Here is a 115,343-nt window from a genome sequence, read left to right on the forward strand (position 1 = left end):
AAATTTGCTGCACTCAGCCAAAGCGAGCGTTTTCGTGGCAAGACGCAACAACGCCGGAATACAAATGTCTTTCAAGTTGTTGCAACGCCGTCCACGGGAACGCTCGCTTTGGCCCTTCGGGTGGCCCGTAAAGTGGCCATCCGACTGCGTTGGGCTTATGCGGACATAGAACCACTATGCCCAGCACAAGCCCGCCTTGCGTATGACCACTTTACGGGCCACTGAGTGCTGCAAACTTATGTCAACAGAACCTGGGGTATAAATCTGTTTTCACCCCTCTGCCGGATCGTTGTAGAATAGCCGGCACCATTTACTTTTCTCTCCCGGCTCTGCATATACTTAGTATGTAGGTGATATCAGCTGCATCAGCAGTTAATGGTATCGCGAGAGCCTGCCGGATAATGAATACACGACGATCGTGCAGGATGCATCTGTTGTCTCTGTCCTGCCTGTGAGGTTCCGATAGTAAGCCCATGACGGATAAAGTTCCCCATGTCGGATAAAGATTTAAAGACACATCACGCCATCAATCGCCGTATCAATGCGGGGGAACCGGTATTTCTGCAACAAAATGGCGCAGTACCGGATCAGTCATCGTTACAACCATCACCACAGCAGATCCCGCAAATAGTCTCTTCGGTCAGAACCCGTTCGGCAGTTCCGGAAGCCTTGCCCGCTGACTATGTCCCGACAGAAGAAACTGTACGGCGACTGACCATGCTGAATATTCCGGTGGAATATATTGAAGCCCAGCTGAGTGAATTTGTTCTGTACTGGAATGGCCGCGGCGATACCCATCGCAACTGGGATCACCGATTCTTTCAGTGGGTACAGAACCAGTTCCGCAAGGCGCTGATGCAGGCACCGACCGAACCCATGACTGGCGCTTTCCGCCCGAGCCGGGAAACCCTGGAACACCTGTATAATTACTGTGCCATCCACCCCGACTTTGCCATGCAGCATCTGCCGGACTTTATTCAGTACTGGGCCGAGCGTGGTGATGTGTGCAACACCTGGCAGTCACGGTTTATCAACCATGTCAAAATCTGTTACGAGCGGGAAAGTCGCCGTCGCCAGCAGGCGGGTCCGGCACCGACGCCGATGACTGATGATTTCCAGCCCAGCCCGGCAGTACTGAGACTGTTAACCGAAAGCTGTGAGATTCCGGAAGAGTTTGCCATGGCCCAGGTGCCGGAATTTATCTTTTACTGGCAGGAAAAAGGTGAACTCCAGAGCACCTGGCAGTCCAAGTTTAAAAATCATGTGATCTATCAATGGAGGCGGCAGCAAAGTGAAGGAAGCGAGCAAGCTGGTCGCGCAGCAGCGCCAAAAGCTGCAACAACCGAGGAACTCACAGACACAAGCTGGGGCGACAAATTCCAGTTCCGGTTCGAAGACGACGCGTGAGCGCAAGCCACGTCAGGGCCCCTCGCCGGAAACTCGTGCCGCGGTAAATTATTTGTTTACGATCCTGCGCGATGCCCTGCCGAGCCAGTTTCACCGTGCTTATCCTACTGATGAAGACCGGGAAAGGGCACGTAGTATCTGGTCTGAAGGGCTGAAGGATATTGAGCCGAAAGACGTCAAGTTTGCTGCCGAGCGGGTGCTGAAGCAGAAGAAGTTTCTGCCCAGTATTGCCGAGATCCGGGAAATCAGCCGAATGCGCTACTATGAGCAGTCCGGCCTGAAAGACCCGTTACAGGCATATCAGGAAGCCTGTAATGCCGAGCCCCAGACTATGGAATATCACTGGTCACATGTGGCGGTTTATCTGGCAGCACGGGAAACCGGCTGGATGACACTGAGGGGAGAAGAGCAAAGAATCGCTTTTCCGCTGTTTGAACGTTATTACAGCGGTTTCTGTGAACGCGTTCTGGCCGGAGAAGATCTGCTGGCAGAAATGCAGAGCCGGCTCGACAGCCCACAGGCCCATACCGCTGAAGCAGCCTGGCAACAGGCCGACCAGCAACAACAGGAACAAATGAAGGCTCAGGGTATTGATCCCAAGGGCGGGCGGAAAGAATTCCTGAAACTGCGCAAGCAGTTGTAACGTTATTAACTTTACCTCCAACTTATTCAAACAAGTCATACCGCCCGGTAAGTATCGGGCGAGCAGGAGCAGTACATGGAAATAGCCGGAGTGCGTCATATTATCGCCGTAGCCTCAGGCAAGGGCGGCGTGGGTAAATCCACCACCGCAGCCAATCTGGCACTGGCGCTGGCAGCAGATGGTTCCCGGGTCGGGGTACTGGATGCGGATATCTATGGTCCGAGTATGGGACTGATGCTGGGGATTGCCGAAGGCACCCGGCCGGAAGTGGAAGACGGCAAGTTCTTTGTTCCGGTTCAGGCTCATGGCCTGCAGGTGATGTCGATGGCGTTCCTGACCACCGACGATACCCCGATGGTATGGCGCGGGCCGATGGCGGGCGGTGCATTGCAGCAGCTGCTGACCCAGACCAAGTGGGATAATCTGGATTATCTGGTGGTGGATATGCCGCCGGGCACCGGTGATATTCAGCTGACTCTGGCGCAGAAAGCCTCTGTCAGCGGCGCAGTGATTGTGACCACCCCACAGGATCTGGCACTGCTCGATGCTAAAAAAGGTATCGAAATGTTCCGCAAGGTTTCCATTCCTGTTTTGGGTGTAGTGGAAAATATGGCCGTGCATACCTGCAGCAATTGCGGCCATACCGAGCACCTGTTTGGTGAAGGTGGCGGTAGTCGTATTGCTGACAGCTATGGTGTTGAACTGCTGGGATCACTGCCGCTGGCAATGAGTATCCGCGAGCAGGCCGATGGTGGTCGCCCGACCGTGGCCAATGATGCCGACAGCGAGATTGCCGGTTTCTACCGTGAGATTGCCCGCAATATGGTCAATGCACTGGAAGGTCAGTCTACTCAGGCTGCACCTCAGATCCAGATCTCTGACGACTGATCTTTTCAAAGCCGGCAGCCTGACTGCCGGCTTCTTTTCTTTATGCCTTTTCCTTCACCACCACCTTCACGTTTAGCCCGTAATTCGAGATAACCGGCAGCAGCCGGACTTGCTGCATAGACTTATCACTGCATCGCTATGCTAGGGAGCGCTCCCTATGCACTCTGGATCATCAAACAAACAAGCAGGATAAGTTATGCCATCTGACGGTGAGAGGGGCCGCTTTGTCTTTCTAACAGGGCTGACTCTGATACTGGGTATTGTGCTGGCCGGGATGATATTTCCCGAACAGCTTGGAGCTGCAGGTAATAAAACCATGGGTTTTCTGACCCGGAGTTTTGGCTGGCTCTACAATGGCGCTGCTTTTACGTTTGTGATTTTTTGTCTGGGGCTCGGACTGAGTCGTTATGGCGATATTCGGCTGGGCGACGAGCCACCGGAATACAGTTCCGTCACCTGGTTCGCCATGCTGTTTTCTGCCGGAATGGGTATCGGGCTGGTGTTCTGGGGGGCAGCCGAGCCGTTGCATCACTGGCTTAATCCGATTGAACCGCTGGCCGGTGGCAGTCCTGAAGCGGCTGCTTTTGCCATGCGCAAATCCTTTCTGCACTGGGGCCTGCAACCCTGGGCAATCTATGCCGTGCTGGGGTTGCCACTGGCTTATCTGATGTATTGTCGCAGGCAGAACGGGCTGATCAGTAATCTACTATTGCCGTTTATACCTGCAGCAAGTTCTCGCAGTAATCTTGGACGACTGATTAATGTTGTGGCGCTGTTCGCAACAGCCGGTGGTATTGCGACATCACTCGGGCTTGGGGTGCAGCAAATCAACAGCGGTATGTCGTTTGTTTTCGGAATGCCGGATACACCGCTGGTTAAAATTCTGATGGTGGCAGTTATTACGCTGCTGGTGGTTATCTGCACGGTTACCGGAATGCAGCGCGGCATCAAGTATCTGTGCAGTCTGAATCTGATTATCGCCGTGGCCATTTTGATAATCAGTTTTGTAGTGGGTCCCAGTGTCGAGATTCTGAATACCTTTACCAGCACCCTTGGCAACTATATTCAGCACTGGTTTGCCGACAGTCTGGCCATCAGTGGTAACCCCTGGTATGTCCACTGGACCGTGTTTTATATGGCCTGGTGGATGGCGTGGGCACCTTTCTGTGCACCGTTTATTGCCAGAGTTTCCAGGGGACGGACGGTACGGGAGTTTGTATTCGGTGCATTAATGGCACCTTCGCTGGGCTCGTTTCTGTGGTTTGCAGTATTTGGAACGATGGGAATCAGCGCTGGACCTGAAACGGCCGGAGAGGCAATCAGTTCGTTACCAACGGCATTGTTTGTGGTGCTGGATGGTTACCCGCTGGGTAGTTTTATATCGGGACTGGTTATTGTTGTGCTGTTTACCTTTTTTATTACTTCGGCCAATGGTGCGACTTATGTGTTGGGGGTGCTGTCGTCCAATGGACAGCCCCGGCCCTCGATTACCATGAAAATTGTTTGGTCAGTACTGCCTGCGGCACTGGCCCTCGTGTTAATGCTGGAGAGTGAAAATGGTCTCTGCCTGCTGCAGACTATGGCAATTATTGCTGCCTTTCCGTTTATGCTGGTGCTGATTCTGGGGATGTTCTGTCTGATGCGGCTGCTGCATGAAGACTACCCTGTATCGGGCCGACCGCGGGCAAAGAGTCACCACCCTTCGCAAGGCGATCATCACTGCAGCAAGATAGGCCGGTGATCGGGCTGGTGGCTGTGGCCGTTATTCTCTTATAATCCCGGTAACTGACTTCCCATCAATATATGTGCTGCGATGGCAGCCGTACGTTTAATGGACTGCTGCGATGCGACTGTGTGATCGTGATATTGAGGCCTGCCTAGACAATGGCAGAATCCGGATCGAACCCCGCCCGGATGCGGCGTCTATTTCCGGAGTCAGTGTCGATTTGACTCTGGGCAATAGCTTTCGGGTATTCAATGACCATGCGGCGCCCTATGTGGACCTCAGTGGTTCCCGTGAATCGATTCAGGAAACCCTGAACTCGGTGATGAGCAAGGAAATCGTGCTGGATGAAAGTGAAGCATTTTTCCTCCATCCGGGTGAACTGGCGCTGGCAGTCACCTATGAGTCGGTCTCGTTGCCAGATGATATCGTGGGCTGGCTTGATGGTCGTTCTTCACTGGCGCGGCTGGGTTTGATGGTGCATGTTACCGCTCACCGGATTGATCCAGGCTGGAGCGGCCAGATCGTACTGGAGTTCTTTAATGGCGGTAAACTGCCGCTGGCACTGCGCCCTGGCATGACCATTGGTGCGATCAACTTTGAAACCATGAGCGGTTCGGCAGAACGTCCCTACAGTAAACGACCGGATGCCAAATACAAGAATCAGAAAAGTGCGGTAGCCAGTCGTATCGGTAACGAACACAGCTGATCAGCATGTCTGACAGGGTACGGGAACACGGAAAACGTTTCTCGTACTCATTCTCATTTTACCTTTACCTCCCCTTTACCTTTCACCCCGTATAAAGGTTTGCAAATAATCCCTTAGTTACGGAATCGGTGAATGGTTGCCAGTTGCCCTTACGCCCGCAGTACCCGTACGGTCTGTCTTTCGATACTGGTTGTGGCCCTCAGTGCCTGCAGCAGTTTGTCTCAAACCGAGTTTGCCCAACAGCCGCCCGAGGTTGTGGTGCCTGTTGACTGGCAGTCAGAAAAGCTTGTCGCAAATGCTGATATAGAATCAGGCTCTGAACTGGGAACAGAGTTACTCCAGCTTATTAATGAACCTCAGTTACAGCAGCTGGTAAAACAGGCACTGGAAGCTAACTATGACTTGCGCCAGACCGCCCTGCGGCTGCAGGAACAACAGTTACTGCTGCTCCAGTCCGATGCAGCCCGTAAACCCAAACTGGATCTGAATTACAGTGCTCGCCGCAACAAGAACCAGACCATCAGCAACAGCCATGAACTATCACTCGATTTAAGTTGGGAACTGGATGTCTGGGGTCGTCTGGCGGATGCCAGCCGCGCAGCCGAAGCTGATGTTCGGGTGCAGCAACAGGATTATCAGGCCGCCAGAAACTCACTGGTCGCCCGGGTTATACAGCAGTGGATTGACATTAGCCTGCGGCAGCAGATGATCCACACTGAACAACAGTGGATAGACAGCCTGGAAGGCTCCGAAACCGTTATTCTCGAACGCTATCGCCGCGGTCTGGGTAATCTGAATGATCTGGAAACGGCCCGTGCTGCAACAGCACGGATTCGTTCCAGTCTGGTTGCCAGAAAGCAACAGCAGCTGGATGCCTATCGCCAGCTGGCACTGTTACTGGGGCAGAGCAGTGTTCCGGTACTACCTGAAATACAACAGATCCCTGATATTGCCAATCCACCGGTTGATATTCCGGCCACAGTGCTGGCCCGTCGGCCGGATATGCAGTCGGCCTACCAGAAGATCGTTGCGGCTGATGCCCGGGCAGCAGTATCACGCAAACAGTTGCTGCCAGGATTTTCTCTTACCGCCAGCCTCAGTCAGAGCCGTCCCCATCTGAATGATCTGTTATCAGGCTCTGCCGCATGGAGTCTGCTGGGCAGAATGACTGCGCCTCTGTTCGACGGTGGTCGTCTGAAAGCTGATGCCGAAATTGCAGAACTGAAAGCCGAACGTAGCTATCTGGCCTATCAGCAAACATTGCTGAGTGCCCTCAATGAAGTTGAGGCGGCGCTGGGGCAGGAATCATCACTGGCGCAGCAACAACAGCATCTGAAACAGGCATTGAAGCATTCCGAACAGAGCCTGACCTATTACCAGTCCCGTTACCGTGAAGGCCTCAGCGATATTCTTGATTTACTGAACGCACGACAGACAGCGTTTGATGCCCGGATTCAATTGTTACAGACCCGCCAGTCCCGACTGAAAAACCGTATTACTCTGGGGCTGGCCCTGGGCATGGGAGTTTAACGACGATGAAACAGAACAAAACAAAGCAGGTTCTGCTGTTTACCTTGCTGGCACTGGTAACCATTCCGGCTGCCATGCTCTACAACAGTTATGCCATTGAAAATCAGCCTCAACCCGAGCAGCAGCCTGAAGCCGTTAAATTACCAAGTGTCACTGTTATTCCTGTTGCTGCAGGCGCTGCCCAAGGTGTTATTCAGTCCTTCGGTGAGATCAGTGCTGTTGAAGAAGTGACGCTCAGCAGTCAGGTGCAGGGGCAGATTATCTGGCGCAATCCGGCCTTTGTGAATGGGGGTCAGGTTGCAGCGGGAGCCGAGCTGGTGCGGGTGGATCCGACTACTTATAAAGCAGCTCTGGCCAATGCGGAAAAGTCACTGGCGGATGCAGCCTTGAAACTGCAGGAAGAGCGAAACCAGAAACATCAGGTTGAGCTGGAGTGGGAACGTTCAGGTCTGGCTGGTAAACCCGATGCACTGGTATTGCGCAAGCCTCAGATCAAAGTGGCTAAGGCCAGTTATCAGGCAGCCAAAGCAGCCGTTGCTGAAGCACGTCGTAATCTTGAACAAACAGTGATCAAGGCACCTTTTACAGCAGTGGTATTAAAGCGCAGTGCAGGCAAGGGCAGTTATCTGCAGCAGGGAGGGGCGGTTGCGACATTACAGTCCAGTGAGCAGGCTGAAGTTTCTCTGGCTCTTTCAGCAGAGCAGTGGCGCCAGCTGCCCATGGCGCCGGAAGGCATGAAGGTTCAGCTGTTCAGCCGGGATGGTGGTCTGTATCAGTGGCAGGGAAGCATCAGTCGCCTTGCTGCAATCATCGACAAGACCACGCGCCTGCGGACATTAGTGGTAACCGTTAATGAGCCACTGAAACAACAACACCCGCTGCTGTTCGGTAGCTTTGTCAGCGTTGAAATCGGTGGTGCCGAAATTGATGATCTGTATGCCCTGCCTGCTTCAGCACTGACCGCTGATGGTTATATCTGGTGGGTGAAAGGGGATACCTTGCAACGGCATTCAACAGCGCCACTGTTCAGCCATGATGGCCGGATTTATATCAAGCAGGGGGATTTACCGTCCCGTATTCAGGTTGTGCGCAAACCGATGGCCAGTTATCTGCCGAATATGAAAGTCAGTGCACGTATTGAGGATGCGGCAGAATGAACGAGCTTACCAAACAGGGCTGGGTTGCCTGGTTTGCCCGCAACCCGGTTGCTGCCAATCTACTGATGGTGATGATTCTGGTAGCGGGCGGACTGACGGCCATGAAGCTGCGCACCGAAAGTTTTCCGCCACTGCCACCCAACAATATTACCGTTACCGTCGATTACGATAGTGGTTCGGCGGCTTCGACTGAGGAAGGGGTCACGCTGAAAATCGAGGAAGCGCTGCAGGGTGTGCAGGGCATCAAGAAAATCAGCAGTACCTCGGAAGGTAGCGGCAGCACAGTCACCATTGAGCGCACCAGTGGCTATGACCTGGATGTACTCTACCGGGATGTTAAAAACCAGGTTGATGGTATTGCCACTCTCCCAGCACGGGCAGAAAAGCCGGTTATCAGCCGGGAAGTATATCTGGAGGATGCGGTATCGATTCATCTGTATGGTGATGTGGCGCAGGATGTACTGCAGCAAAGTGCCCGCCAGCTGCGGGAACAGTTACTGCAGAATTCGGCCATCGAAAGGGTTGATACCCGTGGCCGGCAGACGCCTGAAATTACGGTGCAGGTTGATGAATACAAACTGCAGGCGCTCGGTCTTAGTCTGGCCGATGTTGCCCGTCGGGTTGGAGCATCCTCTCTGATTGAAGCTGGTGGCGAACTGTTTGATAAAGACGGAACCCTGACGATCAAGGCCGACCGTCAGCGTTATCGAAGCCGGGAGTTCGAGCAAATTCTGCTACGCGAAACAGCAGACGGCCAGCGCCTGACACTGGGTGATGTGGCTACGGTAAAAGATGGCTATGAACAGTCAGCAGTGATCTCGCGCTTTAACGGCAAGCCGGCGATTATGCTGGATATTAAAATGTATGGCAGCTCCGATATCATGGAGATATCCGAGCAGGTGCAGCTGGAAACTGCACGCTATATGAGTCACATGCCGGATAATCTGCAGCTGGAAGTATGGAATGATCGCAGTACCTATATCACCAATCGACTGGGGTTGCTGCTGAAAAACAGTCTGACCGGTATTCTGCTGGTCATGCTGATGCTGGCACTGTTTCTGAATGTGCGGGTAGCTTTCTGGGTGGGCTGTGGCCTGCCGGTTATTTTTGCCGGTGCACTGCTGCTGATGAACCCGATGCTGTTTGATATGACCATCAACGAGCTGACTACATTTGGCTTTATTATCGCACTGGGTATTGTGGTCGATGATGCTGTAGTGGTTGGTGAAAGTGTCTATACCGAGCGGGAGCAACGGGGAGCAACCCTGCATTCCACTATTCGCGGTGCCCAGCGGGTAACACTACCGACGGTGTTCGGGGTGTTGACTACTGTTGTCGCCTTTATGTCGCTGGTGCTGGTGGAAGGAGAACTGGGTAAAATCTTCAGCTTCTTTGCCTATGCTGCAGCTTTCTGTCTGATGTTTTCTCTGGTTGAATCGAAACTGATTCTGCCGGCACACCTGGCGCATCTGAAAATGACCACCGGGCCTTCTTCTAACCCGATAGTTAATGGTTGGCGCTGGTTGCAGGGTCAGGTAAGTGCTGGTCTGGGCTACTTTACCCGAAAGATTTATCGTCCCTTTTTGCATCTGGCCCTGAGATATCGCTATGCAGTACTACTGCTGGCAGTGACCCTGTTTATTCTGGTGATGGGATTACTGTTATCCGGCAAAGTCAGATCGTCTTTCTTTCCGGATGTGCCCAGTGACTTTATTCAGGTTGAGATGACGTTTGAAGACCAGGCGGGATATGGCCTGATTCAGCGCCAAGCCATTGAAGTCGAGCAGGTTGCTCAGGCTATGAACCAGCAGCTGCAAGCCAAATACAAGCTGGCTTCCGAACCCGTGCCCCAGATTATGGTGCTGACAGACAAGTCCAGCGCAACCCTGATTGCCGGACTGTCGCCACGAACCGAGCGGCCTTTCAGCACCCAGGATATGGCTGATATGTGGCAGCAGGGGATTGGCGGTCTTGAAGGTGTCAGAAAGCTGGAGTTTATTACTTCCTGGGCCGGAGCGGCTGATATCAGTATCGAGCTGCGCTCGCAGAATCCGGAAACCCTTAAACTGGCCAGTGCCAGAGTCAGACAGGCATTGGCACAGTATCGTGGCGTATCGGGTATCCAGAACAGTATGAAAGCCGGACAGAGCCAGATTGATCTGGTGCTGAAACCGGAAGGCGAGGCAATGGGCCTGACCATGTCGATGCTGGCCGAGCAGATCCGGTATGCCTATCAGGGCTATGAAGTGCAGCGAATCCAGCGAGGACGTGATGAGGTCAAGGTCAAGGTTCGTTATCCGGATGAGCAGCGTCGTTCAATTGATGATCTGAACCGGGCCCGAATCCGTACTGCAGATGGTCGTGTAGTGCCACTGTCTACCGTGGCTGATATCAGTGCCCGTTATGTGGCCACCGAGATTGAACGTATCGATCGCAGCCGGGTAGCGATTATCACCGCGGACCTGGATAAAACCATTGTATCGTCGTCTGAAATTCTGGCGGCAATGGATACCCAGCTATTTGATCAGCTGAAGCGGGACTATACCGATCTTTCCATTCACCTGGGCGGTGAGGCGCAGGAACAGCAGGAAACTACCAACTCGCTGAAAGGTGCATTTCTGGTAGCGCTGGTGGCGATCTATGCACTGCTGGCGATTCCGCTCAAGTCCTATGTGCAGCCGGTACTGATTATGATGGCGATACCTTTTGGTATTATCGGTGCCCTGTTGGGACACTGGCTGCATGGTATTCCGCTGAGCGTGTTGTCGATCTTCGGTATTCTTGCCCTGTCGGGTGTTGTTGTGAACGACAGTCTGCTGCTGATCAGTCGTTACAATGAGCTGCGGGAAACCGGAAAACCGGTCTGGCTGGCATTGGTAGAATCCGGATGCAGTCGAATGCGGGCGATTATTCTGACCTCTGTAACCACTTATGTCGGACTGGTGCCACTGATCTGGGAAACTTCCGAAAATGCCCAGTTCCTGATTCCAGCTGCGGTGGCGATGGGATACGGCATTCTGTTTGCCACCATGATTACCCTGGTACTGATTCCGGTACTGGTGATGATCAGTGATGATCTGAACCTGGCCCGCTGGTTGCGAAAGCGCAATGCAGTAAAGCATTCGCCTGCCACCCATACACCTGTCACCCTTTCACCTGCTACTGCGGACAAGAGTTAATGAGCAGTTTACCGATACAGTCGTTGCTGGTTGAAGATGATCGCGATCTGGCAGCCTCTGTTGCAGACTACCTGTCACTGGAAAATATTGCGGTTGACCATGCCTACAATGGACAGGCCGGACTGACACTGGCAACCGAAAACGACTATGACATTATTCTGCTGGATCTGATGCTGCCGCGGATGGATGGGCTGGAAATGTGCAATCGGTTACGGCAGGCCGGTGTAGATACTCCGGTATTGATGCTGACCGCACGGGATACCCTGGATGATAAAATTGCCGGCTTTCGGGCCGGTTCGGATGACTATCTGGTCAAACCGTTTGCCATGGAAGAGCTGTTGATGCGGGTGCTGGCCCAGACCCGGCGCCGCAGCAGCCAGGCACGCAAGTTGAGTGTGGACGATCTGGAGCTGGAGCTGGATTCCCGTACAGCGACGCGCGCCGGGCACAACCTAAAGCTGACGCCCAGCGGCTGGACGCTGCTGGAAACCTTGATGCGGGCAAGCCCGGGTGTTGTGACCCGGACCCAGCTGGAGCAGGCGTTGTGGCCTGATATGGCACCGGATACCAACAGTTTGAAAGTGCATCTGTATAACCTGCGCCGCCAGGTGGATAAACCTTTCGAATACCCTCTTATTCATACCGTTTCGGGGCAGGGCTTTGTACTTAGAAAATAAAGTGTACTCAGGAAAGATACTCAGGCAGTGACTGAAAAGGTGAGATGGCTACTCAAGTAGCCGGGGAAAAATCGGGGAGTGGCCACATGTTTAGTTGTGCACACTCCCCGAATCAGTTTACAGGGCTCGATTATGAAGTTTTGTTCAAGGCCCCGTACCATGCGACGGGAGCTGGCAATTTACATTGCGGTGCTGTCTCTGGCGACGGCAGCAGTTTTTACCCAGTTGTTGATGACCTACTTTGAGCGTGGACTGGAAAATGCCGCCGAATTTATCCTGCTGATGGAAGTGCGCAGGTTTGACCAGAATTATCAGAAGGATCCGAACACACCGCTTCCCTACAGCCAGACCCTGAAATTCTTTCTGGATGACCCGGCAACGGCTCCGGCCCTGTTGCAAAAGGCAATTCCCTTTTCCGAGCTTGAACCCGGGGAACTGCTTGATGTTGACTGGGATGAAAATAACATCGGTGAAGAACCCGAGGACTGGGAAGACTGGAAGGGGTATCACTTTTTTACGGCTTACCTGCATATACTGCCCGATGGTAAAAAACTGTATGCCATTTCTGATCTGGAACCCAGCTTACTGACCCATGAGGAGCAACGGAGGCTTGATACTCTTTATTATCGGGTGTTTGTTTTTGGTGGTCTGTACCTGCTACTGATGTTGTTGCTTATCGTGTTCTATAACTTCCGGGTCAATCGCCACACCAGCCAGTTGGCAGTATGGGCCGATGGGTTATCACTGGATTCTATCGAGAAGAGCCATCCTGATTTTCACTATGCGGAACTCAACGGGATTGCAGATCAGCTGATCGAAGCCTTCAAGCGCATTGCATCGTTACTTGAGCGTGAGCATCAGTTTTTGCGTCATGCCAGTCATGAACTCAGAACACCAATTGCTGTGATTCGTGCCAATATGGAACTGCTGGAGCGAATGCCTGTGCCGTCGGTGTTGGAGCGCCCGATCAACAGGGTGCGACGAGCTAACCATGGCATGCTGCAGTTGACTGAAACCTTGCTGTGGCTGAGTCGGGAAAATGCTACGGCTCCGATGTTGCGTGAGGTCAGGATTGACAGTCTGCTGGATGAAATCAGTGAAGACCTGCTCTATCTACTGCAGGACAAGCAGATTGAGTTAAAGCGTGATTATGAGGAAGACATAGCTGCACAGCAGTTACCTGAAACACCGTTGCGGATTGTGCTGGCCAATCTGCTACGCAATGCCTTTCAGTACACCCAGGAAGGTGATGTGCTACTGCAGGCAAGCAACCAGCGTCTGGTGATTCAGAACCGTGATCTGGGGGAAGATTCAATAAATTCGGATGATAGTTTTGGCTTGGGTTTAATGCTGGTGCATCAGATCTGCAAACGTTTGAACTGGGATCTGACACTGCAACCGCTGGGTAACGGGATTCGGGCAGAACTGGTACTGCCCGCTCCAGAATTACAGGCAGTACCAGCAGGGGAACACAATCAGAAGGTGTAGCTGACAGCAACAAAGCCTGTAGTTGCCCGGTTATCGTCTACGATCGGGCTGTCTTTGATTTCCTTGCTGTACCACTCGGAGCCGACAGATGCAGCCAGAGTCCACTGTTCAGACAGCGGGTACTGAGCCATCAGGTTAACACCGTAACGCCAGCTGGCATCCGCGTCATAAGCCTTGCGATCGGTACGGGCATATTTCTGCTCAACACCGAAGTAGTGGTTGGTCAGCTTGTCACTCATCCAGGTTGCATAGACAGTCGGCATCAGGCTGACGGTACCGACGTCGAACGGCACACTCCAGTCCAGCTCTACTTCAGTACCCTTGTGCTCGCTGCTGACATCCTGTGCCACGCTGGCGCCCAGAATACCGAACTCAGTGTAAAGTTCGCCGCCCAGCTTCAGGTTTACACCGCTGTCGACATCCTTCATATCCTTCAGGAACTTGCTGTCTTCACGCTTGCCATCCAGAGTGTCACCGGCAATGGCCGCATAGAAATTGAAATTATCGTTATCAATAAAGTTGTAGCCCGCTTCCAGACCACTGATATAGAAACCCTTGTATTCCAGTTCGATTACCGGAATCGCGGTGGTTTCAGAGTCCTGACCTTTATAAATTGAGCTGGAGCTGGCAGCACCCAGACCCAGGCTCAGATTCAGATCATCGCTGAGTTCAAATGCAGAAGCGGATGAGGAAGCGGCAGCAATGCTGGCAGCGAGTAACAGGGTTGTTGTTTTGGGGGACCTGGTGATCATGCGCACTCTCTTGTTGCAGTGTGTGAGGATTTTGCACTGATCGTATCGGACGGAGGGTAAATGTCGGGTTAAGGTCCTGTTAATCCATTGTTATCAATTCTGCCGGACATGTAAAAAACATGCCCGGTTTGTCTGGCATTATGTCAGGCGAGAGCCAGCTTGGGGTAATCCCCGTATTTGTTCTCACCTTCCTTGCTGTCCATAACCAGGAATATAAGCAACACAATTGTGCCAATCAGTGGGATGAAACTGATCAAAACCCACCAACCTGAGCGTTCGGTATCGTGCAGTCGTCTAACAGTAACCGCGATGCTGGGAATCAGAATCGCAAGGCTGTATACGAGACTGAGAACGCCAGGGCTGCCCAAAAGTCCCTCAACAAAACCGATAGCGAGGGCGATCAGAAAGTTAATCAGGATAAACATCCAGTATTCTTTTCTTCTGGCCCGGCCACTGAATACTGCATATTGCTTAAGGACTTTTAAATACCATTCCATTACTTATCTCCATTTTTATAATGCTCCCCCGATTTAATGATTGTTTTAGCTGCGGAGGATCAGCAGATTTTTCAGGTAGGTGATATTCCATATTCGATAAAACAAAATCACCGTCAGTGTTTTGTTAAATTCTGTCGTATATGGAATGGTGTGTAAATGCTTTTTCAGGAAAATATAAGCTGTATTTTTGAGGTAGTTTGATTTCAATTGCTGTGAAAAAACAGCGCCTGGAAATCATCACATCCCTTGTATTGATCGGCTTTTGGTATGCTATTATCGGGATCTAAAAATAACAATATAAAGGATATGGATGTTGAATACAGGAAGTGTTGTTGATGTGACCAATGGCTGGCGGCAAAAAGAAAGCATTAATAAGAATGCCTGGCTTGTTTTGTTTTTTCTTTGTCTTCTATTGATCGTGGGCTGTAGCCAGCAAGCTGAAATTACCAATCCGGAAGAGCAGTATCAATTGGGTGTTGATTATTCCAATGGTATTGGTGTTGAGCAGTCCGACGAGCTGGCGGCCAAGTGGTTTAAGGCTGCGGCAGAACAGGGCCACACTGAAGCGCAGTACCAGTTGGCAATAGCCTATGATGAAGGTCTTGGCGTCGAGTTATCCTATGAAGAGTCTGCCAAATGGTATCTGCTGGCGGCAGAAAACGGACATGGAGGCGCACAGTTTAATCTTGCCATGTCTTATGAAGACGGCCTTGGTGTCGAGCAGTCCTATGAGCAGGCAATCAGGTGGTATCAATTGGCTGCTGCAAATGGAGAAGCTGATGCTTTAAATAATCTGGGCATGCTTTATATGGATGGAAGAGGAGTAACCCAGTCGTTTAAAAAGGCAGCGGAATACTTTAAACATCCGGATCTTTCGAATCATCCGGTTGCTATGACAAATCTGGCGTCTCTTTATATCAATGGTAATGGTGTCGGGCAGTCTTATCCAAAGGCCATTCGGTTATTGAATAGCGCTATCGCACAGGATGATAAAGGAGCAATGTACCTGCTCGGTAGTCTGTATGAATATGGTGACGGTGTTGCCCGCTCTCATGATAAGGCGTTCAGGCTCTATCAGCAGGCCGTTGAATCCGGACTGGATGAGGCCCAGTTCCGTCTTGGAGTGATGTATGAATATGGCAAGGGAACGGAGCTTTCATTAACCCGTGCTGCTGAATGGTATTTAAAAGCGGCAAATCAGGGGCATTCAAATGCGCAAAAGTTTATAGCTGACTTTTATTTACTGGGTAAGGGCGTGGAAAAGTCTCCTGAACAAGCGCATTTCTGGTATACCAAATCAGCACTTAACGGTAATCCGGAAGCCCAGTTTGCGCTGGGTGTGTTGAGTGAAGAAGGTTTGGGGGTTACACAGTCCGCTAAAGTGGCTATGGAGTGGTATCAGAAATCTGCTGCCCAGGATTATCCGGAGGCTCATTACAATCTCTATCATACTTATCTCGAACGCGGTGCACAGAAGAAGGCGTTCCACTATCTCGAAAGGAGTGCAGAGCTTGGCTTAAGTGATGCCCAGCGTGATCTCGGAATGCATTACGACCAGAATGGAAACAAAGATCAGGCGGTTTACTGGTATCAGCAGGCTGTTGATCAGGATGACCCTGTCGCTGCACTGAATCTGGGCCTGATGTATGCAGATGGGGAAGGGGTTCCTCAATCCATGGATAAAGCCTTTTCACTGCTCCAGCGATCGGCACAGCAAAACTTAAGCGACAGCTATGTCATTCTGGGCATGATGTATGAGAAAGGCTACGGCGTTACACCATCACTTCAAAAAGCTGTTGACTGGTACACCAGAGCTGCAGATGAGGGTGATGCTGAAGCCATGGGACTGCTCGGCGTACTTTATCTCAAGGGCACAGGCGTAGAGAAGGATATAGATTACGGGATTAATCTGTTGCAGGCATCTGCTTCAGCCGGAGATCCCTATGCTATCGAGGTGCTTGACCGAATAGGGATTTAAAAGTGATGAACTATCTCCCACCACTTAAAGGAGGAGGAAGATAGTTCGCTGGCTGTTTAAGCCCGGGACATAAACTTGCCGGTTTCAGTATTGATCTTGATCTGTTCGCCTTCGGCCAGGTATTCCGGAACCTGGACTTCCAGACCGGAAGCCATGCGTGCCGGCTTGGTGCGTGCGGCAGCAGAAGCACCTTTGATAACCGGCGTGGTTTCCATCACGGTCATGACTACAGTCTGGGGCAGTTCAATCGCAACCGGGTTGCCGTCAACCAGCAGTGCCATCAGACCTTCCATACCGTCCTGCAGGTAAGGCATCTGGGCTTCCAGTGCATCTACATTGAGCATGTACTGGCTGTAATCTTCCAGATCCATAAAGGTGATCATGTCGCCTTCGCGGTACAGCATGGAAGCCTGACGGCGCTGCAGGTCAACATCGGTGAACTGGTCATCACCCTTGTAGCTGCCTTCCAGTTTCTGGCCGCCAGGAATCTGGTTGAAACGGATCTTGTACAGGGTGGAAGCACCGCGGGAAGAAGGGCTCTGGGCTTCTACCGTACGGGCCATGTAGAGCTTGTTGTTGATTTCAACAATGTTTCCTTTCTTGATCTCGCGAGCGTAAGGCATGGTGACTTCGAATCCTTCTGGTTCAAAATGGGCCAGGGAGCGTTCTCAATTAAACAGTGAGCAACGCTCCCTATAAAATATGATGGCGGATTTTAGGCCAAAGCCGGGTTCAGGGATACTCGGAATAGTGCGCAGTTATGGATTAGCGCTACAGAGCGATTGACCTTTACTGCCGAATCTCTCAGCATGAAATGTCCCTTCTGATAACAATGATAACTACCGGATACCTGCCGCGATGAAGAAACTGCTGCTTTCTGTCCTTGCCGCTTTTGGACTTGGTGTGTTGTTAACGATGGCTGTTGATACGGTGCTGGATGCCGCGGAACCGGCAGAAGAGCAACCGTTATTCGAGTTTGATGGCAAAAACCTGACCCGTCATGACCTGCCGCCGGGCTATGCCGAAGCCTGGTTTGGCATCGAGAAGCAGGCCTATGAGCACAAGAAAACAGTTATCGGCCATGCCGTGCGGGATATGTATCTGGAAAAGATCATGGCCGAGCATGGTCTTGACCGTCAGGAAGCACTGGCCAAAGCCATGCCCCAGGCAGAAGTGACGGAAGAAGAGATGCAGCTGTTCTATGAACAGAATAAAGAGCAGATTCAGGCGCCTTATGAATCGGTTAAGCCCCGCATCCAGCAATACCTGATGAAAAGCCGCAGTCAGGAAGCCGAACAGCTGTTGCTGGAAAAACTGAAGACCGAACACATCTACCAGATCAAGCTGGCTCCCCCGGTATCGCCGCTGAACCTGATTGATGTAGCCGGCTTTCCGGCAAAAGGTAGCGAAGACCCGGTGCTGACACTGGTGAAATTTGCTGACTATCAATGCCCGCATTGCGGAGTCGCGGCACGCACAGTGGACAAGCTGGTGGATAAATACGGCGACAAGATCCGGCTGGTCTACATGGACTTTCCCATTAACCGTTCCGGTATTTCCCGTAATGTGGCACTGGCCGGGGTTTGTGCCGATGAGCAGCAACTGTTCTGGCAATTTAATAAGTTGGCCTTTGAACAGCAGGCCGAACTGACAGAAGCATCACCCCGCGAACTGGCTGAGGCCATCGGTACCAATATGGAACAGTTTGACCAGTGTATGGCCTCGGCACGACCGGAAGAAAAGCTCAGCCGATCAGAAGCCGAGGCCGAACGGCTGGGGCTGACTTATACCCCGACACTGTTTCTGAATGGTCAAAGGCTGGAAACAACAGATCTGGAGCAGGGGCTGGTAACAGCAATAGAAGAGAGACTGCAGTAATAGCAGCGCTATGCCTATGAGATTTCAGAGTGCCTCATGCAAGGCGATTACATGAGGCGCAATGAATGTAGATGCCTGAAGCGGAATACTATTTGTGATTCACAGTATTTCTGAAGTTAATGGTCTTCTTCGGATTACCCGACGCATCAACAATATCCTGACGCCGCTCTACCTTGTAAATGTGGCGATAGTAGGTTGCTTCAACTTCTTGCGGAGTCAGTGAGCCGACATAGAGCCCGCAACTTTGAAGGTAGGCCGTCATATGTCTGGTGTGTGGCATGGCTTGATCCGATCCTGTGGTCGGTGCTGGCTGCGGAAATCGGCCGCAACTTTAAGTCCAATAAGAAGAGGGTGCCTTGATATAAATCAGATACAGGCGCAGCAAATAAACAAATACTAACTGTCTATGCTCTGTTGTCCGGGGCAGGTAAGGGTGCACGTCCTTGTGCAGATCACATCCCTGTAACTAATAACCTATCCCTTTGAGCCAGCTTCCGCTGCGGGATATGCCTATTGGTTTTGTGAGACATATCTCACAGTTTTCTGCTACTACCCGCTGGAGCCCTCCGTATGCATGACATATCATAAGCCCCATTTTATGAAGGTTTGGTGAAGCAATGAGTAAATCTCTGCGTGATCAGCTGATGGGAGCCGGCCTGGCGAACAAGCAGCAGGCACAGGATGCCCAGAAGCACGTAAAGAAAAAGAAGAAAAAGGGCGGCGGTAATCTGTCCCCTGAAGCCAGGGCGGCCCAGGCCAAAGCCCGGCAGGAACAGGCACAGCGTGACCGTGAACTGAACCTGAAGCGGGAAGCCGAGCGCAAGCAAAAGGGCATTCAGGCTGAAATCCGCCAGCTGATTGAACAGCACCGGATGCCGGTAGGTAAAGGTGAAGTGGGCTACAACTTTGTCCACGACAAGAAGATCAAGAAGCTCTATGTAACCGCAGACGAGCAGACCAAGCTGGCCCGCGGCAAGCTGGCAGTGATGTTCTTTGAAGAGACCTACTACCTGCTGCAGCTGGATATCGCCGAGCGCATTATCGAGCGTGAACCGGATATCTTTGTGCTGATCAACAAGCCGGAAGAAAGCACCGGTGAAGATGATGATTATCCGCCGATTCCGGATGATTTGATGTGGTGATTAGGTTGTTGGTTTGAAGAAAAGCCGGAAGATGGATTGTTCTTTCGGCTTTTTGGGAGGTCTGGATATTAGGCTAGAAATCCATTTTAGGAACTTGCTCTTTAAAAATATATATCTGGAAGCTCAGTTTCTGATTGATGAAACTGTAGTATATTTGATTATATTTCAGAGCATTCAATGCTTTAATATGTTTGATCATGAGAATATACGCTATAAGAAAAACAATATTTGTTTAACCTCAAGTCGTATAAAAAAGGGGCTAAATACGTCGAATGTTGGATTGTCTTGTAGCCTAAATTTTAGTTGTACAGTATAAAGTAGATGTCTTCTTTTAAATAATAGATATCACTTAAATTAATATTTTTATTACATCGAATAGGACCTAAATGTTAGGAAGTTTGTTAGCTGATAAAGTTGATGTTTCGAGCTCTCAGAATAATCCACCATTTGAAACAGATTATGACTATCAGGAGATTTTGGATAATCACCAGTCAGCAATTGAGGATTGGAAAGCTTTAAATAAACAAGAAAAGCTGAATTACAAAAACAACCTTGTCTGCTATATGAAGGAGTATAATGTTCTTGATCCAAAGGACGAAGCTTTCTTGAAATGTAAAAATTTTCATATTCTGACAAGAGAAATAGATGAAAGAATTAAATCTGTAAATTCATTTGAAATGTTACCAATAGATGATTTGCACTTTGAAAAATCTCTTTTGGAGTTAATGGAAAATATTGAAAATACTGTTCAGATACGAGAGCTATATAAGTTAAGAAATAAAACTTTAGGAAAAACAAAGAATGCAGGAGTCAAGGCAGATGATGCAGCAAGATTGAAAAACTGTCTGCGTCAAGGGAGAGAATTGTTTCTCTCAGGTAAAAATGGATCTTTGATGGTTAAGCCATTAAATTATTTTTATTCGCTAACAGCATATTCTTACGCTGCAATTATACTGAACAATCCAATTAGATATAATCTGGAGGGATTGCCAGGTTCTCATGGCGTTAACTTCCTCCCAGATGACATGAGGATTCAATTTGGTGGGGAAATGCCTCATGGTACTTTTAGTGATTTGTTCACATCTTTTCCCACCACACTGATTAGAAACAAAAACTTTGAGGTAATACAAGATAATACCGATTCAATTTTGGCCTTTTATAAAAATAAACATACCGTCAGTATGGGAACCATGCTCAGTATGATCCCAGAAATCAGGGAGTATCATAAACTAATCACTGGGGAGCGGAGTAGAACACATCCACTTGAGATTACCCTTGGTAATGATCGCCGTATAAATACTTGGGAGTTTCAAATAGGGGACGGTGAAACTAAGATTCCTAGTGAAGAAATTGAAAATGCGTTCCCAAATTTTAGTGTTGTAGAAAGGCATGGTAAGTTTGTTGTATCTGTCCCAGCTGTTGATTCACACAAAATAAAAGCATCTATAACTGTAGATGCACGAGGTAACTTTTGGTTCATTGAGAATCCATTTTTCCCTGTCATCTTACCTGAAATGAGTATTCATTTTATTTTGACCAATGTGTTTAGCAATATCATGCGTTACTCTCCAGATAGATGGGGAGGAATTCTTCTGAATGAGGTTAATTCAGATATTTCATTAATTGTAAGAAAATACCTTTCTGCTTTTGAGAATAAATTTCCAATTTTATTGTTGAGGTCGATATCTAAGTATTACCCATACATTATTGAGAACTAAATTTTATTAGATTGAAGGGTATTCATGTTTTTGTTAGCCTTGATTCATGTGGTTCATGCCTTCATTATATGATTTAAATTGATCCTGTGAATTATGTCTTTTCAAGATCAAAGGCAGGGCTGATAGGAGTTATGGATATCCTTTTATTTATGTCAGAATTTTTCTTTTTAAATTTAAATAAAAAGATATCAAAACACTAAAAAAGACTGGCATGTTTTAGGTAGTCTTTGAAGTGGTTCTTCCTTCTTTCTGGGACTCATTTTTCTAGAGGAAGGATCTTTTCAAGTATTATTCATTAACTTGGTGGGTTTAAATAAATGGAAGAGTAGAGAAAGTTATATGAAAATGCTAAATATAATTGGCATTTAAAATCAGCTAAATAAAAATCCATATTTTTGATGGCTTAAAAATTTTAGAAGCTAATATTTTTTAGTCGCTGATTTTATTTTATGTATTAAAATGTTGAGTTTGTAACGATTATGACGAAAGACCAAAGTCAAGATGTATCTAAGTCTAACTGGTTGGTGTCCTTTGGGCTTTTAATGTTAACTCTTGCTTTTGCAGCAATAATTTATATAGCATTTGTTTTGTCTAATGATAGTAGATTTAATCCAGCCGACTGGGACTTCAAAGGCCAGTACTTTTTATATTCTTTTGTATTTTCTGTTTTATTGGTGGTTTTAGTGAATTATTTTGTGGTTTCAAGAGATATTGATTTTGAATCAAAGATCGAGAGCGCATTTGATACTAACGAATACAGGAATGCAGAAAAGAAATGGTTAGACTGTATCTTATCACATTATGCTAATGTGGCTACTGTCGGTTTATTGTTGATGAGTTTAATTTTCATATTAAAACCATATGTTCATAAAGTACAGTTTTTATTAACTACGCTACCTTTGGGTTTATTTACTTCGCTAATCTTTGCTTTATACTCATTGTTCTTCATTAGGCTTGCAAAAGGGTTAGCGAAATATAGTATTTGGATTTACTTTGCGATTGGTTTTCTTGTATTAATATTGGATATGCAAGTAATTGAACTTTTTATCAAGAGTGTACCGCAAGGATGAATATAAGCTGAGTATCCGCTTTACTTGCCTCCTGAGAATGGTTGTGTGCTGAAGATCACCTGATCGGCAGGAACTATGAGCATCGTCGTTAGTGGGTTGTCGACAGACTGAAGGCATTGGTAGATATCTTGGCCACCGAAGCTTGTGCTTAATTTAGCCAAAAAGATACTGAGAAAAGCAGAATTTGTATGAGTTCTGCTTTGCTTCAGCCTCTATGTAAAACACCAATAAAATGATGCAATGCCTGCCGAGCATTATTCTGAAACGCTTCATTATCCAACGCAGGAAAAATCAACCGTTGCTCATCGATCTCACCACTTAATCCCTTCTTGCTGGCATAAAATATGCCACTCTTTAAATCTTGATTGTAAAGCCCTTCAAGGTAACGCCTGGCACCAAAATCTGCCCGGTGGGCTTTTCCAAAAAGCACCATCAACCACATCATGGTTTTCATAAAGGTTTTTTGTAATACCGGTAAGGTCTCTGCACCCTGGGTTCCGGCAGTCAGGCCCGGGCTCATGGTGATAAATTTGATTTCCGGATGTTGTCTTGCAAGGGCTGATATCCAGAATGCGCCGATCAGTTTGATATGGTTGTAAATGACCATAGGATCATTTTCGTTTTCGAAATATGAGCCATCACAGATACTGATAAATTCTTCGGTGGAGTAGTTGGCGAGCTCCGGGCGTTTCATGCCCATTTCTTTCACGCCCCGGCTGCCTTCAGAGCCGGAATAAACCGCAACCTGAGTAAGCCTTTTGGCCTTGATCAGTTCATTGATTAATACGACGTGCCCCAGCAGGTTCACGGCTGCGATATTGATCACCCCCTCTTTGGTCAGTTGTTTAAAGTTATAGCCACCGGACCCTCCGGCATTCATTACCAGACCATCAACAGGTTGCTCCAGTTGTGAAACGGCCTGACGGACAGAATCGGTATCGCTGACATCCATCAGCAGAATTTCAAAAATCTGTTTACCCGTCACCTGCTCAAGTTCTGCTTTGGCCTGCAGGGCTTTTTGCTGATTGCGGCAGCCCAGGTAGATGGTTTCAATACCTTTTTGATCGGCTAACTGTCTGGCGCACTCTTTGCCAAGACCAGCATTTGCGCCTGTTACCAATACGCGTTTTAACATAGCGAATTCCCCTGCTAGCGCTTTAATGGTCGTGGAGTGACGGGAATATGAAGATAGATTTCACTATCTGAGCTGTTCGGGTTTTCAACATTGAATTTATTGCCGTACAGCTCAAAGTCCGGCTTCTCGACATAGTCATAGTGAGATTTCGGTAGCCAGCTGCCCCAGATGTATTTCAGTGTTTTTTCCAGATCCGCAACAGCGCCCCGGTGAGTAAACCTTGCGTACATTTGCTCGGGTAGTTCGCGGGTAATCATGCCTTCGGGTACATCGTCAAAATTAGTCACAGCAACGGAGCAGATATAGCTGAAGGTGACTCTGTCATCTTCCTCCTGATACTGCTCATAAATACCGAAGAACTCCGGGCTGACCTGGTTCGGAATTTTGCCGCGATAAGGGCCGAATGCTGACCAGAGTCTGGGTAGATTCAAATCACTGTCATCATATTGTTGGGAAATACCAACCAGTTTGGTGGCTGGCCGGATAAAGATCTCCGGCTCCATGCTGATATCGTTCTGCAGGTAGTTGAGCATATGAGGGCTGAACTGATCCTTATACAGCAGGCGAAAAGGATCCCTGGCCTTGCGATACTGTGCCGGCGTCATATTAAACTGGGCCTTGAAGGCACGGGTAAACGCTTCCTGTGAATCAAACTGGCAGGCCAGTGCCAGATCGAGAATATTAATATCGTCACTCAGAAGCTTGGTGGCAGCGACGGTTAATCGCCTTTTTCGTAGATACTCTTTTGGCGTATCGCCCACCAGGGCTTTAAAAATACGGCTGAAGTGATAGGTCGAATAATGAGATGCGGCAGCAATTTCATGCACCGAAATTTTTTCAAATAAATGCTGTTCGACAAAATCTATACTTTTAAAAAATCGTTGCATAACCCGATTCCTGTTCAATGCAGCTGCAGGTCTAGATAAGCACCTTGCGTCTTATATTTTTTCACTGCAAATGTAGTAACGAATATCTCTGAACCCCTGATCCCGCAGCGGAAGCAGCTTTTGGTATTCCGGGTCATTGAATAACGCTTCCACGGCCTGACGGTGAGGGAATGACAGTACAGAAAATACCGATGGTGCTGCAGCATCATCCAATGCCTGCTCTACATCGTAAGTTGCGACCTTAACAACGCCGTGTGCTTTTGAAACGATATGAGCTTGTTCCATATAGCTCACCAAAGCATCAAGGTTATCAAAATCAGGCGTTGCTTCGATCATCAGGAATACCGGATAGTCCATAGGTGAGCTCTCAGTTAAAGATCGCTTTCAGTTCTGCTTTGGCAGGTAGCTCCTTGCCTACACTTTTTCCTGTTGCTGAATGGTAAGCCAGTCCGGTCAGGATCTTCTTCAGCACCTTTCTCATCATTGGCTTCATCAGAATATTGGCCATCAGCCATCCCAGCGGGCCAAACTTCACATCAAACTCCATTGCCATCGTCAGAATGCTGGTCTGTTGGTTGACGGGTTTGACCTTCATAAATGCATAGAACTTTTTGAAAGGCATGGGGTGGTCCCGCAGCTCTACCTTGAGGCTTTCGCCTTCCCGGTAATCAATAATCTCTTCTACTGCGCTGGTGCCATCATGAAACTGACAGACCCTTTGGGCTCCCAGCCCGGATTGTTTGCTGCCCTCAACCGGTGAGTGTTTAACGGTCGGTGAGAAGTGCTCGATGCTGCTGAAGTCATCCAGTACTGCCCAGACCCTGCCGGCTGGAACATGGACCTGCAGGCTTTGCTCAACGTGCTGTGTCATGGTTGTATCCTCAACGTATCTGTAATTTGTGAATATCAGTTATGTTGTTGGGGATATGTTATGAGCAGGCAGAACTGTTTTTTTGATATTTCTTGCGGTTCTGGTTTTTGACGGGGAAGGGTGGCCCCTTGTTTGTTACGGTTTATGCGTAAGTGTTACCAGTGTGGGCGCAGGGGTAACAGGCACTATGGTGATGAACTGCCTTTCTAATACATTAATTATCATAACCATATGATAATTAACGGTTTGTTTGTTTTTGGCACACTCCCTGCTCTTACCTAGATAAAATAAAAACAATAAGTCTCTGATAACAACAATAACAATGAGTACAGAACAAAGCTGACAAGTTGATAGGTTTACGAGATGGCTGTCTGGATCGGACGCCGGTTGCAGGACCCACGAGAAGCTGTTGCAACAGCTCACCGTCAGGCGACAGGAAACGAAACAGAAACTTCCCCCCCTCATCAGCCAGTTTGTAAATGTATCCACTTGAATGCTTTACCTTGCGGGGCCCGGATGGCCCCGTTTTTCTTTCTATTTCCCGCCCGTTTTCAATATTTTTCTCATCTTCTGACCTTTAAAGCCTTGTTCGGTATTGGCGTACCTGCCAATGCTTGTCTAGCTTTATCTCTTTATCTTCACTGAGGATGCTATGGCTGCAGGTATGCTTGATGCCGGCCGGGTGTGGCAGGCTTATTCGTCGCTGGGTAAATCCACCCTGCAGGTTGTCGGGAGTCAGGGTGTTCGAGTACAGCTGGCGGATAACCGCACCCTGTTGGATGGCACCATGGGTTGGTGGGCCGCTCTGTTTGGTTATCGTCATCCCGATATTGAAGCGGCCATGCAGCAGCAGCTGGAAACCCTGCCTCACTACCCCTTCTATTCCGAATTGATTCATGAACCGGCAGTTAAGCTGGCAGATCGTCTGGTGGATATCACGCCAGGCGATATGGCAGGAGTAGTCTTTTCAGAATCCGGCTCCAGTGCGATTGAAGTCGGGATGAAGATGGCCCTGCAGTACTGGCAGCTTAAGGGGCTTTCCCGCAAAAAACGTTTTGCGGCCCCGTCCAACAGCTTTCATGGTGATACCTTCGGGGCGATGTCATTGTGCGGGCCGGATAACGATATGTTTGGACGTTATGCCGGTGTTGCCGAACCGGCACTGTTTTTCTCTCCACCACCGGAAGGTCGTGATCGCCCGTTTACCCAGGATGATCTGGCTTCAGTCAGGGCGCTGTTTGAATCCCGAAGCGAAGAAATTGCGGCGCTGGTGATTGAGCCATTGCTGCAGGGTCTTGCAGGGCTCAGACCGTATTCCTGTGAATATTTGGCGGCGCTGCGTCAGCTCTGTGCAGAATATGATGTGCTGTTTATAGCTGATGAGGTAGCAGTCGGCTTTGCTAAAACAGGTTCCCTGTTTGCCTGTGAGCAGGCTAATGTTGAGCCGGATATTCTCTGTCTGGGGAAAACCCTGACCGCTGGTACCGTATCACTTGGCGCTACCGTGGTATCAGCAAAGGTTGCTGACGTTACCCGGCAAGAGCCCTTTATTCACGGGGCAACCTATATGGCTAATGCACTGGCCTGTACAGCTGCCAATGCCTGTCTTGATCTGCTTGAAACCGGTCACTGGAAAAACGAGGTTGAACGTATATCGACTCAGGTGAAGGGTGAGCTTGAAGCTTGCCTTGATCTTCCCGGTGTCAAGCATATTCGTAATATCGGTCTGCTGTTCGGGGTCTGTGGCGACAAGTCGCTGGATATTGCCAACTTTCGTCAGCAGGCGATTGATCAGGGCGCTGTATTAAGAGGTGTGGGTAATACGGCCATGTTGGTGGTTCCGCTGGGCACAGATCCGGATGATATCAGTCAGCTGACAGGTACTATGAAGAATCTGCTGCGATCCGCTTTTGTCTGATTTTATGGGTATTATTGAGCCATTGATTCAGTAATAACTCAGAAGGTGGACACAGTGCTCGATCTGAATGACCGCGTCATTATGATTTCCGGTGCCAACAGAGGCATAGGGCAGGCTGTTGCAGAAAACCTGTTGGAAGCAGGTTGTCGTTTGAGTCTGGGAGTACGTAACCCGGATCAGGTTGATGAAAAACTGTTGGCTTCAGATCAGGTGCTGGTTTGCCAGTATGATGCGGCGGATCCTGACGGTGCATTGCAATGGGTTGAACAGACCATCGCTCAATTCGGCCAGCTTGACGGTATTGTGAATAACGCCGGTATCTATCGTGCTGTCAGCATCGAAGAAGGCGATGAAGAAGATCTGGATGCCATGTGGGAGGTCAATGTCAAAGGCCCCTGGCGCCTGATGCGGGCGGCGTTCCCCCGGTTGAAACAGAGCAGTCAAGCCAGAATTATCAATATCATCAGCCTGTCCGGCAAACGTCTGAAAAGTGTTGGCACCACCGGCTATGCCATGAGCAAGTTTGCGGCTCGGGCTTTGCACCAAGGGTGCCGTCAGGCCGGATGGGATGACGGTATTCGCGCTACCGCGATTTGTACCAGCTTTGTTAAAACCGATATGGCGTCTGAAGTTGTATCTACCTGCCCGGAAGATGTCACCCGCCCCGAAGAAGTGGCTGATAATGTCCGCTTCCTGCTTGCTCAGCCGGATCATGCCACCATCAATGAGCTGCATATCAACTGCCGGCTGGAGCCGGAATACTGATATAGACTGCCTGAAACTAACCCTAACTGTTGAGTTTCAGGCATGACTGTTATCTGTCTTCACGAGCACGAACTGATTTCCGGTGCAGATAGCTCAGCATACGAACGAGAAGTGGCTGAGACTATCTGCTCTCTTGATATTCCCGGATTACTGGAAGCCCGTTTACTGAAAGGCTTCAAAGGTGAAAGGGATGGGAAATATGCCGTGCTCTGGATTTTTGAAAGTCCCGAAGCCATTGCAGACAATTTCGGAACACTGGAAAACCCGCGCTGGCCAGAGCCATGGCTGCACTATGAAAATAAAGTGCTGGCCAAATATCTGGATTGTGAGCCTGATGCGATCCGTTTTACGGATTATTTGGAGGTCGCAGGAAAGGTTTTTAAGTCTGCCTGACGTAGCTTTGTTATATGCAACAAAGTCAGTCTTTTGAAGGTTTACCTACCGGTACTAACATCCTGTAATTTCAAATTCCTTACACTTTGCTGTCTGTTTTTTGATCAGAAAAAGTCATAAGATGAGTAGGCATTTATAACTATATTTTGAGCGATATGCCATGGACGTTCAGGTTGTAGACTACTCAGTCGCTGACGCACCAGAAAAATTTGTAGAGTCTCTGCGCGAGACGGGTTTTGCGGTTTTAACCAATCATCCTGTTCAACAGCAGCTGGTTGAATCGATTTACAGTAACTGGCTGGATTTTTTCAACTCCGAAGCCAAACATGATTTTGCTTTTGACCCTGAAAATCAGGATGGCTACTTCTCTCCTGATATTTCCGAGATTGCAAAAGGCCATACCAAAAAAGACATCAAGGAGTACTACCATATTTTCCCTTCAGGCCGGGTTCCTGCCGAACTGGAAGAGGAGATCAGAGGGTACTACAACGATACCTCAGAGCTGGCAGGTGAATTGCTGGGCTGGATTGAAGCGCACAGTCCGGAGGCAGTAAAAGCAAAATTCTCCGAGCCATTGCCCAATATGATCAGGGACACGCCAAACACTTTGCTGCGTGTGCTGCATTATCCGCCGTTTAATGGTGAAGAAGAGCCTGGCGCCATTCGTGCCGGTGCTCATGAAGATATTAACCTGATTACTATTCTTCCTGCTGCCAATGAACCCGGCCTTCAGGTAAAGCTGAAAGATGGTACCTGGGCTGATGTGCCGTGTAACTTTGGTAATCTGATTATCAACACGGGTGATATGTTGCAGGAAGCGTCCGGTGGTTACTTTCCTTCGACCAGCCACAGGGTCATCAATCCGACCGGCGGTGCGCAGGAAAACTCCAGAATGTCGCTGCCTCTTTTCCTGCATCCCCGTTCTGAAGTTGTGCTGTCTGAGCGTCACACTCAGCACAGCTACCTGATGGAAAGGCTGAAAGAGTTAGGTCTTATCTGATTTTCGGGATTCTCTTACCGGGCGATAGTAAATGACTGTCGCCCGGTAATAATTGCCTCTAAGAGCTTGCTCATAATCTTTCGCGGATAGCGAAGTATCTGAGGCTTTTATCGGCTGTTGATAAAGCCCAGCAGTTTCACATCCCTCACACTTTTGCCACGCAACAACAGGTTGGGTAGCGCAACACCAATTGCCAGCGACAACAAAATAAACAACGTATGCAGTCCATTTCGCAATGTGGCGTAAAGCAGTTCCTGGTTCAGCTCCGGATTGCGGGTCAGCTCCATCAGTCCCAGCATGGTGCTGTAGGCGTAGGTGCCCGGCACCATGGGAATCATTGCTGGCAGAGAGTAAATCACTGAAGGTGTCAGCAGCCGGGAGCAGATAAACAGGCTGATAATACCGGCAATACAAGCGGCAAACAGACTGGCGCCGATAACACCGCCACCGTGTTCGATATAAATGCTGCGCACCAGACAGGCGACAGCGGCAACCAGCATCGCCAGTGGTACCCGTTTCAGGGCAACGCCGAAGATGGTGGCAAAACCGCCGGCGACCATCATGGCGTAGATCATTCGCAGTATCAGTTCCTGGTTCAGCATCAGAGTCCAACCCCCACCAGTGACATGGCAATCCACATTCCAAGTGCGATGGAAAATGCTGTCAGGGTACCGTGAACCCCGCGGGCCAGTCCCACCATATAATGTCCGTGTAGCATATCGATCAGACTGTTAATCAGCGGAATCCCCGGTACCAGAAACAGAATTGAGGTTGCCATGGCAACTTCCGGGTGACTGCCGATATGCATCAGCTTGCCGACACCGGCAACACTTTCTGTCACCAGTGCGGTGGTGGCTACAATCAGAAACGGGTTGTATTTCAGTGAATGCAGCAGATGACGGAAGATAAAACCACAAAAGGTGGCAAGCGCTGTCATCAGCATGACCAGTCCATCACCACCGGCCAGCCCTGACAGTCCGGCGGTACCAAGAGGTGCCATCAGCATCAGCAACCAGATCGGGTAACTGTTTTTATTGGACAGTGTTGATAGTTTCTTTTTCAGGGACTCTGCTGGCAAGCTGCGGCGTTTGGCCTGCCAGCTCAGACGACTGATGGCAGATACGGTAGACAGCTGCACCGTATGATGTTCGATATGACGGAACTGGGTAATGGCGTGACCGTGAGGTGCTGCTTCTTTCTGTCCCTGTAGGGTGATCGTGATCCCGGAATGGGAAAAGAACAGCTCCGGGCGGTATCCCAGACTTTCAGCAATTCGCAGGGTATTTCGTTTGACCCGCTCGGTATGAGCACCGGACTGCATCAGCAGTGCTGCAACATCCAGTAATAATTCGGCCGCCTCGCCGGGTGCAGTATAGGAGCGCGTATCCGTCACTCAGTTCTCCTGTAAGAGTGATGTATTGCCTGTTGAAAGGTCAGGCTTTGCAGATCATAGATATTATCTTGGAATCATTGAAAGCATAAATCCGGAATGACACTAGGATATTTTCACATTCAGTGTTCCTTGGCGCAGATAGAGCAGGGCGGTAGCCACAATGGCATTACCTGCCATTCCTGCAATCAGACTGTTGAGTCCAAGACTTTGTTCCAGTGACATGATTTCCCACAGGGTTACGGTGATCAGTCCGGCCAGTGCCGGCAGGAAAAACTGCCGTGGGGTGGTGTTGCGTACAAACAATGAAAACAGCAAAGGTATTGCAACTGTGGGTCCCCAGAACCTGAATGCATACAGAATCAGATCCATCACATCTTCCCCTGTCAGACTCAATAGCAGGGCCAGGCTTCCGATAATCAGGGTACAGCCCCGGGCCAGCGCAAGATAGCGTTGTTCCGGCAAGGGTTTCCTGAATAAGGGTTTCAGCAAGTCGTGAGAAAGCGCTACACCGGCAGTGTTCAGATAGCTGTCAGCAGAAGACATGACCGCGGCGAGAATGCCACAAACCACCAGACTTTTGGTGAAATCTGACAACAGGGTGTTCAGCATAAACTGAAAGCTGTCCCCTGATACCAGGTTGGGCGCAATGCCATGGGCAATCAGGCCCAGCATGCCACAGGTGATAATAATCGGGATCACCAGTAACCCGGCCAGCACCAGAGCACCGCTGGCCTGTTCGCTGTTTTTGGCCATGGTCACCCGCTGAATCACCGGAGGAATCAGCATATCGCCAATGGCAAAGCTGAGAAACAGCGAGACAGCACCGGCTATTCCCAATTCGCCAAAGCCGATGACTTTTTCTATAGGGGTGGTGCTCATCAGTTGCTGATAGCCACCCAGTGATTCCAGTCCGACGCCCAGCAGCAACAATAGACCGGCAACGATAAGGAAAGCCTGCAGGGTATCGGTAGCGACCACGGCCCGGATTCCGCAGTAGCTGGAGTAAGCCATGATAATCACCGCTCCGGCAATCATATTGAAGGTTGTCGGAGTGGGCAGCAGTAATGATGCCAGTCGCCCCATGGCAGCTGTCTGGGCGGCGATAATGCCAATACAGAACAATAGCCAGAACAACGCAGTACAGGTGCGGGCGGTTTCGCCATAGGCATCGGCAATCAGGTCGCCGACGCTGATAATCCGACCCTTGCGAAATATTCTGGGAGCAAGCAATGAGGTCAGAATCAGCTGATAGCTCAATCCAAGCAGACCATAGGCATAGATCATCGAGTCCTGATGAACCTTCTCCAGAGTACCCAGAATACTGCCGCTGCCAATTTCCGTTGCCACCAGACTGAGACACAGTCCGACGGTGCCGAAAAAGCCGGGAGACAATGCATAGTCTCGCAGATTGCGAATATGCAGACAGTACTTGAAGCCTATACCCAGTGTGACAACCAGAAAGGCCAGCAGAACAAACCAGGCCAGATTACTCATACCAGATTACTCATAATTGTTGCGTAAAAATTACAGTAGTCAGGAAGCCATTAAATTTAGCTGATATCAGCCATATCCACATGCCAGTCTGATACCATGACCCTGATAGAATGTGACGGTAACAGCCAATACTTTCAGTGCAGGGAGTTTCTGCATCATGGATATAAACCTGAGCGCCAGTGAAGCACGTGTGATCGGTTGCATGCTGGAAAAAGAGAGTACCACTCCGGATCAGTATCCACTGACCCTGAACGGCCTGACCAATGCCTGCAATCAGAAGAGCAATCGTGATCCGGTGATGAACCTGTCCGAAGCTGAAGTCAGAACAACCCTGAATGATCTGATTGAGCAGCTGATCGTGCGGGAAGAGGAAGGTGCCCGGGTCAGCAAGTTCAAACACCGGTTCTGTAATACCCCTTTCAGCAGCCTGCAGTTGAGTGAGCAGGAGCGGGCGATTGTCTGTGTGATGCTGTTAAGAGGACCGCAAACACCGGGCGAACTAAGAAGCCGTACCGGTAGACTGGCCAAGTTCAGTGACGTCAAAGTGGTAGAACAGGTACTGCAGGAGATGATCGGCAAAGAGCTGGTGGTGCAGTTGCCGCGTGAAGCCGGAAAGCGTGAATCCCGCTTTGCCCATCTTTTTTCTGGTCCTGTAGAAGTGAGTGCTGCTGTTTCTGCGCAGCCTGCCGCCGATACCGGTACTAATGACAAAGATAAAATTCGCCAGCTGGAGCAGGAAGTCGAAGAGCTGAAAGCCGAAGTTGAAAGACTGAAGGCCGAGCTGGCCAGAGCTCTTCAAGATAGCTGATTCGGAAATCTGACCAACAGCATCACAAAAATCTGTTTCCGAAGGCTGCTAAAACTGGCAGGGATTGCCAAAGGATTACCACGGAATGGTTATATGCCGACAGATGTTGGCTCTGGCCATGATGTTGCTGGCTCAGCACATTATGGCCGGATCATCGGAAACAGGTTACCGGGTCGCGATTGTTGACCGCTTCTTTCCTCCGGTCGCCGGCTTTACTGATGATCAGCAGCGGGACCAGCACAGCTGGCTTTACGGCTTGCTTGATCTGGACAGTGATGACCGGCAGGAGCCTTTCTATCACGGTGATCTGGTACGACTGATTGCAGCTCATCCCGGCATTACTTTTATCAACTACCCGATTACCGATGACCGCAAACCGATGGATTCGATTCTGCTTAACCTGCAGAAAATTCATACCCGGCTTGCGGTGCAGCCAGTTGATGCGCTGATTTTATCCTGGGAGTCATCAACCCTGATCAGTGCTTTTGAACAGCCGCTTTACCCAGAAAAAGCCGAGATATATAAACAGCAAATTCAGCAGTGGGGTCAGCAGTATCCGGTGTGGAACAGTACCTACCGGATTATCAGAATGCTGGAGGCGCTGGTGGCGGAAGGTGTGGCGGTTTACACCATTGCCGGTAATGGTGGTCGCAGGATGGTGAATACATTTTCTTTTGCTGAAGGCGTGACGACGGTAGGCGCTTCAGAATCAGAGCTGAGCCATTATATTGCTGACAACCCGTTTGTAGATATCTATGCCCAGGCCGCGTATCAGTTACAACGGATTGATAATCAAAATGGCAAACCTGCCGGATATGATATTGATGGTGATGGCTGTGTTGATATTCCGCTGCAGCGACTGACCAGCGAAGGGCAACAGGCCGAAGACTTGCCCCGGCAGTTCTGGAAACTATTGAAAGGGTCTTCTTTTGCAGCGCCGAGAGCGTTGAAGCAGGCTTTGTTTGCAGACTTGTCTCTACCGGCGTGTGAAATCCCCTGAGCTTTATTTAGCTACAGGGGATACATGAAACCAGGGCTTTAGCTGTTAAGCCAGATATCAGCAGCCCAGTGCCAGATGCTGCTCCAGCTGTCTTCTGTTGCTTCCAGATCAACCCAGTAGGAAATTTCGCCATCTTCGGCAATACAATAGAAGTTGCCATCCACTTCACAGACCGGAATCAGCTCTCTCGGAATACCGATATCCCAGGCTCTTGATGCCATATCCGGCAGGTAGGTGTGGGATTGCTCATCGCAAACAGTCGCAGGCTCGATTGATCCGTAAATGACATCACTGACCATCAGCAGAAACTGTTTGTAGTCGTCTGGCAGATGAATCAGGATTTCTTCCTGAATAACCACCAGGTCATCTTCTGTCGGCAGTTCCAGTGGAACCGGTACATCGATATTTTTCTCGCGCAGAGAATCGACAACGTCTTGCATGCAGCGCCTTCGAGGACTAATTAAGTAAGGGGCTATTGTAGTGTAATCGCCTGATAATGCTAAAGTCGTTGTAAATCTATGAATATCAGGTCAAGCGAACAGTTACCGTGTCCGGTGCGTTTTCAGGTTTTCCAAGCACGGTAAAACGTCCCAGCCGCATTGTTGATTTTCTCTTCTGTGCCACGTGAGAAGCCTCCAGCATACTTTTTTGCAGTCGGGCATAAACCTGCATATTAATATCAATACCCATACAGGTTCTGGCAATTTCCAGCAGGGTTTGCACCAGCTGGGTGTCATTACGCAGTGCAATCCATACTGAGCTGGAATCCGGATGAATAATGATATTGATTCGACTGCAATACAGCGTCGTATGATCACCAATCATCAGGGAGTGGCCCAGCTGATTGTTCTGGCGCAGATAGCGATGCACTCTGCTAAGGCAGTCGCTTTCAACCGGCTCCCGTTGCAGCGGACCGGATTCAACCGTGACCGGCATGCTGAAATAAGCTTCCAGCACCGGGCTTAACATTGCCACAGAAGCCGGTTTACAGGACAACAGCCCGGCAAACCGGATTAAATGCCGTGCTGGCAGTTGTTTCAAAGGATGTAGCCCGGCCAGTCGCAACAGCAGTTTTTCAATATCCGGGCACAGTTCATGTTTGCTGTGACTTTCTTCCAGTAGCAGTGCCAGCTGATGTTTGACGGTACAGCGATAATCCCGCAACAGCACCGGACTGTCGAAACACTGAAACAGATCAGCCATGGCCCGGCTGTGATTTTCCCACAGCTGAAGGCAGTTAATATCCTGCATATAAAACGGCAGTGTGGCTCTGGCCCCGGTCAGCGCCGGTCGGGTAATGGTCAGATGCCAGCTATCCGGTGATGACTGTCTGATGGATTCGATATCCCAGGACACCCAGGATGAAACAACGGATGAGCGCAGGGTGACCACCAGACTGCTGTGAGTATCGTGCTCCCGGTACAGCAATCGCATCGCCTGTCGAAACTCGAACCGGCGCGGCTGCTGAAGCAACAGTTTGATTGCTGGTTGCGGGTGCAGATCCGGAATAGCGGCTAAATCCCCGGCCGGCAACCGAGACGACGTGGACATCGGCGATAAACCTCCGAACGACCCTGAATTCTGATTAATAGCTGGGTAAAACTGTTATAGGGACAGTAACAACTGATCAAGGCATCCATTAATTCGATAAACAGATTCAGCGGCAGGGGGTGGAACTGTTCTGATTTCAATACAAGTGTCAGCTGTGTTCCCTGGGCAAAGCAGCGTTTGCCTTCAATGCTCACTGGAGCGACCTGATGGGTGTGGGTTGCAGAGATAATATGATCCGGCAGGGATGCGTCGATAATGCTGCCCTCGTGCAAATACAGCCCCAGCAGTTCTCGCAGTGCCTCCAGTCCTTTGTCGGGATCAAACAGGCTGTGAAAGTTGAGGGCAAAGTGTGACAGCATGGCCCAGTTAAACTGTGACTCGGGAGCTTCCAGTCGGGCAGAGGTCGGTTTGTATAACAGGTGGGGTCTGGCATTGAACGTCACTGGATCAATACATTTGATGGATGAGGTTGAGCCCAGTTGCCGGGGCTGGTTGCCATCAAAGCAATACATTCGGGCGACCAGAATCCGGCCGGAATCCTTACTGGGGCGGAGATTGCGGTCTGACAGGGCGATAGCATTTTCTACCAGTCCATTGCCCTTGTTGAGTTGAACAAACTGCCAGTATTGATCCTTGTATTTATGGCGATAGTTGAATTCCAGTAGCCGGGGCAAAGGGCGGGTTTCCCTTGCATCGGTTACATCCAGAATTTCCTCAATGTCGTAGATATAGCGGTTGTCCGGTAACGGAACCGGGTTAAGAAAGCGGGTATGGTCAATCCTGACCGGCTCACTGACAACCTGCTGGATATTGGCAACCGGAACGCAGGCAGGCTGGAAATGAGCGGCACCGACACTGCGAATTAACTCGACCGGTGCTTCTTCCAGCAAAATCATCAGGGTAACTTCATGACCCTGTGGTGTTACCGGAAAACTGTCAAAGCAGATCTGAAAACTCTGGAATGCCCAGGGGAAAGCAAAGAAATCGCGCAGCAGGGTAAAGCCGTTAAACGAGCCCTGATTGCGAGGCAGCAGACTGTTACCGGAATGAAAAGCCGGACAGTGAATAACATCTTCCGGTTTGATCCAGAGCCGTCTTTTATCGTTAGCGGAAACCAGACATCCGGCCAGGGCACGGGTCATTAACAGGTCAAACAGCAGGGCTGCGAGTGGTTCTCGCGCCGGAATATGAAAGTCGAGTTGATCAAGATTAATTTCCTCAAACTTCATATCGCTGCCGGGCAGCTGTAGTGTCAGTTCGAGGATGGCATGACCGTGTCCGGCCCAGGCCGGAAGGCTGAACTCAAACGGGCCTGACTGGATTCTGGCCTGTTTGACTTTTATCGGTTTCAGGGTGACTTCATGGCAGGTACTGAATACCAGCCGTTCGCGTTTACCGGAGCTGACTTCAAACCGGGTACCCTGGGGAATGGTGACCGTTTCCCTGGCATCGCGGCTGATATCCAGCGCCAGCATACTGAAACTGGGAAGGGGGCGCAGGTAATCGGGAAACATCAGCTCCAGCAGTGAATGCACCAGCTGTGGATATTCCTCATCCAGTCGTTCTTCAAGCCGGGCATTGAGCAAGGCGATGCTTTCCAGCAACCGCAGCATCTCGGGGTCGGAAATAATATCGCCCAGCCCGAGTTTTGATGATTCTTCCGGGTGATAGTGGCTATAGCGGCGCAGCCCTTCCCTGAGGGCATTCAGTTCCTGTTCATAGTAAAACAGCAGGTTGTCTGTAAGCATATCCGGCTTTTTATGGCTTAGAGATTGGATCTGTCCTCAACAACCAGACGGCCGTCAAACTCAACAATGCGGGTCGACATATCAATATCTTCTGCCTGCTGGGTGCCGGCGCAGATACCATGAATCCGGTAACTGCGGCCTGTTGCCTGAAGTGTGCTGGCAGATGTGATCTCGACTGATACCTGTTCGAGTCTGGGTTCAAAGGTCGCAATCAGCTGTTGCAGTACCGAGCAGGTCAGAACCGGGTCGCCGCTGATGCAGCCCTGTCGCAGGCAGGGCACTCCCCATGCCGGCAGACTATGGTTGGTGGCTTGTAGGAGTGGAGGTAACGGATACATTGCACGGCGACTGCCTAATAGCAGGCTGAGATGGTCGATGATTTGCTGGCTGGCGTCACCGTGGCCCGGGAATACTGCGTTGTCATCGGAGTCAAAGGCTTCCAGAAACATCATGGCTTCCTTTAAATCATAGATTTGGTTACGGCGTTATATGCCTCGCCGGCCAGGGAAAACATCAGCCTGAATTACAATTTCCTGCTGTAACGGTTCGGCCAGATATTGCGGAACAATGCTGATACGACAGCTGTAGCTGCCGGTCAGCAAACTGTTATCCGATACGGTGACACTGGCCTGTCGCAGCGGAAAACGGGCTGCAATTTCTTCGTCGGCATACTCGGTATTGCTGGTATATTGTTCCAGCCATTTATGCAGCCGGTTTTCACATTCCGCCGGAGTAATATATTCCCCGAGGCTGTCCCGAATCAGTATTTTTAAATAGTGCGCAATACGACATCCGGTCAGTAAGTTAACCAGTGAATTCAAATACTGCTCATCACTGCTACAGGCATATACCGTTGGAGAGCAGAATATGCCGCTATAGGTTGAAAGGTAGCAGCTGGTAACGGGAATAATACCGTTAGCCGCATAAACCTCTTCCTGCGACTCATGCAGTTTGTAATTGAAGCGGGGCGGATTAAACAACTGCAGCGCACTGTCATCGGAATCAATGTTGATTATTGCGCCCTGTCCGCCTTCCAGCTCCCATTGATGAATAAAACCAAACCAGCTGATACGGTCAAACTCCCGCATCAGGTTTGATAGCAGGGCAAAGCCACTGTTGCCCCATAATTGCAGATCCGGCCGGGTAGCGTGAAAGCAGAAATTATAACAATGTTCGTTCCAGGCCGGGCGCATCAGCAGCCGTGGCCAGATAAAGGCCAGAAAACGGCTATGTTGCTGGGCTCTTAGCAGATGCCACTCGGACATATCATCAGAGTTGATGATGCGGTCAATGCGAGGCGCATTCATAACCAGTTCCGGCTCACTGTCACCAAAAAAATCATTGGCAAGGCCCATGACTATCGGGCACAACGCCTCGGCTCCAATCTGGGCAAACAGGTCAGCGGTATGAAGGTCGCTGTAGATACTGGGTGAATCACCGGCACCACACAGATGGTTAACCAGGATGATCCCATAGGGTGTGCCACCGGCAGTATTGAATTCCTTGTTGCAGACCAACTGGAATAAATGGGAATAACGAACGGCTGCAGGCAGGTTCAGATCGTCTTCTATTTCATTCCAGCTGCAGTCCAGTAACCGAAGCCGGACTCTGTTGTTATTAACCGGTAATCTCGCCAGTGCATGCAAACCGCGCCACAGACTTTCCAGCTCGGTAAACCGGACATGCGCCATGATTCTTTCGAGCTGCAGACTGATCTCCCGGTCAATCCGCTCAATGGCGCGGGTTGCTGCACTGACAAGCTGATTACTGGATATGTTCAGCTGCCACCACCCGGAATATTGGCTACCATTCGCAGTGATGTTGTCAGCTCTTCCATTTGCAGCCAGGGCCGCAGGTAGGCAACAGCAGAGTAACAGCCCGGCCTTCCCAGTTGCTCCTTGACGTCTATTTTGGCTTCACGCAGTGGGTGGGTAGCTCTGGCTTCATTACCAATAGCATTGGCATTAGTGTACTGCTGAATCCAGATATTCATTTCCCGGGACAGGTCACCGGCTTCCACATTGGAGCCAATCCGGTCGCGGCCAATAACCTTGAGGTAATGGGCAATCCGGCTGCTGGCCATGATGTAGGGCATGCGGGCAGAAATAGCGGCGTTGGCTGTAGCATCCGGATCGATGTACTGCTTTGGCCGCTGGATGGTCTGGGCTCCGATAAAGACCGCATAACCCTGGTTTTTGTAATGCACCAGAGGCAGGAAGCCGAGATCACTGAGTTCTTTCTCTCGCTCGTCCGTCAGGTTGATTTCTGTCGGACACTGCATCACCTTGTCGCCGGAAGCCGAGCGATAGGTAAATGTGGGCAGGCCGTCTACCTTGCCGCCGTTTTCCAGTCCTCGAATGGCGGTACACCAGCCAAACATGGAGAAAGCATCGGTGATCCGCTGGCCCATGGAAAAGCAGGCGTTAGTCCAGGTAAAGTCATTGGCACTGGCCGGATAGGGATCGCCATACCCGTCCAGAGGCAACTCTTCGAAATGGAAGCTCTTGGTGCTGAGACCATTCTTGCCATAGGGTGCCCGGGACATTACCCTGGGCATGGTCAGTACCATATAGCGGGATTCATCACTGTCCCGCAGTGAGTTCCAGGCTGCATAGGCGGGGGCATCAAAACCCGGTGCCACAGGTTTGCCTTCATAGAAGGTGGTGAAGTTGTCAAAGTCGAACATGGCCGGGGATGCGGCAGCGACAAACGGAGCATGGCTGGCGGCGGAGACTTCGCACAGATAGCGCATCAGCGCTACATCTTCATCGCCGTAGCCGAACTCATAGTCACCCAGTAACACACTGTAAGGTTCACCACCGGCGGTGCCGTATTCACTCTGGTAAACCATGTTGAAGTAAGGGCTGCGGTCTATCGCGGTCGCATTTTCAAACTGGTCCAGCAATGTTTCCCGGTCAGCATTGAGAATTTTAATTTTCAGGTCAGTCCCAAGGTCACTGTTTTTGACTAGTTTGTTCAGCCCGCGCCAGGTGCCTTCCAGTTTCTGGAAGTTTTTCTGATGCATAATCTGCGACAGCTGTTGCGAGATTTTTTTATCAATCGCTTCAACCGCCAGTCCAACCGACTTGGTCAGGTTGTGATTCCAGCTCAGGGTGCCGGTCAAAGCCTGTTCGGTAAAAACTTGCAGTAACTGCTTGGTGGTGTCTTCCGGTGTCAGACGAACGGCAACACAGGCCTTGTCGACAAGGCTGATTTCTTCCTCAGTGATCACCGTGCCTTCTAGCGGCGCTTCCTTCACTGTTGTGCTCATTGATGTTCTCCAACCATTCCGGCGATAATCCCGGGGCTCAACTGCCGCTGGCCTGTCGGTCTTGTGTCGCTTGAGGGGTGAGATAGCTGTCTGTTGATTACGGGGTCATTGATTAAGGAGTAGTTATAGAACTCCTTTGCATCACTGTCGCGTCAGGATTTTTCATCATCCGGCGCTTCCAGCTTGGGCGGCTCTATTCCCAGCTCGCCGGCCAGTCGCTGAATCGACTCATCGTCCTTGAGGATCTTGCAGATCAGCTTTTCAAAGTCGGTGGAACGGTCAGCCTTGCTGAGCAGTACCCGCAGCTGGTTGCGAATGTTGACCAGCATCTTCAGCGGCTCAACCTGATTCACCAACTCGTCCGGTGAAAAGTCCTGCATCCGGTTAAATTTCAGATTGACCTGCATATCCGAAGCTTCGGGGTCATTGGAAAGTACATTTTCAACCCGCAGGTTCAGACTGGGTCCGATCCGGTTCATGACTTCATCAAAGTTGTCATGGTCAACCTGGATAAACTCCCGGTCTTCAAATGGTTCCAATTGGTCCTGCGGCTTGTCTCCCGAGAAGTTTCCGGTGACACCGACAACAAACGGCAGCTCTCTTTTTTCCTGGGAATCTCCGGTTTCAACATCATAGGTAATACTGACCCGGTTTTTTCGCACACGTTTATGCTGGGCATTGAGTGGCATCTGTCATATCCCTCACTACTGTCATGCACGGCCGGGAAGCCGGCAAAATGTCTGACCAAAAGATTAGAACAGGATCAGGAGGCTTGAACTTTTATACTGTACCTGCAGCAACCTTTATTTCAGCCCTTGGGCTTGATAGCTGAAATGACCTTACCGGTCGACAGGTCAAAGGCCACTTCACCGCCGGGCTTCCAGCCACCACCGGAGCCGGTGGTGTTCCACAGTTTGATGTGGATAACGGTATAGGCTAGTGCCAGCCGCTCTTCCGGCAGACCACCATCCTTGACCGACAATGAGTAGTGAGCCATACGCGCCTGTTCCAGAAAGATCTGCATTTTGGGCTTGAACGTCGTGCCCTTGTTGCTGCTGGCTTTGGGCTCCATGCCTACCTGAAAGATGCGTACTTCAGATCCTTCATCGCCGGGTTCCAGTAACATTGAGCGAATATCCTCGGAAGCGCCGCACATACTCTTGGTAATGGTTATTTCGTTAAATGCAGCCATACCACTGTCAGCATGCTGCATATTGCCGACATCCATACTGACACCGCGAATCGCGCCCCACTGCATGGTGCCGATGGGAAACAGATCGCCATTACTGGAGTTGATACCTTCCATTAACACCAGGTTTTTGCTCTGGGTTCCCTGGTATTTGACTCCCTTGATCTGCAGAAACAAGCCTGTAGCCATTATTGTTTACCTCGCTTGTCAGCCGTGAAGACGAACATGCGTTATGCCTGGGAAACAGCACCGCGGCTGTGGTTATCAGAACGGAGACTCGGATGTGCTGCCACTGGCCTTGTGCCCGGCAGAGAGCACCTTGCCCTGGGACAGGATAAAGGAGACCGGGCTGCCTTTTTTCCAGTCGCCGCCGACTTCCTCAAACCACTGGGTTATTTCAAAAACGTTGTACGAAAATGCCAGCCTTTCACTGGAGCTTTCACCACTGCTTGATAAACCGTAGTGCACCAGCCGTGCATTTTCGATCTTGATCTGCAGCATCAGCTCCCGCCCCTGGTCACCGGAGTCAGGAGACGGAGTGCACTTATGGAAGATGACAGTGCGGCCCAGTTTGCCCGGCATTAACATAAATGACTGCAGGCCTTCCGATGAGCCGTCGACCGGTTTGGATACGACAAACTCGTTGAAAGCAACCATTCCGGTATCGCGCGTGGACATATTGCCTATATCCATTCCGATGCCACGCACAGCAGCCCAGTGCAGTTCGTTAACGGCGATCAGGTCACCGGTCTGGGAAGTCGGTTTCACGCCGATGATGACTGGCTTTTGTTTATCTGTAAGCCCTTCGACCTGAATGTTTTCAATCTGCATGTAAAAATCAGCCATCTGTTTTCTCCTTCAGGCGTCAAGTCGCAATGAAGAGTGAGCTGTATACAAGCTACATAAATGAGCTGTTGTCAGTTGTGTCAGAGCCTGCATCGGTCGATGTATCTTCCTCTTCTTCACTTTCTTCCTCCGGGGGATCGTTTTCCGGGGTGTCATATGAAGAAGGCGCAGCTGCAGCAAAGGGGATATCACTTACCGGCATGTTTTTGTCGGGAAGATCCAGGCCGGCCCGCAGGTAAATATTGCCGAGAATACTGGTGTCGTTGTTGATTACTTCCTGCAGGAACTCGGGTAATGTCAGCTGAGCCATACGCAGTGCTTTTTCCAGAATATAGGACACTGGACTGTAGGGTTGTGTCTGTCGAAAAAAAGACGATAGTGCCCTGATTGTTTCAAGGGCATGCTCCTGACTCTGAATATAGCCCGCTACAACGTTTCCGGAGACATCAAAATCCAGACCGGCACCCGAAACTGCTTTTTCTGAAGCATCAGTGTCTTTTTCAGTATTGCCACTATCGCTGCTTTTTTCCGTCGCCTTGATTTCCTCTCCCGGCCATGGACGTAACAATTGCCCCAGCAGGCTTCGAGTGGCGTTAAGGCTTTCACCCAGACAAGACTGCAATGGCTGGGTATTTAGCAGATGGGAGCTGGCACCATCGGTACAATACTCGGACAGGGTAAGTTCGATTTTTTTCAACTCACTGACGCTGTCCTGTATGGCAACAATATTGGCTATAACCCCGTCTTTATCCTGCTTCAGTGCACTGCGGGCCTTTTTACCCAGTGCTTCCATCTGACCCCGGCTGGCACTGTGCTGATAGTCCAGTAATGTCATGGGGCCAATTAGCGGGGCAATGCGCAGGGGTACATGAACCAGACCATCTCCGGAAACATCGCCGATAATCTGCTGACATATTTTCAGTTTTTTTATCCAGTCGCTGCTGTTGCAGGATGTTGCCAGTGAAGGTTCCTGCTGTGATTCGGCTTCAGAGGTTTCAGTGGATTGTTGCTGTTCGGTATCTGCGCTTTCAGTATTTGTTTCTGCGGTCGCTGCTGTCTGCTGCTGGTCCTGTACAGCTTTAGCGTCTCCCGGGGGGCGCAGACTGGCACCATAGGTTTCGAGCAGTTCCCGAATCAGGTTGAGACATTGCTGTAGAGCCTGAAATGGAGCCTCGGTAAACAGTTGCGAGTAAAGCAGCCAGCCCAGTAAATCCAGATCCCGGGTCTGTTCTTCCAGCAGTTTGACGATCAGCTCACTGACCTGCTGCCAGTTATGGTTGTTGGTGCTGCGCAGTTCATCCAGCTGCTCCGGTTCCGGATTTTGCTCCAGAGCCCGAAAGCTGCTGCGTGCCAGATTCAGGGTATTACGAAAGGGGCGATACACTTCGGGGGTGGAATGCAGTACGACTCCGGCAGGTGATTCACCTTCCAGAGGCTGTTTCAGGCGAGAGACAAGTTGTGCATCCAGATTCATGATTCAAGCCTGCCCTGATGGAGTGTGCGCCTCTCAGTTCTGCTTATCTGTCATTGCATCGCTGTTTGATGCTGCGTCTGGTATGGGATAAACCAGATAGGGAACAGGGACACCCCGCTGGTAGTTATAGTCATTAAAAAATTTCTGAGCCAGTTTTTGTCCCTGCATCAGGGCCTGACGATCCATACTGGCAGCCAAGGCATCACGACGTCCTGCACCTGTCGTCCAGCCCCAGGCCAGTGCAACACTTTGCCAGGCGTAAGCTGCAACCGGATCCGGACTGACACCGTGGCCGGCTTCCAGCAACAGACCTGCAGCCCATGCCGACCAGGCATCCCCCAGCGTGGCGGCCTTGAAGAACCAGTGCCAGGCCTGCTCAGGCCGTTCAGGTGTTCCAAGACCATTAAGGCAGAGATATCCAAGCAACTTCATGGACGCAACGAGACCATATTCTGCACCTGTCTGCAGATATAAGAGGGATGTCTGATAGTCGGGAGGGGTGCCAAGTCCGGTAAAACACAGGGTACCAAGGTTGTGTGCTGCCAGAGGATCTCTGGGTGTGTTGCGCTGGAACAGACTACAGGCCGCGCCATAATCGTGCCGGACGGCATCGGTATAACCCAGTAGTGTTGTTGACTCCCTGCTGGCCTGACTCTCCAGACTGTTAAGCAGCCACTGATGAATAGTGGCGGCAGAGACCTCCGGGCCATAGCCTTCTATTCCCAGGCGGGCCAGCCAGTAGTCCGCTTCCCGTCGTGAAGGTGAGGCCTGAAGTAAAAACTGCCGGGCCTGCTCGAAGTTTTGTGCACCACCCATACCATACAGCGTCATCAGACCCATATTCAGTTGAGCAAGGGGTAACCGATCCTGTGCAGCCTTGTTAAACCATTGTCGGGCAAGACTATAGTTCTGGGGAGTAGAGATCCCATCGCGATTGATTTCGCCATACAGCAACCGGGCTTCTGGAATGCCGGATTTTGCGGCGCTGGCCACTGTTGTAACGGCATCATGCTGTTTTGATTCCAGCTGCAGCAATGCCAGTTGCCAGGTCGCCATGGCATTGCCCTGGGCACCGGATTTTTCCAGCCACTGCTGCGCCTGCTGGTTATCAGGCAGTACTCCCAACCCTTTCCAGTAGCTGTAACCGAGGATGAGTCGGGCACTGGCATCACCTTTTGTTGCCTGTGACTGAATCCAGTTGATTATGGGGTGGAGTATGGTTTGCAGCCGGGCAGCATCGGTGGTTGATAGGGTATCCCTGCGAGCAGCAAGCTGCAGATGAAATGATGGAATCAATTTCACCGCCTGGCGGTAGTCAGCCTGCAAGGCTTTGCCGCTTAACAGTTTGTGTGCAACAAGCTCTAGCCCGGGTTGTGGCAGCAGGTCCCTGACCGGGGGGAGTTTTGCCTCTGGCACGGCTGGTGATGGTGAATGACTGCAGCTGCATAGCAACAGTAGCAGCAGACATTGCCTGAGAGGACATCGCCAGAGAGCATGTGCAGAAGCTGTAACCAGGCAGCTGTACTTTGGCACTGAAGACGGCAACATGTCCGCGTAATCCGGCTGGCAGAAATATCTGACGAAGTATTGTCTATGTTTTATCCATCTGCATAACGATCCGGAATCTGCTTTATGGCTTCGAAAGAGGCGCCTGTCGCCGGTGCTCGGCCGCTGGTAGTCAAACCGGCATCCGGAGATGAGCTGGTCGGGATTGAACTGAGTGTTCGGGAATTTATTTCACGGCCCTTTGAAATGAAGCTGAAGCTGGTGGCTGAAGATCTTGATCTGTCCAGCGTTATTGGCAAACCACTGTGCTGCATCTATCAACCCGGAATGAGCACCAAGCGTGAAGAAAAGCGCTGTTTTCACGGCATAGTCACCCGGGTCGGGCAGGAACGTTATTACGGCAGAGTAAGCATTCAGCTTTATTCGGTAGAGCTGCGGCCCTGGCTCTGGCAGCTGCGATTCAGGGTCAACTGTCGTGTTTATCAGAACCAGGCAGTCAAGGATATTGTCAGCAAGATTTTTGATGAACACGGCTTTCATGGTCAGTATGAATTTCAGTCTCGTGAAAGCGGTAAAACGCGGGAATACTGCGTTCAGTTCAATGAGTCTGATCTGGATTTCTGTTGCCGGCTGCTGACCGAAGAAGGACTGCATTACCACTTCGTCCATAGCAAAAGTGGCCACAAGATGGTTATCGCCAGTGATAATCAGGCATTCGAGAACAGTGGTGCTGAAGCTTCTTTCCTTCCCGACTATAAACAAATGGATGATGTGATCAGCAAGTGGCAGCCGGGGCTTTCAATTCATGGTGGTGGCTGGATGCTGGCTGATTATGATCCGCTGCAGGCAGAGAGTGTCGTCAGTAGCGAAAGTACGACCAAAGATTCCAATGCCGCTTCAACCCCGGTTGCCTTTTATTATCCGGGAATGTTTGTCGAGCGCTCCGACGCTGACAGCAGTGCAAAAATTCATCAGGAATCTGAAGACTCGTCAGGTGCCTGGGTCAGGGGTGCCAGCAGCTTTCCTGAATTTACTGCCGGCAGCCGGTTTCGGCTTAAGCAGCATCTGGACAGCAAGCAAACCGGAGAATATCTGCTGACGGTTGTTACCCATCAACTGTTTGATGCTGAAACCGGGCAGGAGCCGGAATATTCAAACCAGTTCCAGTGCATGCCGGTGGATACGCCGTTCCGGGTGCCGGTGATGCGTAAACCGCGAATTCACAGTATGCAGCTGGCCATCGTGACCGGGCCGGACAGTGACGAAATCTACACCAATGCTGACAGTCAGGTTCGGGTACAGTTTTTCTGGGATCAGGAAGGCGAGAAAAACGAAAACTCAAGCTGCTGGATACGGGTTGCCCAGCCAATGGCCAGCACCGGCTTTGGTTGCCGGTTTCTGCCCCGGATCGGGGATGAGGTGGTGGTGATGTTTATTGATGGTGACCCTGATCGCCCGCTGGTAATGGCGGTGGTTTATAACGGTAAGAACAAACCGCCGTACAGTGAGCAGGAAGTCACCGGCATGTTGACTCGCAGTACGCCTCAGGGTGAGTCGTCGGATGCCAGTGAATTGCGTATCAATGATCACAAGGATCAGGAACTGTTTATGATGCAGGCCCAGAAAGATATGCAGGTGATGGTGAAAAATGACAAGACTGAGCAGGTGCAGGGAAATCTGACTCATGAAGTGGAAAAGGAGTGCAAGATTACCGTTAAGGAAGCCTTTACCCAGAGTACAGAAAACAAGCTATCGGTATCGGCCTCTCAGGATATGTCGCTTTCCACTGATGCGAATCTTAATCAGAGTGCCAAGCAGGAATTAAGTCTATCTGCAGACAGCAATGCCTCATTGTCGGCGCAGGCCAGCCTGAGTGTGAAAGGTATGGAAGTCTCCATTGAAGGCACCGCGTCTATTGAACTCAAGGCAGGTCCCAGCAGTATCTCAATCAATCCCGAAAGTATTTCCATATCAGCGCCTTCGGTCACCATCAATGGCGAAATGGATACGACCCTGAGTGGTTTTATGGTGTCGGTTGAAGGGGAAATGACGACCGACATATCCGGTATGGTTATCAGTGTTGATGCAGAAACCATGATGGATCTGGGGGCTTCAACCATGATTGCCATTGACGGGGCTTTTGTTGAAATCGCCTGACAGGGTAGTGCTATGGTTCATGTTGTTTCCGGCCCGCCGATAGATCTGGCCCAGTTGAAGGGGCAGTGGCACGGGAAGTTTATGTCCCGCTCCTCGCGCAAGCTCAGTAGTGATGCTGCGCTGAAAAAAAAGGCGACAGACCTGCTGGAGGAAGAAGATCTGGAACCTGAAGCATTTATTGCCGGACTGCTGCAACAGAAACTGACTGAAGAGTGTATTGCTTTCCTTGCTGTCGCTCTGCCGCCACGGGAGTCGTTGTACTGGGCAGTCTGTTGTTTTGACAGCATGCCGCGGCAGCGTGAGGAGGATATTCAACACGCCTTTGCTGCGGCCAGAAGCTGGGTCAATCAGCCCTGTGAAGCAACCCGAAGACATGCGGGCAAGATGGCGCGCAAGGCAGGTTTGAAAACACCTGAAGGATGGCTGGCGCAGGCTGCATTCTGGAGTGGCGGCAGTATTTTGCCGGCGGACAAACCGTTTGTAGCACCGCCTGAAGGTGTTTACTCAAAAGCTGTAAACAGCGCACTGAAACTGCTGGTAGGACATTTAATGTTGAACAAACCCAGAGTACAGCGGGATCAAATAAAACCTGTGCTTCAGATGTCGTTCGTTCAGGCGGGTCTTGCTGTCGCCAGGGGAGAACGGCTTCGTTAGCAATGCCTGCTTTTTTAGTTATTGATAGCGATAGATTATCTGTCGAATGGTTCATACTTGAAGCAGTAACTGTTACCGGGTGAATCCATTCTGCTGAGTAGTGGCAGTGCAGGAACCCGGAACGGAGACCATCATGTATCTCCATATTGTTAATACCTCTGCCAGAGCACAACTTAACGAAAAGTCGACACGCATTCCTCCGGAAGGCGGGGTTATCGGGCGTTCTCCCGACAGCATGCTGTGCCTTGAGGACAACAGCTGTCTTGTTTCCCGGCGTCATGCACTGATCTCGCCTGCAGGCAATACCCTGCGGATTACAGACCTGAGTGCCAATGGTCTGATTATTAATGATGGCCATCAGCCACTTGGCAAGGGGCGGTCCATTCAACTGCACGACGGTGACTTGTTGACGTTGCCGGGTTACCAGATTCTGGTTTCCCGTTATGCACAGCTGCCGGAACGGGTGCGGGTTATTGAACCGGGCCGCCAGGCTGTTCTGCATCAGCAGTCAACGATGGCAACAGCTGCTCCTGAATCTGCTTCAGGCAGGTCACATAAAGGAACCCTTACGAAGGTTCTGAAACACGCGCTGGGCATGGGTGGAAGTGCGCAATCAAGAGGCTTTGCTGGATCAGCAGGCTCGCATACTGCCGCAGCGGTTACTGCCGGTGTTGCTATTGCTGTCAGCAGAGAGGGGATGAAACTGTTCAGAAAGAACAGGGCAAGGCAATTCCGTTCGGCCAGTACATCCAAAGATGCCAGGGGAAGTGATGACCTGAGTGGAGGTCATGACCTGACACCCGGAACGATGGGGCTTGCAGAGGGAGACCATAATCAGTCGGAAGATAAAACAGCCGGCAGCAATGATGGAAGCAATCCCGGTAAACGGTTTGATCCCTTACCGGAAGATATGTTCGGACGAAAACAGCGAGGTGGTCCTTTACCTGCCGGGTTCAGGCCGTCTATCGAACAACAGGTCAATCAGCGCAGGGCCAGTGCTGAAGAAAGCCGACCGGATTTTGTGGGTCCCCTGCAGCCTATGCGTGGACTGGGCACTGCAGCGGTTATTCAGGCCGGGTTGGCACATCTGGAGCATGCTGCTGCAGGCAAACTGAAAAGTCCTTCAGCGACTGACACGGCTCATAATGCACTGCAGGCATCCCGCAATATTCTGCTTGATAAGCGTAATTTACCCCACCAAATGCCCTCCGGTTTTAATCCGGAAGATACTGAAGCTGGCAGAATCCTGTCCCGCTTTCCAGCCAGCCAGGAGGCAAAGGATTTATTACAGCCGGATATGAGCCCGATGGACTTCAATCAGGCGCTGATAAATCACCGCCTGCCACACGACAGTATGCAGTTTCTGGCCCATGCCATGACACCCCGTCAGGCCGTCTGGTGGGGCGCTGATTGCCTTGACCGTACCGGAGCCCGCTGGAGTCCGGAAGAAGAAAACCTTGCCCGGGCAGCAAGAGCCTGGTCCTACTCGCCCAGCGAAAGAACACTGGGGAATGTCGCCAAAGCCCTGCCGACTGTCCCAAAAGGTTCTCCTGTTGGCCTTTTGGGACAGGCCGCTCTGATAGCGGGTACTGATGCTGGTATGGCTGCAGGTGCAGAGAATCTGGCAGATGATGCAGATTCAGCGGCTGCCGCTGCCAAAGGAGGTCATTTACCGGTTTTGGCAGGTATGCCCAAATCATTAATGGCATTGCCCGGGAAAGGTGCTGGTTTGACTTCACCGGCAGATATTGATGGCAGCACTCTGGCTCAGTTATCACAGGAAATGGGTAAGGGCGCAGGCTCTTTATTGAATAAAGACTCTTTACTGGATAAAGGTTCTGCTCTGGCTGAAGGCTCCTTTCCAGCTGAGGGCTCTGGCACAGGCTCGGGTCTGCCAGGGAATTTGCCGGATATGGCAAAAAATGGTCTGACTCAACTGGAAGGTATGTTTACCGGTACGGCAAATGCTGCTGGGGCCACAGAAGGAGACCGCTCTGGAAGTTCCGGAAGTTCTACCGCTATGGCTGGTATGGCGGGAGGACTTGCACTGGGAGCACTGGGTACTTTTTTAACCCGCTCTGATCACGAGGGTGATCATGGTAGTCAGCCTTCGAATGCGAATACAGGAACTGATGCTGCTCCCTCGAATTCGGGTGCTGATCAAAATGGTGCAACGGCTACCGAAGGCAACTTTACCGGCACGGCATCTGCAACAGCTGCGAATGAATCCGCAGGTGCCGGATCAACGTCGTCCAGTGGTGGCATGACCGGAAGTGCGGGAGGTTTCGGTGATGCGTTGACCAGTCTGATGAGTAGAGCTGCTGCAGGAGGTGGTAGTTATTCAGCCGGAGGTCAGCCGTTTTCCATGGCGGCAATGAGGGCTCAGATGCAGCAAAACATGATGAGTAGCTGGGGGGGCAGCTCATTTGGTATGGGGATGGGCGGAATGGGTATGCCGTTCGGAGCAGGAATGACACCCTATGCCGGAGGCTTTGGTATGGGCGGGATGGGAGCCGGAATGTCAGCCATTGCCGGCGGTATGGGGAATATGATGACCAACGCCATGATGGCTTCTGTAGCCGGTGGTGGTATGGCGGGTGGCATGGGCGGAGGGATGATGCCTTTTGCCGGAGGGTTTGGTGGTTTCGGGGGAATGGGCGGAGCAACAATGCCCATGCCGATGTTCAATCCGCTGGGTGCCGGTATGAATTATCTTGGTAACGCCATGATGACGCCGTTCGGTATGCTGGGTCAGGGGCTGGATTATGCCACCAGTGCCATGATGACCCCTTTCAGCGCCATGGGGCGCGGGCTGGATTATGCGACTAACGCCATGATGAGTCCGGTTGAAGCGGGCCTTGGAGCCGCATGGGGTGCTGTCAGTGCGCCCATGGGGGCTGTTGCCAGTGCGCTGAGTGGTCCGGCCATGATGTGCTCACAGATGATGGGCATGGCGGTGATGGGCATGGCGACAGTGGCGATGCTGGCAAATACAGCTATGATGCTTGGGGCAGGTGCGCTGGCGGTCTATTCCATGTTTTCGGCAGCCGGAACCATGGTGTACAGCAACTACAACGCCGTCACCGAAACCTATACAACAACTGTCGATGATATGACGGACCTCACAGAAGATGAAGATCCCGGTGATGAGGTAACAGAAGCGCTTTAGGCGATCTAACCAGGCGAACGGTGAAACTGATTCTGCATATTATTGACGAGCCGGAAGGCGAGGAAATTATTCAGCGCAGTATCTGTCTGCCTGATAACGGTGGCACGATCGGGAGGGCTGCAGACTGCCAGGTGCAGCTGCCGGACAGTCAACATCGCTTGTCACGCCATCATGCGGCCGTCAGCCGTAGCGGAGAGGGTTATCTCATTATGGATACCAGTACTAACGGGTTGTATCTCAACGACTCCGGTCGGGCACTGGGACGGGGTAACCGGATTCAGCTGCAGGATGGTGATGTTATTCGAATTCCGGGTTATACCCTGGTTGTCAGTTGTTTTAATCCAGCGCATTTAAAAAAACAGGGTATGAGGCAGAATCAGGAACCCTGAGGACTGCATTCATGGTTGTCAGAATTGCAGGGCTTTTGTTGCTGTTATTTTGCTGTGGCTGTAGCACGATCAAAAATGTTTATCATGCCGTAGTGCCTGTTCCGAAACCCGAGCCTACAGTCGTTTCACTGCAGATACATGCGGCGGTGGGGATGAACCCCAACAGCCATAATGAGGCCTCTCCGCTGTCACTGACCTTCTACCAACTGGCCAAACCTGATCACTTTACCCAGTCTGATTTTCTGCTGCTGTTTGAAAATGACGAGAAACAGCTGGGTGCCGAGCTGGTCAGCCGACGTCAGCTTCCGGCTGTTATTCCGGGAGAAAGCTACACTTACAGCTTTGTGCTCGACAGCAAGACAAAATTTGTCGGGTTGTTGGCGGCATTCAGCCGTTATCAGCAAGGTGTTAACCGACAAGTGCACGCTATCGAACTGCATAAAAATAACAACCTGAGCCTGATGGTTGAGGGAAACCGGATTTTGCTTGCCAGTGATGAATAACTGATAACCTGAATAGGGGCTGTTGGCAATTAGACATTCGACCAGTTCATCACACAAGCCCTCAGGTAAGGCGAACGGCGAAGGGCATGGTGGTTCCATGTTCAAGTCGTTCAACGCGGCATGAGGGCTTGTGTGATGAACCCGAAGGGCCGCTCATGGTTTACGCCATGCCGCGTTGCTCACTGTTTATGTGGAATAACCACATCGCACAGTTCGCGCCTAACCTGGCGTAAATCATGAGCGGCTGGTCGTATGTCTAATTGTCAACAGCCCCTGGTATCCTGGAGGCGCATCATTGGATAACTGCAAGGTGGCCTGGCTGGAAGGCATGTTTGTCAGCCCGCAGCATTTCCAGCAACAGGAACGCTACGTACTGGGGCAGGCATTGATGTATCTGTCATCCATGCAACCAGGCGCCAGTGGTGTTGCCGGGTTGCAGCTGGATCATGCCTTTCTGAAGCACGGCAAGTTGGCAATTAAGCAGGCTCATGGCATTTTTCCTGATGGTACACCGTTTTCCCTGACGCAAACCCTGGTAGGTGATATGCCGGAGAATTTCACTCAGGGGGTTGTCTACCTGGCTTTGCCACTTCAAATCAGTGGGGCTGTTGAAGTGGCCAACCGGCATGAAGAGCCTCGCCGTTATTGCATGGAGCAGGTCGAGCTGTTTGATACGGTTAATATCGGTAACGACCCGCTTGAGACCACGGTTGAAAGGCTGAATCTGAGCCTGAAAATGCAGGGGCAGGACTTGTCGGATTATACGGTACTGCCTGTTGCGTCGATTCGGGATGTAACGCCGGAGGGTACTGTTGTTCTCGATGAAAGCTTTATCCCTTCATGCCTGACGGTTAATACCTCCGATACCTTGATGGGCTTGTTGCGGGAACTTCAGGGGCTGGTAAAACAGCGGGCCATTGTTGTGCTTGAGCGAGTCAAGTTGCAATCGTCGTACAAGAGTTCACATACCCTGCTTATGGACTTTCGCTGGTTGCAGGTACTCAGTCACTGGCAGGCACGGCTCGATGATATTGTATCGTTACCGATGATGCATCCGCGGCAGCTGTATAGTGAGCTGTGCTCAATGCTGGGAGATCTGTCTGCACTGGTGCTGGAACCGGTTCCGGATAACCCCGGCTATCGCCATGCCCGGGCAACACAAATCTTCGCTGTACTTTTTACCCGGCTCCGGCAGTTTCTGGGCATGGTGCATCACGATGTTGTGATCGAGATTGAGTGGAATGACCGGCTGTTTCAGAGCCGGCGGTTGCTGTTTACCCAGTTGCCGAACAAGGCGTTGTATCAGTCGAGCCGATTTGTGCTGGCGGTTAAAACTACATTGCCCAAATCGCGGACAGTCGTACTGTTTCCGCAGGCAGCAAAGCTGGCGCCCAGCCAGCGTATCAACGAACTGGTCCACAACTATCTGCCGGGTATTGATATCAGTTATCAGCCGTTACCGCCGGTGGAACTCAAAAGTGAATCCCATACCTGCTACTTTGAAATTGATATGGCGTCACCACTGTGGAAAGAGCTGGTGCTGAACCAGGATGAACTGGCGCTGCATCTGGATGAACAGATTGCCGAGGCGACGATTCGTCTGTTTGCGGTGCGTTAGTCATACGACGGGACGTTTCTGAATGATGACCGATGATGAACCGACCCAGCTTGTTTCAGGAAATGCGCTGGAACCTGTTTCCGGAGCACAGGCTCAAACTGTATCGCGTTCGGAGCAACTGGTTGAGCAGCAACAATCCATATTGGGGCGGTTTCGTCCGTATGACAATCCGTTACTGAGCCAGGGCACAGAACTGATGGCGGTTATTCTGGCGTTGCCCCGAATGGAGCAGCCGAGAGAGGTCGCGGAATTTCGGCAAAGCATGCTGGAAGAAATTGTAAGGCTGCGACACCGGCTGTTACAGCAGGGTGTTAAGGAAATGGATGTCGCCCGTTGCTGTTTTCTGTACTGCGCGGTGCTGGATGAAATGATTGTGCAGACGACCTGGGGCATGCAGGTTAACTGGGAAAGTAACAGCCTGTTGAGTCGGGCATTCAAGCGTCGGGATGGTGGCGATGTATTTTACCTGCTGGTTAACCGTGCCTGTACTCAGCCGGATATGCATCTGGATTTTCTTGAACTGGCCTGGGTGTTTGTCAATCTCGGGTTTCGGGGTCGCTGTCGTATTGAAGAACAGCACCGGACCAGTGAACTGAATGCCCAGCTGTTCAGACTGTTATCACAGTTTCGTAAAAGTGAACCCTTTACCCCTATTATCGGGCTGCCGGACAGCCGCCATAAACTGCCGAAGCCGGTGTTCTGGTTCTGGCCCAGCGTTGCACTGTTGATGGTTGTATTGCTGTCTTCTGCCGGAGCCGGAACCTGGGTCATTCTGCGGCAGGACAAACCATTGCAGGTTTTGCAGCAGCTGGAGCAAACCCGATGGCCGTTACCGGAGAACATTCAGTCTGCGACCATGCAAGAGATTCAACAGACACTTTTCCCCCGGGAAAAGTGACGACTTCGGTAGCAGTCCTGTCTCAATGTTGGTTCAAGCCTGAGCCCTGTTTTGCTGGCAACAAGACGGAATAACGAATATGGAAACAGCCTTGCGGACGGCTATCAGCCGTGCTGTCACGCTGCTGGTCATCCTTGCTATAACCGGAGGTGTTATCTGGCTGGTTTTCAGTCAGTGGGGTTATCGCGGGTTGATGATTCTGCTGGGTATTTCCATTTGTACTGCGCTGATCGGATTGATTGTTTATTTTGTGAATCGAAGCCGGCAGCGGGAAGTCGATCCGGAAAAGCTTGCACTGCAGATCCAGAAGCAGCGGATAACCGCCTACCTCGACAGTTGCCGCAAAAAACTGAAACAGAAGTTTGGGCGTCACTGGACAGTTTATCAGCAACCCTGGTTTTTAATCACCGGAGATGCTCTGACCGGCAAGAGTTCTCTGTTGCGCGGCATGGGACTGGAATCTATCGAATATACCGCGTTTTCGGGAGTGGCATGTACTGTCTGGGTCAGTAAGGAATTATTGGTCATCGAACTGGAAAGTCGCTGCTTTGAAGAGGAGTTCAGCGAGATCCGTCTGCATATCCTGCAGTATCTGCGGCGCAAGCGGGCAAGACAGCCTCTGAACGGTGTGCTGCAGACAATCCGTTTGAACAGCATCTGTGGTCAGCCTGGTGATGATATTACTGCCGTGGGTGATATGCTGCGGCACCGGCTGACGGAGCTGAATAATGTGCTCGATATGAGCCTGCCGGTGTATTTGATCTTCACCCATGCTGATCATCTGGCAGACTTTTACGAGTCGGTCAGTGGCTGGCTGGGGGAGGAACTGGAACAGCCGCTGGGAGATTTCAGAACCGGGCAGGATGTTTCCCGGACAATTACCGAGTGGTTTGAGGGATCATGGCACCGGTTAATCTGTCAGATTGCCGCCCGTTTTCGCCAAAGCCTGCACAATGATCACTTTCCCGAGCGCAAACCCTCGGTTATGGCATTGCCACTGCAGCTGGCACTGGCAGGCCCCTGCATTGTAAATCTGCTTGAGGTATTGGTGGCGGCTTCGGTGCTCTACCGTCCGTTGCGGATTCAGGGCTATTTCCTTACCAGCAGTAGTCAGGATGGTGAGCGGGTTGATCTGTTAAGTCGGCACCTGGCCGGAGAGTATGGTTTTTCATCACGCCTGTTCACTGCCACCGGTATGGCCGGGCATCAACTGTTTGCCCGCAATATTCTGCCCAGGGTACTGATTCCATGTGCGCCATTGGCCGGTTTAAATAAACGTGCCGAACGGATTTATCAGTGTCTGCGAATGTCCGGATATGCCCTTCTGATTTTGGCGGGAGGCGGCTTTACTGGCTGGATTCTGTTAAGCCTCTGGCATGAAGATGAGCTGCGTAGCTCGACCTTGTCGAGACTGGTTGTGTACCAAGCGGAAATGGAGCACCAGGCTAAAAACAAGCCACCGGATGTTATAAATCTGATTAGCTTACTGGCTTATTTACGTCAGACCCGGGAAGACTACCGCCATCAGCCGAAGTGGTATCTTTTTCGACCTTTGCTGGAGGAAGAGACGGGAAAAAAACTGACCCGGAGTTATCATGATCAACTGGTGAAGTTACTGCTGCCCCGGGCCATTGAAGTGACGGAGTCGTTTGTGAAACAGCAGCTCAAGGCTGACGACCCGGTGCTGTTATTGCAGGGACTGGTGCGATATCAAATGCTGTTTGATCCGGAGCAGTTACTGGAACGGGATCTGAACCCTTTTCTGGTTGAGCAGATAGCCGGAGATGTACTTCCTGAAGCCGCAGAGATTCAGCTGGAAGCACTGCTGAAAGATCTGTTCCGATACGATGATTACGCCAGTTACAAGCCGGATACCGAACTACTGGCAGCCTGTCGCACCCGGCTTGATCATTATCCCGAAGATCAGCTGGCCTATTTATGGCTGCTCAGTCAGCCGGGGAATGCAGCCAGGCTGGATACAGCAGCTCTGATGGGAAACCATTTCAGCGATGTTTTCCAGCTAGGACCTGAAGTCAGGAAATTGCAGCAGGCTTTCACTAAAGGACAATTCAGAAAGCTGGATTTGAGTTACACCGCAAAAGGCTTGAATCATACCCAGGACTACTACGAGCGGTTGCACCATATTCCTGAAGATTCCAGAAGTAAACCGGAGGAGCTGCAGCATGATGTAGAACTGTCCGGCCGTGTTTCCAATCGCTATTTCGATGCGTATATCAGCCACTGGCAGCAAATTCTGGCCGGTATCAGGGTCAACCGCTTTAACAGCCTGACAGATATGCGACATGTCTTTATGTTGCTGGCCTCAAAAGATACTTCGCCGTTGCAGCAAATTATGGAAACCACGACCGATAACACCCGGCTGGTGGACGACAGTAAAAAAACAAAGTCAAAGGATGAATCCGGTGCAAAGCAAGCAGGCGACCCGGGCAGGGCAAAAGATATTTTGCCGGAAGATCAAAAGCGCCATGCTGAAGCAGCAGACCAGGCATTGCAGGTATTGTCGCGCAAACTCAAGCCTGAAGAGGCGCTTGAGGTAAAGGTCGACAAGCGTTTTCTGATCTATCAACAACTGGTACCCGGTGGCAGTGATGATAATGGCGGACTGGGCGGGCGTATTCTGCAGCAAATGCAGAAAATGTATGAATTTGTCAGTGATGTGGTTGAGGCCGACTATCCGGGGCAGTCTGCTTTCAAACGGGCATCGGCTCATGCTGCGGGTAAAAAGGATGCGCTTACCGGCTTGAGGCGTATGGCCGGTTTGGCTCCGCAACCGGTCTCTGGCTGGTTGTACAGTCTCTGTGATCAAACCTGGTCCCTGTTGCTGCAACAGGCCCATGGCTGGGTTACTGATCGCTGGCAGGTAGATTTCTATCCAGATTGGGAGCGTTCTATTGCCGGGCGGTTTCCATTTGTTGCCGGGGCAAAGCAGGAGACTGATATCAATGATTTTATCCGGATACTAAAGCCGGGAGGCGAGTTTGACAGTTTTTATAAAACACATCTGAAGCCGTTTATTGTCAATCAGGATGGCAAGATGCAGCTGGCTTCATATGATGGTCAGAAAATGGCGATTACCTCTAAAGCCATGACCCAGTTCGGGTTATTGCAGGCAGTGCAGAAGCGTTTTTTTCCTACCCCTGATACCAAATTGAATATCAGTTATAGCTTGCGGGAAGCTTATCTGACGCCAAAAGCCACAAGATATACGCTGGCGGCAAATACCGAGATGTTGAATTACCGGCATGGGCCGCGTGTCTGGCGCAATTTCAAATGGCCTGTTCGCTATACCGAAGTGCCGCTGCAAAGTACTTTTTATAATGGCGAGCTACAGGTATCGGCTCAGGAATTCTCCGGCCAGTGGGCACTGGCTCGCTTTATGTATGCCTGTGATATCAGCAAGAATGAAGACAGCAGTGATTATCTGCTGCAATGTGGTCAGGACAGCTATCAGGTTCAGTTATTGCTGAACTTTGACAACCGGGTGAATCCCTTTGACAAGTCTTTGCTAACACGCATCAGGTTACCGGAAAAAATATAATTTTGTCGGTATCTCCGAACATTCAGGCTGTTGCGTCAGTGTTATTTTCATCAGCTAAAACAAATACCTTTATATAACGCTGAAGGAATACCATTGATGAAATCGCAAACCAGCTGGAAACAGGGAATGGAAATCACCGCTCGGTCCGAGTCCGGCTTTGATATCGTTATGGATGGCAATACTCAGGCTGGTGCAAGCCCGATGGAACTGGTACTGGCAGGTGTAGGCGGCTGCAGCTCGATTGATGTTACCGATATCCTGACCACCATGCGGGAAGATTTTACCGGCTGCGATACTGAAATCACTACGGAACGTGCAGAGACTGCCCCGCGGGTTTTCAAGAAAATTCACGTCAAATTTATCGTGACCGGTCGCAAGCTGAGTGAGAAAAAGGTCGCCAAAGCGGTAGAACTGTCCATGACCAAGTACTGCTCAGTTGCGCTGATGCTGAACAGCAGTGTTGATATCAGCTGGAGTCATGAAGTGCGGGAAGTTTGAGTCTGCCTCAACCTTGCACCGATAAGATAAACAAGAGCCCGCTACTCAGCGGGCTCTTGTTTCAGGTGTTGAGGTTATACGATCAGGACCAATACTAGACAGGCCGTGCTCAGGGTAAAAGCTGTACCGTAGGCCAGTGCACGAACACATTTTTTGGGATGAAAGCCAAAATCATGCAGGCTGTGGTAAATCCGGTGAACGCAATGCCACAGGGACATACTGATAATCACCAGTAGCAGCAACTTGCCAATCCAGCTGTCGGCAAAACCCAGCATCCGCTCATAGCTCATGATATCGGCTGGCAAAATACCCAGTGGCACCAGAATTCCGACAATCAGAACCAGCACGGGTGTTACGAAGGCGGTAACAACGCCACCGGCTCCGAACAGGGACCAGAACAGGGGCTCGTTGTGCTTCCACTGCATTTTGCTTTTGTTCATAGCATCACTCCCGCTCATAACACAACTCCCCACAGTGCTGCGACAATGACAATAACCGATACGCCAATCATGGCGACAACATGGCCATTGGTGATCAGTTCAGGAGCGACTTTCTTTTCACCAATCTGCAGTGCCATGGCTTTGGGAGCAGCCTGGAACCAGGTCCAGCTGTGATACAGTGCCAGCGCCAGAGTAATCAGGCTGAAACCAATCATCAGCGAATGAGACTGAAACTTCATCCAGCCTTCCCAGGATAAAGGGCTTTTAGCCAGACAGCCCAGACCCAATAGCAGGTTAATCGTCCACAGTCCGATAAATACACTGCTCATTTCCCGGATCATATAGTTCCGGTACCAGGGGTGATCCATATACCAGGTGCGGGACATGGGGCGCTTGTAGGGACGACGACTCATCAGCGACACTCCTTATTGATCTGAACCGCGAGGCATCAGGAATGAAAACGCCCAGTCCTGGGCACCGGAGGCCTTCTGTTGTTGGATGGCGGCAGCCGGGTCAACCGATTTGGGGCAGACTTCGGAACAGTATCCGATAAAGGTACAGCTCCAGACACCGTTCTTGTCCTGGATCACTTCAGTGCGCTGGTCGGCACCATCATCCCGGCTGTCAAGGTTATAACGGTGTCCCAGCGCGAGTACAGCCGGACCGGTAAACAGCGGATTGAGCCCAAACTGGGGGCAGGCGGAATAGCAAAGCATGCAGTTTATACACTGAGAAAACTGCTTGTACTTCATCAACTGAGCCGGGGTCTGGCGATGGGTGTGCCGGATTTCCTTGGGCTTGCCGGTATCTGCCATGGCATCGATGATATAGGGCTTCACAGACTCCAGCTTTTGCATAAAGTCTTCGGAGTCCACAATCAGATCGCGCTCGATAGGGAAGTTGGCCAGCGGCTCAATTTTAACTGTGCCCGGATAGAAATCTCGCAGGAAGGTTTCACAGCCCAGCTTCGGAGTACCGTTCACAACCATGCCACAGCTGCCGCATACCGCCATACGGCAGGACCAGCGGTAAGCCAAACTGGAATCGACTTCGTCTTTTATATAAGACAGTGCGTCCAGCAATGACCAGTTGGCATCGTAGGGAATTTCAAACCGGCCAAACGCCGGTTTTTCATCACGCTCGGGGTTATAGCGGAGAATTTCCAGCGTAATCATGGCGTTGCTCATGAGTTCTCCTTCTGCTGGCTGTTTTCCAGATCTTTGGCAGCCTGACCGTAGGCGCGAACAGCTGGTTGGAATCGGGTGATATTGACCGGCTCATAGCTGAGCTGCGGTGCCTTGTCGCCCTGGTAGCTGACCAGTGAGTGCTGCAGGAAGTTTTCATCATCCCGGGTCTGATAATCATCCAGTCGCTGGTGAGCACCACGGGACTCTTTCCGGTTCACCGCAGACAGTGCCATAGCTTCGGCCACTTCCAGTGATGATTTCAATTCCAGTGCCAGCATCAGCTCGGTATTGAATGCACGGCTTTGGTCTTCAATTTTGACATCGTTGAAGCGCTGTCGCAGTTCGGTAATTTTATCCAGACCCTGTTGCATTTCGTCTTCCAGACGATAAATGCCGAAAGCCTTTTCCATGGTGCTGCACATATCCTTGCGCAGAGCGGAAATCTTTTCAGAGCCTTTGGCCTGTCGCAGCTGGTCGATCATGCCGACCATGGCTTCACCCTGCTGTTGCAGCAGCTGGTCACTGCTGGAGGTGGCCTGAGTTGCAAACTCCGCAGCCTGCTGACCAGCAACCTTGCCGAAAACCACCAGTTCGGACAGTGAGTTAGAGCCCAGACGGTTAGCACCGTGGATACCAACACTGGAGCACTCACCGACAGCAAACAGGCCGGGAATGGAAGTGGAGGTCATGTCGGTTTTAATGCCACCCATGGTGTAGTGGACTGCCGGACGTACCGGAATTGGCTGGTGAACCGGATCAACACCGACATACTTTTTGGCCAGTGACAGAATCATTGGCAGTCGTTCTTTCAGTCGGGCTTCGCCTAGATGACGCAGATCCAGATGAACCGCATCACCCATGGATGTTTCGATGGTGCGACCTTTCTGCTGTTCATGCCAGAAAGCCTGGGACAGCTTGTCACGGGGACCCAGCTCCATGGTTTTGTTTTCAGGCTTACCCGGAGGTGTTTCAGGGCCGAGACCATAGTCTTGCAGATAACGATAGCCATCCTTGTTCAGCAGGATACCGCCCTCACCACGACAGCCTTCGGTCATCAGAATGCCTGAGCCGGGCAGACCGGTCGGGTGGTACTGAACAAACTCAAGATCGCGCAGTTTGACCCCGGCACGGTAGGCCATGGCAATACCGTCACCGGTAACAATGCCGCCGTTAGTGTTAAACCGGAACAGTCGGCCGGCACCGCCGGTAGCAAGAATCACTGACTTGGCCTGAATCATGAACGGCTCGCCAGTTTTCAGCTCAATCGCCACACAGCCCTGACAGCGACCATCTTCAATGATCAGGTCAGTGACATAATATTCGTCACAGCGCTTGATGGAAGGATGCTTCAGCGAGGTCTGGAACAGGGTATGGAGCATATGGAACCCGGTTTTGTCGGCTGCAAACCAGGTCCGCTCTATTTTCATGCCGCCAAAGGCGCGGACATTGGTGTCGCCATTTTCCTTGCGAGACCAGGGACAGCCCCAGTGCTCCAGCTGGATCATCTCTTCAGTTGCATTGGCAATAAAGTAGTCAACCGCATCCTGATCACACAGCCAGTCGCCCCCGGCGACAGTATCCTGAAAATGATTTTCCAGGGTGTCATGATCCTGGATTACACCGGCTGAGCCTCCCTCTGCGGCCACCGTATGGCTACGCATCGGATAGACTTTTGAAAGCAGGGTTATATTCAGCTTTGGATTGGCTTCAGCAGCGGCTATGGCCGAACGCAGGCCGGCACCCCCGGCTCCGATAACGGCGATATCAGTTTTCAGGACCTGCATGAATCAGGAGCCCTCTTGGTAACTATAAGAAAGACGGATGACGTCTGTTTTTGAATAGACTTCGGGCGAGTAATTGAGCTAAGGGAAAGCACTACAGTAGCGACTCGCAGCGTTATTTTACCCTGAAGATTGCTGCGAGTCTTAGCTGTTTTAGTGTTGAAATATGGAAATTATATGCCTTATTGCCTTGGAGCAAAGTTTTGCACTGATGATACTAATTCAGGATGTGAATATTTGAATCGAAGAGCCGTTATTTTTCTTCAGTTATCAAGTCTCAGTTACCTTTTTGATTGTGATTGATGTGCAAATTTCAGAACCAAATATCATAGATTTTTTTGTATATCATAAAAGTGGAATGAGTCATTTCCCGGTGACAGAAAATAGCCTTTGCTTAATGAGCTCCTGACTTTACTCACTGCTCTTTCTTAATCCTTGTGCATGCTATACAGTCCGCCCCGCAAACCCACGTATATGGATACCCATCAATGAAGCGCGAACTGGCAATTGAATTTTCCCGGGTTACCGAATCAGCGGCTCTTGCTGGTTACAAGTGGCTTGGGCGCGGTGACAAGAATGCAGCCGATGGCGCTGCTGTAGAGACCATGCGAACCCTGCTGAACCAGATCGATATCAATGGCGAGATCGTGATTGGTGAGGGTGAAATTGATGAGGCGCCGATGCTGTATATCGGCGAGCAGGTGGGCAAGGGTGTTGGTGATGCGGTAGATATTGCCGTAGACCCGATTGAAGGCACCCGAATGACAGCAATGGGCCAGAACAATGCAGTGGCAGTGATGGCGGTTGGTGAAAAGGGCTGCTTCCTGAAAGCGCCGGATATGTATATGGAAAAGCTGGTGGTTGGCCCTGCAGCCAAGGGTGTTATCGACCTGGACCGCCCTCTGATGGAAAACTTCGAGAATATTGCCATTGCCCTGGGCAAATCACTTGAAGAGCTGACCGTAATTACCTTGGCCAAGCCGCGTCATGACAAGGTGATCAGTGTGATGCAGGATGTCGGTATTCGAGTCTTTGCCATTCCTGATGGTGATGTGGCCGCTTCCATTCTGACCTGTATGCCGGACAGTGAAGTTGATGTGATGTACTGCATTGGTGGTGCGCCGGAAGGTGTGATTTCTGCTGCCGTTATCCGGGCGCTGGATGGTGATATGCAGGGCCGTCTGGTACCGCGCCATGAAGCCAAGGGTGATACCCCGGAAAATCGCGAAGCAGGCGAAGAAGAAATCAAACGCTGCAACGAGATGGGCGTTGAAGCCGGCAAGGCGTTGCGACTGGAACAGATGGTTTCCAGCGATGAAGTGATCTTCTCTGCTACCGGTATTACCAAGGGTGATCTGTTGGCAGGTATTCAGCGCAAGGGTAATATTGCTTCCACTGAAACCCTGTTGATTCGTGGTAAATCACGAACTATCCGACGTATACAGTCTATTCATTACCTTGATCGAAAGGACGAGGAAGTAAAGCGTAACATCCTCTGATTCCGGACTCTGATTCCAGAAAAGCCTTTTAGAGCTTGTTCATAATCTTTCGCGGATAGCGAGAATGTTGAGAAAAGTCCCAGATTCTTCGATTTTTCGAGGCGCATAGTGGTTCTATGTAACGAGGAAAAGCGGAGAATCAGGGGCTTTTATCGGCATTTGTAGCCCGCGATAAGATTGTGAACAGGCTCTTAGATTCCATTCTGAAAAACAGCCGGCTATTTATTCAAAATAACGGCTGTTTTTTACTTTTCCCTCTTTACTTTTTTTCTATTGTCGTAGCAGCTTTCTTCTGTGTGCATGCCAAATTTTCCGTTTTACATGCATGGATGAATGTTTAGGCTTTATGACTATTTCAATTGTCGATCGAATAGGTTAAAACGGACGATTACAACGATAGTTCTACACCTGCACGCACTGTTTGACATCCCCCGAGTGTGGTTGGGGCAGCCCTTGGGGTTTGTCTGTCCCGGGCAGGAATAAATCCATATCAAGAGATTTGTATGCCGTTTAAATCCATAATGAATCGCCTGCCAGTAAATTGTCTGTCCGCCAGTGCGCTGGCTCTTGCTGTATCCATGAGTGCCCAGGCTGGCACTATTGACCTGATGCAGTCTTATGAGCTGGCACTGCAGCAGGACAAAGGGCTGGCAACGGCTCATGCCTCCTTGCTGGCGTCAGAAGAAAATCCGAATCAGACACGTGCCCAGTTGCTGCCATCCCTGAGTGTCGGTGCCAATACTGCTTATAACAAAACCAGTAATGGACGTAACGGCCAGGGTGACCTGAACGATGATTATAATTCCAATGGCTGGTCTGCCACCCTGCGTCAGCCGGTGTTTAATCTGAATCGCTGGTTCTCTCACGAGCAAACCAAATTCCTGACAGAAGCGGCCCGTACCAACTTTGCCAAGGAGCAGCAGGCGGTGATTCTGCGTGTGTCCGAGGCTTACTTTGCGATTTTGCGGGCAGAGGACAAGCTCAGCACTGCTGTTGCCCAGGAAGAAGCTTTCAAGACCCAGCTGGACCAGACTCGTCAGCGGTTTGAAGTCGGTCTGATTGCTGAAACCGATGTATTGGAAGCTCAGGCTGCATACGACGATGCCCGGGTTACCCGGATTCTGGCTAAAAACAGCCTGACAGTCGCCAGTGAAAACCTGCGGGTGATTATCAACCAGCCGGTTGATGATGTGGCCAGCCTGAACAAGGATATGCCAGTTAATGCGCCGGTTCCGTCCTCTGCAGAAGCCTGGGTGGACAGCGCGGTTAAGGGTAACCTGACTTTAAAAGCTTCCCGTCAGAATATTACTGCAGCTGAAAGTGCCCTGAGAACAGCCAAGTCAGGACACCTGCCTACCGTGGATGCTGTTGCCAGTTATTCTTCCAGCAGCTCCAATGCGGACTCTGCCCGCAGCGGTGCGTTCGATGGTGATAACTCCCAGACTGCATTCAAACTGGAATTGAACCTGCCCATCTACAGCGGTGGTGCGACCAGCTCCAAGGTTCGTCAGGCCGGTTTCCAGCTGCAACAGGCACAGGAAACCAGTGACAATACCCTGCGTCGGGTCGCTGCTGATACCCGCAGCCTGTATCAGACTGTGACTGCTGATATCGACCGGGTTGAAGCACGGATGCTCGGCATCAAGTCCAACGAAAGTGCGCTGGAAGCTGTTAAGGCGGGTTATGAAGTAGGTACCCGTACTGTGGTGGATGTCCTGAATGCCCAGCGCAACCTGTTTGCTGCACGTCAGGACTATCTGGATGCCCGTTATGACTTCATTATCAATACCCTGAAGCTGAAGCAGGCCGCAGGTTCTCTGGATGAGTCTGATTTGCAAGTGCTGAACAAGTGGGTTTCTGCTGAAGCCTGATAAGTCGAGCGTTTGAAACGCTTGATACTTAAGCCCGTACAGTCCTGATTGTGCGGGCTTTTCTGTATATCAGTCTCTATTCTTTGGCAACAGCATAAATAAAAGAAGCCCCTTGATGAGTGAAAAAACTACAAGTTACAGCAAATTGGTAGCCGTTGTTGCTGTCGTGTCTACCACTCTGTTCTGGGGAGGAAACAGTGTTGCCGCACGTCTGGGCGTTGGGGAGATACCTCCGGTCAGCTTTGCGTTCTGGCGCTGGTTGCTGGCACTGATGATTCTGCTGCCTTTTACCGCAAGGGATTTGTGGATAAACCGGTTGGTTCTTCAACAATACAAATGGAAGCTGTTGATACTGGCGATACCCAGCATCACTGTGTTCAATACCATGGTTTATCTTTCAGCTGCCACGACTCCGGCCGTTAATATCAGCCTGATTCAAACAGCACTACCACTGTTCACTATTTTATTATCGATTGTTTTGTTAGGCATCTGGCCGCATGGATTGCAGCTCTTGGGTATGGCGATTGCGTTTAGCGGGCTACTGACCATTGTCAGTCGTGGTGACCTGTCAGTACTGGCTTCGCTGCAAATTGGTACAGGGGAGTGTCTGATGCTGTTTGCAACCCTGTGCTGGAGCTTTTACACGGTTTTACTCAATCGCTTCAAGATCCCTATTACCGGCGCATCGTTGCTGACAGTTCTGGTGACTATTGGCGTGACGCTGCTGCTACCTTTCTATCTGATTGAATTGAAGCAGGTTGGCGGGTTTGCCCTGACATTGCCGCGGGCCGGTTTGCTGGTTTATGTCTCACTGTTTGCCTCGGTGCTGGCCTATACCTTCTGGATTATCGGGACACACACACTGGGCTCTAACAATATTGCCATGTTCAACTATCTGATTCCTGTCTTTGCTGCTTTGTTGGCCTGGCTGATTCTGGGTGAAAGGCTCTACACCTATCATATCTCCGGTGCAGGTCTGATCTTTGGTGGGTTATGGCTGGCAGTGAGAAAGAAGGAGAATAAAAGCAAGGCTGCCTGATGTGAGAGTCAGGGAGTGGTCAGTATATGATGAGCTAACTCCCTGAACTTTAATGGCCTCAGGCTGACATGCTGGGGCGTGCTGATACCTGCTTATGCCAGCGCAGCAGATGAGTTTGATCTTCGCTGGGACGCAGTCCGACAACCCGGGCAAAATCCAGTGCACACACTGCGGTAATATCCGCTACGGTAAACTTGTCACCGGCGATATAGTCATTGCTTTCCAGGTGCTGGTTAAGGAAAGCCATAAACTTCGCCGCATTCTTGCCGCTTTCATCACCCCACTCCTTTACCGGCGTCATACGATCGGCAAAGTAGCCTGTAGAGTGCTGGAAGCACATACCGACCGGCAACATAAAGTAGAAATCGCACCAACGCTGCCACATCTCGATGGTTGCTTTTTCAATGGCGGTTTCACCCATCAGGGAAGGCTCGGGCACGGTTTCTTCGAAGTAACGACAGATCGCAATGGTTTCCGAGATGCAGGTGCCATCATCCAGTTCCAGCACCGGTACCTTGGTCAGTGGATTGCGGGCTTTGTGCTCCGGCGTCAGGTTCTCACCCTTTTTCAGATCCAGCTGGATATATTCGATATCAGTAATGCCTTTCTCGGCAGCAAAGATTCTTACCCGACGCGGGTTGGGAGCAGGGCCGGTCTCATATATTTTCATTATTTTTTCCGTTACGGCATGCAAAACTGGCGACTGTCGTAAGAACAGTCGCCGTAACAGGGTAAAGAAGCTTTCGAATTCGGGCAACAAGTGACCGGGCTATATCAGAGCTATCAGAGCTGATTTCTAAGCCCGAGCTCAGCTGGGTAGGGCAGAAGGTAGCGTTGGGACTGGACAAACTCATCACCGGTTTGTTCGACATAGTGTGCCAGCAGTGTCATCGGTGTTGTCAGGTTCACTTCACCGCGACGGTATTGTTCGATAACAGCAAGAATAGACTGTCTGGCTTCGCCTGATACCGAACGTTTCAGATGTCCCAGAATATGCTGCAACACATTGCAGTGCCCCTTGCGGGAAGCGGGTTTACGGATAGCTTCAGTAAAGCGGGTAAAGTAGCTTTCCATCAGCTCCTCCAGCGGAGCCTGACGTGACTCTGCCAGAAACCGGCCCAACTCCTTATAGGTTTTCTGACTGTGGGCCATTAACAGATATTTGTGCTTGCTGTGGTACTGCAGCAGGTTGTGATAGGTGGGTTGCTCCTGCACTTCGTGGCGGAAGTGATAATGGGAAAAAACCCGCATCACAAAATTTTCCCGCAGCCGAGGGTCATGTAAACGTCCTTCTTCCTCTATCGGCAGCATTGGCCAGGCCGCAATCAGGGCATCGGCAAACAACCCCCGGGTACGTTCTTCATGAGGATATCCGTTCTCCTGATATACCTTGATACGTTCCATGCCGCAGCTGGGTGAGTTCTTCATCAGAATATAACCGTCCACTGCATCATACTTGTCGAGCTGCTCATGGAATCCGTCTTTTAATTGTTGAGTCAGATCCTGCTTGTCATCATCACTGAACTGCAGCACAGGATTATGCGGATCGCCGGTCAAACGCATGGTTGGACGCGGAATCCCGAATCCTGCAGCCACTTCCGGGCAGAAGGGTTGGTATTCAAAGTGTTGGGCCAATATTCCCAGACACATTTTTGACTGGGTATGGCCTCCGTTATAACGCACATTTTCACCCAGCAGGCAGGAGCTGATGCCGACAGGGATTTTGTGCGGACTGGTATTGTTCGTCTGGTTCTGATCTGTCATCGCACCCTCCGGAAAAGCGAGCCTGAATCGCGAATATATAGCAAGGCTATAGCTCAGACTCTCCCGCAGTGAGCGATACTCTGTCAACAGCAAGCAGGCAGTGATTTTATTCACTGTCTGCTGCTTCAGTATCAAGCCTCAAGCGCTTAAGAGCTGGCGCTAATAGTTGTTTGATCTGCTGCGGCCGGCTTTTCTTTACCGGCAAGACGAAAAACCTTGAGCAGTCTTCCTGTGGTTGTGCCCTGGATCAGCAGAGTCACCAGGATCATAAACAGCACCATCTGGATAATCAGCTCCCGGCCGGCCATATCAGCAGGCAGAGCCATCATCAGGGCGATAGGAATAGCGCCACGCAATCCACCCCAGAACATCACTGTCTGCATACCCTTGCCAATACGTTCTGCCATACCCAGGCCATTGCTGACGGGGACAAGGCCATAAATAATCACTGCGCGAGCGACCAGTACGATCAGGCCGGTAATCAGCAGCGTCGGCATAATCAGCTCCAGCTTGTCCATATTCCACAGCAGGTGGTTTTCGGTCATACCCATCATCAGGAAAATAAAGCTGTTGGCGACAAAGGCAGCATATTCCCAGAAAATATCAATATGCTTCCAGCGCTGTTCGTCCATCACCTGATGGCGGTTCAGACTCACCACAATACCGGCAACCAGTACTGCCATTACACCGGAAAGGTGCAGGAAATGGTCGGCGACAATAAAGGTCATATAGGCCATTACAATCATTTGAGAACGCTGGGCAAAGCGGTCATTGCGGGCCAGTCGCAATAACATGACCATCAGCACACCCATTACACCACCAAATACAACACCACCGAAGAAGACGATGCAGAATTTCAGCAGGGCTCCCCAGAGATCGCCGGCTGTCATATCGGTGACCGATGCTCCCAGACCGACCAGCACACTGAACATGGCGATGGCGGTGGCATCGTTAAACAGGCTTTCTCCGTCCATTAGCAGAGACAGGCGCTCATTGGCCTTCAGTTCCTTGAACAGGGCAATAACAGCCACAGGATCGGTCGCAGATATCAACGCACCAAAAACCAGTGCGGCACCAAGCGGCAGAATATTCAGCTGATAAAGAGAACCGGCAATAATCAGGCAGGAGATTAATACCCCGACTACAGCCAGTAACATAATCGGTGCCAGATTTTTCATCAGCTGACGGGCATCAATATTGATCGCAGCCTCAAAAATCAGTGTGGGCAGAATCACATACATAATCAGCTCGGGGCTGAGCTGTACCTGGTGTAGTGGCTCCATAAACGCGAACTTCTGGCTGAGGAAGCCCAGAACCATCCCCAGAATCAGCAGGCCTACGGTATAGGGCAGGCGAATAAAGCGGAAAAAAGTGGCACAGAAAGTGCCTACAAACAGCATGCCGAAAACGACCAGTAAAGGCTCAATGAGCATTGGCTCATGCATAACTTCAGGATTCCATAGTCTTGCTTTCTGCAAAGCAATTTTCGACACGATGAAGACGAAAATGACCTCGCAGAAAACAGTTTGTCTGCGCTGGCTCAGATTAAACCAGACCTGTTTTGGTTACACTGTGGCAACCGTATTGTCTTTTGATTAAAGGCTTTGCTTAAAAGCGAGCCCTTACATTTGTGATTGAGTGTTATGACCGGATCCGGACTTGAAGAGCTCAGGATATTTGTCACTGTCGTCCGGGAGCAGGGATTTGCCGCTGCCGGGCGTTATCTCAACTTGCCGCCTTCAACTGTCAGCCGGAAAGTGACCCAGCTGGAAGAACAGCTTAATTGTCGTTTACTCGAACGTTCTACCCGAAGACTGCGATTGACGGATACTGGCAGAACCTATTTTCGTCAGTGTGCGACAGCGCTGGATACTATCGACGATGCTTCGAGGGAAATACTGCAAAGGAGCAGTGAGCCCCGGGGGTTATTGCGTCTGAGTTGTCCTATCAGCCTCAGTGGCTGGGTAGCTTCCTGTGTCGCCCGGTTTATGGAACAGTGGGCTGATGTCCGGGTTGATATTGAGTTCACCAACGAATTTCCAGCACTGCTGGAACAGGCCATTGATGTTGCCATCGTTGAAGGTGAGCTTCCAGCCTCAGACCTGATTGCTCTCCCGCTTGGCAAGGTGCAGTACCAACTGTTTGCCTCTCACCAGTATCTGGCTGACTTTGGCACGCCTATGCATCCGGATGAGCTTTCCCGCCATCGCCTGATCACCTGCTGGCCACTGCGTGACTGGTATCTGCAGGACTGTAATGAACAGATCCTGTTTCACCCCCGACCACAGCTGAATGTGAACGAGTTTGCTGCGGCTTATCGGGCAGCCCGGGAAGGGCTGGGTATTGTCAATCTGCCGAAAAGCTATGTTGCCATGCAGGAAGGGGAATCCTCTTTAACCGGGGTGTTGCCCCGGTGGCATGGTGAACAGAGAAACATCAGTTTGATCTACCGCAGTCGTGAACTGCTACCGCGCAGAGCCCGGCTGTTTATCGACTCGATACGGGAACAGATGGCTCCTGTCCTTGTTTCATCCTGACAACTTTCTCTTGGCCGGTCTTGCAAAAACGCGGGCAGTATAAGTCGATCGTGGATAGTGAAAAAGGCGGGTTTGGTTCAATAGAGAAAAGGGATTGTTCCATATTTGAATGGAATCAACTTATTTTGAATTATTGCTGATTAAGTCTGCTCAGTAATGTGTTTTTGATGTGCAGTTCTGGGGCTTGTTGTCAGTGAAATGATAATCCTTTTTAACTGGTATAACAGTGCCTTCAATAATTCAGGGATTATTTTTGTCGGTTGACAGGCATCAAGAAAAACTGCTGCCAATAGGCGCAGTATGAAGGAATAAATTTCTTCATACTTCCTAAAGGCTCCAGAAAAATGCTGATATTTCAGTTCCTCTTTTTGTTGTTAATGCTCTATGTGGGCAGTCGTAAAGGCGGTATCGGACTGGGTGTGATTTCCGGTATCGGGCTGGTGATTGAAGTCTTTATCTTCCGGATGCAGCCGACTTCTCCGCCAGTTACTGTGATGCTGATTATTATGGCAGTGGTGACCTGTGCTTCCATTCTTGAAGCGGCGGGTGGCCTGAAATATATGCTGCAGGTAGCCGAGCGTATCCTGCGTAAGAATCCCCGCCACATAACCCTGCTGGGGCCGCTGGTGAGTTACAGCATGACCTTTATGCTGGGCACCGGTCACTCCGTTTATTCCATTATGCCGATTATCGGTGACGTAGCCCTGAAAAACGGTATTCGTCCCGAGCGACCAATGGCGGCAGCTTCCGTTGCATCCCAGTTGGCAATTACAGCCAGCCCGCTTTCAGCCGCAGTAGTCTACTTCCTGGCCCAACTCAGTGATATTAATACCGCTATCAACCTGACCAGTATCCTGTGTGTAACCATTCCTTCAACCCTGCTGGGTACACTGCTGATGTCGCTTTACAGTATGCGTCGTGGTGTTGAATTGAAAGATGATCCGGAATATCAGCGTCGTATGGCTGACCCGGTATCCCGCAAGCAGATTGAAGAAACCACTGCGACCAGTCTGGATGAAAAGCTGCCGGACTCTGCCCGTCATTCTGTCTATCTGTTTCTGGCCGGTATTGCCAGTATCGTATTTGTAGCGATGGTGCCGGAGCTGAGAACTATCGGTGCATCCAAAGCCATCAAAATGAGTGTCATTATCCAGATGCTGATGCTGTGTTTTGGTGGCCTGATTCTGCTGCTGACCAAAACTGATGTACGCAAGGTGCCTGAAGGTGTGGTATTCAAATCCGGTCTGGTGGCAGCAATTGCGATCTTTGGTATTGCCTGGATGAGTGATACCTATTTCCAGCACGCCATGCCGGTATTCCAGACCACGATCAAGGATATGGTCACCGAGAATCCGTGGACCATCGCTTTTGCCATGTTTATTGTTTCAGTGGTAGTGAACAGTCAGGCCGCAACTGCGCGGATGATGCTGCCAGTAGCGCTGGGTCTGGGGCTGCCGCCGCAACTGCTGATTGCGATTATGCCTTCAGTTTACGGCTACTTCTTTATCCCGAATTATCCGTCTGATATTGCGACCTGCAACTTCGACAGTACCGGTACCACCCGGATTGGAAAATACTATTTCAATCACAGTTTTATGGTGCCGGGTTTGATCGGTGTAATTTCTGCCTGCTGTATTGGTTATGTACTGGCTCAGATCCTGATCTGAAAACCAGTTTAAGCCAGAGAGCTATTCAGTGATGAATAGCTCTCTTTGTTTTATTTAATCGAAAGTTGCAGAACTGCAGCCAGGTTTCTGGCTGCCCGCTCAAGGTTCTCCGCTGCCATTTCGAAAGCTTCAGGCAGCTCCACAGCTCCGTGTATAACCGGAAAAACAGCATCAATACCCTGTGTATAAACCGCTTCAACCCCTTTCCCTACTGATCCTGCCAAGGCAATGACTGGAATATTTTGAGTTTTGGCGATGCGGGCAACGCCAATGGGTGTTTTTCCCTGTGCTGTCTGGCCATCAATCCGGCCTTCACCGGTAATAACCAGACTGGCGCCCTTAATCTGATTCTTCAGATCTACAGCATCCATTACGATATCGATGCCTGGTTGTAATTTTGCATTTATAAAACCGGCCAGTGCTGCACCTGTTCCGCCAGCTGCTCCGGCACCGGGTATTGAATTGATATCAAACCCGAGTTGTTGTTTGGTGATCTCAGCAAAATGGCTGAGGCTGTTATCCAGCTTCTGAACCATTGCCGTATCAGCGCCTTTCTGCGGGCCAAAAATAGCTGATGCACCGTTCGGGCCTGTCAGCGGATTATCGACATCGCAGGCTGCGACACTTTCAACAGATTCAAGGCGTTGATCAAGGTTGCTGATATCAATTGTTGCAAGCCTGGACAAAGCAGAACCACCATAAGGAAGCTCTAATCCCTCTGAATCAAGCAAGCGTGCTCCCAGTGCCTGTAATATCCCGGCACCGCCGTCGTTAGTTGCACTGCCGCCAAGGCCGATAATCAGCTTGTTAATACCCTGATCCAAGGCATGACGAATTAGCTCGCCAGTGCCGTACGTGGTGGTTATCAGAGGGTTGCGCTTTTCAGGAGAGAGCAGCTCAAGGCCGGATGCCTGAGCCATTTCGATCACTGCGGTTTTACCGTCGCCCAAAACACCAAAGCTGGCTTGAACGGGTTGGCCAAGCGGCCCGGTAACTGTTTTCTCAATAAGTGAGCCATTTGTTGCGTCAACCAGAGATTGCAGCGTTCCTTCGCCGCCATCGGCTACCGGGATTTTTATATAGTTGGTATCAGGAAAGACTTGTTTGAAACCGGTTTCTATAGCGTCTGCTACCTCTGCTGCGGTCAGGCTTTCTTTGAATGAGTCAGGGACGATTACAATTTGCATTTAGTGAAGGTCATGAGTAATTAAAGAATGGTATATCTGGTAAGGTGCTGTTCAAATCTAGAGTCGATAGAACCTTACCCTCTTAAAGGATAATGGATTAATAAAAGATAGAATTGAAATGTCTATCTACATTAGACCAGAGATGTGAACAATATAGCTTTATGAAAAATATAGAAAACTTACAACAAGTTATTGTTAGAGGCAGGGTTACATATTGTTTTGCTCTGGAGAGGAAAATTGATAGCTTTGAAAGGATTTTGGCTAACTTTAAAGAGGGAGGGGAATATGCGGAAAGAGGGCCATGTGGTGGTGATTGGACCGATAAGATTCTGAGTGTTGTAAATGCAAGTCTGACTCTTAAGCGACCCAAGAATGAAATAATCAAACTTCTGCAGATGCTGGTTGAAATTTATTTGGGCAATATGAGCTTGGTTAGGGCTCAGCGATTCTTCAAGGAAGAACCCCATCTCATTGAGTATCAGGTGCTTGGAAGCACTTACTGCCACTCGGCTGGACCTGATTTTTCACGTTATATGGCTTCCATTACTCATTGGCGGGAGCCATTACTGGCTGCTATGTTGTTGCGTCGAAATGATTTGGTGCAGGAAATTTGTGCTATTGATGAGTCATTATTTCATGAGGCAACTTGGCCCGGAGATGCTTTGGACTGGGCGCTGTACAGGCTTTATAAGGGGGTATTTACTGGCGGAAAAGTTGACACGCTAATGAGTAAGGTTAGCGAGGCATCAGCATCAGAAAATATTGAGCCGGATCGAAAGCCCTTCGCTTATCAAATTTTACTATCCGACCAAGTGTTGTTAGGTAATATCTTGAGTGATGGTAGTGAGAAAATGTTTCAGGAGGATCTGGGGGAAGCTTTGCAATCTTATCAGGAGTTCTGGTCACGTAGTAAGGGGCATTTGGAAGAGAGCAAGGCTGATAAGTCATTAGCCCTGACTGCTTTGTGTGCTCTGGCTTACGATCACAGAGGGTATCACCCGGGCGATGAATCCGAATTTATTACGGAATGGCTGGTTAGAGGTGAGTTCGATTAATCACTGCTTTTATGACTTAATCGCGAGTCTTTCCTGCATAAAAAATACCGCCTGATAAATCACATTATCAGGCGGTATTTTTTATTGTGGAAACTGATGTTTCCTACAAACTGAACTACGAATTACGCAGCGTAGTTTGCAGCAACAAATTCCCAGTTAGCCAGGGCCCAGAAGGCTTTCAGGTAATCAGGACGTACGTTGCGGTAGTCGATGTAGTAAGCGTGTTCCCACAGGTCGCAGGTCAGCAGCGGCTTCTGTTCGGTCGTCAGCGGAGTAGCAGCGTTGCTGGTGTTAACGATTTCCAGGGAACCGTCGGCATTCTTTACCAGCCAGGTCCAGGAAGAACCAAAGTTGTTAACAGCCATGTCGGTGAACTTGGCAACGAACTCGTCGAAAGAACCGAAGGACTTGTTGATGGCTTCAGCCAGTTCACCTTCCGGTGCCTTGCCACCGTTCGGGCTGAGGCAGTTCCAGTAGAAAGTGTGGTTCCAGATCTGGGCAGCGTTGTTGAATACGCCGGCAGAAGAGGTCTTTACGATGTCTTCCAGGCTCTTGCCTTCAAACTCGGTACCTTCAATCAGGCCGTTCAGCTTAACAACGTAGGTGTTGTGATGCTTGCCATAGTGGTAGTCCAGCGTTTCCTGAGAAATATGAGGTTCCAGCGCATCACGGGCGTAAGGCAAAGCAGGTAATTCGATTGCCATGGTCATTATCTCCATATCAGGCGTTTTACTGGCCGAGTCGTGGTTGGCCGCACATATTGTGAGTGCCTGCCGAGGCCTAGTTTAATTCAGATCAGCGATAATACCATCGTTGTAGGGGGTTATCTATCGGCTGTGGCTGTGGCAAAGGTAAAGGTTGTTGACAAAATGCAGATACCGGCATGAAAGATGAAATTATCGGTTTGTTTGCTGGTCAAAGCTTGCACAGCTGTTCAAGCTGTTGAATGATAGCGCCAATTTGTTTGCTTTGGTCTGAACCCTGCAGTCGCCATATTTCATGCGGCCTTGAATGGGGTAGAATGCAAACCCTGAATTATTAACATTTTTGCGTCTGAGTATCTGGAACCAATGAGTCCTCACGATAATGATGGAATTGACAATATTGGCGAGCTGCGGCTGAGCCCGGACGATGTTCGGGACCCAAGAGGTTCCGGCGCACCGAAAAGTCGTAATCGTCCTGTCAGCAGTGCTGAAAAAGGATCATCCAGCTGGCTTAGCGGCCTGCTGCTGGTGTTGCTGCTGGCTGTATCCGGGGTTGCAGGCTGGCAGATATGGGAATTACAGCAGAGCCTGAAAGCCGCTGACCACCGTATATCTGTGTTGCAGGCCGGTATTGAACAGGTGACCGGTCAAGTATTCGAGGCGGGTAACTCAATTGCCCAGAATGAATCCAATCTGCAGAACCGGCTGAAGCATATGGATTCTGAAATCCGTAAGCTGTGGGATATTGCCAACAAGCGCAATCGCCGCTGGATCGAAGAAGGAAAGAGCCAGACCAAAGAGCTGGACAAGCAGCTGGACAAGCTGCAGGAATCCATTGCTGCACTGGACAAGAGCCTGAAGCAGGAGGCTTCACAGCTGGATAAACTGGCTGAGGGCCATAAAGGCTTGCAAAAAGAGCAGGACAAACATGGCGAACAGCTGGCAAATCTGCAGAAGTTGCCGGTAGACAAGCTGGCAGAACAAATTGCCGAGCAGCAGGCCCGTCTGAAACTGATCAGTGGTGAGCAGAAACAGCTGAAAGTCTCTTTGGACAAGCGTCTGGCCGGGCAGCAGGAAGCGCTCAAGTCGATGGATACTTACCGTCAACAGATCAACAGTAAACTGCTGCAGTTGCAGGAAGCACTGAGAGACCTTCAGGCAGCGCCTGCATCACAGGCACAGTTGCAGATCCACTAGTCTATATAATAAGAACAGTCTGCAGGCGGGTTGAGTGCCTGCAGACCCTCGGGCCGGTTTTCATGCGGGGGAGCATGCAGGTGCAGCCAATGGCAATAAAACGTTTTGGTTTGGTGTTATTGATTGGTTTGCTGACGGGGCTGCAGGGTTGTACCTGGTTGGCTCAGTTTTCCGGGCAGTCATCCAAAACTGAAAGCAAACAGCGGCCAGAGCAGTCTCTGGCAGCATTTGTAGCCGAAACCAACCGGCAATATGCCAAACCCAGTGTTTCTTCGTCTGAATGGCGCGGGCATATCTCGTTACCGGCCAGTGTGGCCGGTGATCGCCAGCTGGAAGAGCAGCTGCAGCGACAAGGCCTGCTGATATCACCGTACTCCCTGCTGATTGAAGCCCATAAGGAAAGAAAGGCGCATTCCCTGAATATCAACAAGAGTCAGGGGATTCTGATGCCGGTTTTAACCCTGACCAAAGATGGTTACCTGATTCCTGATGTAGAGCAGACCGAACAACTCTATCGCTGGCTGAAAGATGAAACTTCGTTACAGATAAAGTCAGCAGGCAACAGCCTGAAACTGTACCGGGCCTTTGTTGCTGCTGTAGCCCATAACTGTCCGCGCCCCCCCAATAATCCTTCACCGGTTTGTCAGTTCCAGAGCTGGATTGGCTGGGATCAGATGAAATCGGCGGCATTGGGACAGGTTTATGTTGAAAAACGGTTTCAGGAACAGCTGAAGAAATGGCCTGAAGTGGGTTACATAATCTGGCCCCAGATGTCGATTTATATGGGGCAGACGGCCGCATTGATGAAATATGCGCCCAGTTCCGAACCACTGGTAAATCTCACTTTTGAGCAGCGCAGGGAACGTCTGAGTGCGATTGATGGCAATGCTCGTCTGGACTTTATTCCGGTTGTGAAATCAGCGCCTGAGCCTTCCCGAGGCTGGTGCCAGGCCAGTCCGTTACTGATTGGTGCGGCCAAGGCTTCCGGGCGACCGGTACCAGACATTGAGGATCGCCTTAAACTGATGAAGCAGGGCTTTCGGGCAATTAAAAGCTTCTGTGGCCAGACGGTGACTGATTTTGATCTTTAGGCTCTGTGAACAGAGCCCAATATTCAAATGCGTTATAAAAGTAGTCAAATAAGCAGCACCCTGACTGCTAAGGTTTAATATGAGGTCGTGCCCTTTTTATTCTTATTTTCTCGTGAATATGAGAGCTAACAGAATAAAAAGGTCAGGCTTCGAAGGCTCTGACCTCTGAAGTGCTCTGGAATCTCTAGAACAACCCTCAGAAGTAACAGCCAAGGGAATTGAAAGTACAGTCACCCGGTTTATGGAATAGCTGCATGTCGATTCATTCCCGGCGAACGGAACGCCGGTCTATAACCCGCCATCAATTAAAGGACTATTTGCTGGTATACAATCGAAATACCGGCAAGCCCCTGGGTAATATTGGCAATATCAGTTGTAACGGACTGATGCTGATTTCCCGGTTGCCTATGTTAACGGGTGCGGTATTTAACCTGCGAATTCAGGTACCGGAAGATAATAATACCCGCAATATCGACTTTGATGCCCGCTGCCACTGGTGCAAGCCGGATGTTGATCCTGCCAGCTTTGATTCAGGCTACAGTATTGTAAATCCTGATGAAGATGTTTTTGATTTGGTTGAGGAACTGCGTCAATACTTTACTTTCGCTGATTCATAGGCTTATATCTCCCCCGCGTGGTGCTCTTTTCATTCGAACCCTGTACCACGCCCAATCCCCTTCTGCAGTTAACCACCGGTATTATTTGTGTCAGAACATCTGGATTTCTCCAGCGATGGCCTGGAAACCATAAGAGATTTTCTCCGCTGGACTTACAGCCGTTTCAATCAGGCTGAATTATTTTATGGCCATGGCAGTGATAATGCCTGGGATGAGACGGTGCACCTTGTACTGCAGTCTCTGCATCTGCCCTGGGATACCGACCAGTCACTGTATGACAGTCGCCTGACTGCTTCTGAAAAGACTGCACTGACCCGACTGGTCGAGCGCCGTATTCTGGAGCGGGAACCGGTTGCCTATCTGCTGAATCAGGCATGGTTCTGTGGCATGCCCTTCTATGTTGATCAGCGGGTACTGGTACCTCGATCTCCTATTGCCGAACTGATCAATAATGGCTTTGAGCCCTGGTTGTCCAATACTGAAGTGAATCGGGTGATGGATTTGTGTACCGGTTCAGGTTGTATCGGTATTGCCTGTGCTGAAGCCTTCCCTCAAGCCAGTGTCGATCTGCTGGATATCTCACCGGATGCGCTGGAAGTTTCCCGAATTAATATCGACCGCTTTGAACTGTGGGAGCGAGTTCAGGCTGTTCAGTCTGACCTTTTCAAGGCGCTTGATGAGCAGGCTGAAAAACCCAAATATCAGCTGATTGTATCCAACCCGCCTTATGTGGATGCCGAAGATATGGCAGATATGCCAGAGGAATTCCAGCATGAGCCTGAGCTGGGACTTACAGCAGGTGATGATGGATTGGATTGTGCCCGCGAAATTCTGGCCAGGGCTGCAGATTTCCTGGATGAATCAGGATTGCTGGTGCTTGAAGTCGGTAACAGCTGGTTTGCACTGGAAGAAGCCTTCCCTGAAGTACCTTTCACCTGGGTTGAATTCGAACATGGCGGGCATGGTGTACTGGCCATGACGGCAGAAGATTGTCGCCGTTATCAGGCTGTTTTTGCTGCAGCTTGATTCATTTGCTGCGTAGAGGCTCTTGTTAAGCCCGATGGTTGTCCGGTTATAATGCCGGACTATCGTGAACGAGTAATAAAACAACGGGCCGGCTGTACTTTTCAGTGAGGCCCCGGGCGGAAGAAATATGTCGGGTAATTCAATCGGAAAGCTATTCACTGTCACTACCTTTGGTGAAAGCCATGGTCTGGCACTGGGTTGTATTGTGGATGGCTGCCCTCCGGGGCTTGAACTGACTGAAGCAGACTTGCAGCAGGATCTTGACCGGAGAAAACCCGGTACTTCCCGCTACACCACCCAGCGTCGGGAGCCGGATCAGGTACGGATTCTGTCCGGGGTTTTCGAGGGTAAAACCACTGGCACACCTATCGGTCTGTTGATTGAAAATACCGACCAGCGTTCACGAGACTATTCCAATATCAAGGATACCTTCCGCCCGGCACATGCCGACTATGCCTATAACCAGAAATATGGTTTCAGGGATTACCGTGGGGGAGGCCGCTCCTCTGCCCGGGAAACTGCCATGCGGGTAGCGGCAGGTGCTATCGCCAAGAAATGGCTGGCCCAGCAAGGTATTACCGTTCGAGGCTACTTATCCCAGTTAGGACCGATCAAGGTTGAGAAGCATGACTGGAATGAAGTTCATAACAACCCGTTTTTCTGTCCGGATGCAGATAAAGTCGAAGCCATGGCAGAATATGTCGACAATATGCGTCGCGAAGGTGACTCCATTGGTGCCCGTATCTCTGTAGTGGTTTCAGGACTAAAGCCAGGGCTGGGAGAACCGATTTTTGATCGGCTGGATGCAGAGCTGGCTCATTCCCTGATGAGCATTAACGCTGTAAAAGGCGTTGAAATAGGCGCCGGGTTTGACTGTATTGAACAGAAAGGCTCTGAGCACCGGGACGAAATGTCACCGGAAGGTTTCCACTCTAATCATGCGGGCGGTATCGTCGGTGGTATTTCCACCGGGCAGGATATTGTGGCGCATATTGCGTTGAAGCCAACATCCAGCATTACCAAACCAGGTAAAACGATTAATACTCAGGGTGAATCCATTGATGTGGTTACCAAAGGGCGTCATGATCCCTGTGTTGGTATCCGTGCAACACCAATCGCTGAAGCTATGATGGCTATCACCGTCATGGATCACTGGATGCGTCACCGGGCGCAGAATGGCGATGTCGTCTGTGAAACGCCAGTTATTCCTGCCAGCCGGGATGAGTAATGCTTTCATTCTGAAATAAAAAAAGCGAGCTAAAGAGCTCGCTTTTTTTATGATCTTTTAAATCAGGCTGCGGGTGCTGCTACAGGTTTTGGATCAGACTGAGAGGTTTCTGGTTCTTTTGTTGAGTCATCCTCAGGCTTTTGACGTAAGTCTATGGCTGGTGGCAGGAATAGCTGGTCTGCTTTGGATGGTAAGACGGGTTTAGCCTGAGAAGAATCACTTGGCTTTATTATTTTAATACTGGTGTATTTATCTTGAGTCAGTTCAGCCATTCGGCTACTGTCGCGTACAATCGTCGGCCGAATAAACAACATCAGGTTACGCTTTTCACGCTTGTCATTGTTGTATTTAAACAACTCTCCAAGACCTGGAATGGCAGACAGGAAGGGTACGCTGGTTTGCCCCTTGGTTAAATCATCTCGCAGCAAACCACCAAGTACGACTGTTTCTCCATCATCAATTAATACAACAGTCTTAAGTTGACGCTTGTTAGTGATAAGGTCGCTGGCCGCCTGATTATTTGAAAGACTTGATATTTCCTGTTCAATTTCAAGCCGCATAATATTACCGTCATTAATATGCGGGGTTACCTTGAGCTTGATACCAACATCTTTTCGGTCGACAGTTGTGAAGGGATTATCGCTTCCGCCACCGCTGGAAGTTGTATAGGAACCGGTTCGGAATGGAACTTCTTCACCTACCAGCAATTCAGCTTCCTGATTATCCAGCGTCATCAAACTGGGAGTTGACAGCAGGTTGGCGTTGGATTTCTGGGACAGCGCTGTAACCAGAACACCGAAGTTGGAGTTTCTTAGAGCTACGGTACCCAGACTGATCTTGCTGTTGTCGAAAATATTGCCGGTTACCGACCGCTTTAAACCACTGGATGTATTTCCTTCACCACCAGTGCTACCAGTCAGTCCGGTATTTTTACCATCGATACCCCATTGAATCCCCAATGCGTCATCTACAGTACCGGAAATTTCAACAATGGCTGCTTCAATCAGAACCTGAGCCCGGCGAATATCCAGTTGTCGAACCAGTGTTTCCAGTTCCTGCAGTGTTTCGGGGTCAGCAATCATAATCAGGGCATTCTGGCTTTCATCGGCCTTGATAAAGACATCACCCAGACCTTTGCCCTGGGTTGTAGCCGGGCCTTTAGCTGTGGGTGGAGCCGGGGCTCTTGATTTACGGGTTGGTGTTCTTCCGGCTGCCGGAGCTTTGGCATCGGCAGCATCTTTAATGCTCTGGGATGCTTCGGTCAGAATTTCAGCCAGGTTCTTGGCTTCGGCGTAGCGCAGGAAAAGAACCCTGGTAGAAGATTTACGAATACCTTCCTGATCCAGAGTTTCTGCCAGTTTGCGCACTCTGGCCCGCTTGCTGGCATTCCCTTTTACCACCAGTCGGTTGCTGCGCTCGTCAGCGATAACCTGGAGGCCACTTGGTAATTGGCCTTTACCGGTATTCAGGGTTTCCTGCAGAATCTTGGCAACATCGCCAACCCAGGCATGTTTCAGCTGAATAACTTCATAATCGTTATTACTGGCGCTATCAAGTTCTTCAACCAGGCGCTGGATGCGATCAACGTTATCAGCAACATCACTGACAATAATGGAGTTACTGGATGCAGAGGCTGCTGCATGGCCGTATTGGGCGATCAGTGGACGAATAATAGGGATCACTTCAACCGAGGAAACACTGTGCAACTCGATCACCCGGGTGACCATGGTGGCATCTCGCGGAGGTTGCGGACCGTTGTCGGCGCTGGCTGTCTTGGCCACGGTGTTGGGGATGATATTCATCACCTTGCCTTTGGGGATCACCGTGTAGCCATTGGCATTCAAGACTTCGAGAAAGACATCGTAAACCTGTTCGCGGGTCATTGGCTTGCTGGAAATCACCGTAACCGTGTTGCCGCCCTTGATGCGGGGATCAAGAATAAAGGTTTCACCGGTGATAGCTGCGACCTGATTAATAAATTCACGGATATCCGAGTTCTGCTGATTAATGGTCCAGCGCCGATGTTCTGTGGCCACAGTACCGTCACCTGCAGGCGTTACACCTTCAGGCGTTCTTGAGGCGGAACCGGTAACCGGGAAGGTCATCATGATGACCGGAGCCAGGCAACATACAGCAGCCAGACGCGACTTGTTAAATCCAAGGATTTCCAGAATGTTTTTCATCTGACCTGTTGACTCGCTTTTCTTTATTCTGCCATTGGTTAGGGTTGCCAGGCCTCGTCAGCCTGTCGAAGCTGCTCCCGGAGATCGTACATACGCTCTTCTAGGTTTTTCGGCTCATCAGCAGGAGGACTTGAGACGGATGGTGCCACAGCAGCGGGCACGGGCTCAGGAGCGACTTCCGTCAGCAGGGAAGATGCGCCGTAGCCGGGGAAATAAAGCTTCTCCAGTGAACCATTGCGATTAATAACGATGTGGTCACTATAAACCTGCGCCAGCGTGGCTCCTCCGGGCAGGACTTCACCAATAAAATATAATTGTTCGGTGCTGCCACCTTCTTCAATAATGGCGCTGGAACTCTGGGATCCATCTCCTGATATGGCTCCGCGAAGCACCAGATTCATCCTTGTTTCGGGAATTTCACGTTGTTCGACTTCATCTTCCTGGGTGACATCGCTGAAACCAAACAGCAGGGGGAAATCATTCAGATTAAAAACGTCCGGCTGGGTCTGCTCTTCCTGAATAGTGGGTAATTCACCACTGAGAGCAGGTTGATTATGAGTATTCCGATAGACCTGATAAAGCTGGGAAATGATTGAGGCACACATTAATACCACAGTACAACCTATTAAAATGGTGCGATTTTTTTTCTGGCTAAGTTGTGACCCGATTGATGCCAGTGCCAATTTCATACAGGCTCCGTTGCTGATCGCCATTTCCGTGTGATTAAAAATTATGTCGGGACCGCCTTAGTATAATAAAAGCATAAAGAACCATAGCTAAAAAATTATTGGTCATTTCAATTCTGCTTTAATACCGGTCGTCGCCATATCTTGAATTGATATCGGCCTGAACCGGATATAGATAAAAAATGGTTTTTTAAGCGCAGATGATGTGCCTGTATTCAAATTTTTTAACCAGAGCAATCCTGATGACTTATTAAAAGTTGATTGGAAAGTGGCGGCTTTATTTATGTGATTAAGCGAATGGCCGAAATTTAGCTTAAATATACTTAATTGTGGCGGGCTATTTGTGTCTATGCTGCATAGCGAGTGAAAAAGCTTTACCGGCAGCTGAAGAATAGCTGCGGACTAAAATAAAGACGCTGTAGTTACTCCGTGTAGTTACTTTATAGCAGTCACTTTATAACGAGTCAGAAGGAGCAGACAGTTGAGTGCCCAGCCTGATCCCGATGTTAACAGTCATGAAGAGCGAGAGAGCTTTCCGCCTCGACTGCCTTTCAGTTTTGCCAAGCGTCATCGCGTTATTCTGGCGCTGGAAGGAGAGACACCAACGCTTTTCTATCTGGGAGGGCTGGAACCTCTGGTTGCGGCTGAAGTGCGCCGGGTGGCTGCAGTTCCACTGGCTTATCGAAGCCTGAATGAGGATGATTTTTCCGAGCTGTTGTCCGAATCCTACCATGATGACAGCTCCGAAGCGCTTCAGTCTGCCGCTGGTGGTATTGGCGATGAACTGGATCTCAGTTCACTGGCTGAAGCTGTACCTGAAACAGAAGACCTGCTTGAACAGTCTGATGATGCGCCGGTTATCCGTCTGATCAATGCGCTGCTGACCGAAGCCATCAAGGATGGTGCTTCGGATGTTCATATCGAAACTTTTGAGCGTAACCTTGTTGTCAGAATCCGGGTTGATGGCATTTTGCGGGAAATCCTGCAACTGAAGCGAAAGCTTGCTGCCTTATTGATATCCCGCTTGAAGGTTATGGCAAAGCTGGATATTGCCGAGAAACGAGTTCCTCAGGACGGACGTATCTCGCTTCGGGTTGCTGGCAAGGAAGTAGATGTTCGGGTATCGACCCTGCCATCCAGCAATGGTGAGCGGGTTGTGCTGCGTCTTTTGGATAAGGCAGCCGGCCGCTTGTCATTGGATCATCTGGGCATGGCTGAAGTGAATATGGAAGGCGTGCGGCAGATGCTGTCCAGACCCTACGGCATTATTTTGGTAACCGGGCCTACAGGTTCGGGTAAAACCACCTCGCTCTATGCCGGCCTGTCATCCCTGAACGATAAAACCCGCAATATCCTGACGGTAGAAGATCCCATTGAATATAACCTTGAAGGTATTGGTCAAACCCAGGTCAACACCAAGGTTGATATGACCTTTGCCCGGGGACTGAGAGCGATTCTCCGTCAGGATCCGGATGTGGTGATGGTGGGTGAAATCCGGGATACAGAAACAGCAGAAATCGCAGTACAAGCGAGTTTGACGGGCCACCTTGTGCTTTCAACCCTGCATACCAATACCGCTGTCGGTGCGCTGACTCGACTTCACGATATGGGCATCGAACCCTTCCTGCTTTCTTCAAGCCTTGTGGGCGTTATTGCCCAGCGTCTGGTGCGGGTGTTGTGTGAAAACTGCCGTGAGCCCTACGCCCCTTCACCGGCCGAGTGCCAGATGTTGGGAGTAGACACGCAGCAACCACCTAATGTCTATCACGCCCGGGGCTGCTCCCAGTGTAATCATTCGGGCTATCGAGGCCGTACCGGAATCTATGAGCTGCTGCCAGTGGATGAGCAGGTACGGCGCATGATTCATTCCGAAGAAAGTGAACAGGCCATTGTGGATTACGTTCGTTCCATGGCTCCCAGTATCCGGACCGACGGCTGTGGCAAGGTACTCGCCGGTATTACAACTCTTGAAGAAGTGTTGCGGGTAACCCAGGAAGATTAAAACGGAAGCTCTGATACATGCCTGCATTTGAATACGAAGCGCTGGATCCAGCGGGCTCTACAGCAAAAGGCACGCTGGAAGCTGACAGTGGGCGTCAGGTACGCCAGCTGCTGCGCGAACGGGGTATGACCCCGCTCAATGTCCGGGAAGTGGCAGAGCAGAAACGGGTGCGGGGGCATGATACCGGTGCATCATTCCTGATTCGTGGCATTTCGGCTGTGGATCTGGCAACCATTACCCGCCAGATTGCAACGCTGGTTCAGGCGGCCATGCCGCTGGAAGAAGCATTGCAGGCGGTAGCTGCCCAGCAGGAAAAGCGACGCATCAAAAATATGATGATCGCCATTCGATCAAGAGTTATGGAAGGTTTCACTCTGGCTCAGAGCATGGAAGCCTTTTCCCAGTCATTTCCAAAAATGTACCGGGCCACCGTCGCCGCCGGAGAACATGCAGGTCATCTGGACAAGGTGCTGAACCAGTTGGCCGATTACACTGAATCCCGTATGCAGTCGGCTCAGAAAATACAGCAGGCACTGCTATATCCGGTCATTCTGATTATTGCTGCTATTGGTATCGTCAGCTTTCTATTGGGCTTTGTTGTGCCTGATGTGGTCAAGGTATTTATCGATTCCGGCCAGCAACTGCCTCTGGTTACCGAGCTGCTGATCTCTGCCAGTGAAGGATTACAGCGATTCTGGTGGCTTATTCTGCTGGCCATTATGGGATTGATTATTGCGGCCAAAATGGCACTGAAAAAACCGGAAGTCAGGATGCTCTGGCACCGGCGAATTCTGTATATGCCGTTTTTCGGAAAGTTCAGCCGTAGTCTGAATACCGCCCGATTTGCCAGTACGCTCAGCATTCTTACCCGCAGTGGTGTTTCTCTGGTTGAAGCTCTGATGATTGCGTCGCAGGTCATTAGTAATGATGCCATGCGTGACGGTGTCGAAGATGTGGCCCGTAAGGTCAGTGAAGGTACCAGTCTGCACCGTGCGCTGACTGAAACCGGGTTTTTCCCGCCACTGATGCTGCACATGATTGCCAGTGGTGAGGCCACCGGTGAGCTGGACAATATGCTGGAACGAACTGCCAACAGTCAGCAGGTGGAAGTGGAAGGCCGGATTTCCATGCTGGTGGGGTTGTTTGAGCCAATGATGCTGGTGGTTATGGGTGGTGTGGTCATGGTGATTGTGCTGGCCATTCTGCTGCCGATATTCAGTATGAATCAATTAATGGGATAGAAAGGCGAGGGGGTCGCTCGATGACTGATGTAAAGAAGCTGCAAGTGGGCCCGAAGGCTCAGACAGGTTTTACCCTGATCGAAATCATGGTGGTGGTGGTTATTCTCGGCATCCTGGCTGCCCTGATTGTGCCGAACATTATGAGCCGCCCGGACCAGGCCAAGGTGACAGCCGCGCGCTCCGATATCAAGGCACTCTCCAGTGCAATGGAAATCTATCGGCTTGATAACGGCCACTATCCTTCTACTGAACAGGGACTGGAAGCCTTGGTCAGCAAGCCTTCCGGTCAGCCGGTTCCACGGAACTGGAACCCCGAAGGTTATCTCAAAAAAGTGCCGGTAGATCCCTGGGGGAATCCTTTCATCTACCTGAGCCCGGGTAATCATGGTCAGTATGACGTCTATTCCCTGGGTGCTGATGGCCGGGAAGGCGGTGAAGGTGTAAATGCGGTCATTGGTAACTGGGAAGACTGATGCTGCACAGGGCTCGGGGCTTCACTCTGATTGAACTGATGGTCGTTATTCTGATCATCGGTATTTTGCTTGGAGTGACGCTGCTGAGCCCTCTGTCTGCAACCACCCAGCGACGGATGCAGGATGAAGTGATCAGGCTGGAAAGGCTTATCGAGAATGCCCGTGACCGGGCTCTGCTTGATGGTGCCGAACTCGGATTTTCTGCAGATGACGAAAGTTATCGCTGGTGGTGGTTTGATGAAGACAGCGACAGCTGGCAGTCACTGGAGCAGGGCAGCTTCAGACCGTGGGATATTCACAACAGTCTGCGGCTGGTGTTGCAGCCTGAAGATGAAGCCTTGCAGTTCAGTTATGACAGTGATCAGGGACCACAGGTGCTGATCTCGTCAGATACGGAACTGACACCGTTTCGAATGTATGTAGTCGCTCGAGATAATCCTAAACACAAAATGGTACTGGAAAGCGATGGCTTGTCTCCGGTCAGCTGGGGGCGGGAATAACCGCGGTTTTACCCTGCTTGAAATCATGATTGCACTGGCTGTTTTTGCGGTAGCCATCGGTGCGCTGTTGGTTTCTGACGGCACCAGTGTGCGGCAGACTGCCCGGGTTGAACAGAAGGTGTTGGCCAGTTGGCTGGCAGAGGATTATCTCAACAAGGTTTATCTGGATAAGAGCTGGCCGCGCCCCGGAACACGCGGAGAGTTTCAGGATTATGCTGACCGGCGCTGGTATGTCGAGCAGGAAGTCGAGGCCATGGGCAAGGATGGCTTTCGCAAAGTCAGTGTTTTTGTTTTTGCCGGGGATGAAGAGCCGGATGATGAAGAAGCCCCTCTCTACAGCCTGTCCGGCTTTTTAAGGAAGCCGGCTTCATGATCAGTAACAGACGATCAGCTGCCAGGCGGCAGATAGCCGGATTCACTCTGCTGGAGCTGATGCTGTCCATTGCCATGTTTGCCCTGATGAGTGTGGCAGCTTATCGCCTGTTTGATTCGGTATTGCATGCTCAGCGAGCAACTGAATCGGTATGGGAGCAAATCTCCAGAGTGCAACGTGCTCTTCTCGTAATTGACCGGGACTTTGCTCAGGCCGTACCGCGCCCGGTTAAAAATGAATATGGCCAGACTGAACAGGCATTTATTGCGGGCAAAAGTGATTATCTGGTCGAGTTCACCCGTGGTGGCTGGCGCAATCCACTGGGGCTGCGGCGGAGTGAATTACAGCGGGTGGCCTACTGGCTGGATGATGAAGGGCGATTAATGCGTCGCTACTGGCTGGATCTGGATCGTCATGCGGATTCCGAGCCGGTTGACCAGCTATTGCTGGAAAATGTTTCCCGGTTTGATTTGCAGGTGCAGGATGCGGAGCAGGGTTGGCATCGAAGCTGGCCTAAAGCCGGAACACAGGTAACCGCTGAGGCTCAGGGCTCGGAACAGCAGAAAGGAAAGAAACCTTTGCCGGTACCATTGGCTATAGCTTTGAGTTTTGAGCATGAGTACTACGGAGCCCTGGAGTACGTCGTGCCAATGGTCAACCTCAAGGATTACGCCGAGGTCAAGGATGACAAGAAGAAAGACCAGGAGTCTGGCTCGGAAGAAGATGACGAAGAGTATTACGACGACGAGGAATATGATGAGGAGGATGAAGAATGATCCGTCATCGTCAGCAAGGCGTCGCCCTGATCTATATTCTTGTACTGTTTGGTCTGATGACGGTGGTTGCTTCCCGGATGACATCAGATCTGTTGTTGCAAACCGAAAAAAATATAGCCCTGCTTGAACGTCAGCAGGCCCGGCATTATGCCTATGGCGGGGAGCAGTACGTTGCACTGCTGCTGGAAGAAGACTTTCAGGAAGATAAAAAGAAGAAGCGTCATGTAGATCATCCGGGAAAGTCCTGGTACCTGACCCAGTCTGATTTTGAAGCGGATGAGGGGCGCATCGAGATTACTGTTGTCGATGAGCACAGTCGGCTCAATACCAACAGCCTGCTGGCACCGAAAAAAGTAGGTGAGAATAACCTGCAGATTATGACCAATCTGTTTACGGCTCTGGAAGTTGACCCCATGCTGGCCCAACGCGTTAAGGATTGGGTAGAGCGGGACAAGGACCCCAATCTGGCAGACCTTGAGCAGGGTGATGACAAGAAAGCCGGTAACCAGAAGCAAGTGGTAACTTCTGACACGATGATGGCATCTGTCAGTGAAATGCGGTTGCTTGATGGTGTGGATGAAACCATCTATCGCCAGGTCATGCCTTATTTGAGCACTTTACCAGTAGAAGCTGTGGTGAATATCAATACTGCATCACCGGAAGTGATCAGGGCTTTGTCTGACAAACTTTCAGAGGTAGAAGTCAAAGCTATTATTGATGGTAGGGGCAAGGATGGTTACGCCAGCCGGGATGATGTGCTGAAGCTGCCGCAGTTGAAAGGAAAGACAGAAGGCGGCCTGAAGGATGCTGCTTTTGATGTCAGCAGCCGGTTTTTCAGAGTCTATGTCCGGGCCGAATTCAGGGATTCGGTATTTCAGATGCAAAGCCGGCTGGTAAGAAACAGTGAAGGTAAAGTTGAAGTAGCCGAACGTATATTTGGGAGTGTGCCTGATTGGGCACTGGCAGACAGAAAATCATAAGGAGCGCAGATGCGTGATTATCTGATAATCCGGTTGCCTGTCGATATCGCTGCGGTAGAGCCAGCAACCGAGATCCTGTGTGCTGTCTACAGCCAGAACGGACAGCGTCAGGGTGAGGTTGAATGCCGTCAGCTTGATCAGGTTTCCGAGCTCTGGGCTGATGAAAAAATGCTGGATCTGGCGGACAGGGTTGTGGTGCTGGTTCCCGGAACCTGGGCAGCATCACTTGTGGTTTCGGTCAATGACGGACAACGCAAGCATTTGCGGCAGGCGTTGCCTTATCTTGTAGAAGATAGTCTGGCAATAGAAATCGAGCAGGTTCATCTTGCCAACCGGGTGCTGGAAGAAAGTCGGGTAGGCGTCAATATTCTTCCTCATGCCATCATGCGGCAGCTGACTCAGGTACTGGGCAGTGTTGGCATCGATCCTTTTCGGGTGGTGGTGGAATCACAGCTGGGACAGGCTCCCAAGGGCTGCCTGCAGCTGATGTTACTGGAAGATCATGTGCTGGTGGCCCAGCACAACAGTAACTGCGCTGTAGCACTGGATTATGCCGCGCTTGGTGCCTGTCTCCAGAGCTATGTCAAAGGCACGGTAGCCGTTTCCGGTCTGGAAGCAGCAGGAGAGGCTGCAGCGTCGGATCAGGAGTCATACAGTTCAATCGAAGTTATGCATGCGCTTGAAATGCCGGAGCAGGAAGCGCGGCTGGATTATGTCAGTGCTGCTGTGGGTGAACTGGATCTTCCGGTTGAGTATGTATCTCAGCCAGGACATGTACTGGATCTGTTGGCACGAAGATATTTCAGGGCGGGTAAAAATACGCTGGTCGATATGCAGGCCGGTGGTTATCAGTCCGGACGCAAGTTATCCCGCAGGTGGCGGCGCTGGCGGCCGCTGGCATGGGTTGCCTGTGGCTGGCTGGCACTGGAAATGATGCTGATGATTGGCAAAGGCGTTTATTTCCAGCAGTTAATGAGCACAGTATCCGACAATACCTTATCGCTTTATCAACAGTATTTCCCTCAGGATCGCCAGATCAGCGATACCCGTTCTCTGCGTCAGCGACTTATGAGCAAGCTCAAGGCTGCTGAGCAGCAGGGACTGGGAGAGCAACGTGGAGAACCCTTTCTGCCAACCCTGTTAACGCTCTCAGATATTACCCTGAAAGGGGGAGATAGCTTCTACGTCGAATCACTGGATTATAACCGTGAATCCGGTGTGCTGGTGGTACAAATGGAAGCCGCTACATTCGATGCGTTGGATAATTATATTCAAGAACTCAAGGTAGCCGGATTGACCGCTCGATTGGAAAATGCCAATCAGGGTCAGGATGTAGTCGAAGCAAGAATCAATATAGGAAAGTGATGATGCAGGGTTTGTTGGATCGACTACAGGACTCTCCATTATTTGTTCGTCTGAGCGAACAATATGATCGGTTGTCAGACAATGACCGGCGGGCATTACAGGTGATGCTGTTCTTTGTGACAGTAGTGCTAGTGTATTTGCTGATATGGAAACCGGTCAGCCATTGGTCGGTTGAACAATACCAGTCATACAGCCGTGAAGTCGGTACCTATGGCTGGATTGTTGATAATGCTGACCGCTTTGAAGCCCTGCGTAAAAAACAGGAGCAGGCCGGTAAAAAGCGAAAAGGTATTGCCGCTGTAACATCGGCATCAGCACGTCAGGCTGGATTGAATGTTGCCAGGGTACAGCCTGATAAAGGTGGCGTATCTGTCTGGGTAGAAAATGTACCCTATCAGGTTTTACTCGGATGGGTGGTAACCCTGCATAACCAGTACCAGATTGATGTAGGCCAGATTCGTATCGACCGGACCGAGGAAGATGGTCAGGTAAAAGCCTATTTACACCTTAGCTATTGACGCCAACCTCTGAATCAGTAAAATGCGCCGCATTCCTGACGTGTTCTTCGAGAGCACGTCACTTGGGTGATTAGCTCAGCTGGGAGAGCATCTGCCTTACAAGCAGAGGGTCGGCGGTTCGATCCCGTCATCACCCACCATATTTTATTGTTTTGATTACGACAGGCAATCAGGGCAATTGAAAAAGAATGCGGACCGGTAGTTCAGTTGGTTAGAATGCCGGCCTGTCACGCCGGAGGTCGCGGGTTCGAGTCCCGTCCGGTCCGCCATATCAGAAAAACCTGCACAATCATGTGCAGGTTTTTTTTTGCCTGTTTTTTATCTGCTCTTCATCTGTTCTTTGCTCAGGCACTTTTGACTTTGCTTTATGCTGACTGAAAAGTGGCTGGAAAGCTGTGAGCTGGCAGCATAGAGTAGATCTGTCGAATAACATCAAGTGATGGCTATAACTGTGCAGACGTTCTACTTCTATGATTTCGAAACATCTGGTGCTGACCCTGCCCGTGACAGACCCTTACAGTTTGCCGGGATTCGAACAGATGCTGACTTCAATGAAATCGAGAAGGAAGATGTCTGGTATTGTCAGCCAGCAGAAGATGTTCTGCCTCATCCTGAAGCCTGTTTGATCACCGGTATTCTGCCACAGGAAGCTGCAGAAAAAGGGTTGACTGAAAAAGAGTTTGCCCATGCCATTCATCAGGCTTTCTCACGGCCCAAGACCTGTGTAGCGGGATATAACAGTATCCGGTTTGACGATGAAGTGACCCGTTACTGCTTCTATCGTAATTTCCTTGATCCCTATTCCCGTGAATGGCAAAACGGAAACAGTCGCTGGGACTTGATTGATGTTGTGCGTGCCACAGCGGCGTTTCGACCGGATGGCATCAACTGGCCATTGCGTGACGGGCGACGAAGTTTCAAGTTGGAAGAGCTTTCCGTTGCCAATAATATTGAGCATTTGCAGGCACATGATGCTCTGTCAGATGTTCGAGCAACAATTGCCATGGCAAAGCTGGTCAAGGAAAAGCAGCCCAGACTTTTCTCCCATTTGCTATCGCTGCGGGATAAGCGTCAGGTTTTAGCTAAAATCGATCCTCTGTTGAAAAATCCGGTATTGCATGTTTCAGGCATGTACGGGACTGACAGAAATAACCTGGCAGTTGTGCTGCCTATTGCGATGCACCCGGACAATCGTAACGGTGTCATTGTTTATGATCTATCCGTTGATCCGGCACCTTTACTGAAGCTTTCTGTTGAAGAAGTTCAGCAGCGAATATTTACCCCGAAAGCTGATTTGCCTGAGGGGATAGAACGAATCCCGCTCAAGACCATTCATGTCAATCGCTGCCCGGTTATTGCCCCCCTGAAAGTGCTGGATGAAAGCGATCAGAAGCGTTTGCAGCTCGACTATAAACTTTGTCAGCGGCACTACGATCAGTTGATCGGCTCTGATAGCGTGGCTGAAAAAGTACAGGCGGTGTTCTCCAGTCAGTTTAAAGACGGGAAAGTGGCAGATGCCGAACTTCAGTTATACGGTGGCTTTTTCAGTGACCGTGACCGTCGGTTTATTCGCAAGGTAAGCCGTACCGATGGTGCGGCGCTTAAGCATTTGCAGTCTGACTATGATGACGTGCGGCTGGATGCTTTGCTGTTCAGGTATCGTGCGCGTAACTTTCCTGACTCATTGTCGGATTCCGAGCGTGCACAGTGGAATGAACATTGCCGCAGCCGTGTGCTTGAGGGACAGGATGGATTTTTGTCACTGAACAGCTTTCAGAAGCGGGTCGGTGAGCTCAGGGCCGAGCTGGCAGAAGCGGATCGCCATTCTGATATACAGCTGTTAAAGCAGCTGGAAGAATATGTGTTGGCTCAATGCGAACGGGTAAAACAGCCATGAGCGGGTAAAGTAGCTATAAGCATAAAGTAGCTGATCCGGCTTATGAGCGGATCAGCTGACGGAAATGTTCTCTCAGTCGACCGGAAATGACCGGCTTTTCAATATAATCGATGGCACCGGCCTTGATGGCGGTAACAGCGCCGTTCAGGTCGCTGGGGTCGCCAAGAACGACAATCGGCAGGTCGTGTTGAGCAGCCCTGATGTCCTGAAGTGACTCCAGGTTTCTGTCTGTATTTTCAGCCGTTGATGATGTAATCAGAATAAAAGGTTGTTCGCTGCCCAGTGCCTGAATCAGACTCCGGGTTGACTCAAAGCTTTTGAGGCCAAGCTGCTGCCCTTCACAAATTTCCGAAATGGTGTGAGTGGTAGCAGTATCCTGTTCCAGCAGAAAAACCGTTGCTTTGGGTACAGTAGTATTCACGGCCTTTTAATCATCCTTCTTTTGCCTGCAAGTCTAGACATACCAATCGAGGTAATAACTGATAGCTGCGGTGAGTGGTTTTCACGATTCAGGAATATTTCTCATTTCAGTGAGTAACCCTGAGGTGAACTGTTCGATTTCAGTCTAAGAAGAAATCTGAAAACCCGGTATGCAGATATTTACGAGCGACCTTGTGGGGATTACTTAAAGGGTAAAGTATTTGTTTTGCCAGTTTTTCGTAGTCTTTTTGGCTGAAAATGCATTTATTAGTAGTGTTTGCGTATTGTGTGTGTGAAATGCTTTAGGTTTGTTTGTTTTTTGTTGAAACAGTAGACAAGCCGAACGCTTTTAAGTTTACAGGTAATGATTATTACTGTGGGGCAGGGTGAAGCCGTAACAGGGGCGGGACAGGAGCAGAAAGAAAAGGAGCTGCCCGGGAGCAGCCCCTCTATGCTGGCAGGTTTTTATACGCAATTACTTGCGGTTAAAAAACTCTTCGCCGAGGTGTTCTTTCACCTGCATCACCTGACGAACCAGGTGAGCCAGTGATTTGGTACCCATTTTTTCCATCACACGGGAGCGGTGAATTTCAACAGTACGCTGGCTCAGGTTGATGTCGGCAGCAATAACCTTGTTGGCCTTGCCCTGAACAACATGCTGCAGTACCTCGCGTTCACGATCTGTCAGGGTAGACAGACGACGCAGGATTTCCTTGTGCTCCAGCAGTTCTGCACGCTGCTTGGCATCCAGCTTCAGGGCGTCGTTAATCAGATCCAGCAGTTCCTGATCACGGAACGGCTTCTGAATGAAGTTCATGGCGCCGTCTTTAATTGCCTGTACTGCCATCGGTACATCACCGTGACCGGTAATGAAGATGATGGGCAGGATGCAGTGAATTTCATTCAGCTTGCCCTGCAACTCGAGTCCGCTCATGCCCGGCATGCGAATGTCCAGAACGATGCAGCCCGGGCGGTTCTCGTCGTACACTTCCAGAAAATCGGTCGGGGAGTTGAAGACTTCTGCTTTTTGCCCGACAGATTTCATAAGCATTTTCAATGAGTCACGTACAGCTTCATCATCGTCGATGATAAATACAGTCGGATCTTGTTGTTGCTGCTGTTGCATAATCACTCCTTAAAGCAAAGACCGCCGGTATTGAGCACCTATGACCTGAATCGGGTCTTGGATCCGGGTCGGGGTCCTGCTTGATGCTAAACCTCTGTCCGATATCAGGTAGTTGTTAGTATGCTGGCGATCGCCCGATAAAAAACCACATGATAAGGACAGGGCCGATTCAAGGTTAAACAAGCTTCAGGATCGCAAGATGGAAGGATAGCTACTCAGAGTGATCCAAGTTTAGCAAAGAGTCTCTGGTTGTCAGCAGTCTCTTTGCTGCAATCCTGCGTGTCTTAAAGCAGGTTGCCCAAAATCTTCAGCTTCCGTTGTTGCCTGCATTGAAAGCTGCCTGCAGTGAAAGAGGGTTTGCAGGCGGTTAAAAAAGCTTTCATATACCCCGGGTATTCCATCTCCGGTTGGATAATACGCAATCCCCGATTCATGGTTGGTTGCATGATTCAGGTATGCAGAAAAACTGGTCGGAAGTGCTAGTTAAAACGTTTCCGCATATGTACTACTTTGCGCGGGGTTTGTGTATAGTGGAATGCCGACAACCCTTACATTTCGCGGTAAAAGATTACAAAAACAGTGGCCGGAAAAGGCTGAACCGCTCATAACCGGTGTCAGGGGTATCCGGGGCGAAGGGATGTTGCGGCGGTATCCGGCTTTCAGGGTTGAATGAAATTAATGCCTTTAACATCAATAAGTTACTTGATAATGTAGGTCGCCTTGGCTAACCTGATCCGGATTCTTTATGTTGTATTTGCCACGCTGGAGTATGGCATTCCGGTTGATTGAAACGGCTTTCATGCCAGTATGGTATATGTGAAAGGACTCCGGCAAAATTAAGAAGCCTGTGGAACGAAATCCTTGAGGGACAATCCCTGGAGGACAGAGCCAAAAGGACTGTGATATGACCAGATCTGAGCTGATTGAACAAATAGCAGGGCTACAGCCCCAGCTACCTCAAAAGGATGTTGAACTGGCAGTCAAAGGTATTATCGAGTATCTCACCCAGGCACTGGCCAGTGGTAACAGGGTTGAAATTCGGGGGTTTGGCAGTTTTTCTCTTCACTATCGTGCTCCAAGACTTGGCAGGAACCCGAGAACAGGAACAGCTGTCCAACTGGATGAGCGGCATGTTCCTCATTTCAAACCGGGTAAAGAGCTGAGGGACAGGGTAAACAAGAGCCTGTAATTTTCCTCATTGTTGATACCAGAGACGCTGTTGATGCCTGTAACGCTGTTGTAGGATGATAGCTGTCGGCCAATTTTACTAGCCAGTATCGGATCAAACCTGAGCTGATCAGGTGCTCTGCTGTTGTATCTAGTGACCTGCTTTCGTGAATGGAGAGTTTTTGAGTGGATAAGGTCTTTAGAGCCGCAACATGGTTGCTGTACATAGTGATTACGGCAGTGCTGCTGTTGTTGCTGGTCAACTTTGTTGAAGATAACAGTCAGCCGGTTGCGCTGATTATCCTCGGCGGCAAGATACCTTCCCTGCAGATATCGACCCTGGTTATTGGCAGCTTTATTATCGGCGCCTGTGCCGGTCTGATCAGTGCCGCCACATTACTGGTACGTCACCGGCTGGAACGCGCCAGCCTGAAAAGAAAGCTGAAACGAAGGGATGCTGAAATCCGCCGCCTGCGCCAGCAAAGCCTCAAGGGACTGTCCTGATGTCAGAGCCAGCGTTATTGCTGTTGATTATATGCGCAATGCTGGCGGGTTATTTTCTGGGCCGGCGGGATAACAGGCGCAAGCCAGAAGGTCAGGCCACTTACGGTACCGAATATTTTACCGGCCTGAACTATCTGCTTAATGAACAGACTGATGAAGCAATCGAGTCCTTTATCAAGGCACTCGATCTCAACGCTGATGCTTTTGATACTCATCTGGCGCTGGGCAGGCTGTTTTGCAAGCGAGGCGAGATCGAGAAAGCCATCAGGGTCTATCAGGACCTGCTGGCAAGACCCAGTCTTCAGACTTACCAGTCAGCTCAGGTACAACTCGAGCTGGCCCGGGCCTATCAGTCAGCCGGCTTGCTTGACCGGGCTGAAGCCCTCCTTAACGAACTGACCAAATCCAGTGATGATGCCCGCTCAAGTGCTTTGGCCCAGTTGCTTGATATCTATCAGATTGAAAAGGAGTGGAGCAAGGCGCTTAAGGTTGCGGAGACTCTGCGCAAGCTGAAAGGTGATGCCCATTTTGATCATCTGATCGCTCACTTTTACTGTGAATTGGCCGAAAAGTCGGTACGCGATAATGATTATGCTCAGGCTCGCCGGCTGCTGCGCCATGCTGCAAGCCGGGACAAGAACAGTGTCCGGGCCAGCATGATTATGGGGCAGCTGGAATATAATCAGCGTAATTACAAGGCGGCTATCAGTGCCCTGCAGCGGGTGCTGGCTCAGGACGCGCGTTTTGTCCCTGCAACGCTGGGTTTGATTGAGCAAGCCTGCCAGAAGGCTGGTGATATCCGCAGTTATCATAACTATCTGTCCCGCAGTCTGGCAGCCAATGCCTCACCGGTGCTGGTCAGGGCCATGTATCTGCTGATGAAACAGACTGGAGATCATGATGCTGCCAGAGCCTTCCTGATTGAACATCTTAAACAGAAGCCATCACTGACACTGCTGGGATTACTTGTCGGCAGAATGCAGCATGAAAGCGGCAACAGGGCAGTCGCTACTGGCACTGACTTCGAACTGTTGGCGGATCTTATGAACCGCCTGGTTGGGGAAGGGGTTTCTTACTCCTGCCGTGAATGTGGTTATGATGGACGTATGCTGCACTGGCAATGCCCCAGTTGTAAGTCCTGGGGTACAGTGAGTCCGAATTAGGTATCGTCCATACCAAACATAGCCCGTATAAAGTGTTGTTGTCGTATGCGGTTGTGGCCGAAGCGGCAGCGGAAAAGTTGGCAAAGCTAGCAACGGAGAGATTTGTGAGCCACTCTGAAGTGAACGACAGTCCGCTGATTATTGCCCTGGATTATCCGGATCAGGAAAGTGCCCTGAAAATGGCCGGACAACTGGATCCAGCGCTTTGCCGGGTTAAAGTGGGGAAGGAACTTTTCACTGCAGCAGGGCCTGCAATACTGGAAAAACTGACAGGACTTGGGTTCGAAATCTTTCTGGATCTCAAGTTCCATGATATTCCGGCAACGACGGCTGCTGCTGTAGCCCAGGCTGCAGATCATGGCGTCTGGATGGTAAATGTTCACGCCTCCGGTGGTCGACGCATGATGGATGCATGTCGTGAACGGCTGGACAAGTGCAGCCATAAGCCACTGTTGATCGGGGTAACTGTGCTGACCAGTATGGAAGCCGCTGACCTGCAGGAACTCGGTTGTATTGATGAGCCGCAGGACTATGTGAAGCGTCTGGCGCAACTTGCAGATAGCTGCAAGCTGGACGGTGTTGTGTGTTCTGCCCGTGAGTCATCTATGCTAAGGCAGGCTTGCAGTGATAGTTTCAAACTGATTACCCCGGGCATCCGGCCGCAGTGGGCCGCTGCCAATGATCAGCGCCGGATTGTAACACCTGCCGCAGCACTGGAAGCGGGCAGTGATTATCTGGTTATTGGAAGGCCGGTTACCCGGTCAGATAACCCTGTTGACGCTCTGAAGAAAATCCTGGCTGAAACCGGCCTGAGTTCAGGGTTGTGATAATTTTTTACTGTTTTTAAGCTATTAAGTACCTGGACACTTAAAGCTAAATCGCCACTGGCGAATTTTACCGGCCAAACAGGCAGTAGCCGGTTTTCTATCCTGATGTGAAAGCAAGGGGAATCTTATGGATGAGTGGTATGTAATCAAGATCAAGCCCAGAGAAGAACCGCGTGCCCGGGTTCATCTTGAAAACCAGGGGTTTGACTATTATTTCCCCAAACTTGTATTGAAAAACCAGAAAGAGGAATCCTTGTTTCCGGGATATGGATTCCTCTTTCACGATACGGTTGAGAACCTTCCTTACCACAAAATTCGTTCTACCCGTGGTTTGAACGGCTTTCTTCGGTTTGGCATGGGTGAGCCGGTTAAAGTGTCTACCGAGCTGATTGATACCATCAAGCAGCAGGAAAAGCGGTTGGCAGGAAAACCGGTTTTCAGTAAGGGAGATGTTGTTGAGTTTCGTGATGGCCCCTTTAAGGAGCTGCAGGGTGTTTATCTTTCTGACTCGGGGCTTGAGCGTAGTATGGTGCTTATCAACTTCCTCAATCGAGAGCAGAGAGTACAGGTGCCTCAGCGAGTGTTAAGAAAAGGCGCCTGACGCGACACGACCAGATACAAAAATGCCGCCTGTAATGGCGGCATTTTTGTATCCCAGTCTTGTGTTTTTTGGTCAGAGTACCTGATTCAAAAAAGCCTGAAGTCTGGGGCTTTCAGGATTATTAAAGAAGACTTCCGGCGGATCATCTTCAACCAGTTCACCAGCCTCCATAAACAACACCCGGTCAGCGACTTCACGGGCAAAGCCCATTTCATGAGTCACAATAACCATGGTCATGCCTTCGCTGGCCAGTGATTTGATAACATCCAATACCTCGCCAACCATCTCCGGGTCAAGGGCGGAAGTCGGTTCATCAAATAGCATGATGCGTGGCTGCATTGCCAGTGCCCGGGCAATGGCAACACGCTGTTGCTGACCACCGGAAAGCTGCCCCGGGAAACTGCCAGCCTTGTCAGACAGACCTACCCGTTGTAGCAGTTGTTGTGATCTGCTCTCTGCATCACTGCGACTCAGACCACGCACTTTCATTGGTGCGAGACAGATATTGTCCAGCACGGTCATATGGGGAAACAGGTTGAATGACTGGAAAACCATGCCAACCTCTTCCCGCAGTTTGTTGACATCACCGGGTGTTGTCAGGGATATACCATCAACAACAATTTCACCGCCGTTAATGGTTTCCAGCTGATTCAGGGTGCGAAGAAAAGTCGACTTCCCCGAACCACTGGGTCCGATAACGGCAACAACTTCACCTTCCCGAATATTCTGGCTGACACTTTTCAGTGCGTGGTGGCCGTTAGGGTAAATCTTGTCGACATTCTCAGCCTGGATAATATATTCGGTATCAGCCGTGGAGGGCATACTTCTTCTCCAGTCTGGTAACAAGGAATGACAGCAAGCCTGTCAGGACCAGATACATCAGGGCAACAGTGAACCAGACCTCGAACGGGCTGAAAGTTACACTGATCACTTCCCGGCCAGCCTTGGTCAGATCGGTAATAGCGATAACCGAAACCAGTGAAGAGTCCTTGATCAGGTTAATAAACTGTCCTGCCAATGGTGGCAGTACCCGTTTGAATGCCTGCGGCAGGATGATGTAACGCATCGAGGCGTTATAGTCCATGCCAAGGCTGCGGGCGGCTTCCATCTGACCTTTATTAATTGACTCGATACCGGCACGAATAATTTCGGCAATATAGGCACCGGTAAATACTGCAAGCGCGGTGGCGCCAGCGGTAAAACGGTCCAGATTCAGTACTGTACCGATAAAGAAATAGATAATGAAAATCTGGACCAGTAGCGGTGTGCCACGCACCAGTTCGATATAAACAATGGCCAGATTTTTCAGTGCCGGATTGGGTGAAACGCGAGCCAGTCCGGTCAGGCTGCCCAGTAGCAAAGCAAAAACCAGTGCCACCATCGACAGCTTGAGCGTCATCACCAGGCCATCAAGCAGCGGGCCGGCTTTCCATGCCACAGTGGATGTCAGCGGGTCGCCTTCAAATACCAGATCGCCGTCATATACCAGACTGCTCTGGAATTCAGTGACCTGCTGAATGTTATTGGCGTCAAAGTCATCGGTCAGAATGACGGTATTGTCTGCGGTGATGGATACGGTGCCATCAAATTGTGCCCGAACGACATTGTCACTTTTATAGAGAATGTATTCCGGCAGGCGCTCCCAGCGCCAGGAGTAGTCAATGGACTGACTCGATTTATAGAGGCCCAGACCCACCACAAACAATATCAGGCCGAATACAAGGTTCCACAGAACCTTGTTCGGCTGACGTTCCATCTGCTTTGGCGGGTTGACGGGCTTGAAGCCCGCCATATTACTTCAGGTTCCGCTGCCAGGCAGAAGATTCAAACCACTTGCGGTAGATGCGATCGTATGTGCCGTCACCCTTGATCTGGGCAAGGTAGTTGTTGAGCCAGTTCAGGAAGTCGGCATCACCCTTGCGGATACCCCAGCCCAGCGGCTCGTAGGTGAAAGGCTGAGACAGGTGAGCAACCTTGTCGCCGTTCTGGCTGGCATAGATCGCATTGTAAGGCATGTCGTATACCATCGCGTCGGCACGACCCTGAACAACTTCCAGTGCAGCATCAGCTTCAGTTTCAAACAGACGCAGCTTGGCGTTGCTCAGGTAGCGCTTGGCAGCGAAATCACCGGTGGTGCCCAGCTTGGAGGCGATAGTGTATTTGCCTTCATTCAGATCGCGGTAGCTGGTGACTTCATCTTCCAGTCCGTCACGCAACAGAATGCTCTGACCGATGGTGATGTAGGGATCGGCAAAGTTAATCTGCAGGTTACGCTGAGGGGTAACGGTCATGCCTGACATGATGATGTCAAACTTGTCCGTCAGCAGCGCCGGAATGATGCCATCCCATGCAGTGTTAACCAGTTCCAGTTCAACGCCCATGGCTTCAGCCATTTTCTTGGCCAGGTCAACGTCAAAGCCCATAGGTCCGTTTTTGCCGGGGAGTTCAAACGGCATGTAACCGACATCCATTCCAACACGCAATACCTTGCGTTCCAGAATGCGGTCAATGGTGGATTTATCATCGGAAGCCCAGCTGGTCTGGGCCAGCATGAGCAAGGCTGCGCAAAGTGCAAGTATCTTTTTCATTATTATACTCCGGTACGACTTTATGGCCGGTATCGTTCTTATTATGAAAGTGCCGCCTGTTTCTCAGGATGCTGAGTCAGAAGTCACTTTCTGCTTTTGGCTTTTATTATCGAGTCGCTGCTGGTGGCAGGCAGAGATCATCTTGTTATCGTTTGTTCCAGCCATTTGAGACAAAAGTCCAGACTTCACGACGGCTCGATTCTACTGATTTTTTATGCGGGGTAACAGGGTTTTATACGTATAAGTCGTTACAAGGATATAAGGTGCATGCCTGCCGGAGGCGTTGTGGCAGAGCTGGAAGGCAGAAATACCTTATTGTTGTGCAAGTTGCTCTGCTCTATGCTTCGTCGCCCTTTTCTCTACTCCGGATTTTTCTGAAATTATTATGCAGTGTCGTCTTGGATGTGGTGCCTGTTGTATAGCGCCATCGATTTCTTCTTCTATTCCGGGTATGCCGAAGGGAAAACCTGCCAGTGTCAGATGCATCCAGTTAGACGAGAAAAATATGTGCCGTATTTTCGGTTCTGATGACAGGCCGGATGTCTGCAGTCAGTTCACCGCAGAAAAATGGGTCTGTGGTGAAACGGGTAATGAGGCCTTGCAAATTCTTGATCTACTCGAACAAGTCACTTAAAAAAAAGTAAGAAATGATACTTTTTGTAAGTCAAAACAACATGTTGTCGTGTGATGTAAAAAACTGTTACTCTCACGCCGGACAGCCACGACCATAGCGGGGATATGCCTGTACAGAATTCCATCTGTAGCAGACTATGCCTGCATAAAATATGAACAAGCTGGCGCTTCAGCATAAAAATAAAATTGATCGTGCTGAAAAATTTAACTGTCTTTGTAACAACGATAACATCGGCAGCCATACCCTTTTTGGTTGCCAAAGCAAAAGACAGATATTCTGAATAATCAGTCAGGAATCAGGCCGCTTTTCTATTGGCGGCGAATTGATATCCATGGCGATAAAATGTCCTGGGGGGGATAGGGATGCAGCAGAGTAATGTTGCCAGCATTGCAGAAATGTCTGGTATTAACAGCTCGGAGCGACCCGATATTGATCTGGCACATTACAATTCCATTCTTGATGTGCTGAAGGAATCCTGCAAAAAGTTCCACAACAAGCCTGCGTTTTCCAATCTCGGTCATACCATTTCATACAGTGAGCTCTATCAGTTAAGTGGCCAGTTCGCATCCTGGATTCAGCATCATACCGACCTGCAGCCCGGAGACCGGATAGCAGTTCAGCTACCCAATCTGATGCAATATCCGGTCGTCGTTTTTGGCGCGATGCGGGCCGGTCTGGTGATTGTAAATACCAACCCGCTTTACACCGAGCGGGAAATGGAGCACCAGTTTAATGATTCCGGTGCCAAGGCGCTGGTAGTGCTGTCCAATATGGCCAGTGCAGCTGAAAAAGTACTGCCCAAAACCGGTATCAAGCATGTCATTGTGACCCATGTAGGTGACATGTTGCCGATGGTAAAGCGGACGTTGGTGAACAGTGTGATTCGCTACGTTAAAAAGATGGTTCCGCAATACCATCTGCCCCAGGCCATCAGCTTCCGGGAAACATTGAAAAAAGGTCGCCAGCAAGCCTGTAATAATGTTGATAAAACCCAGGATGATCTGGCAGTACTGCAATATACCGGCGGCACCACCGGTGTATCCAAGGGAGCGATGCTGAGCCACCGCAACCTGCTGTCCAATATGCTGCAGGCGAAGGATATTATGACCGCAGCCCTGAATGAGGGCGAAGAATTGATGGTCTGCCCGTTACCGCTGTATCACGTTTATGCCTTCACCTTCCACTGCATGGTGGGCATGATCGGTGGTCAGCATAACCTGCTGATTACCAATCCCCGTGATCTGGATGGCATGGTAAAAGAGCTGCGAGGCAAACCGTTCAGTGTGTTTGTAGGTCTGAACACCCTGTTTGTCGGCCTGATGAATCACACAGAGTTCCGTAATCTGGATTTCTCCAGCCTGAAGCTGACCGCTTCCGGTGGTATGGCGCTGCAGCATGATACTGCGGCCCGTTGGGAAAGCCTGACTGGCTGCAAGGTGGTTGAAGGTTACGGTATGAGTGAAACCTCGCCGATGGTCACAGCTAACCCGCCGTCCCAGCCCCGTATTGGCTCTATTGGTGTGCCGGTACCGTCTACGTCATTGCGACTGGTGGATGACAACGGCAATGAGCCGCTCAAGGGTGAAGCCGGGGAGCTGTGGGTAAAAGGCCCGCAGGTGATGGACGGTTACTGGAATATGCCGGAAGAGTCGGCCAATGTACTGACTGAAGATGGCTGGCTCAAGACTGGGGATATTGCGGTATTTGAAGATGATGGTTTTGTACGTCTGGTTGATCGCAAGAAAGACATGATTGTGGTCTCCGGTTTCAATGTCTATCCCAACGAACTGGAAGACGTACTGGCTGATCATCCGGATATATCCCAGAGTGCAGCCATTGGTATTCCCAGTGATAAAACCGGTGAAGCGATCAAAATCTTTGCGGTACGCACCAATCCCGAGCTGGAAAAGGAAGAAGTAATCGCCTTTATCCGCAAGAAAGTCACCGGGTATAAGGTACCGAAGATTGTTGAGTTCCGGGATGAACTGCCAACAACCAACGTGGGTAAAATCCTGCGCCGCAAGCTGCGTGAAGAGGAACTGGAAAAGCGCAGCCGAATCACCATTGGTGCTCAGTAAACAGGCTTACCCCCAATAGGGAGGAACCCTGTAACAGGTGCCTTATCCCAGCCCCGCCGTTATAATGCGGGGCTTTTAGTTTCCGGATATCCATTCAGCGTGAACCAGACGCCCATTTCCCGCCAGACCCTGCAGAAACAATTATCCGAGTGCATGCTCAAGGATCAGTACCGGTTGCGCCAGCGGCTGAACCGGCTGAAGCGTGATGATGCAAACGGGCTGGAGAAGTTATCCCGGACCGTTGAAAAGTCGGTGGCACTCGCTACCGAGCGCGCTGCCGGGGTTCCGGTTATCAATTATGATGATGCGCTTCCGGTTGCTGCACGGCGGGATGAACTGCTGGAAGTTATTGGCAACAACCAGGTTATTGTGGTTGCGGGTGAAACCGGCTCGGGTAAAACAACCCAGTTGCCTAAAATCTGTCTGGAGCTGGGGCGTGGTATCAAGGGCATGATTGGTCATACCCAGCCGCGGCGACTGGCAGCCCGCTCGGTATCCAACCGGATTGCGGAAGAACTGAATACGACACCGGGTGATAAAGTCGGTTACCAGGTTCGTTTTACCGAACAGACGGGTGACAATACGCTGGTCAAGGTGATGACCGATGGTATTCTGCTGGCCGAAATTCCCCATGACCGTTTTCTTAATCGTTATGACACCCTGATTATCGATGAGGCCCATGAACGCAGCCTGAATATTGATTTCCTGCTGGGCTATATCAAGCTGATTCTTCCGCGTCGTCCTGATCTGAAAGTTATCATTACATCGGCAACTATCGACGTTGATCGCTTTTCAAAGCACTTTGATAACGCGCCGGTGATAGAAGTTTCAGGACGTACCTATCCGGTTGAAACCCGTTATCGTCCACTGGAAGAACTGGATCTGGAAACAGATGACAGTGAGCAGTTACTTCATGCAGGTCTGTTGAGTGCTCTGCAAGAGATTGAACAGGATGAACGTGCGGGCAAGGCCGCACCGCTGGGTGATGTGCTGGTTTTCCTGAGTGGTGAAAGGGATATTCGGGAGGCCGCCAAATTTCTGCGGGATGCCAAACTTCGCAATACTGAAGTGCTGCCACTGTATGCCCGACTGTCAGCAGCGGAACAGCAGCGTATTTTCCGTACCCACGCCGGCCGCCGTATTATCCTGTCGACCAATGTAGCCGAAACATCTCTGACAGTACCGGGTATTCGTTATGTGATTGATCCCGGTATGGCCCGGATCAGTCGTTACAGTGTCCGCTCCAATGTCCAGCGGTTGCCGGTTGAAGCTATTTCACAGGCCAGTGCCAATCAGCGTATGGGGCGATGTGGTCGTGTGGCTGAAGGTATCTGCTACCGGCTTTATTCCGAACAGGACTTTCTGAGTCGCCCTGAATTTACCGATGCAGAAATAAAGCGCACCAATCTGGCAGCCGTTATTCTGCAGATGCTGCGCCTAGGCCTGGGTGATGTCAGCCGGTTCCCGTTTGTTGATGCACCGGAAAAAAAGGCAATAAACGATGGTTTTCGGATGTTGCTGGCGCTGGGCGCTGTCGACACCAAAAACCATATTTCTGCTATTGGTAAGCAATTAAGCCGGTTACCCATTGATCCGCGTATCGGGCGGATGCTGCTTGCGGCCGCACGAGAGGGTGCCCTGAATGAAGTGCTGGTTATTGCCAGTGCCCTGAGTATTCAGGATCCACGTGAACGTCCGGTTGAAAAGCGTCAGGCTGCAGATCAGCGTCACCGTGAGTTCTATGATGAAAACTCCGACTTTATGACACTGCTTAACCTGTGGAATGGCTGGGAAGAGCAGCGTCAGGAGTTGTCCCAGAATCAGCTGCGGAAATATGCCAAAAGCCAGTTCCTGTCATTTATGCGCATGCGTGAGTGGCGGGATATGCATCGGCAGTTGATGTTGGCGTGTAAGGATCTGAAGCTGCCAATGAATCCTGAGCCGGCATCCTATGACGACCTGCACAAGTCTCTGCTGCCCGGGCTGCTTGGCAATCTGGGTTCCAGAGATGAAGAAGCTGACTATATGGGTGCCCGTAACCGTCGCTTCTTTGTATTTCCGACCTCTGCCCTGTACAAGCGTAAGCCACGTTGGGTGATGTCTGCCGAGCTGGTGGAAACCTCAAGACTGTTTGCCCGTACGGTCGCCAAAATTAATCCGGACTGGATCGAGCCCTGTGCCCGTCATCTGGTTAAACGACAATACTTTGAGCCGCACTGGGAAAAGCGTCGTGGGCAAGTAGTAGCCTTTGAGCAGGTGACCCTTTATGGCCTGATTATTGTAGCCAAGCGGCGTATCAATTATGGCCGAATAGATCCCAAGGTTGCCCGTGAAATCTTTATCCGCTCAGCCCTGGTTGAAGGTGAATTTATTACCAAAGGCAAATTCTATCGTCACAACCTGGATTTGCTGGGGCAAGTAGAAGATATGGAATCCCGGGTTCGGCGCCGGGATATTCTGGTCGATGAAGAGCAACTCTATGGATTCTATGATGAGCGGATTCCGGAAAATGTAACCAATGCGGTAGAGTTCGAGCAGTGGCGCAAGAAAGCTGAAAAGGAAAGCCCCGAGCTGCTTCATATGAATCTGGAACAGTTGATGCGAGAAGGGGCAGCAACCGGTTCCCAGCAGCAATATCCTGATCACCTGACATGGCAGAGCCTGAACTTCCCGCTCAAATACCAGTTTGAGCCGGGTCAAAAGGACGATGGCGTTACCCTTGAAGTGCCTGTCGGGCTACTGGCCCAGCTTCCAAAGAACCGGCTGGAATGGCTGGTGCCAGGCATGCTGCGAGATAAGTGTATCGCCCTGATTCGTGGCCTGCCTAAAGCTATTCGCCGCAACTTTGTACCGGTGCCGGATTATGTCGATGCTGCTTTGGATATCATGTCGCCGGATGATAAACCGCTGACTGAGATGCTTTCTACCTGTCTGTTGAAAATGACGGGTATCAGAATTCCGCCGGAAGCCTGGCAGGGCGGCAGTATCGAAAACCATCTGCAAATGAATATCCGGGTGCTGGATGATAAGGGCAAATCACTGGGAGAAGGTCGCGATGCCAGTGAATTGCGGGAACGCTTCAGTGACTATTCACAGGCTGCAGTAACTCGTCATGCTTCCGGTGGCATTGAAAGAGAAGGACTGACTCAGTGGGACTTCGGAGATATTCCCGAAATGCTGGAATCGGTTCAGGCAGGTATGTCGATCAAGGCATGGCCTGCGCTGGTCGATGAAAAAACGTCAGTTGCCTTAAAAGTATTTGATACCGAATATGCAGCACAACAGGCGCATGTTCAGGGTGTCGTACGCTTGATTCGACTGATGTTGCCGGAACAGCTGTTCAGGTTTGTACGAAAGGAAATCAAGCACTTTGAGCAAACCGCTCTGTTTGCCGTCAGCTACGTGGATCGCAAAGCGTTGCTGGCCGATTTTGAACTGCTGGCGATTCGAATGGCGTTTTTAAAAGATGAAATGCCGCGGACAGAAGCTGATTTCAAGCAGTTGCTGGAGCAGGGGCGAGCCGAGCTGGTGCCGGTAGCCCAGAAGCTGGATCAGTTGCTCTATGATGTTTTCCGGAGTGCTCACGCTATCAGCAAGAAGCTGAAAGGCGGTATCTCGCTCAATCATGCAGTATCACTGGGTGATATTCGGCAGCAAATGCAGGAGCTGCTTTATCCTGGATTCCTGCGCCAGCTGACACCGGAAATTCTGGAGCACTACCCGCGCTATATGCAGGCTGTCGAAATCCGGCAGGAAAAACTTGCCCGGGATCTGGCCCGTGACCGTGCAGCAACAGAAGAGCTGCAGCACTTCAGGCATATGTATGAGGAACGCAAGAAAGCGCATCAGTCGCAGCAGATCGCAGACCCTGCTCTGGAGCAGTTCCGCTGGCTGCTGGAAGAATACCGGGTTTCGCTGTTTGCCCAGACACTCGGAACGCAGCAAACGGTTTCGGCCAAACGCTTGCGTAAATTCTGGGAGACAGTAATTATACCCTGATTACTACAATATCATGACAGTATGTCGTGCAGCGGAAGCTGCACGATAGAGGGGGATAAACAGGTTATGACAACAAAAAAGGCGGTTATCAGCGGAACCGGGCTGTTCACCCCAGACAGCAGTATTTCCAATGATGAACTGGTTGAATCATTTAATACCTGGTCTCAGCAGTATAACAAGGACAATGAACAGGCCATCGCTGCAGGGGAAATTGAACCCCAGCCTGAATCCAATGCTGAATTTATTCTAAAAGCGTCGGGTATTCGCAGTCGTTATGTGATGGATAAGGAAGGTATTCTTGATCCGGAACGTATGCGCCCACGTATTCCCGAGCGCTCAAATGAAGAGCCTTCCATTCAGTGCGAGATGGCACTGAAGGCCGCAAATCAGGCCCTGGACAGTGCCGGTCGTCTTCCCCAGGATGTGGATATGGTGATTGTTGCCTGCTCCAATATGCAGCGCCCTTATCCGGCCGTAGCTGTTGAAGTACAACACCATCTGGGTGCCGGCGGTTTCGGTTACGATATGAATGTTGCCTGTTCATCTGCCACCTTTGGTCTGCAGGCAGCAGTCAGTGCCATTGAAAGTGGTTCGGCGTCGTGTGTGTTGATGGTGAATCCGGAAATTTGTACTGGCCACCTGAACTTTCGTGATCGTGACAGTCATTTTATTTTTGGTGATGCCTGCACTGCCGTAGTTGTCGAAGCAGAAGACAAAGCGCGTCTGAATAATGCTTTCCGGGTACTGGGTACTAAAACCTGGACCGGTTTCTCCAGCAATATTCGCAATAACTTCGGCTTTCTGAACCATTGCGATGAGTCCGGTATTGGTCAAAAGGACAAGCTGTTTGTCCAGAATGGTCGCAAGGTATTTAAAGAAGTCTGCCCCAAGGTGGCAGAGCATATTCAGCAGCATTTGCAGGAACTGGAGCTTCAGCCGGACGCTTTGAGCCGAATGTGGCTGCATCAGGCCAACCTCAGTATGAACCAGCTGATCAGCAAGAAAGTGCTGGGCCGGGTGCCTGAAGCTACAGAAGCACCGGTTATTCTTGATGAGTATGCCAATACCAGCTCTGCAGGTTCGATTATTGCCTTCCATAAGCACAGTCAGGATCTTGATCCGGGTGATAAAGGCGTAATCTGCAGCTTTGGTGCCGGTTATTCTGTTGGTAGTGTTGTGGTTGAACGTATATAAGTTTTCTTGATTCTGATAACCGCCGAAACCTTTCTTGTTTTGGCGGTTGTTGCCTCTGGCTTTACCCTAAAGGAAATTGCGACCCTGCCGACAGCTCGAGAATGAACCCTGCTTTTGTTCTGGAGCCCTTCAATGGAACGCCCTGTTAATCAGCTTGCCCTTGCCGCCACTATTATCTGCTTCTCTCTGGCTCTGTTGGGTTTTGCTGTCAGTGCAGAAGAAGAGCTGGTGGTTATTAAAGAGTGGATTCAGGCTGAATTCACCGATCAGGATGGTAAGCAGTCGAATAACTGACAGCCAATTATCAGACTGATGTCATATTTCCTTAAAATACACGTCATTTTTACGTCAATTTAACGTCATCCCGCTGCAACACTCTAACCGGAATATATCTCTCCATTCGGTGTGGCTTTAAACCGGAATTGCCTTCAGAGGGAACTGAGTGCATCCGGTTATCTGCTGCCCTTCCATCAAAGAAAAAACAACACAAAACCTGTTGGAGAGATTCCATAATGAAATCCAGACTGCTGCCACTGGTTGCTGCCATTGCCCTGACAACCCAGGCGACTGCCGGTGTCGTTAAAACCGATGGTGAAGACATTATTATCAGCACCAAGGGTGGACTGAAACTGGAAACCGCGGACAAGCAGTTTTCATTCAAACTGAGTGGCAAGCTGCAGTGGGACTATGCCGGCTATGACGATATCTATGCACAGGAAAACGCGGCATCTGCAACCGAAAAACGCAGTGGTCGTACCGGTTACATTCGTCGGGCTGAAATTGGGCTGAGCGGCAAGGCATATGATGACTGGAAGTACAAGCTGAAGCTGGAAAAAGACAGTGATGACAAAATAGAGCTGGGTGATGCCAAGATCACCTATACAGGCATCAAGCCGGTAGACATTACTGTAGGTCGCTGGGGCTTTGACTATGGCCTGGAAAATACAACCAGCTCATCCTGGATCATGGGTATCGAGCGACCGATGATTTACGATGCCCTGAACGGTGATGAAGGTAATGACTACGGTATTGAAGTAGCAACAGCGGGTAAAAACTATACCGTGGCACTGGGTGTCCATCGTCAGGATGAAAACAAGGATGTCAAAAACAGTAAAAAAGACCAGTTCGGATTCGCTATGAGGGGTACATTTGCGCCGGTGATGACGGATGACATGCTGGTGCATCTGGGGGTGAACTATTACAACGCCAACCCGGATAAAAATGCGGTTGGCGCAGCCAAGACCCGCATTGGTGTGAAGAAGGCTGAAAAGCAGAGTCTGTTCAGTGATATTGCCAGTGCCAAAGATGATACCGAATATACTCTGGAAGCTGCGCTGCAGTTCCAGTCACTGCAGCTGCAGGCCGAGTACTTTAATCGCAACATCAAGGCCGAGGCGGCTAACAGTGATGTCAAACTGAGTGGTTACTATGGCCAGGTGTCTTATATGGTTGACGGTGGCAAACGCTCCTATAAGGACGGAGCTTTTGGCAAGCCCAAAGGTGGCTCAATTGAAGTCTTTGCCCGCTTCAGTGATATGACCGTTGATGCTGACAGTGCAATATCCAAGGGATACAACAATAAGGATGTCGAAGTCAGCAGCTATACCCTGGGTGTAAACTACTTCCCCACCAAAAACATTCGTGCCAGCCTGAACTATGTTTCCGGCCAGCTGGATAACTATACCGGCATCAAGAATGTTGCCACTGCAGATAATGATGGCTCTGCGGTTGTCGGTCGACTTCAGTATGTCTTCTGATGTCGGGCTGATAGTCTGACAGCTTCTATCTGAAAAACTGAACCTGTCATCGTGATCAGCGGTGGCAGGTTTTTGATTTTTATTCTCAATAATATCCGCCTAATAATCTCTTTCGATTACCTGTGTCAAGCATTTTTGCCGCCTTCCTGACACATAAAAAATAAAGCAGATCAGTCGTTTGACGAGTCAGAAATCTGCACCTTTACTTAAAACTAAAGGGAATAAAAACTTCATATAAAACGGATTTTAAATTCCTCGTTGCGATAACGAGGTTTCGCTGCCTATGGATAAAATAACCCGCATACTGATCATTGAAGACGATCAAAAACGTCAGCAGGCGCTGGCTGGATTATTGTCTTTTGTGGGTTACCGAGCAGATTTGTGTGGGTCAATGGACTGGTCCCAGATGGATCGAAGCAAGACCGAAGCCGTTATTCTGGGTTCCTTTATTCACTCGGAAACAACGCTGGCGGGAATGCTGGGCCATATTCAGCAGAAGCTGGGGGCTGGCATCCCGGTTTTGCTGCTGGAACATGAAATTGACACTGCTCATTTGCCGCCTGTCTGTCGTCGCCAGGTGGTTCATACCCTGCCGGGAACCTTTAATTACAACCAGCTGATAGACGCAATGCACTACGCGGATCTCTATCGAGAACAATGGAGCAAGCGCCAGCCCATTGACGACACCCAGCTGCAGCTGTTTCGCAGCCTGGTGGGTAGTAGTCAGGCAATTCAGTCAGTACGGCAACTCATGTCACAGGTTGCCGATAAGGATGTCACTGTGCTGATTACCGGTGAGTCAGGCACCGGTAAGGAAGTCGTTGCCCGCAATCTGCATGATCACTCTCATCGTTGCAATGGCCCTTTTGTGCCGGTTAACTGTGGTGCAATACCGCCAGATCTGTTGGAAAGTGAACTGTTTGGTCACGAAAAGGGCGCCTTTACCGGTGCCATTCACACTCGTGTTGGCCGGTTTGAAATGGCCCGTGGCGGTACCCTGTTTCTGGATGAAATCGGTGATATGCCGCTACCGATGCAGGTGAAACTACTCAGGGTTATACAGGAACAGGTGTTTGAGCGGGTAGGTGGAGGCCAGCCGATCAAATCTGATGTTCGAATCATTGCTGCAACCCACAAAGACCTGGAGCATATGATTGCCGAAGGCACATTCCGTGAAGATCTGTTTTATCGCCTGAATGTTTTTCCTATCAATATGCCTTCACTGCGGGAGCGGGTTGAAGATATTCCGGTAATTCTGAATGACCTGATTACCCGGATGGAGAACCGCCATAAAGGCTCGGTCAAGCTCAGCTCCAGAGCCATTCTGTCGCTCTGTCGCAATGACTGGCCGGGAAATGTCAGGGAGTTGTCGAATTTCTTGGAGCGGATGGCGATTATGTACCCGCAGGGTGTGATTGGCGTAAAGGATTTGCCCGAGTCTTTCCGCCATTTGCAGGAAAGTCAGGATGATGACGGCATTGCCGAAATGTTTCCTGACAGCGTTCCTACCGGAGAGAATGGCAGGCTGGATGAGTTGGCGGTGCTGCCCATGTCAGGGATCAATCTGAAAGATTTTCTGGCGAAACTGGAGAAAAAGTTGATTCGCCAGGCGCTGGATGACTGTAATTGTGTGGTATCGCGGGCTGCTGACAAACTCCATATCCGCCGCACAACGCTGGTGGAAAAGATGAGAAAGTACGGCATGCAACGTTAAGGCAAAACAGAAAACTTCAGAAAAAATAAAAAAACTGGCATTTGCCAGTTTTTTTATGCGCGAAAATTTTGTTTAAATGGAAGTAACCGGCTTTCAGAAATTGGCCGGTTCGACTCTCAGCTCTTACCTGTGTATTACCCCCGAGTTGTTTTTCTGAGCGAGTGTGGCAAATATGTGATGAATTCCGTCACTCTAATAAAAATAATTGTCACGATTTTGGCAATGATGGTTATAACGACAAAAAAATAACGGCAAAAGTGCGGCTAAAAGCCGGTTTGCTTATCTGTTTTTTGACACTTTACCAGCGCCAGTATTTTGCGAATTTCATAAAGTGCTGTTTTAGCTGCCTAATTTGGAGACCAGTAACAGTCGCCTGTGCCCGCGTTCAAGTTGGCACATAACTTGAATTACTTTAGGGGACTGTCTCCATCGGGCATTCGCAAAGGCACAGGGATCGTGCCGGGCCCGGAGCATTTATTCAGGCCGGTTGTTTTTTACTGACAAGTTTGTGAAAGACAGCCGGTTATCAGGATCACAGGGAAAGGATCTGATCAATGGATGCGCTACTCAAGGACGAAAGCTCAAAAGGTACCAGTCGGGCCACGATGACTGCACTGGTAGAGAAACACACCCCTCTGGTTAAACGAATTGCCCACCACCTTGCTGCGAGAATGCCAGCCTGCGTCCAGCTGGATGACCTGGTTCAGTCCGGCATGATCGGTCTGCTGGAAGCCGCCCAGAAATATGATGCCGAGAAAGGCGCCAGCTTTGAAACCTTCGCCGGAATCCGGATCCGGGGTGCGATGCTGGACGAGATCCGTCGTGGAGACTGGGGACCCCGTTCGGTGTATCGCAACAGCCGCCGTGTAAGTGAAGCGATTCAGGTGATCGAATCCAAAAACGGACGCGATGCCAAGGATTCTGAAGTTGCCGACCAGCTGGGAGTCGGCCTCAACGAATACTATGCCATGCTGAATGACCTGCGCGGCTGCCGCCTGTTCAGCTTTGAGGAAGTGTTTGAAAGTGAAGAGTCCAGGGTTCAGCCTTCTTCCCGCGATCGTGGCCCCCAGGCTGATGCCCAGGATGAGAAGTTCATCAATGCCCTGATTGATGCCATCGAAACCCTGCCGGAACGGGAACAGCTGGTACTGATGCTGTATTACGAGAAAGAGCTCAACCTGAAGGAAATAGGTAAGGTGCTCGGCGTCAGTGAGTCCCGGGTCAGTCAGATTCACAGCCAGGCAGCCCAGCGGCTGCGGGCCAGAATGACCCAGTGGGCCTGATCCTCAGGTCCACAATATGCGGATTAGTTATGACCGAATGGACAGCATTCTGCTTAACTGAATAATACCGCTGTACATTCGAGGTGTTTATGAAATGGAGTTCACGCACCTTCGGTTGTTGCCTGATGTTTGTGGTGTCACTGCTGCAAACTGTTCCATCAGCTGCCACTGAAGCGCCTACCAGTATTAACGGTGTCATTACGGTCAATGTGCATCAGGCACGTTATCTGTATGAAGCCGGAGCCGTATTCCTTGATGTCAGACCCCAGGAACA

Annotated in this window: 103 protein-coding genes and 2 tRNA genes (1 of these 105 cut by a window edge); 67 read left to right on the forward strand and 38 right to left on the reverse strand. The window is 50.5% G+C overall.

The annotated features are described in order from the left end of the window. Positions 1–492 precede the first annotated feature (492 nt). The 10 genes from ACYZZ0_RS08960 to ACYZZ0_RS09005 all read left to right on the forward strand — a co-directional run bounded on the left by ACYZZ0_RS08960 (position 493) and on the right by ACYZZ0_RS09005 (position 13,401). Positions 493–1,407, forward strand: coding sequence for a DnaT-like ssDNA-binding domain-containing protein (locus tag ACYZZ0_RS08960; protein WP_461536274.1), 915 nt, complete (start codon positions 493–495; stop codon positions 1,405–1,407). A gap of 52 nt (positions 1,408–1,459) precedes the next feature. After that, the gene (locus ACYZZ0_RS08965; protein WP_461536275.1) at positions 1,460–2,050 is read left to right on the forward strand and encodes a hypothetical protein; all 591 of its coding nucleotides are present in this window, start codon (positions 1,460–1,462) and stop codon (positions 2,048–2,050) included. A 75-nt stretch (positions 2,051–2,125) separates the two neighbouring features. Then, the gene (gene apbC, locus ACYZZ0_RS08970) at positions 2,126–2,938 is read left to right on the forward strand and encodes an iron-sulfur cluster carrier protein ApbC (RefSeq protein WP_461536276.1); all 813 of its coding nucleotides are present in this window, start codon (positions 2,126–2,128) and stop codon (positions 2,936–2,938) included. Positions 2,939–3,134: 196 nt separating this feature from the next. Continuing rightward, positions 3,135–4,679 carry a BCCT family transporter gene (locus ACYZZ0_RS08975; protein WP_461536277.1) on the forward strand — a complete coding sequence of 515 codons (1,545 nt, stop codon included), beginning with the start codon at positions 3,135–3,137 and terminating at the stop codon, positions 4,677–4,679. Between the two features lie 103 nt (positions 4,680–4,782). Beyond that, a complete protein-coding gene (gene dcd / locus ACYZZ0_RS08980; RefSeq protein ID WP_461536278.1) occupies positions 4,783–5,370 on the forward strand; it encodes a dCTP deaminase in 588 nt (195 codons plus the stop codon). 132 nt (positions 5,371–5,502) lie between these two features. Continuing rightward, on the forward strand, positions 5,503–6,900 hold the full coding sequence (locus tag ACYZZ0_RS08985; protein ID WP_461536279.1) for an efflux transporter outer membrane subunit: 1,398 nt from the start codon (positions 5,503–5,505) through the stop codon (positions 6,898–6,900). Positions 6,901–6,905: 5 nt separating this feature from the next. Further along, positions 6,906–8,057 carry an efflux RND transporter periplasmic adaptor subunit gene (locus tag ACYZZ0_RS08990; RefSeq protein ID WP_461536280.1) on the forward strand — a complete coding sequence of 384 codons (1,152 nt, stop codon included), beginning with the start codon at positions 6,906–6,908 and terminating at the stop codon, positions 8,055–8,057. Next, entirely contained in the window at positions 8,054–11,236 is a 3,183-nt protein-coding gene (locus ACYZZ0_RS08995) for an efflux RND transporter permease subunit (RefSeq protein WP_461536281.1), read from the forward strand. The genes ACYZZ0_RS08990 and ACYZZ0_RS08995 overlap by 4 nt, the downstream gene beginning before the upstream one ends. Continuing rightward, on the forward strand, positions 11,236–11,913 hold the full coding sequence (locus ACYZZ0_RS09000) for a response regulator transcription factor (protein ID WP_461536282.1): 678 nt from the start codon (positions 11,236–11,238) through the stop codon (positions 11,911–11,913). Before ACYZZ0_RS08995 ends, ACYZZ0_RS09000 begins: the two co-directional genes overlap by 1 nt. A gap of 132 nt (positions 11,914–12,045) precedes the next feature. After that, positions 12,046–13,401, forward strand: coding sequence for a sensor histidine kinase (locus ACYZZ0_RS09005; RefSeq protein ID WP_461536283.1), 1,356 nt, complete (start codon positions 12,046–12,048; stop codon positions 13,399–13,401). Here the strand turns inward: ACYZZ0_RS09005 and ACYZZ0_RS09010 are convergent. Beyond that, positions 13,389–14,153, reverse strand: a complete 765-nt coding sequence (locus ACYZZ0_RS09010; protein ID WP_461536284.1) for a MipA/OmpV family protein — start codon at positions 14,151–14,153, stop codon at positions 13,389–13,391. The two genes, ACYZZ0_RS09005 and ACYZZ0_RS09010, sit on opposite strands and share 13 nt — an antisense overlap. Positions 14,154–14,296: 143 nt before the next feature. Beyond that, positions 14,297–14,650 carry a DUF805 domain-containing protein gene (locus ACYZZ0_RS09015; protein ID WP_461536285.1) on the reverse strand — a complete coding sequence of 118 codons (354 nt, stop codon included), beginning with the start codon at positions 14,648–14,650 and terminating at the stop codon, positions 14,297–14,299. Between the two features lie 310 nt (positions 14,651–14,960). Here ACYZZ0_RS09015 and ACYZZ0_RS09020 point away from each other — a divergent pair, with 310 nt between their 5' ends. After that, complete coding sequence (locus tag ACYZZ0_RS09020; RefSeq protein WP_461536286.1) at positions 14,961–16,628, forward strand: tetratricopeptide repeat protein; 1,668 nt, start codon at positions 14,961–14,963, stop codon at positions 16,626–16,628. A gap of 56 nt (positions 16,629–16,684) precedes the next feature. Here the strand turns inward: ACYZZ0_RS09020 and efpL are convergent, their stop codons facing one another. Next, entirely contained in the window at positions 16,685–17,251 is a 567-nt protein-coding gene (gene efpL / locus ACYZZ0_RS09025) for an elongation factor P-like protein EfpL (protein ID WP_461536287.1), read from the reverse strand. Between the two features lie 235 nt (positions 17,252–17,486). Between efpL and ACYZZ0_RS09030 the strand changes: the two genes are divergently transcribed. Next, on the forward strand, positions 17,487–18,506 hold the full coding sequence (locus tag ACYZZ0_RS09030) for a DsbA family protein (RefSeq protein WP_461536288.1): 1,020 nt from the start codon (positions 17,487–17,489) through the stop codon (positions 18,504–18,506). A gap of 88 nt (positions 18,507–18,594) precedes the next feature. Here ACYZZ0_RS09030 and ACYZZ0_RS09035 read toward each other — a convergent pair whose 3' ends face one another. Further along, positions 18,595–18,786 (reverse strand): hypothetical protein, encoded by a 192-nt coding sequence (locus ACYZZ0_RS09035; protein ID WP_461536289.1) that lies wholly within the window; start codon positions 18,784–18,786, stop codon positions 18,595–18,597. Between the two features lie 337 nt (positions 18,787–19,123). Here ACYZZ0_RS09035 and ACYZZ0_RS09040 point away from each other — a divergent pair, with 337 nt between their 5' ends. The 3 genes from ACYZZ0_RS09040 to ACYZZ0_RS09050 all read left to right on the forward strand — a co-directional run bounded on the left by ACYZZ0_RS09040 (position 19,124) and on the right by ACYZZ0_RS09050 (position 22,436). Then, a complete protein-coding gene (locus ACYZZ0_RS09040) occupies positions 19,124–19,648 on the forward strand; it encodes a DUF2058 domain-containing protein (protein ID WP_461536290.1) in 525 nt (174 codons plus the stop codon). 386 nt (positions 19,649–20,034) lie between these two features. After that, positions 20,035–21,366, forward strand: coding sequence for a YaaC family protein (locus ACYZZ0_RS09045; protein ID WP_461536291.1), 1,332 nt, complete (start codon positions 20,035–20,037; stop codon positions 21,364–21,366). Positions 21,367–21,845: 479 nt separating this feature from the next. Beyond that, the gene (locus ACYZZ0_RS09050; protein WP_461536292.1) at positions 21,846–22,436 is read left to right on the forward strand and encodes a hypothetical protein; all 591 of its coding nucleotides are present in this window, start codon (positions 21,846–21,848) and stop codon (positions 22,434–22,436) included. Positions 22,437–22,641: 205 nt separating this feature from the next. Here the strand turns inward: ACYZZ0_RS09050 and ACYZZ0_RS09055 are convergent, their stop codons facing one another. Genes ACYZZ0_RS09055 through ACYZZ0_RS09070 form a run of 4 tightly spaced genes read right to left on the reverse strand, consistent with a single transcriptional unit; the run spans position 22,642 to position 25,329 of the window. Then, complete coding sequence (locus tag ACYZZ0_RS09055) at positions 22,642–23,571, reverse strand: SDR family NAD(P)-dependent oxidoreductase (RefSeq protein WP_461536293.1); 930 nt, start codon at positions 23,569–23,571, stop codon at positions 22,642–22,644. 14 nt (positions 23,572–23,585) lie between these two features. After that, positions 23,586–24,458 carry an AraC family transcriptional regulator gene (locus ACYZZ0_RS09060; RefSeq protein ID WP_461536294.1) on the reverse strand — a complete coding sequence of 291 codons (873 nt, stop codon included), beginning with the start codon at positions 24,456–24,458 and terminating at the stop codon, positions 23,586–23,588. A 51-nt stretch (positions 24,459–24,509) separates the two neighbouring features. Next, the gene (locus ACYZZ0_RS09065) at positions 24,510–24,815 is read right to left on the reverse strand and encodes a DUF1330 domain-containing protein (protein WP_461536295.1); all 306 of its coding nucleotides are present in this window, start codon (positions 24,813–24,815) and stop codon (positions 24,510–24,512) included. A gap of 10 nt (positions 24,816–24,825) precedes the next feature. Then, positions 24,826–25,329, reverse strand: a complete 504-nt coding sequence (locus tag ACYZZ0_RS09070) for an SRPBCC family protein (RefSeq protein ID WP_461536296.1) — start codon at positions 25,327–25,329, stop codon at positions 24,826–24,828. Positions 25,330–25,981: 652 nt separating this feature from the next. Between ACYZZ0_RS09070 and bioA the strand changes: the two genes are divergently transcribed. The 4 genes from bioA to ACYZZ0_RS09090 all read left to right on the forward strand — a co-directional run bounded on the left by bioA (position 25,982) and on the right by ACYZZ0_RS09090 (position 29,405). After that, positions 25,982–27,247: an adenosylmethionine--8-amino-7-oxononanoate transaminase gene (gene bioA / locus ACYZZ0_RS09075; protein WP_461536297.1), complete on the forward strand. Its 1,266-nt coding sequence runs from the start codon at positions 25,982–25,984 to the stop codon at positions 27,245–27,247. Between the two features lie 54 nt (positions 27,248–27,301). Next, positions 27,302–28,012, forward strand: coding sequence for an SDR family NAD(P)-dependent oxidoreductase (locus tag ACYZZ0_RS09080; RefSeq protein ID WP_461536298.1), 711 nt, complete (start codon positions 27,302–27,304; stop codon positions 28,010–28,012). A gap of 42 nt (positions 28,013–28,054) precedes the next feature. Next, entirely contained in the window at positions 28,055–28,405 is a 351-nt protein-coding gene (locus ACYZZ0_RS09085) for a hypothetical protein (RefSeq protein WP_461536299.1), read from the forward strand. Positions 28,406–28,565: 160 nt separating this feature from the next. Then, positions 28,566–29,405, forward strand: coding sequence for a 2OG-Fe(II) oxygenase family protein (locus ACYZZ0_RS09090; protein WP_461536300.1), 840 nt, complete (start codon positions 28,566–28,568; stop codon positions 29,403–29,405). Positions 29,406–29,512: 107 nt separating this feature from the next. Here ACYZZ0_RS09090 and ACYZZ0_RS09095 read toward each other — a convergent pair whose 3' ends face one another. The 3 genes from ACYZZ0_RS09095 to ACYZZ0_RS09105 all read right to left on the reverse strand — a co-directional run bounded on the left by ACYZZ0_RS09095 (position 29,513) and on the right by ACYZZ0_RS09105 (position 32,292). Continuing rightward, a complete protein-coding gene (locus ACYZZ0_RS09095; protein WP_461536301.1) occupies positions 29,513–30,007 on the reverse strand; it encodes a threonine/serine exporter family protein in 495 nt (164 codons plus the stop codon). Then, complete coding sequence (locus ACYZZ0_RS09100) at positions 30,007–30,798, reverse strand: threonine/serine exporter family protein (RefSeq protein ID WP_461536302.1); 792 nt, start codon at positions 30,796–30,798, stop codon at positions 30,007–30,009. The genes ACYZZ0_RS09095 and ACYZZ0_RS09100 overlap by 1 nt, the downstream gene beginning before the upstream one ends. Before the next feature lie 102 nt (positions 30,799–30,900). Then, positions 30,901–32,292, reverse strand: coding sequence for a sodium:solute symporter family protein (locus ACYZZ0_RS09105; protein ID WP_461536303.1), 1,392 nt, complete (start codon positions 32,290–32,292; stop codon positions 30,901–30,903). A gap of 157 nt (positions 32,293–32,449) precedes the next feature. Between ACYZZ0_RS09105 and ACYZZ0_RS09110 the strand changes: the two genes are divergently transcribed. Together ACYZZ0_RS09110 and ACYZZ0_RS09115 are read left to right on the forward strand one after the other, a co-directional pair. Then, positions 32,450–33,100: a YceH family protein gene (locus tag ACYZZ0_RS09110; RefSeq protein WP_461536304.1), complete on the forward strand. Its 651-nt coding sequence runs from the start codon at positions 32,450–32,452 to the stop codon at positions 33,098–33,100. An 85-nt stretch (positions 33,101–33,185) separates the two neighbouring features. Next, positions 33,186–34,100 carry a hypothetical protein gene (locus ACYZZ0_RS09115; RefSeq protein WP_461536305.1) on the forward strand — a complete coding sequence of 305 codons (915 nt, stop codon included), beginning with the start codon at positions 33,186–33,188 and terminating at the stop codon, positions 34,098–34,100. Between the two features lie 38 nt (positions 34,101–34,138). On the opposite strand, the gene ACYZZ0_RS09120 is transcribed toward ACYZZ0_RS09115, so the two are convergent. From ACYZZ0_RS09120 to ACYZZ0_RS09170, 11 genes are all read right to left on the reverse strand, one after another. Next, positions 34,139–34,540 carry an SMI1/KNR4 family protein gene (locus tag ACYZZ0_RS09120; RefSeq protein ID WP_461536306.1) on the reverse strand — a complete coding sequence of 134 codons (402 nt, stop codon included), beginning with the start codon at positions 34,538–34,540 and terminating at the stop codon, positions 34,139–34,141. An 85-nt stretch (positions 34,541–34,625) separates the two neighbouring features. Beyond that, a complete protein-coding gene (locus tag ACYZZ0_RS09125; RefSeq protein ID WP_461536307.1) occupies positions 34,626–35,651 on the reverse strand; it encodes a type VI secretion system baseplate subunit TssG in 1,026 nt (341 codons plus the stop codon). Next, positions 35,615–37,399, reverse strand: coding sequence for a type VI secretion system baseplate subunit TssF (gene tssF, locus ACYZZ0_RS09130; protein WP_461536308.1), 1,785 nt, complete (start codon positions 37,397–37,399; stop codon positions 35,615–35,617). The genes ACYZZ0_RS09125 and tssF overlap by 37 nt, the downstream gene beginning before the upstream one ends. Positions 37,400–37,416: 17 nt before the next feature. Continuing rightward, the gene (locus ACYZZ0_RS09135) at positions 37,417–37,851 is read right to left on the reverse strand and encodes a hypothetical protein (RefSeq protein ID WP_461536309.1); all 435 of its coding nucleotides are present in this window, start codon (positions 37,849–37,851) and stop codon (positions 37,417–37,419) included. 33 nt (positions 37,852–37,884) lie between these two features. Next, positions 37,885–39,276, reverse strand: coding sequence for a type VI secretion system contractile sheath domain-containing protein (locus ACYZZ0_RS09140; RefSeq protein WP_461536527.1), 1,392 nt, complete (start codon positions 39,274–39,276; stop codon positions 37,885–37,887). Next, positions 39,177–40,670, reverse strand: a complete 1,494-nt coding sequence (tssC, locus tag ACYZZ0_RS09145) for a type VI secretion system contractile sheath large subunit (protein WP_461536310.1) — start codon at positions 40,668–40,670, stop codon at positions 39,177–39,179. The genes ACYZZ0_RS09140 and tssC overlap by 100 nt, the downstream gene beginning before the upstream one ends. 152 nt (positions 40,671–40,822) lie before the next feature. Further along, positions 40,823–41,359 carry a type VI secretion system contractile sheath small subunit gene (gene tssB, locus ACYZZ0_RS09150; RefSeq protein ID WP_461536311.1) on the reverse strand — a complete coding sequence of 179 codons (537 nt, stop codon included), beginning with the start codon at positions 41,357–41,359 and terminating at the stop codon, positions 40,823–40,825. Positions 41,360–41,478: 119 nt separating this feature from the next. Continuing rightward, complete coding sequence (locus tag ACYZZ0_RS09155) at positions 41,479–42,048, reverse strand: type VI secretion system tube protein Hcp (protein ID WP_461536312.1); 570 nt, start codon at positions 42,046–42,048, stop codon at positions 41,479–41,481. 75 nt (positions 42,049–42,123) lie between these two features. Beyond that, on the reverse strand, positions 42,124–42,705 hold the full coding sequence (locus tag ACYZZ0_RS09160; protein WP_461536313.1) for a type VI secretion system tube protein Hcp: 582 nt from the start codon (positions 42,703–42,705) through the stop codon (positions 42,124–42,126). A gap of 52 nt (positions 42,706–42,757) precedes the next feature. Next, positions 42,758–44,179: a type VI secretion system protein TssA gene (locus ACYZZ0_RS09165; RefSeq protein WP_461536314.1), complete on the reverse strand. Its 1,422-nt coding sequence runs from the start codon at positions 44,177–44,179 to the stop codon at positions 42,758–42,760. 33 nt (positions 44,180–44,212) lie between these two features. Further along, positions 44,213–45,595, reverse strand: coding sequence for an SEL1-like repeat protein (locus ACYZZ0_RS09170; RefSeq protein ID WP_461536315.1), 1,383 nt, complete (start codon positions 45,593–45,595; stop codon positions 44,213–44,215). Between the two features lie 216 nt (positions 45,596–45,811). Here ACYZZ0_RS09170 and ACYZZ0_RS09175 point away from each other — a divergent pair, with 216 nt between their 5' ends. From ACYZZ0_RS09175 to ACYZZ0_RS09215, 9 genes are all read left to right on the forward strand, one after another. Then, positions 45,812–47,842 carry a type VI secretion system Vgr family protein gene (locus tag ACYZZ0_RS09175; RefSeq protein WP_461536316.1) on the forward strand — a complete coding sequence of 677 codons (2,031 nt, stop codon included), beginning with the start codon at positions 45,812–45,814 and terminating at the stop codon, positions 47,840–47,842. A gap of 12 nt (positions 47,843–47,854) precedes the next feature. Continuing rightward, positions 47,855–48,496, forward strand: a complete 642-nt coding sequence (locus ACYZZ0_RS09180; protein WP_461536317.1) for a DUF6931 family protein — start codon at positions 47,855–47,857, stop codon at positions 48,494–48,496. A gap of 133 nt (positions 48,497–48,629) precedes the next feature. Next, entirely contained in the window at positions 48,630–51,665 is a 3,036-nt protein-coding gene (locus tag ACYZZ0_RS09185) for a DUF6931 family protein (protein ID WP_461536318.1), read from the forward strand. Positions 51,666–51,685: 20 nt separating this feature from the next. Next, positions 51,686–52,054 (forward strand): type VI secretion system-associated FHA domain protein, encoded by a 369-nt coding sequence (locus ACYZZ0_RS09190; protein ID WP_461536319.1) that lies wholly within the window; start codon positions 51,686–51,688, stop codon positions 52,052–52,054. A gap of 11 nt (positions 52,055–52,065) precedes the next feature. After that, positions 52,066–52,557, forward strand: a complete 492-nt coding sequence (tssJ, locus tag ACYZZ0_RS09195) for a type VI secretion system lipoprotein TssJ (RefSeq protein WP_461536320.1) — start codon at positions 52,066–52,068, stop codon at positions 52,555–52,557. 295 nt (positions 52,558–52,852) lie between these two features. Beyond that, positions 52,853–54,175: a type VI secretion system baseplate subunit TssK gene (gene tssK / locus ACYZZ0_RS09200; protein WP_461536321.1), complete on the forward strand. Its 1,323-nt coding sequence runs from the start codon at positions 52,853–52,855 to the stop codon at positions 54,173–54,175. Positions 54,176–54,197: 22 nt separating this feature from the next. Continuing rightward, positions 54,198–55,073 (forward strand): type IVB secretion system protein IcmH/DotU, encoded by an 876-nt coding sequence (gene icmH / locus ACYZZ0_RS09205; RefSeq protein WP_461536322.1) that lies wholly within the window; start codon positions 54,198–54,200, stop codon positions 55,071–55,073. Between the two features lie 79 nt (positions 55,074–55,152). Next, entirely contained in the window at positions 55,153–58,632 is a 3,480-nt protein-coding gene (tssM, locus tag ACYZZ0_RS09210) for a type VI secretion system membrane subunit TssM (RefSeq protein WP_461536323.1), read from the forward strand. 96 nt (positions 58,633–58,728) lie between these two features. Further along, the gene (locus ACYZZ0_RS09215) at positions 58,729–59,130 is read left to right on the forward strand and encodes an OsmC family protein (RefSeq protein ID WP_461536324.1); all 402 of its coding nucleotides are present in this window, start codon (positions 58,729–58,731) and stop codon (positions 59,128–59,130) included. A gap of 74 nt (positions 59,131–59,204) precedes the next feature. Here ACYZZ0_RS09215 and frdD read toward each other — a convergent pair whose 3' ends face one another. The 4 genes from frdD to frdA are packed head-to-tail and all read right to left on the reverse strand — an operon-like array spanning position 59,205 to position 62,541. Next, positions 59,205–59,570: a fumarate reductase subunit FrdD gene (frdD, locus tag ACYZZ0_RS09220; protein ID WP_461536325.1), complete on the reverse strand. Its 366-nt coding sequence runs from the start codon at positions 59,568–59,570 to the stop codon at positions 59,205–59,207. Between the two features lie 14 nt (positions 59,571–59,584). Next, on the reverse strand, positions 59,585–59,983 hold the full coding sequence (locus ACYZZ0_RS09225; RefSeq protein ID WP_461536326.1) for a fumarate reductase subunit C: 399 nt from the start codon (positions 59,981–59,983) through the stop codon (positions 59,585–59,587). A 12-nt stretch (positions 59,984–59,995) separates the two neighbouring features. Further along, entirely contained in the window at positions 59,996–60,757 is a 762-nt protein-coding gene (locus ACYZZ0_RS09230; protein ID WP_461536327.1) for a succinate dehydrogenase/fumarate reductase iron-sulfur subunit, read from the reverse strand. Continuing rightward, positions 60,754–62,541 (reverse strand): fumarate reductase (quinol) flavoprotein subunit, encoded by a 1,788-nt coding sequence (frdA, locus tag ACYZZ0_RS09235; protein ID WP_461536328.1) that lies wholly within the window; start codon positions 62,539–62,541, stop codon positions 60,754–60,756. The genes ACYZZ0_RS09230 and frdA overlap by 4 nt, the downstream gene beginning before the upstream one ends. 485 nt (positions 62,542–63,026) lie before the next feature. Between frdA and glpX the strand changes: the two genes are divergently transcribed. From glpX to ACYZZ0_RS09250, 3 genes are all read left to right on the forward strand, one after another. Continuing rightward, positions 63,027–64,037, forward strand: coding sequence for a class II fructose-bisphosphatase (glpX, locus tag ACYZZ0_RS09240; RefSeq protein ID WP_461536329.1), 1,011 nt, complete (start codon positions 63,027–63,029; stop codon positions 64,035–64,037). 503 nt (positions 64,038–64,540) lie between these two features. After that, positions 64,541–65,908: a TolC family outer membrane protein gene (locus ACYZZ0_RS09245; RefSeq protein ID WP_461536330.1), complete on the forward strand. Its 1,368-nt coding sequence runs from the start codon at positions 64,541–64,543 to the stop codon at positions 65,906–65,908. Between the two features lie 115 nt (positions 65,909–66,023). Further along, positions 66,024–66,947: a DMT family transporter gene (locus ACYZZ0_RS09250; RefSeq protein WP_461536331.1), complete on the forward strand. Its 924-nt coding sequence runs from the start codon at positions 66,024–66,026 to the stop codon at positions 66,945–66,947. A gap of 58 nt (positions 66,948–67,005) precedes the next feature. Here ACYZZ0_RS09250 and ACYZZ0_RS09255 read toward each other — a convergent pair whose 3' ends face one another. From ACYZZ0_RS09255 to ACYZZ0_RS09265, 3 genes are all read right to left on the reverse strand, one after another. After that, positions 67,006–67,617 carry a glutathione S-transferase family protein gene (locus tag ACYZZ0_RS09255; protein WP_461536332.1) on the reverse strand — a complete coding sequence of 204 codons (612 nt, stop codon included), beginning with the start codon at positions 67,615–67,617 and terminating at the stop codon, positions 67,006–67,008. 113 nt (positions 67,618–67,730) lie between these two features. Further along, positions 67,731–68,711, reverse strand: a complete 981-nt coding sequence (locus ACYZZ0_RS09260) for a YbgA family protein (RefSeq protein WP_461536333.1) — start codon at positions 68,709–68,711, stop codon at positions 67,731–67,733. Positions 68,712–68,857: 146 nt separating this feature from the next. Continuing rightward, positions 68,858–70,144: a cation:proton antiporter gene (locus tag ACYZZ0_RS09265; RefSeq protein WP_461536334.1), complete on the reverse strand. Its 1,287-nt coding sequence runs from the start codon at positions 70,142–70,144 to the stop codon at positions 68,858–68,860. Between the two features lie 210 nt (positions 70,145–70,354). Between ACYZZ0_RS09265 and ACYZZ0_RS09270 the strand changes: the two genes are divergently transcribed. Both ACYZZ0_RS09270 and ACYZZ0_RS09275 read left to right on the forward strand, forming a co-directional pair. Then, positions 70,355–71,248 (forward strand): LysR family transcriptional regulator, encoded by an 894-nt coding sequence (locus tag ACYZZ0_RS09270; protein ID WP_461536335.1) that lies wholly within the window; start codon positions 70,355–70,357, stop codon positions 71,246–71,248. Between the two features lie 344 nt (positions 71,249–71,592). Then, positions 71,593–72,915: an anaerobic C4-dicarboxylate transporter gene (locus tag ACYZZ0_RS09275; RefSeq protein WP_461536336.1), complete on the forward strand. Its 1,323-nt coding sequence runs from the start codon at positions 71,593–71,595 to the stop codon at positions 72,913–72,915. 50 nt (positions 72,916–72,965) lie between these two features. Here the strand turns inward: ACYZZ0_RS09275 and ACYZZ0_RS09280 are convergent, their stop codons facing one another. Next, positions 72,966–74,102 carry a glycerate kinase gene (locus ACYZZ0_RS09280; RefSeq protein ID WP_461536337.1) on the reverse strand — a complete coding sequence of 379 codons (1,137 nt, stop codon included), beginning with the start codon at positions 74,100–74,102 and terminating at the stop codon, positions 72,966–72,968. 161 nt (positions 74,103–74,263) lie between these two features. Here ACYZZ0_RS09280 and ACYZZ0_RS09285 point away from each other — a divergent pair, with 161 nt between their 5' ends. After that, positions 74,264–75,157 carry an Imm49 family immunity protein gene (locus ACYZZ0_RS09285; RefSeq protein ID WP_461536338.1) on the forward strand — a complete coding sequence of 298 codons (894 nt, stop codon included), beginning with the start codon at positions 74,264–74,266 and terminating at the stop codon, positions 75,155–75,157. A gap of 122 nt (positions 75,158–75,279) precedes the next feature. Here ACYZZ0_RS09285 and sodB read toward each other — a convergent pair whose 3' ends face one another. Beyond that, the gene (sodB, locus tag ACYZZ0_RS09290) at positions 75,280–75,861 is read right to left on the reverse strand and encodes a superoxide dismutase [Fe] (protein ID WP_461536339.1); all 582 of its coding nucleotides are present in this window, start codon (positions 75,859–75,861) and stop codon (positions 75,280–75,282) included. A gap of 366 nt (positions 75,862–76,227) precedes the next feature. On the opposite strand from sodB, the gene ACYZZ0_RS09295 reads away from it, so the two are divergent. From ACYZZ0_RS09295 to aroC, 5 genes are all read left to right on the forward strand, one after another. Further along, on the forward strand, positions 76,228–77,058 hold the full coding sequence (locus ACYZZ0_RS09295; RefSeq protein WP_461536340.1) for a hypothetical protein: 831 nt from the start codon (positions 76,228–76,230) through the stop codon (positions 77,056–77,058). Between the two features lie 89 nt (positions 77,059–77,147). Further along, positions 77,148–78,149 carry a hypothetical protein gene (locus ACYZZ0_RS09300; RefSeq protein WP_461536341.1) on the forward strand — a complete coding sequence of 334 codons (1,002 nt, stop codon included), beginning with the start codon at positions 77,148–77,150 and terminating at the stop codon, positions 78,147–78,149. 254 nt (positions 78,150–78,403) lie between these two features. Next, on the forward strand, positions 78,404–78,766 hold the full coding sequence (locus tag ACYZZ0_RS09305; RefSeq protein ID WP_461536342.1) for a PilZ domain-containing protein: 363 nt from the start codon (positions 78,404–78,406) through the stop codon (positions 78,764–78,766). Positions 78,767–78,853: 87 nt separating this feature from the next. After that, complete coding sequence (gene prmB / locus ACYZZ0_RS09310; protein ID WP_461536343.1) at positions 78,854–79,792, forward strand: 50S ribosomal protein L3 N(5)-glutamine methyltransferase; 939 nt, start codon at positions 78,854–78,856, stop codon at positions 79,790–79,792. Between the two features lie 127 nt (positions 79,793–79,919). After that, on the forward strand, positions 79,920–81,020 hold the full coding sequence (aroC, locus tag ACYZZ0_RS09315; RefSeq protein ID WP_461536344.1) for a chorismate synthase: 1,101 nt from the start codon (positions 79,920–79,922) through the stop codon (positions 81,018–81,020). A 62-nt stretch (positions 81,021–81,082) separates the two neighbouring features. Here aroC and gspD read toward each other — a convergent pair whose 3' ends face one another. Next, a complete protein-coding gene (gene gspD, locus ACYZZ0_RS09320; RefSeq protein ID WP_461536345.1) occupies positions 81,083–83,203 on the reverse strand; it encodes a type II secretion system secretin GspD in 2,121 nt (706 codons plus the stop codon). Between the two features lie 38 nt (positions 83,204–83,241). Further along, positions 83,242–83,892 carry a type II secretion system protein N gene (locus tag ACYZZ0_RS09325; protein ID WP_461536346.1) on the reverse strand — a complete coding sequence of 217 codons (651 nt, stop codon included), beginning with the start codon at positions 83,890–83,892 and terminating at the stop codon, positions 83,242–83,244. 478 nt (positions 83,893–84,370) lie between these two features. Between ACYZZ0_RS09325 and gspE the strand changes: the two genes are divergently transcribed. The 12 genes from gspE to sbcB all read left to right on the forward strand — a co-directional run bounded on the left by gspE (position 84,371) and on the right by sbcB (position 94,014). After that, complete coding sequence (gspE, locus tag ACYZZ0_RS09330) at positions 84,371–85,891, forward strand: type II secretion system ATPase GspE (RefSeq protein WP_461536347.1); 1,521 nt, start codon at positions 84,371–84,373, stop codon at positions 85,889–85,891. Positions 85,892–85,908: 17 nt separating this feature from the next. Continuing rightward, positions 85,909–87,132 carry a type II secretion system inner membrane protein GspF gene (gene gspF / locus ACYZZ0_RS09335; protein WP_461536348.1) on the forward strand — a complete coding sequence of 408 codons (1,224 nt, stop codon included), beginning with the start codon at positions 85,909–85,911 and terminating at the stop codon, positions 87,130–87,132. Positions 87,133–87,152: 20 nt separating this feature from the next. Then, positions 87,153–87,605, forward strand: coding sequence for a type II secretion system major pseudopilin GspG (gene gspG, locus ACYZZ0_RS09340; protein ID WP_461536349.1), 453 nt, complete (start codon positions 87,153–87,155; stop codon positions 87,603–87,605). Further along, the gene (gene gspH / locus ACYZZ0_RS09345) at positions 87,605–88,105 is read left to right on the forward strand and encodes a type II secretion system minor pseudopilin GspH (RefSeq protein ID WP_461536350.1); all 501 of its coding nucleotides are present in this window, start codon (positions 87,605–87,607) and stop codon (positions 88,103–88,105) included. The genes gspG and gspH overlap by 1 nt, the downstream gene beginning before the upstream one ends. Further along, the gene (gene gspI, locus ACYZZ0_RS09350) at positions 88,071–88,478 is read left to right on the forward strand and encodes a type II secretion system minor pseudopilin GspI (RefSeq protein WP_461536351.1); all 408 of its coding nucleotides are present in this window, start codon (positions 88,071–88,073) and stop codon (positions 88,476–88,478) included. The genes gspH and gspI overlap by 35 nt, the downstream gene beginning before the upstream one ends. Then, entirely contained in the window at positions 88,475–89,254 is a 780-nt protein-coding gene (gspJ, locus tag ACYZZ0_RS09355; RefSeq protein WP_461536352.1) for a type II secretion system minor pseudopilin GspJ, read from the forward strand. The genes gspI and gspJ overlap by 4 nt, the downstream gene beginning before the upstream one ends. Continuing rightward, positions 89,251–90,234, forward strand: coding sequence for a type II secretion system minor pseudopilin GspK (gene gspK, locus ACYZZ0_RS09360; protein ID WP_461536353.1), 984 nt, complete (start codon positions 89,251–89,253; stop codon positions 90,232–90,234). Before gspJ ends, gspK begins: the two co-directional genes overlap by 4 nt. A gap of 9 nt (positions 90,235–90,243) precedes the next feature. Next, positions 90,244–91,599, forward strand: a complete 1,356-nt coding sequence (gene gspL / locus ACYZZ0_RS09365; protein WP_461536354.1) for a type II secretion system protein GspL — start codon at positions 90,244–90,246, stop codon at positions 91,597–91,599. Then, positions 91,599–92,117 carry a type II secretion system protein GspM gene (gspM, locus tag ACYZZ0_RS09370; RefSeq protein ID WP_461536355.1) on the forward strand — a complete coding sequence of 173 codons (519 nt, stop codon included), beginning with the start codon at positions 91,599–91,601 and terminating at the stop codon, positions 92,115–92,117. Before gspL ends, gspM begins: the two co-directional genes overlap by 1 nt. Positions 92,118–92,181: 64 nt before the next feature. Further along, positions 92,182–92,257: transfer RNA gene (locus ACYZZ0_RS09375), tRNA-Val, on the forward strand. Positions 92,258–92,309: 52 nt separating this feature from the next. Further along, a tRNA-Asp gene (locus tag ACYZZ0_RS09380) sits at positions 92,310–92,386 on the forward strand. A gap of 170 nt (positions 92,387–92,556) precedes the next feature. Further along, positions 92,557–94,014 carry an exodeoxyribonuclease I gene (sbcB, locus tag ACYZZ0_RS09385; protein ID WP_461536356.1) on the forward strand — a complete coding sequence of 486 codons (1,458 nt, stop codon included), beginning with the start codon at positions 92,557–92,559 and terminating at the stop codon, positions 94,012–94,014. A gap of 40 nt (positions 94,015–94,054) precedes the next feature. Here sbcB and ACYZZ0_RS09390 read toward each other — a convergent pair whose 3' ends face one another. Next, on the reverse strand, positions 94,055–94,435 hold the full coding sequence (locus ACYZZ0_RS09390) for a response regulator (RefSeq protein WP_461536357.1): 381 nt from the start codon (positions 94,433–94,435) through the stop codon (positions 94,055–94,057). Positions 94,436–94,909: 474 nt separating this feature from the next. After that, a complete protein-coding gene (locus ACYZZ0_RS09395; RefSeq protein ID WP_461536358.1) occupies positions 94,910–95,560 on the reverse strand; it encodes a response regulator transcription factor in 651 nt (216 codons plus the stop codon). Positions 95,561–96,464: 904 nt separating this feature from the next. Between ACYZZ0_RS09395 and ihfB the strand changes: the two genes are divergently transcribed. The 5 genes from ihfB to ACYZZ0_RS09420 all read left to right on the forward strand — a co-directional run bounded on the left by ihfB (position 96,465) and on the right by ACYZZ0_RS09420 (position 99,822). Next, the gene (ihfB, locus tag ACYZZ0_RS09400; RefSeq protein ID WP_461536359.1) at positions 96,465–96,749 is read left to right on the forward strand and encodes an integration host factor subunit beta; all 285 of its coding nucleotides are present in this window, start codon (positions 96,465–96,467) and stop codon (positions 96,747–96,749) included. Positions 96,750–96,913: 164 nt separating this feature from the next. Next, positions 96,914–97,231 carry a LapA family protein gene (locus tag ACYZZ0_RS09405; protein WP_461536360.1) on the forward strand — a complete coding sequence of 106 codons (318 nt, stop codon included), beginning with the start codon at positions 96,914–96,916 and terminating at the stop codon, positions 97,229–97,231. After that, complete coding sequence (gene lapB / locus ACYZZ0_RS09410) at positions 97,231–98,394, forward strand: lipopolysaccharide assembly protein LapB (RefSeq protein ID WP_461536361.1); 1,164 nt, start codon at positions 97,231–97,233, stop codon at positions 98,392–98,394. Before ACYZZ0_RS09405 ends, lapB begins: the two co-directional genes overlap by 1 nt. A 104-nt stretch (positions 98,395–98,498) precedes the next feature. Next, positions 98,499–99,221, forward strand: a complete 723-nt coding sequence (gene pyrF / locus ACYZZ0_RS09415) for an orotidine-5'-phosphate decarboxylase (RefSeq protein WP_461536362.1) — start codon at positions 98,499–98,501, stop codon at positions 99,219–99,221. Between the two features lie 127 nt (positions 99,222–99,348). Next, positions 99,349–99,822: a transcription termination/antitermination NusG family protein gene (locus tag ACYZZ0_RS09420; protein ID WP_461536363.1), complete on the forward strand. Its 474-nt coding sequence runs from the start codon at positions 99,349–99,351 to the stop codon at positions 99,820–99,822. A 72-nt stretch (positions 99,823–99,894) separates the two neighbouring features. Here the strand turns inward: ACYZZ0_RS09420 and ACYZZ0_RS09425 are convergent, their stop codons facing one another. Genes ACYZZ0_RS09425 through ACYZZ0_RS09435 form a run of 3 tightly spaced genes read right to left on the reverse strand, consistent with a single transcriptional unit; the run spans position 99,895 to position 102,410 of the window. Continuing rightward, complete coding sequence (locus ACYZZ0_RS09425) at positions 99,895–100,644, reverse strand: amino acid ABC transporter ATP-binding protein (RefSeq protein WP_461536364.1); 750 nt, start codon at positions 100,642–100,644, stop codon at positions 99,895–99,897. Further along, a complete protein-coding gene (locus ACYZZ0_RS09430) occupies positions 100,628–101,614 on the reverse strand; it encodes an amino acid ABC transporter permease (protein WP_461536365.1) in 987 nt (328 codons plus the stop codon). The genes ACYZZ0_RS09425 and ACYZZ0_RS09430 overlap by 17 nt, the downstream gene beginning before the upstream one ends. A gap of 1 nt (position 101,615) precedes the next feature. Next, positions 101,616–102,410, reverse strand: coding sequence for a transporter substrate-binding domain-containing protein (locus ACYZZ0_RS09435; protein ID WP_461536366.1), 795 nt, complete (start codon positions 102,408–102,410; stop codon positions 101,616–101,618). 385 nt (positions 102,411–102,795) lie between these two features. Here ACYZZ0_RS09435 and ACYZZ0_RS09440 point away from each other — a divergent pair, with 385 nt between their 5' ends. The 9 genes from ACYZZ0_RS09440 to ACYZZ0_RS09480 form a co-directional block, all read left to right on the forward strand. Continuing rightward, a complete protein-coding gene (locus ACYZZ0_RS09440; RefSeq protein ID WP_461536367.1) occupies positions 102,796–103,044 on the forward strand; it encodes a YkgJ family cysteine cluster protein in 249 nt (82 codons plus the stop codon). 362 nt (positions 103,045–103,406) lie between these two features. After that, positions 103,407–105,122: an AMP-binding protein gene (locus ACYZZ0_RS09445; RefSeq protein WP_461536368.1), complete on the forward strand. Its 1,716-nt coding sequence runs from the start codon at positions 103,407–103,409 to the stop codon at positions 105,120–105,122. Positions 105,123–105,221: 99 nt separating this feature from the next. Beyond that, a complete protein-coding gene (hrpA, locus tag ACYZZ0_RS09450; RefSeq protein ID WP_461536369.1) occupies positions 105,222–109,121 on the forward strand; it encodes an ATP-dependent RNA helicase HrpA in 3,900 nt (1,299 codons plus the stop codon). 66 nt (positions 109,122–109,187) lie between these two features. Continuing rightward, positions 109,188–110,315 (forward strand): beta-ketoacyl-ACP synthase III, encoded by a 1,128-nt coding sequence (locus tag ACYZZ0_RS09455; RefSeq protein ID WP_461536370.1) that lies wholly within the window; start codon positions 109,188–109,190, stop codon positions 110,313–110,315. A gap of 132 nt (positions 110,316–110,447) precedes the next feature. After that, positions 110,448–110,609: a hypothetical protein gene (locus ACYZZ0_RS09460; RefSeq protein WP_461536371.1), complete on the forward strand. Its 162-nt coding sequence runs from the start codon at positions 110,448–110,450 to the stop codon at positions 110,607–110,609. A gap of 218 nt (positions 110,610–110,827) precedes the next feature. Then, complete coding sequence (locus ACYZZ0_RS09465) at positions 110,828–112,072, forward strand: OprO/OprP family phosphate-selective porin (protein ID WP_461536372.1); 1,245 nt, start codon at positions 110,828–110,830, stop codon at positions 112,070–112,072. Between the two features lie 283 nt (positions 112,073–112,355). Next, on the forward strand, positions 112,356–113,786 hold the full coding sequence (locus ACYZZ0_RS09470; RefSeq protein WP_461536373.1) for a sigma-54 dependent transcriptional regulator: 1,431 nt from the start codon (positions 112,356–112,358) through the stop codon (positions 113,784–113,786). A 554-nt stretch (positions 113,787–114,340) separates the two neighbouring features. Continuing rightward, positions 114,341–115,069 (forward strand): RNA polymerase sigma factor FliA, encoded by a 729-nt coding sequence (locus ACYZZ0_RS09475; RefSeq protein ID WP_461536374.1) that lies wholly within the window; start codon positions 114,341–114,343, stop codon positions 115,067–115,069. A gap of 89 nt (positions 115,070–115,158) precedes the next feature. Continuing rightward, positions 115,159–115,343, forward strand: partial view of a rhodanese-like domain-containing protein gene (locus tag ACYZZ0_RS09480; RefSeq protein ID WP_461536375.1) — the beginning only. It continues 307 nt past the right edge of the window; the window shows 185 of its 492 coding nt (coding positions 1–185); it begins with the start codon at positions 115,159–115,161; the stop codon falls past the right edge of the window.

The sequence above is a fragment of the Spongorhabdus nitratireducens genome (assembly GCA_947387575.1).
In the GTDB taxonomy this organism is placed as follows: Bacteria; Pseudomonadota; Gammaproteobacteria; order Pseudomonadales; family Endozoicomonadaceae; genus CANDOC01.

Coding starts and splice junctions, on each gene's coding strand:
- ACYZZ0_RS08960 (WP_461536274.1), top strand. CDS start 493: ATGTCGGATAAAGATTTAAAGACACATCACGCCATCAATCGCCGTATC.
- apbC (WP_461536276.1), top strand. CDS start 2,126: ATGGAAATAGCCGGAGTGCGTCATATTATCGCCGTAGCCTCAGGCAAG.
- ACYZZ0_RS08975 (WP_461536277.1), top strand. CDS start 3,135: ATGCCATCTGACGGTGAGAGGGGCCGCTTTGTCTTTCTAACAGGGCTG.
- dcd (WP_461536278.1), top strand. CDS start 4,783: ATGCGACTGTGTGATCGTGATATTGAGGCCTGCCTAGACAATGGCAGA.
- ACYZZ0_RS08985 (WP_461536279.1), top strand. CDS start 5,503: ATGGTTGCCAGTTGCCCTTACGCCCGCAGTACCCGTACGGTCTGTCTT.
- ACYZZ0_RS08990 (WP_461536280.1), top strand. CDS start 6,906: ATGAAACAGAACAAAACAAAGCAGGTTCTGCTGTTTACCTTGCTGGCA.
- ACYZZ0_RS08995 (WP_461536281.1), top strand. CDS start 8,054: ATGAACGAGCTTACCAAACAGGGCTGGGTTGCCTGGTTTGCCCGCAAC.
- ACYZZ0_RS09000 (WP_461536282.1), top strand. CDS start 11,236: ATGAGCAGTTTACCGATACAGTCGTTGCTGGTTGAAGATGATCGCGAT.
- ACYZZ0_RS09005 (WP_461536283.1), top strand. CDS start 12,046: ATGAAGTTTTGTTCAAGGCCCCGTACCATGCGACGGGAGCTGGCAATT.
- ACYZZ0_RS09010 (WP_461536284.1), bottom strand. CDS start 14,153: ATGATCACCAGGTCCCCCAAAACAACAACCCTGTTACTCGCTGCCAGC.
- ACYZZ0_RS09015 (WP_461536285.1), bottom strand. CDS start 14,650: ATGGAATGGTATTTAAAAGTCCTTAAGCAATATGCAGTATTCAGTGGC.
- ACYZZ0_RS09020 (WP_461536286.1), top strand. CDS start 14,961: ATGTTGAATACAGGAAGTGTTGTTGATGTGACCAATGGCTGGCGGCAA.
- efpL (WP_461536287.1), bottom strand. CDS start 17,251: ATGCCTTACGCTCGCGAGATCAAGAAAGGAAACATTGTTGAAATCAAC.
- ACYZZ0_RS09030 (WP_461536288.1), top strand. CDS start 17,487: ATGAAGAAACTGCTGCTTTCTGTCCTTGCCGCTTTTGGACTTGGTGTG.
- ACYZZ0_RS09035 (WP_461536289.1), bottom strand. CDS start 18,786: ATGCCACACACCAGACATATGACGGCCTACCTTCAAAGTTGCGGGCTC.
- ACYZZ0_RS09040 (WP_461536290.1), top strand. CDS start 19,124: ATGAGTAAATCTCTGCGTGATCAGCTGATGGGAGCCGGCCTGGCGAAC.
- ACYZZ0_RS09045 (WP_461536291.1), top strand. CDS start 20,035: ATGTTAGGAAGTTTGTTAGCTGATAAAGTTGATGTTTCGAGCTCTCAG.
- ACYZZ0_RS09050 (WP_461536292.1), top strand. CDS start 21,846: ATGACGAAAGACCAAAGTCAAGATGTATCTAAGTCTAACTGGTTGGTG.
- ACYZZ0_RS09055 (WP_461536293.1), bottom strand. CDS start 23,571: ATGTTAAAACGCGTATTGGTAACAGGCGCAAATGCTGGTCTTGGCAAA.
- ACYZZ0_RS09060 (WP_461536294.1), bottom strand. CDS start 24,458: ATGCAACGATTTTTTAAAAGTATAGATTTTGTCGAACAGCATTTATTT.
- ACYZZ0_RS09065 (WP_461536295.1), bottom strand. CDS start 24,815: ATGGACTATCCGGTATTCCTGATGATCGAAGCAACGCCTGATTTTGAT.
- ACYZZ0_RS09070 (WP_461536296.1), bottom strand. CDS start 25,329: ATGACACAGCACGTTGAGCAAAGCCTGCAGGTCCATGTTCCAGCCGGC.
- bioA (WP_461536297.1), top strand. CDS start 25,982: ATGGCTGCAGGTATGCTTGATGCCGGCCGGGTGTGGCAGGCTTATTCG.
- ACYZZ0_RS09085 (WP_461536299.1), top strand. CDS start 28,055: ATGACTGTTATCTGTCTTCACGAGCACGAACTGATTTCCGGTGCAGAT.
- ACYZZ0_RS09090 (WP_461536300.1), top strand. CDS start 28,566: ATGGACGTTCAGGTTGTAGACTACTCAGTCGCTGACGCACCAGAAAAA.
- ACYZZ0_RS09095 (WP_461536301.1), bottom strand. CDS start 30,007: ATGCTGAACCAGGAACTGATACTGCGAATGATCTACGCCATGATGGTC.
- ACYZZ0_RS09105 (WP_461536303.1), bottom strand. CDS start 32,292: ATGAGTAATCTGGCCTGGTTTGTTCTGCTGGCCTTTCTGGTTGTCACA.
- ACYZZ0_RS09110 (WP_461536304.1), top strand. CDS start 32,450: ATGGATATAAACCTGAGCGCCAGTGAAGCACGTGTGATCGGTTGCATG.
- ACYZZ0_RS09115 (WP_461536305.1), top strand. CDS start 33,186: ATGGTTATATGCCGACAGATGTTGGCTCTGGCCATGATGTTGCTGGCT.
- ACYZZ0_RS09120 (WP_461536306.1), bottom strand. CDS start 34,540: ATGCAAGACGTTGTCGATTCTCTGCGCGAGAAAAATATCGATGTACCG.
- ACYZZ0_RS09125 (WP_461536307.1), bottom strand. CDS start 35,651: ATGTCCACGTCGTCTCGGTTGCCGGCCGGGGATTTAGCCGCTATTCCG.
- tssF (WP_461536308.1), bottom strand. CDS start 37,399: ATGCTTACAGACAACCTGCTGTTTTACTATGAACAGGAACTGAATGCC.
- ACYZZ0_RS09135 (WP_461536309.1), bottom strand. CDS start 37,851: ATGATGTTTCTGGAAGCCTTTGACTCCGATGACAACGCAGTATTCCCG.
- tssC (WP_461536310.1), bottom strand. CDS start 40,670: ATGAGCACAACAGTGAAGGAAGCGCCGCTAGAAGGCACGGTGATCACT.
- tssB (WP_461536311.1), bottom strand. CDS start 41,359: ATGCCACTCAATGCCCAGCATAAACGTGTGCGAAAAAACCGGGTCAGT.
- ACYZZ0_RS09155 (WP_461536312.1), bottom strand. CDS start 42,048: ATGGCTACAGGCTTGTTTCTGCAGATCAAGGGAGTCAAATACCAGGGA.
- ACYZZ0_RS09160 (WP_461536313.1), bottom strand. CDS start 42,705: ATGGCTGATTTTTACATGCAGATTGAAAACATTCAGGTCGAAGGGCTT.
- ACYZZ0_RS09165 (WP_461536314.1), bottom strand. CDS start 44,179: ATGAATCTGGATGCACAACTTGTCTCTCGCCTGAAACAGCCTCTGGAA.
- ACYZZ0_RS09175 (WP_461536316.1), top strand. CDS start 45,812: ATGGCTTCGAAAGAGGCGCCTGTCGCCGGTGCTCGGCCGCTGGTAGTC.
- ACYZZ0_RS09180 (WP_461536317.1), top strand. CDS start 47,855: ATGGTTCATGTTGTTTCCGGCCCGCCGATAGATCTGGCCCAGTTGAAG.
- ACYZZ0_RS09185 (WP_461536318.1), top strand. CDS start 48,630: ATGTATCTCCATATTGTTAATACCTCTGCCAGAGCACAACTTAACGAA.
- tssJ (WP_461536320.1), top strand. CDS start 52,066: ATGGTTGTCAGAATTGCAGGGCTTTTGTTGCTGTTATTTTGCTGTGGC.
- icmH (WP_461536322.1), top strand. CDS start 54,198: ATGATGACCGATGATGAACCGACCCAGCTTGTTTCAGGAAATGCGCTG.
- tssM (WP_461536323.1), top strand. CDS start 55,153: ATGGAAACAGCCTTGCGGACGGCTATCAGCCGTGCTGTCACGCTGCTG.
- ACYZZ0_RS09215 (WP_461536324.1), top strand. CDS start 58,729: ATGAAATCGCAAACCAGCTGGAAACAGGGAATGGAAATCACCGCTCGG.
- frdD (WP_461536325.1), bottom strand. CDS start 59,570: ATGAACAAAAGCAAAATGCAGTGGAAGCACAACGAGCCCCTGTTCTGG.
- ACYZZ0_RS09225 (WP_461536326.1), bottom strand. CDS start 59,983: ATGAGTCGTCGTCCCTACAAGCGCCCCATGTCCCGCACCTGGTATATG.
- ACYZZ0_RS09230 (WP_461536327.1), bottom strand. CDS start 60,757: ATGAGCAACGCCATGATTACGCTGGAAATTCTCCGCTATAACCCCGAG.
- frdA (WP_461536328.1), bottom strand. CDS start 62,541: ATGCAGGTCCTGAAAACTGATATCGCCGTTATCGGAGCCGGGGGTGCC.
- glpX (WP_461536329.1), top strand. CDS start 63,027: ATGAAGCGCGAACTGGCAATTGAATTTTCCCGGGTTACCGAATCAGCG.
- ACYZZ0_RS09245 (WP_461536330.1), top strand. CDS start 64,541: ATGCCGTTTAAATCCATAATGAATCGCCTGCCAGTAAATTGTCTGTCC.
- ACYZZ0_RS09250 (WP_461536331.1), top strand. CDS start 66,024: ATGAGTGAAAAAACTACAAGTTACAGCAAATTGGTAGCCGTTGTTGCT.
- ACYZZ0_RS09255 (WP_461536332.1), bottom strand. CDS start 67,617: ATGAAAATATATGAGACCGGCCCTGCTCCCAACCCGCGTCGGGTAAGA.
- ACYZZ0_RS09260 (WP_461536333.1), bottom strand. CDS start 68,711: ATGACAGATCAGAACCAGACGAACAATACCAGTCCGCACAAAATCCCT.
- ACYZZ0_RS09265 (WP_461536334.1), bottom strand. CDS start 70,144: ATGCTCATTGAGCCTTTACTGGTCGTTTTCGGCATGCTGTTTGTAGGC.
- ACYZZ0_RS09270 (WP_461536335.1), top strand. CDS start 70,355: ATGACCGGATCCGGACTTGAAGAGCTCAGGATATTTGTCACTGTCGTC.
- ACYZZ0_RS09275 (WP_461536336.1), top strand. CDS start 71,593: ATGCTGATATTTCAGTTCCTCTTTTTGTTGTTAATGCTCTATGTGGGC.
- ACYZZ0_RS09280 (WP_461536337.1), bottom strand. CDS start 74,102: ATGCAAATTGTAATCGTCCCTGACTCATTCAAAGAAAGCCTGACCGCA.
- ACYZZ0_RS09285 (WP_461536338.1), top strand. CDS start 74,264: ATGAAAAATATAGAAAACTTACAACAAGTTATTGTTAGAGGCAGGGTT.
- sodB (WP_461536339.1), bottom strand. CDS start 75,861: ATGGCAATCGAATTACCTGCTTTGCCTTACGCCCGTGATGCGCTGGAA.
- ACYZZ0_RS09295 (WP_461536340.1), top strand. CDS start 76,228: ATGAGTCCTCACGATAATGATGGAATTGACAATATTGGCGAGCTGCGG.
- ACYZZ0_RS09300 (WP_461536341.1), top strand. CDS start 77,148: ATGGCAATAAAACGTTTTGGTTTGGTGTTATTGATTGGTTTGCTGACG.
- ACYZZ0_RS09305 (WP_461536342.1), top strand. CDS start 78,404: ATGTCGATTCATTCCCGGCGAACGGAACGCCGGTCTATAACCCGCCAT.
- aroC (WP_461536344.1), top strand. CDS start 79,920: ATGTCGGGTAATTCAATCGGAAAGCTATTCACTGTCACTACCTTTGGT.
- gspD (WP_461536345.1), bottom strand. CDS start 83,203: ATGAAAAACATTCTGGAAATCCTTGGATTTAACAAGTCGCGTCTGGCT.
- ACYZZ0_RS09325 (WP_461536346.1), bottom strand. CDS start 83,892: ATGAAATTGGCACTGGCATCAATCGGGTCACAACTTAGCCAGAAAAAA.
- gspF (WP_461536348.1), top strand. CDS start 85,909: ATGCCTGCATTTGAATACGAAGCGCTGGATCCAGCGGGCTCTACAGCA.
- gspG (WP_461536349.1), top strand. CDS start 87,153: ATGACTGATGTAAAGAAGCTGCAAGTGGGCCCGAAGGCTCAGACAGGT.
- gspH (WP_461536350.1), top strand. CDS start 87,605: ATGCTGCACAGGGCTCGGGGCTTCACTCTGATTGAACTGATGGTCGTT.
- gspI (WP_461536351.1), top strand. CDS start 88,071: ATGGCTTGTCTCCGGTCAGCTGGGGGCGGGAATAACCGCGGTTTTACC.
- gspJ (WP_461536352.1), top strand. CDS start 88,475: ATGATCAGTAACAGACGATCAGCTGCCAGGCGGCAGATAGCCGGATTC.
- gspK (WP_461536353.1), top strand. CDS start 89,251: ATGATCCGTCATCGTCAGCAAGGCGTCGCCCTGATCTATATTCTTGTA.
- gspL (WP_461536354.1), top strand. CDS start 90,244: ATGCGTGATTATCTGATAATCCGGTTGCCTGTCGATATCGCTGCGGTA.
- gspM (WP_461536355.1), top strand. CDS start 91,599: ATGATGCAGGGTTTGTTGGATCGACTACAGGACTCTCCATTATTTGTT.
- sbcB (WP_461536356.1), top strand. CDS start 92,557: ATGGCTATAACTGTGCAGACGTTCTACTTCTATGATTTCGAAACATCT.
- ACYZZ0_RS09395 (WP_461536358.1), bottom strand. CDS start 95,560: ATGCAACAGCAGCAACAACAAGATCCGACTGTATTTATCATCGACGAT.
- ihfB (WP_461536359.1), top strand. CDS start 96,465: ATGACCAGATCTGAGCTGATTGAACAAATAGCAGGGCTACAGCCCCAG.
- lapB (WP_461536361.1), top strand. CDS start 97,231: ATGTCAGAGCCAGCGTTATTGCTGTTGATTATATGCGCAATGCTGGCG.
- ACYZZ0_RS09420 (WP_461536363.1), top strand. CDS start 99,349: ATGGATGAGTGGTATGTAATCAAGATCAAGCCCAGAGAAGAACCGCGT.
- ACYZZ0_RS09425 (WP_461536364.1), bottom strand. CDS start 100,644: ATGCCCTCCACGGCTGATACCGAATATATTATCCAGGCTGAGAATGTC.
- ACYZZ0_RS09430 (WP_461536365.1), bottom strand. CDS start 101,614: ATGGCGGGCTTCAAGCCCGTCAACCCGCCAAAGCAGATGGAACGTCAG.
- ACYZZ0_RS09435 (WP_461536366.1), bottom strand. CDS start 102,410: ATGAAAAAGATACTTGCACTTTGCGCAGCCTTGCTCATGCTGGCCCAG.
- ACYZZ0_RS09440 (WP_461536367.1), top strand. CDS start 102,796: ATGCAGTGTCGTCTTGGATGTGGTGCCTGTTGTATAGCGCCATCGATT.
- ACYZZ0_RS09445 (WP_461536368.1), top strand. CDS start 103,407: ATGCAGCAGAGTAATGTTGCCAGCATTGCAGAAATGTCTGGTATTAAC.
- ACYZZ0_RS09455 (WP_461536370.1), top strand. CDS start 109,188: ATGACAACAAAAAAGGCGGTTATCAGCGGAACCGGGCTGTTCACCCCA.
- ACYZZ0_RS09460 (WP_461536371.1), top strand. CDS start 110,448: ATGGAACGCCCTGTTAATCAGCTTGCCCTTGCCGCCACTATTATCTGC.
- ACYZZ0_RS09465 (WP_461536372.1), top strand. CDS start 110,828: ATGAAATCCAGACTGCTGCCACTGGTTGCTGCCATTGCCCTGACAACC.
- ACYZZ0_RS09470 (WP_461536373.1), top strand. CDS start 112,356: ATGGATAAAATAACCCGCATACTGATCATTGAAGACGATCAAAAACGT.
- ACYZZ0_RS09475 (WP_461536374.1), top strand. CDS start 114,341: ATGGATGCGCTACTCAAGGACGAAAGCTCAAAAGGTACCAGTCGGGCC.